Here is a 111,931-nt window from a genome sequence, read left to right as displayed (position 1 = left end):
CCCCGCCTCTCCCGAACCGGAGAGGCGGGGCGCCCTGTTTCGCGTGGGTCAGCCTTCGTTCTTGGGCTTGGCGTCGACGCCCGCCTCCTTGCGCTGGTCCACCGTGATGGGCGTGGGCGCGCCGGTGAGCGGGTCGAAGCCGGAGGCGGTCTTCGGGAAGGCGATCACGTCGCGGATCGACTCACCGCCGGACAGCAGCATGCAGATGCGGTCCCAGCCGTAGGCGATGCCTCCGTGCGGCGGCGGGCCGTACTTGAACGCCTCCAGCAGGAAGCCGAACTTGTTCTCGGCCTCCTCCTTGGAGATGCCGAGCACGTCGAAGACCCGCTGCTGCATCTCCGCCCGGTGGATACGGATGGAGCCGCCGCCGATCTCCATGCCGTTGCAGACCATGTCGTAGGCGTAGGCCAGGGCCTCGCCGGGATGGTCCTGGAAGTTGTCCGCCCATTCGGGCTTGGGGCCGGTGAACGGGTGGTGCACGGCCGTCCAGCCGCCCTCGCCGTCCTCCTCGAACATGGGCGCGTCGACGACCCACAGGAACGACCACAGCGACTCGTCGATGAGGCCGCAGCGGCGGCCGATCTCCAGCCGGGCCGCGCCCAGCAGGTCGCGCGCCGAGTTGCGGGCGCCGGCCGCGAAGAAGACCGCGTCGCCCGGCTGGGCGCCGACCTTCGCCGCAAGTCCGGAGATTTCCTCTTCTGAGAGGTTCTTCGCCACCGGGCCGCCGAGCGTGCCGTCCTCCTGGACGAGCACGTACGCCAGGCCCTTGGCACCGCGCGAGCGCGCCCAGTCCTGCCAGCCGTCGAGCTCCTTGCGGGTCTGCGAGCCACCGCCCGGCATGACGACCGCGCCCACGTAGTCGGCCTGGAACACCCGGAAGGAGGTGCCGGCGAAGTAGTCGGTCATCTCGACGAGCTCCTGGCCGAAGCGCAGGTCGGGCTTGTCGGAGCCGTAGCGGGCCATCGCGTCGGCGTAGGTCATGCGGGGCAGCGGCATCGGGATCTCGTAGCCGACCGTCTCGCGCCACACGCGGCCGATGAGCTTCTCGCCGACCGCGATGACGTCTTCCTGGTCGACGAACGACATCTCGACGTCGATCTGGGTGAACTCCGGCTGCCGGTCGGCCCGCAGGTCCTCGTCGCGGTAGCACTTGGCGAGCTGGTAGTAGCGCTCGAGCCCGCCCACCTGGAGCAGCTGCTTGAACAGCTGCGGCGACTGCGGCAGCGCGTACCAGTTGCCCGGCTGGAGCCGGACCGGCACCAGGAAGTCGCGCGCGCCCTCGGGCGTGGACCTGGTCAGCGTCGGCGTCTCGACGTAGACGAAGCCGAGCTCATGCATGACCTCGTTGGCCAGGTAGGTGGCCTTCGAGCGGACCCGCAGGGCATTGGCCACCTGCGGGCGGCGAATGTCGAGATAGCGGTATTTGAGGCGGGCCTCCTCGGAGACGCCCGCGCTGCCCTCGATCGGGAAGGGCAGCGGCGCGGACTCGCTGAGCACCTCGACCCGCTCGGCGACGACCTCGATCGCGCCGGTGGGCAGCTCGGGGTTCTCGTTGCCCTCCGGCCTGACCCGGACCTGGCCGACCACCTGCACGCAGTATTCGGCGCGCAGGTCGTGGGCGTGGTCCTCCTCGCGGAAGACCACCTGCGCCGAGCCGGAGGCATCGCGCAGGTCGATGAAGACCACACCGCCGTGATCACGGCGCCTGGCCACCCATCCTGCCAGCGTCACCTGCTGCCCGGCGTGCTCCTCTCGGAGCGACCCGGCGGTATGCGTGCGCATCACTGCACTTTCCCCTTCAAGACATCGACGACCTGGGCCAGCGGCACCTCGGTCTGCTCAGCGGTGGTCAGGTCCTTCAGTTGTACGGCCTGCGCGGCCAGGTCACGCTCGCCCAGGATCAGCGCGAACCGGGCACCCGAGCGATCGGCGCCCTTCATCGCGCCCTTGAGCCCCTTGCCGCCGTATGCCAGGTCGGCGCTGACGCCCGCCTGGCGCAGCTCGGTCACGAGCAGGAACATCCGGCGGCGGGCTTCGTCACCCAGCGGGACACCGTACACCTGGACGCGTCCCGGTGCGGCCTCGCCGATCAAGCCCTCGGCCTCCATGGCGAGGAACGTGCGGTCGACGCCCAGCGCCCAGCCGACGCTGGGCAGGGGCGGCCCGCCGAGCATCTCGCTCAGCCCGTCGTAGCGTCCGCCGCCGCCGACCGCGGACTGCGAGCCGAGCCCGTCGTGCACGAACTCGAACGTGGTGCGCGTGTAGTAGTCGAGCCCGCGCACCAGCCGCGGATCGTCCTCGTAGGGCACGCCCGCGGCGCTCAGCAGCGCGCGGACCTCCTCGTGGTAGGTCTTGCACGCGGCGCACAGGTGGTCGACGACCAGGGGCGCGCCGCTCAGCTGCGCCTGCACCTCGGGCCGCTTGTCGTCGAGCACCCGCAGCGGGTTGATCTCGATCCGGGCCCTGGTGTCCGCGTCGAGGTCGAGCCCGCGCAGGAACTCCTGCAGCGCGGCCCGGTAGGCGGGCCGGCAGGTCTTGTCGCCCAGCGAGTTGATCAGCAGCCGGACGCCCGTCAGGCCGAGCGAGGCGAAGCCCTGGGCGCCCAGCACGATGATCTCGGCGTCGAGCGCGGGATCCTCGGAGCCGAGCGCCTCGGCGCCGACCTGCCAGAAGTGGCGGTAACGACCCTTCTGGGAGCGTTCGTAGCGGAACTGGCTGCCGGAGTACCACAGCTTGACCGGGAGCTGGCCGTTGTGCAGGCCGTGCTGCAGGACGGCGCGTACGACCGAGGCGGTGCCCTCGGGACGCAGCGTCAGCGAGCGGCCCGCCTTGTCGGGAAAGGTGTACATCTCCTTGGACACGATGTCGGTCGACTCACCGACGCCCCTGGCGAACAGCTGGGTGTCCTCGAACACCGGCGTCTCGATGTAGCCGTAGCCGGCCAGCCGCGCGGGCGCGACCAGGGCCTCGCGTACGGCGAGGACCTGCTCGGAGCGGGGCGGCAGCCAGTCGAAGGTGCCCTTTGGCGCTTGGAAACTCATGAGATCCCTGTTAGATGCCTCGTGTGGGACCGGCGTGCGGCGCGGCTTCCTTCAGATATGCGTTGGTGGCGCGCTCGTGGCCGATCGTGGTCTGTGGTCCGTGGCCCGGCAGGACGACCGTATCGTCAGGCAGCGGCAGGCACTTGTCGGCCAGGCTGCGCAGGATCGTCGGATAGTCGCCGCCCGGCAGGTCGGTGCGGCCGATGGAGCCGGCGAACAGCAGGTCACCCGAGAAAAGGACGTCGTCATCGGGCAGCCGGAAGCTCACCGACCCCCTGGTATGGCCGGGTGTGTGGTCGACCACGAGCTCCAGCCCGGCCAGCGGCAGCACGGCGCCGTCGGACAATTCCCGCACGTCGTCGGGCTCGCTCAGCGTGATGCCGCCGAAGATCGCCGAGCTCGACGGCGACCAGCCCGCGGCCGGGTCGCTCAGCAGGTGCCGATCGTCGGGATGGATCCAGGCGGGCACGTCGCGCGCGCCGCAGACCGGGGCCACCGACCAGACGTGGTCGAGGTGTCCGTGGGTCAGCAGCACCGCCACCGGCTTGAGCCGGTGCTCTCTCAGCAGCTCGTCGACCCCGTCGACCGCGTCCTGACCTGGATCGACGATCACGCACTCCTCGCCCGCTGCGGGCGCGACGACGTAACAATTGGTCTGGAAGGCCCCTGCGGGGAAGCCTGCGATGAGCATCTGCCTCAGCTGATCTCGTCAAAAAAGCCAATGGGAATGTAACCGAAGGGTACCGGTGCGGGTCGCCGGGCTGCGAATCATTACCCGTTGGCCGATACGATTCGCCCACCTCAGTTGATTGACTATGGGAGGCAAAGCGGTGGCCACGGGGAAGGACCGGCAGAAACAGCTGGCACGCGAGCACCACGAGCGGCAGCTGGCACGCCGTCTCGAACGCGAGCAGCGCGCCAAGCGCACGGCGATCATCGGCTCCACGGTAGGCGTGGTCGTCGTGGTGGGGGGCATCGTGGCGGCGGTCGCGTTGCTCGGCGGCGGCGATGACTCGAAGACCGACGCCGCCGCGACGGCGCAGCCCTCGGCTTCCGCCCAGGACACGGCGGCGCCCACGGCCTCGTCCTCGGCCGCCGCCGGGCCCAAGCCGTACGACGCCAAGACCGGCACCTGCGACTACGTCGCCGAAAAGGGCGGCGGCGTGGTCAAGGACGTCGGACTGCCGCCGAAGAAGGTGAAACTCAAGCCGGCGACCAAGACGATGACGCTCAACACCAACCTGGGCGACATCGAGGTGCAGCTCGACAACGCCAAGGCGCCGTGCACGGTCAACTCGCTGGCCTACCTGGCGGAGAAGAAGTTCTACGACGGCAGCAAGTGCCATCGGCTCGGCAGCGCCCAGTTCCCGATGCTGCAGTGCGGGGACCCGCAGGCCAAGGCCGACGGCAAGGGCGAGTCGGACGGCGCGGGCGGCCCCGGCTACGTCATGGCCGAGGAGAACCTCAAGGGCGCCACCTACAAGCGCGGCGTGATGGCCATGGCCAAGACGCAGGCGCCGGGCAGCACCGGAAGCCAGTTCTTCCTGGTCTTCGGCGACCTCGGACTCACCCCGGATTACACACCGGTGGGTACGATCACCAAGGGTCTGGACATCCTGGACAAGGTGAACAAAGCAGGTGTCATCACTCCCATGCAGGATGGTACTGGCGCACCTAAGGAAACCGTCGAAATCAAAAGCGTGACATTCTCTGGCAAGAGCTGACGTAATACAAACTAGGGACAGTAGTCCCGAAGGGTCTGATGGATAGTGCGGGAGGACACGGTGAGCACCGACCCGTGGGGCCGGGTAGACGACGACGGCACCGTCTACGTGCGTACGGCTGAGGGAGAGCGAGCCGTCGGGTCCTGGCAGGCCGGTGAAGCGGACGAGGCACTGGCCTACTTCCATCGCAAGTACGACGAGCTGGCCGGCCAGGTCACGCTGCTGGAGCAGCGGCTGAAAGGCACCGACCTGGCCCCGGCGCAGGCCGAGGCCAGCATCGTCAAGCTCCGCGAAGCGGTCGCCGACGCGCACGCCATCGGCGACCTCGCCGCGCTGACGGCCCGTCTCGACGGCCTGACGGAGGCGGTCGCGCAGCGGCGCGAGGAGGTCAAGGCCGCGCGTGAGCACGCGCGCGCCGAGGCCAGGACGGTCAAGGAAGGCATCGTCGACGAGGCCGAGCGCATCGCCGACGAGACCACCCACTGGAAGTCGGGCGGTGAGCGGCTGCGCCAGCTGGTCGAGGAGTGGAAGGCGGCCGACCGCATCGACCGCGTCACCGAGGCCGCGCTGTGGAAGCGGCTCTCGGCCGCCCGCACCGCCTTCGCCAAGCGGCGCAAGCAGTACTTCGCGGGGCTCGACGAGCAGCGCGAGGGCGTACGCGCCGAGAAGGAGCGCATCGTCGCCGAGGCGGAGGCGATCGCCGACTCGACCGACTGGGGCACGACGGCGGCCGTCTACCGCGACCTGATGCAGCGCTGGAAGAGCGCGGGCCGGGCGTCGCGGGAGGCCGAGGACGAGCTGTGGGCGCGGTTCAAGGGCGCCCAGGACCTGTTCTTCCAGGCCCGTTCGGCGGTGTTCGCCGAGCGCGACGCGTCCCTGGCGGCCAACGCCGAGCTCAAGGAGGTGCTGCTGACGGAGGCCGAGAAGATCCTTCCGGTCACCGACGTCCGCACGGCCAGGGCGGCGCTGCGCCACATCCTGGAGCGCTGGGAGGCGGCCGGTCCGGTGCCGCGCGAGCAGCGCGACCGCCTCGAAGGCGGTCTGCGCAAGGTGGACGACGCCGTGCGCAAGGCCGAGGACGCCGAGTGGAAGCGGTCCAACCCCGAGGCCAGGGCCCGCGCCCAGAACGCGGTCGACCAGCTGCGCACCTCGATCGAGCAGCTGGAGAAGCGCCTGGCCAAGGCCGAGGCGGCCGGACGCGCCAAGGACGTGAAGGAGGCCGAGGAGGCCATCACGGCCCGCCGCTCGTGGCTGGAGGAGGCCGAGCGGACGCTGGCCGAGTTCAGCTGAGGTCGCCGCCGGTCCGCGGGCGAAGGGGGTCGCCTGCGTGCCTGGTGTCCGGGGTGCCCGGCCGGCTCGGGGAGTTCTAGGGTGTTGGGCATGGAACCTGTGCCCGCCGCCCGCGCCCTGGTCGCCGAGCTGTTCCCGGACGCGCTCTACGCCTTCCTGGGCGGCGGCGTGCTGACCGGACAGCGCACGAGCCGGTCCGATCTCGACGTGGTCGTGGTGCTGGACGGCCTGGACGTGCCCTACCGCGAGTCGCTGCGGTGGCATGACTGGCCGGTCGAACTGCTGGTGCACAACGAGCTGAGCCTGACCGCCTGGGCCGACCGCGACCTGGCCGGCCACCGGCCGACCCTGCCGCGCCTGTGCGCCGACGGCGTGGTGCTCACCGACCGGGCGGGCCGCGCCGCCGAGGTCCAGGCGGTCATGCGCGAACGCCTCTCCGCCGGTCCCGGCCCCGCCGCCCCCCGGATGCTGGAGCGGGCTCGCTACGTCCTGTCGGACCTGCTCGACGACCTGGCGGGCGCGACGGACCCGGGCGAGCTGGCGTTCATCCGCTGGCAGGTCGTCCAGGAGTCGGCCCGGCTGGCGCTGACGGCCGCGGGCCGCTGGCGCGGCTCGGGCAAGTGGCTGCTGCGCGAGCTGCGCTCGTACGACGCGGCGCTCGCCGACGAGCTGCTGTCCGCCCACGACGATCCGGTACGCCTGGCCGCCACGGCCGGAAGCGTGCTGGAGCGGGCCGGAGGGCGCCTGTGGGAGGGTTACCGGGCCGATGGGGACCCGTTCCACCAGCGGCTGCGTCACATCGCCTCAGGCGATCTGACGTCCGAGACGGCCCAGAGCTCCGGCATGCGTCGCCTGGCCGCCGTCAGCGGGCGTACGGCCGGGTCCGGCAAGCTGTGGATGGGCCAGACCCACGTCGCCCCGTCGACGCGCTCGGCGGATCACCATCACGGGGAGTCGGAGACGGCCATCTACGTGGTCAGCGGCACACCGTCGTTCGTGTTCCTCGACCCCCAGGACGCGCGCGAGACGCGGCTGGAGGCGAAGCCCGGTGACTACATCTTCGTCCCGCCGTATGTTCCGCACCGCGAAGAGAATCCAGATCCGGAGCACGAGGCCGTGGTCGTCATCGCCCGCAGCACGCAGGACGCGATCGTGGTCAACCTGCCCGATCTGTCCACGCGCGCGCGCCGCCGCACCAGCACCTGATCCGTTCACGCGCGCCGCCGACCCGGCACCTGATCTGGCTACGTGCTCGCGCCGCTGACCCGGTAGACGTCGAAAACGCCCTGGATGTTGCGGACGGCCTTCAGCACATGACCGAGATGCTTGGGATCGCCCATCTCGAAGGTGAACTTGCTGACCGCCACCCGGTCTCGCGACGTGGTGACCGAGGCGCTGAGGATGTTGACGTGCTGGTCGGACAGGGTCCGGGTGACGTCGGACAGCAGGCGGGGCCGGTCGAGGGCCTCGACCTGGATGGCCACCAGGAAGACCGAGTCGTCGCCCGGCGACCAGCTCACCTCCACCAGGCGGTCGGGCTGCGACTTGAGCTGCGTGATGTTGGTGCAGTCGGCGCGGTGCACGGACACGCCGTGCCCCCGGGTGACGAAGCCGACGATCTCGTCGCCGGGCACCGGGGTGCAGCACTTCGACAGGCGTACCCAGACATCGGAGTCGCCCGCGACGACCACGCCCGCGCCGCCGCCCCGGGGACGGCCGCGCAGCCGCGTCGGGAGCGAGGTCTCGGCGATGTCCTCCTCGGCGCTGTCGACGCCGCCGATGGAGGCCACGAGCTTCTGCACGACCGTCTGCGCGGCGACGTGCCCCTCCCCCACGGCCGCGTAGAGCGCGGACACGTCGGGATAGCGCAGGTCGCGGGCCAGGGCCAGCAGCGACTCGCCGGACATCAGGCGCTGCAGCGGCAGACCCTGCTTGCGCATGGCCCGGCCGATGGCCTCCTTGCCCGCCTCGATCGCGGTCTCGCGGCGCTCCTTGGAGAACCACTGGCGGATCTTGTTGCGGGCGCGGCCGGACTTGACGAACTTGAGCCAGTCGCGTGACGGACCGGCGTCGGGCGACTTCGAGGTGAAGATCTCGACCGTGTCGCCGTTGCCCAGCCGCGACTCCAGCGGCACCAGGCGGCCGTTCACGCGGGCGCCGATGCAGCGGTGACCGACCTCGGTGTGGACCGCGTAGGCGAAGTCGACCGGGGTCGCCCCCTCCGGCAGCGCCACCACCTGGCCGCGCGGGGTGAAGACGTAGACCTCGGAGACCGACAGGTCGAAACGGAGCGACTCCAGGAACTCGCCCGGGTCGGAGGTCTCCTTCTGCCAGTCGAGGAGCTGGCGCAGCCAGGCCATGTCGCTGCCCGGCTTGACCTTGCCCGCGGGGCCCGGGGCGCCGACCTCCTCTTTGTACTTCCAGTGGGCGGCGACGCCGTATTCGGCCCGGTGGTGCATGGCGTGCGTGCGGATCTGCAGCTCGACCGGCTTGCCCTCGGGACCGATCACCGTGGTGTGCAGCGATTGGTACATGTTGAACTTGGGCATCGCGATGTAGTCCTTGAACCGGCCGGGGACCGGGTTCCAGCGCGCGTGGATCGTGCCGAGGGCCGCATAGCAGTCGCGCACGCTGTCGACGAGGACTCTGATGCCCACCAGGTCGTAGATGTCGTCGAAGGCCACGTCCCTGGCGATCATCTTCTGGTAGACCGAGTAGTAGTGCTTGGGCCGGCCCTTGACCAGCGCGCGGATCTTGGCATCACGCAGGTCGCCGGAGACCTTCTCGATGACCTCCTGCAGGAACAGGTCCCTGCGCGGGGCCCGCTCCGACACCATGCGCGCGATCTCGTCGTAGCGCTTGGGGTAGAGCATGGCGAAGGCCAGGTCCTCGAGCTCCCACTTGATGGTGTTCATGCCCAGGCGATGGGCCAGCGGGGCGAAGATCTCCAGGGTCTCGCGGGACTTCTGGTGGCGCTTGTGCTCGGGCAGGTAGCGCATCGTGCGCATGTTGTGCAGCCGGTCGGCCAGCTTGATGATCAGCACCCGGATGTCGCGCGACATCGCCACGACCATCTTGCGCACGGTCTCGGCCTGCGCGGCGTCACCGAACTTGACCTTGTCGAGCTTGGTGACGCCGTCGACCAGTGACGAGATCGTGTCGCCGAAGTCGCCGCGCAGCTCGTCCAGGCCGTAGGCGGTGTCCTCGACGGTGTCGTGCAGCAGGGCCGCGCACAGCGTCTCGTCGTCGGTGCCCAGCTCGGCCAGGATGGTGGCCACGGCCAGCGGGTGGGTGATGTACGGGTCGCCGCTCTTCCGCTTCTGGTCGCGGTGATGGTAGGCGGCGACGTCGTAGGCGTGCTCGATCAGGCGCAGGTCGGCCTTGGGGTGGGTGGCGCGAACCGTCCTGAACAGCGGCTCCAGCACCGGATTCATGGCCCCACCCCCAAATCGCCGTCGACGCACCGCCGGGACACCGGGCGCCGTCTCGGCACTCCCAGCGTCGGTTACGTCGGGCACGACCACATCACGGGGCACACAGACTCCTTACTATCGAGTCCAGGCCCCCCAGTGTATCCAGGTGACAAACCTGGCCTCTCTCGGGGCGGGCTCAGACGATCACAAGGGAGCGCAAATCCACTCCCGCGAGACGCTCGCGTCCCTTGAGAAAGGCCAGCTCCATCAGTACGGCGACGCCGACGACCTCGGCACCGGCCCTGCGCACCAGTTGTACGGTGGCCTCCGCCGTGCCGCCGGTGGCGAGCACGTCATCGACGATGAGCACCCGGTCACCTTCGGTGAAGGCGTCGCGGTGCACCTCGATGGTCGCGGATCCGTACTCGAGATCGTAGGACTCCTCCAAGGTTTCGGAGGGGAGTTTGCCCTTTTTTCTGATGGGCACGAATCCGGCCCCCGCCCGGTAGGCCACCGGAGCGGCCAGAATGAAGCCCCGCGCCTCGATCCCGACGATCTTGTCCACGTCGAACGCGCCGGCCAGTTCGTCGACCACGGCCGTGAACGCCACCGGGTCGGCCAGCAGCGGGGTGATGTCCTTGAACATGACTCCCGCCTGGGGGTAGTCGGGCACGTCCCTGATCCGGTCGCAGATCAGCGAGCTCAGGTCGCTCATGACGGCACTCCTTCTGTTGACCGCCAAGCGGTCCTCTCCCACGACTGACGGCCTCCATGATGGCCCATCCAGCGGACCACCGGCGCCCGCCGGGGGGGCGGTAAGTGGCATTCACCCAGTTATGTCCGGCCCTGTGAGGGCCCTCAGGGCTTCCATAAACCGACGCCCCCGCCCAGGTGGGCGGGGGCGTCGTTCGTGCGTGTACGGGCCCGTGTGGGCCAGGCCGGGCTAACCCTTGGCCGTCGCCGCGCTCTTGGCGCCCTTGCCACCCTTGGTGCCGGTGGTGGAGGCCAGTCGCCTGGCGATGGCCTGGTATCTCGGCTCCCGCTCCTTCAGCGTCACCAGCAGTGGCGTGGCCACGCACAGCGAGGAGTAGGTGCCGACGATCATGCCGACGAACAAGGCCAGCGACAGGTCCTTCAGCGTGCCCGCGCCGAGGAGCGTGGTGCCGATGAACAGGATCGCCGCCACCGGCAGGATCGCGACCAGCGAGGTGTTCAGCGATCGGATCAGCGTGTGGTTGAGGGCGTTGTTGGCCGCCATCGAGTACGTCTGCTTCGACGTGGTGCCCAGCTTGCCGGTGACTTCCTTGATCATGTCGAACACCACGACCGCGTCGTAGAGCGAATAACCGAGGATGGTCAGGAAGCCGAGCAGCGTCGCGGGCGTGACCTCGAAGCCCGACCAGGCATAGACGCCGGCCGTGATGACGAGGTCGTGGATGAGCGCGACGATCGCGGACAACGCCATCTTCGGCTCGAACGCCATCGACAGGTACAAGATGATCGCCAGCATGAAGACGCCCAGGCCGATCCACGCCTTCTTGGACACCTCACCGCCCCAGGACGCGCCGATCGACTGGATGTCGACCTGCTTGACGGGAACGCTGTAGGTCTTCGCGATGGCGTTCTGGACCTTCGTCAGGTCGGACTCGCTGAGCGTCTCGGTCGTGACGCGCAAGCGGGTGCCGGCCGTCTGGACGATCGGCTGGTGGACCCCCTCCTCGAGGAAGGAGCCACGGACCTGCTCGACGCTGGTGGTCTGCGCGGGCTTGAAGGAGAAGACCGACCCGCCCTTGAACTCGACGCCCAGGTTGAGCCCGTTGATGAGCAGCCCTGCGAGAGACACGATCAGGAGAAAGCCGGAAAGGCTGTACCAGAGCTTCCAGCGGCCGACGAAGTCAACGTCGATCTCGCCGCGGTAGAGGCGACGCCCCAGTCCCATGTCAGGCCTCCTGCGGGGTGGTCGTGCGACCGGCGGCGCCCGCCGGGTCGGCGCTCATGCGTTCGGCGTCGAGGCCGGACAGCGGATGCCCCTTGGCGAAGAACGGGAGCTTGGCCAGCAGCGCGATGAACGGCTTCGTGAACAGGAACACCACCACGATGTCGATCAGCGTGGTCAGGCCCATCGCGAACGCGAACCCGGCCACACCGCCCACGGCGAGCACGTAGAGCACGACCGCGGCGATGAACATGACGGCGTCGGCGATCAGGATCGTGCGACGGGCACGGACCCAGGCCACCTCGACGGCCGCACGCAGCGACCGCCGCCCTTCCTTCATCTCATCTCGTATGCGTTCGAAGTACACGATGAAGGAGTCGGCGGTGATGCCGATCGAGACCACCAGACCGATGATGTGCGGCAGCGACAGCCGGAACCCGGCGTTGTGGCCGAGCACGACCACCGCCGTGTAGGTCAGGATCGAGGCGACCAGCAGGCTGAGCATCGCGACGATGCCGAGACCGCGGTAGTACAGCAGTGAGTAGAGGACCACGATGGCCAGGCCGATGGCCCCGGCGATCAGGCCGCCCTCGAGCTGGTCCTGGCCGAGGGTCGAGGACACCGTGTCGATCGAGCCGCGGTTGAACTTCAGCGGCAGCGCACCGTACTTGAGCTGGTCGGCCAGCTCGGTGGCGGTCTTCTGGGTGAAGCCGCCGGTGATCTCGGCGCGGCCACCCGGGATCGGGCCGATGATGTTGGGCGCGGTGATCACGACACCGTCGAGCACGACGGCGACCTTGTTGCGCGGATCCTTCGAGTTGAACGCGGTCGAGGTGAGCTTGCTCCACTCACTCGCGCCGCTGCTCTTGAAGTCGAGCTGGACGAGCCACTGCGTGCTGCCCTGCTGAACGCCGGCGCTGGCCGAAGAGATGTCGGTGCCGATCACCTTGGCCACGTCGAGGACGTACTTGAGACTGCCGTCGGACTCACAGGCCGCCATCTGCTTGGCCGGGTCGTCCTGGATGCCCTGCCCGCGGTTCTTCGGGTTGCTGCAGTCGAGCTTGTTGAACTGCGCGAGCACGGCCGGGTCGATGCCCTGGGTGTTGATCCCCGCGTTGGGGTCCTGGGCGGGCGGCTGGCCGCTCGACGTCGGGGTGGGCGCCGGGGTGGCCTTGGCGTCCTTCTGGCCCTTCTTGGTGTCCTGAGCCTTCGGCGTCTCCTGGGCCTTGGGCGCCTCGGTCGCCGGGGCGCCGGCCGACGGGGTGGCCGACGGCGCGACGAGGGCCGAGGACAGGGCCTTGCCCGTGGGCGACGCGCTGGGCTTGGGGGCCCCCGCCGACGATGACGGCTTGGCCGACGGCGCGGAGGACGCCGTGCTGGACGGGGCGGCGGACGGCGAGGTGCCCGGCTTGGGCGCATCGGTGGTGAGCTCCTGCGGAGCCTGAGTGGCCGCTATCGCGAGCACCTGGCGGAAGCGGAGCTCCGCCGTGGTGCCGACCAGCTTGATGACCTCCTCCTGACCCGCGCCCGGAACGGAGATGATGATGTTGTTGCCTGACTTGGCAACCTCCGCGTCGGAGATGCCGGTGCCATTGACCCGGTCGCGGATGATGTTCACCGCGCGGTCCAGGATCTCCTCTGGCGGCGCGGCGCCGTTCAGGGTTTGGGGCAACAGAGTCACCGTCGTGCCGCCGGCGAGGTCGAGCCCCAGCTTGGGCGTGAACGCCTTCTGCAGGAACATCGTCCCGCCCAGGGCGATGATGAGCGCCAGCAGCACCAGGAGCGTTCGCCCCGGTCGGCTGTGGCGGCTGGTCGGTCGGGCCACTGGTCGTCAGTCTTTCAGATAGGGGTTTGAGGCAGAGCCTAGTCAGGACTGCTTGGTGCTGGAGTCCTTGCCGCCGTTGCGCTCCACGGTCGTCTCGGTCTCCTCACGGGGAGTGTTGTCCTTATCCTCGCCCTTGACGACGTCGTGCGCGGCCGTATCGTCGGTGACGACGTCGTCCACCACGGGCTCGTCAGCCGGAGCGTCGCCGGGGGTGACGACACGGCCGATGGCGGCCTTCACCCATCGGGTCTCGATCCCGGGCGCGACCTCGAGAATCACATCCTCATTGTCCACCGCGACCACGGTCGCGAACAGGCCGGTAGTGGTCATGACACGGGCACCCGGAGCCAATGAGTTCTGCATGGCGGTCGCCTCTTGCTGGCGCTTGCGCTGGGGGCGGATCAGCAAGAAGTAGAACACCACCACCAGAAGGATCAGCGGCAGGATGCTTCCGAGTTGTCCCATGTTCATAAGGGGCGACCTTCCATTGTCGTACAAGAAGTTGACACCGGCCTCGCGCCGGAAATTCCGTGCGTTGCCTCCGGGGCCGCGCCGCTCAGCCCGTCAGCCTACACAGCCAGCCAAGCCACGGAGTGTAGGCGCTTGTTGCGAAACGCGGCAACGAAGCAGCGCTTCGGCGCGCGGGGAAGTTCCCATATTGAAACGGTTGCAACCATTCTGTGATCAGTCGAAAAGTGTCGCTCCGAATGCGTCGGGTGGCGGTGTCATCCCGAGATGGTGCCACGCCGCGGCGGTGGCGACCCGGCCGCGCGGGGTCCTGGCCAGCAGTCCTTGGCGTACGAGGAAGGGTTCGGCCACCACTTCGACGGTCTCCGGCTCCTCGCCGACGGCCACGGCGAGCGTGGACAGGCCGACGGGGCCGCCGCCGAACTTGCGCAGCAGCACCCCGAGCACCGCGCGGTCGAGCCGGTCGAGCCCTTCGGGGTCGACTTCGTACAGGTTGAGCGCGGCGGAGGCGATGTCGCGGTCGATCACGCCTTCGGTGCGCACGTCGGCGAAGTCGCGGACCCGGCGCAGCAGGCGGTTGGCGATGCGGGGCGTGCCGCGCGAGCGCCTGGCGATCTCGTGCGCCCCCTCGACCGGCAGTGTCACCTCGAGCAGCCTGGCCGAGCGGTAGAGGACCCGCTCCAGCTCCTCGACCTCGTAGAAGTCCATGTGCGCGGTGAAGCCGAACCGGTCGCGCAGCGGCGCGGGCAGCAGACCGGCCCTGGTGGTGGCGCCGACCAGGGTGAAGGGCGCGATGTCGAGCGGGATCGCGGTGGCCCCGGGGCCCTTGCCGACGATGATGTCGACGCGGAAGTCCTCCATCGCGAGATAGAGCATCTCCTCCGCGGGCCGGGCCATCCGGTGGATCTCGTCGATGAACAGCACCTCGCCCTCGGCCAGCGTCGACAGGATGGCCGCGAGGTCACCGGCCCGCTCCAGGGCCGGCCCTGAGGTGATGCGGAGCGGAGCGCTCAACTCGGCTGCGATGATCATAGCCAGTGTCGTCTTGCCCAGACCCGGCGAACCGCTCATCAGCACATGATCCGGCGGCCGCTGGCGCCGCATGGCGCTCTCCAGCACCAGCGACAGCTGCTCCCGCACCCGCGCCTGGCCGATGAACTCGCTCAGCCGCTTGGGCCGCAGCGCCGCCTCGATCTGCAGCTCGTCGCCCTCGGCGTCGGGCGAGACGAGATCACGCTCAAGGCTCACGCCCGGACCTCCCCGCTCATCGCGCGCTGCTCAGCGATCGCAGTGCGGCCTTCAGCAGGACGGCCACCTGCGGGTCGTCACCGGCCTCCGGCTCGACCGCGGCGATGGCCTCGTCGGCGTCCTTGCCGGAGTAGCCCAGCCCGACCAGCCCCGAGTGGACCTGGTCGCGCCAGGCGGCCGCCCGCCGGTTGCCGTTGAGCGCCGCGTCGACCGTCTCGTCGGGGGTGCCGAGCCGGTCCTTGAGCTCCAGCACGATGCGCTGGGCGCCCTTGGGGCCGATGCCCGGCACCTTGGTGAGAGCCTTGAGGTCGGCGGAGGCCACGGCGACGCGCAGCGCGTTGGGCGTGTGGACGGCGAGCATGGCCAGCGCCACCTTGGGGCCGACGCCGCTGGCCGTCTGGAGCAGCTCGAAGACGGTGCGCTCGTCGGCGGTGGCGAAGCCGTAGAGGGTGAGCGACTCCTCGCGCACCACCAGCGACGTGGCCAGCCGCGCCTCCTCGCCCACCCTGAGCGCGGCGAGGGTGGCCGGTGTGCAGTGGGTGAGGATGCCGACCCCGCCGACCTCGATCACCGCACCGTGGGGGGTGATCGCCGTCACCTGCCCGGCCACGGACGCGATCACAGCGCCACGCCCTTTCCTGTCGTACGGCCCTGGGCCGTGCGGCTCTGGGCCCTTGCCACGGCCTGGGCCAGCTTGTGCTGGGCGCCGCCGCGCCACACGTGGCAGATGGCCAGGGCGAGCGCGTCGGCGGCGTCGGCGGGCTTGGGCATCTCGCTGAGCCGCAGGAGGCGGGTCACCATGGCGCCGATCTGCTTCTTGTCGGCGGTGCCGCTGCCGGTGATGGCCGCCTTGACCTCGGACGGGGTGTGCAGCGCGACGGGCAGGCCGCGCCTGGCCGCGCACAGGACCGCGATGCCCGCCGCCTGGGCGGTGCCCATGACCGTGCGGACGTTGTGCTGGCTGAAGACCCGCTCGACCGCCACCGCGTCCGGGCGGACGTCGTCGAGCCACTGCTCGATGCCGGCCTCGATGCCGACCAGCCGGGTGCCCAGCTCCTCGTCGGCGCCGGTGCGCACCACGCCGACGGCCACCAGGGACAGCGGCGCGCCGGGCCGCCCCTCGACCGCGCCAAGGCCGCACCGGGTCAGCCCCGGATCGACGCCCATCACCCGCACCGGCCTGCCTCCCCGCGCCGCCGAACATCTGTTCGGCACGAGACTCTACCCCGGCTGACGTGCCCGCGCATCGGGAAACGCCCGCGAGCGTGGGCCGGTCGTCGCGAACGCCCGCGAGCGTGGACCGGCCGTCGGGAACGCCCGCCACCGTGGGCCCGCCGCAGAACGGACGTGGATGGGGCGGTCAGAAGTAGTCCAGCATGTACGGCTTGGCGGCGAAGACGGTGTCGAGGAGCTCGTCGTAGCGCTCGTGCCCGGACATGAGGCCGCCGCGCCGCAGCGTGGCCGCCGGGATCCCGGCGTACAGGGCGGAGAGGCCGTTGATCGACAGCACCGCCCCGGACTCCCCCGAGTCGCCGAGCGGGGTGGCGGCCCCGGAGCCGCCGGAGAACTCCAGCCGCCAGCGCCCCGTGTTGCCCGCCCGCAGCCGGTCGGTCACCTCCACGACCGCCTCTCCCGCGACGGCGGCCGGATATCCCCTGCGCTCCACGGCCGCCGCCACGTCGAGGACGCGGAACATCCACCGCACCTGCTTGACCCGCTCCGTGGACCGCTCGCGCAACAGCCACAGCACCGGGTCGTCGGGCGCGACGTTGGCGGTGACGTGCTCGGCCATCGACGACGCGGTGCCCACCAGCGACCACAGCGCCCTGGCGGTCTCCTCGGACTCGGCCACGAGGTTGTCGACCTCGATGTCCGGGCCGTCCCAGTGGTAGACGACGTAGCCGTCCGGGGCCAGGTAGAGGAAGTCGTCCTCCTGGCCGAGCCGCAGCGCCCAGGTGCGCTCGTCCCATGAGACGGGGCCGGAGGCCCGCGCGGCGCCGTGTGCCCGCCGCAGCACCGAGACCACCTCGGCCGCGTCGCCGGGACCCATCCTGCGCAGCTCGACCCGGCCGCTCGGCGGGATCGTCCGCAGCGACTCGGCCGGGAGCGTGACGCGGTGCTGCGCCCCGGCGTGCTCGTAGCCGGCCGAGCGGTAGAGCGGCGTGGTCGCCGGATAGAGCACGGACACCGCGTCGCCGAACGCCACGGCCCGCTCCACGGTGGCCTGCATGAGCCGGCCGCCGACGCCCTTGCCGCGATCCTCGGGGCTGACGGTGACGGCCGCGACCCCGGCCATGGGCTGCGGCTTGCCGTGCCACCACTGCGTGAACGGGCGCAGCCGCGAGGTCGCGACCAGCCTGGGCCCGTCGAACATGCCCAGGTAGCGGCCCTCGGCCAGCGCCGGCAGCGCCGCCTGGCGCCAGCGCTCCCGCTCGGCGGCCGGAACCAGGCCGAAGGAGCGCTGGCGGAGGTCGAGAACGGCGTCGAGGTCGTCGGAAGTCACATCACGGATGTCCACGGTCCCACAATTTACGCAGGTGAGACCTCCGCCCGCGAACGGCCCACGGTGATGGCGAGCCGGTCGAGGTAGAGCAGCTGCGCGGCGACGATCGCGATCAGGGCGACGGCGACCACGGCCAGCGGCGTGGCCAGGCCGACGTCGGGCGCGGCCGCGCTGTAGCCGCTCGAGCGGGTGAGCAGCTGGACCGGCGCGGTGGCCAGGCCGGGGTCCTGGGCGACCAGCAGGGGCCACAGGAGGTCCTGGCCGTTCACGAGCGTGATGGCCAGGACGAGGATGCCGGCCATGGGGAGTGAGGGCAGGACCACGCCGCTCAGGAAGTCCTTGCCGCCACGCGCGGCCAGCCCCTTGCACAGCAGCGTCAGGATCAGCAGGGCGGGCACGCTGACCAGCACCGGCTGGACGAGGGCGATGAAGGAGTCGATCAGGCTCATGCCGCGGATGGTGCGCCAGTCGGCCAGGCTCAGCGGGCCCATCCCGACGAACAGCCAGGGGGCGAACACCAGCAGCAGCCACTCGCTCCCTCGGCCCAGCGGCCGCAGCCCGCCGATGCCGAGCGCACCGAGGTAGGCGACGCCCACCGACACCAGCGCGCCGATCAGGGCGGGCGCCCAGGTGTTGACGACGGTGCCCAGCCCGGACGGGGCCGCGGATCCCGGCTGGGCGGGCGCCAGCAGCGCCGACAGCCACGGCCAGGTCAAGGCGAGCCCGACGGCGGCGACGACCACCAGCGCCACCACACCGACGATCACCTTGGCCCCGGAGCCGGAGCGTGCGACGGCCTGATCGGGGGTCGCCTCGCGGGGCTCGACCGTGACGCGCATGCCGCTCGCCGCCGCCACGCAGACCGCGCCGATCCCCAGGACGCCCAGGAGCAGTCCCATGATGGTCGCCACCGTGGCGCCCAGCCCGACCCTGCCCACCATGAACGCGTAGGTGTACTGGACGAGGCCCAGCGTCTGCGTGGACCCGTTGGGCCCGCCGTGCGTCATGGTCAGCCCGAACGCGAACGTCTGCAGCCCGGCGGCGACCATCGCCAGGGCGACGAGCCCGCCCATGGCCAGCATGGCCGGTGAGACGGTGCCGCCGCGCAGCGCCGGCAGGAAGGCCATCGTCGCCAGCGCGCAGACCACGCCGAACGTGGCGGCGGCCATGATGAGCTGGAGCGTTCCCGGAGCCGTGGCGGGATCGCGCAGGCCCTCGGTCATCGTGGCCAGGCCGGACGCGTCGGGCATCAGCCCGCGCATCCAGGAGAGCGCCACGGCCACCGGGGAGAACACCACCAGGGCGAGGGACAGCACGATCCGCCCGGCCCGCCTCGGCCAGGCGCCCGACCAGTCGAGCGCCAGCGCGAGCAGCGGTCCCACCACCACGGCCACCAGCAGCGGGATGACCGTTATGGACAGCGTGAAGACCAGTGCCTTCCAGAACGCCCCTTGGCCCAGCACCTGGCCGTAGTTGGCGAGTCCCACGAAGACGCTCGGGCCGCTGAGCCCGGCCGACTGGAGACTGAGCAGGATCGTCTGGACGGTGGGCAGGAGCAAGGTGATCAACGTGCCCAGCAGGGCCGGCAGCAGGAGCAGCCAGCCGAGAGCCGGAGACGCGAAGGCGGGCGAGGTGTCGGTAGAGGTACGGGGGGAGGTCACGACGCCCGACCCTACAGCGGACTCCGTTCAGACGTGCGCCATCACGCTTCCAGCTTCTCCATGATCTCGTCGGAGACGTCGAAGTTGGCGAAGACGTTCTGCACGTCGTCGCTGTCCTCGAGCGCGTCGATGAGGCGGAACACCTTCTTGGCGCCGTCCTCGTCGAGCGGCACGCTCATCGTGGGCAGGAAGCTCGACTCGGCGGAGTCGTAGTCGATGCCCGCCTCCTGGAGCGCCTTGCGCACCGGCACCAGGTCGCCGGCCTCGGAGACGACCTCGAAGGAGTCGCCCAGGTCGTTGACCTCCTCGGCGCCCGCCTCCAGCACGGCCGTCAGCACGTCGTCCTCGTCGAGCCCCTGCTTGGGCACGAGCACGACGCCCTTGCGGTGGAACATGTAGGACACCGAGTTGGGGTCGGCCAGCGAGCCGCCGTTGCGGGTGAGCGCGACGCGCACCTCGGAGGCCGCGCGGTTGCGGTTGTCGGTGAGGCACTCGATGAGCACCGCGACGCCGCCGGGCGCGTAGCCCTCGTACATGATGGTCTGCCAGTCGGCGCCGCCCGCCTCCAGGCCGCCGCCGCGCTTACGGGCCCGCTCGATGTTGTCGTTGGGCACCGAGTTCTTCTTGGCCTTGAAGATGGCGTCGAAGAGCGTCGGGTTGGCGTCCGGATCGGGGCCGCCGGTCCGGGCCGCCACCTCGATGTTCTTGATGAGCTTCGCGAACAGCTTGCCGCGCTTGGCGTCGAGCGCGGCCTTCTTGTGCTTCGTCGTCGCCCATTTGGAGTGGCCGGACATTACCTAGAGCTCCCTCAGCATGTCTACGAAGTATCGGTGCACGCGCGTGTCACCCGTCAGCTCAGGGTGGAACGAGGTCGCGAGCAGCGGTCCTTGGCGGACCGCGACGATCCTATCCCCAGGCTCGGCGATGCCCAGCACTTCGACGTCCGTGCCGACCGATTCGACCCATGGGGCGCGGATGAAGATGGCGTGCACCCGCTCGCCGGCGAAGTCCAGATCGGACTCGAAGGAGTCGATCTGGCGGCCGAAGGCGTTGCGCCTGACGACCATGTCGATGCCGCCGATGGTCTGCTGTCCCTCGGCGCCGTCCTCGATCCGGTCGGCCAGCATGATCATGCCGGCGCAGGAGCCGTACGCGGGCATGCCGTCCTTGATCCGCATCCGCAGGGGTTCGAGCAGGTCGAAGGTGTCGGCGAGCTTCCACATCGTGGTCGACTCGCCGCCGGGGATGATCAGGCCGTCGACCGTGTCCAGCTCGGCGGGCCGGCGTACGGCGATGGCCGACGCGCCGGCCTCCTGGAGCATGCGCACATGCTCGCGCACGCTTCCTTGGAGAGCGAGTACACCGATCGTGGGCACGGTGATCCTTCCGTCCGGCTTACGGGTTTCGGACAATTCAACACCAGGACGGCCTGGGATCTTCCTAGGGGGCGGCGATCACGCTACCGCGGCGGCCTCCTGGGCCACGACGTCCACGCGGGACAGGGCGCTCAGGTGGTGGCGCCGGGCGTACAGGATGGCCATGCCGATCAGGCAGCACAGGGCGCCGAGCGCGTACGGGACCGGGGCGCCGAGCTCCTCGCCCAGCTTGGTGGCGATGAAGGGGGCCAGCGCGCCGCCCATCCAGCGGACGAAGTTGTAGCCGGCGGAGGCGACGGGCCTGGGCGCGTCGGAGACCTCCATGGCGGACTCGGTGAAGACGGTGTTGTTCAGGCCGATCGGGATGCCGGACAGGATCGTGCAGACGATGATCCCGGCGTGTCCCGACACGGCGATGCCGATCTGGAGGACGGCCAGCAGGGCCAGCGCCAGGTGCAGGACGTTCACCGAGCCGATCCGGCGCTGCAGCGGCGGCGCGCCGAACACCGAGGCGAGCGCCACGCACACGCCCCAGCCGAAGAACACCGCGCCGATGCCGTAGGCGGTCATGTGCAGGATGAACGGGGTGAAGGCGAGGATCGTGAAGAAGGCGAAGTTGTAGAACAGCGCGGTGAAGGCCGTGGTGGACAGGCCTCCATGGGCCAGGGCCCGCAGGGGCGCGCTCAGCTTGGTCCTGACGGCCGGCTTGGGCGTCTTCTCCAGCAGCGTGGCGATCAGCACGAACCCGGCGGCCATCAGCGTGGCGGTGCCGAAGAAGGGGGCTCGCCAGTTCCAGTCGCCGAGCAGCGCGCCGGCCAGCGGGCCGGCGGAGATGCCCAGGCCGAGCGCGGCCTCGTACAGGATGATGGCCGCGGCGCCGCCGCCGCTGGCCGCGCCGACGATGACGGCGAGCGCGGTGGCCACGAACAGCGCGTTGCCCAGGCCCCAGCCCGCGCGGAAGCCGACGAGCTCGGCGACGCTGGTGGAGGTGCCCGCGAGCGCGGCGAAGACGATGACCAGCGCGAGCCCGGCCAGCAGGGTGCGCTTGCCGCCGATGCGGCTGGAGACCCAGCCGGTCAGCAGCATGGCGACGGCGGTCACCAGGAAGTAGCTGGTGAACAGCAGTGACACCTGGCTGGGCGTGGCCTTCAGACCTTGGGCGATGGACGGCAGGATGGGGTCGACGAGACCGATGCCCATGAAGGCGACCACCGCGGCGAAGGCGGTGGCCCAGACGGACATCGGCTGGCGAAGGATTCCGCCACCGGACTGCATAGTGCTCCTCTCATGTGCGGCCGAGCTTCGCCAGGGTGGGCAAGGCGACCGCCAGGGCGGCTCGCTCGTCATCGCTGAGCGCCGCCAGTTCTCGGCTGAGGTGGGCGATCCTGGCCAGGCGTACGGCCCGCAGCCGGACGCGGCCCTCGTCGGTGAGCTCGACCGCCCTGACGCGGGCGTCGGCCGGGTCGGACCCTCTGGCCACCAGCCCCGCCTCTTCCAGGCGGTTGATCTGCACGGACATGGTGGGCAGTTGTACGGCGTGCTCCTCGGCCAGCTCCGTCATCCGGCGCGGGCCGGACTCCAGGGAGCCGAGGACGGCGTACTGCTGGCTGGTGACCGGCTGGCCCGCCACCGTGCGCCTGAGCAGCAGCACCAGGTGGCGGAGCACCGCGGAGAGCTGTTCGGCCAGCTCGGTGGGATCGTCCCTCATGATACTTAGCCTAACTAACTTAGCCTGGCTAATATTCCAGGCATGGAGAAGGCGGCGCCCTCTCGGACGCCGCCTTACCGGAAATTACGGGCGTTCGGTCTCCAGGCGGACGGTCTCGTCCACCGTGACGCGCCGCGCGAGCACGGACGGGTCGAGCGGCCGCAGGTACGTCTGCTGCACGCCCGGGACGCGGTCCTCGACCACGAACGTCGCCCTCGTGTACGCCTCCGCGCCGGGCTCCCGCAGGTGGGGCACCACCTTGAAGTCCGCGGTGAGCGCGTCGCGCTCGATCTTCGTCAGCACGTAGCCGCGCTGGTTGTTGTAGAACTTCAGGTGCGGGTTGATGGCCAGGAACGGATGCGTGGCCGGATCGGAGTCCGCGCCGTCGCCGCCGGTGGAGATCGAGCTGGCCACCAGTTCGGAGCCCACGCTCGGGCCGGTCGGGTCGTCGTAGTTCAGCTTCAGGTCGCTGGCCCAGTGCGCGTGCACGTCACCGGTCAGCACGACGGGATTGCGGATCTTGGCGTCCACCCAGCCCTGCGTGATCCGCTGGCGCGAGGCGACGTACCCGTCCCAGGCGTCCATGCTCGTCACCTTGGCCGGGCCGGCGTTGTTGTCGCGCTGGGCGAAGAACACCTGCTGGCCGATGATGTCCCACTGCGCCCGCGACTTGTGGAAGCCGTCGACCAGCCACTCCTCCTGCGCCGCGCCGGTGATCGACCTCGCCGGGTCCACCGCGGCCGGGCAGTCCTTGTAGCCGTCGCCGCAGCCCTGGTCGTCGCGGTACTGGCGGGTGTCGAGCATGTGGAAGCTGGCCATCCGGCCCCAGCGCACGCGCCGGTAGAGCTGCATGTCGATGCCGCGCGGGATGGAGGTGCGGCGCAGCGGCATGTTCTCGTAGTAGGCCCGGAAGGCGGCCTCGCGGCGCTGCAGGAAGGTCGGCTGGTCCTCGGCGTGCTCCGGGACCTCGTCGGCCCAGTTGTTGTCCACCTCGTGGTCGTCGAAGACGACGAGCCAGGGGGCGGCGGCGTGGGCGGCCTGCAGATCGGGGTCGGCCTTGTACTGGGCGTGGCGCTGGCGGTAGTTGGCCAGTGTGACGGTCTCGGGGCCCTCGTGGTTTCGTACGTTGCCGCCGGGGATGTTGTAGGTGTTCTTGGTGTATTCGTACTGGTAGTCGCCCAGGTGCAGGATGAGGTCCGGGTGCTCCTCGGCCAGCCTCCGGTAGGAGGTGAAGTAGCCGTGCTCGTACTGGGCGCAGGAGACGAAGGCCATCGACAGGGCGCCGCCGTACGACAGCGGGTGCGGGGCGGTCCTGGCCCGGCCGACGGGCGAGACGTACGGGCCGACGCGGAAGCGGTACCAGTACTCACGGTCGGAGCCGAGACTGTCGACCTCGACGTGCACGCCGTGGCCCCATTCGGGGGCGGCCACGGTCACGCCGCTGCGGACCACGCGGCGGCAGCGCTCGTCGGAGTAGATCTGCCACAGCACGGGGAACGGCCGCTGCGGCATACCGCCGAAACCGTCCTCGGCCAGCGGCTGCTGGGCCAGCCGGGTCCACAGCACGAAGCCCTCGTGGTCGGGGTCGCCGCTCGCGACGCCGAGCGTGAACGGGTCGGTCGTCAGGCCCCGCGAGGCCAGGCTCTGGGCGGTCTCGGCGGCGGGGTCCGGGGTGGGGTCGGCGTGGGCGGCGGTGGCCGGGAGAGCCGCGGCGGCACCCGCGGTTAACCCGGCCACGAGGAAGTGCCGGCGGTTGAGCTTGGACACTGGGGCGCTCCTGGGACGATCAACGGGGAGGGGGCGTCCCGTAGCCTGACTCAGAATCGTGACGCCCGGGTGAACACCACCTAACACGAAAAAGGCGACATCCTTCACGGATATCGCCCTATTCGGAAATTTCCGTCGTCGTGGCGGTGTGCCCGGCGTACTAGATCATTTCATCCCGAGTCGCGCGTGACCTGCGGCGACACGCCGCCCAGCGGCCGGTGTCACCAACCGCGCTCGGCGAGGCGGTGCGGCTGGGGGATGTCGTCGACGTTGATGCCGACCATCGCCTCGCCCAGCCCGCGCGAGACCTTGGCGATGACGTCGGGGTCGTCGTAGAACGTGGTGGCCTTGACGATGGCGGCGGCGCGCTTGGCCGGGTCGCCCGACTTGAAGATGCCGGAGCCGACGAACACGCCCTCGGCGCCGAGCTGCATCATCATCGCCGCGTCGGCCGGGGTGGCGATGCCGCCCGCGGTGAACAGCACGACGGGCAGCTTGCCGGCGCGGGCCACCTCGGCGACCAGCTCGTACGGCGCCTGCAGCTCCTTGGCCGCGACGTAGAGCTCGTCCTCGGGCAGCGAGCTGAGCCGCTTGAGCTCGCCACGGATCGTCCGCATGTGGGTGACCGCGTTGGAGACGTCGCCGGTGCCGGCCTCACCCTTGGAACGGATCATGGCCGCGCCCTCGGTGATGCGGCGCAGGGCCTCGCCCAGGTTCGTCGCCCCGCACACGAAGGGCACGGTGAACTGCCACTTGTCGATGTGGTTGGCGTAGTCGGCCGGGGTCAGCACCTCGGACTCGTCGACGTAGTCGACGCCCAGGGCCTGCAGCACGCGGGCCTCGGTGAAGTGGCCGATGCGGGCCTTGGCCATGACCGGGATCGACACCGCGGCGATGATGCCGTCGATCATGTCGGGATCGCTCATCCGGGAGACGCCGCCCTGCGCGCGGATGTCGGCGGGCACGCGCTCCAGGGCCATCACGGCGACGGCGCCGGCGTCTTCGGCGATCTTCGCCTGCTCGGGGGTGACGACGTCCATGATGACGCCGCCCTTGAGCATCTCGGCCATGCCACGCTTGACGCGCGCGGTGCCGGTGACGGGGGTGTTTTCGGGCGTGCTGGACACGACGGTCTTCCTCACAAAAGCGAACGGTAAGTTATCAAACCCATGGTAGGTCCTGAGGGCCTCTCTCCTGACACGCCACCATGTCAGGATTTATCAGCCCTCTTGTACATCTAGGTGCGCATTTCAGGGGATGACGGGCTTGCGGCTGGCGAGCGCGACCCAGACCTGGCCGGGCGCGAAGTTCATCGGCTCGCCACTCTCCGTGGTGAACGTCGTGCCACTCTCCTCCGACTTCCGCTCCCACTTGGCCTTGTACGCCTTGCCGTCGCGCAGCACCACCGCCGAGCCCCTGCCGACGCTGTGCACCAGCGGCGTGTAGCTCTGGTTCTTGTCGTGGAACTGGGAGCGTTCGGTCTTGGTGTACTGGACGACGATCGTGGGCGCGCCGAGCTGGCCGCCCTCCGCCGCCATGTCCTTCTTGCCGTCCTGCCAGATCAGCCACTTCTTGTCCGTCTCGGACCAGCCGAAGGTGAAGCGGGCGCCGGGCCACTTGACGCTGTAGGACTTCTTGTCCACGCCGCCGTCAGCAGGGGCGTCGCCGAAGGTGAAGCCGATGTCCTTGGCCTTGTCGGCGCCCGGCGCCCGCGACAGCAGCTTCTTGGTGGTGGCGAACAGGTTGTAGGGGGCGAAGCGGCCCGGCTGGCGGAAGAAGGCGCCGGGGTTGCGGGTGTCGCCGACGTCGTACAGGGACGCCTTGGCCATGAACGGCAGCATCAGCGACTGCACGCCCGAGTAGGCGAAGGCGGGCTTGCCGAACTGCGGCACGATGTGCAGGTCGGAGATGCGGGCACTGCGTACGGGCCCCACCTTGGCCGGCAGCTTGGAGGAGAAGACCGCCATCAGACGGGTCAGACCGGCCTCGACCTGCTCGATGTAGACGATGTCCGCGCTCTTGAGCCCGAGCTGGGGCTTGCCGGCGGCGGTGTTCTCGATCTTCACGGCGAGCACCGGCTTGGCGGCGCCCTCCATGGGCAGTCCGGTGAAGGGGTGGGTCTTGCCGGGCTCGGCCGCGGGCTCCTCGGTCGGGGACGCCGTGGTCGCCTGCGGCGCCTTGCCCGCGGCGGGCTCGTTCGACGAGCAGGCCGCGACCGGCAGCAGAACCGCCGCTCCGGCCAGCGTCACGGTAATCATCCGAGGTAGCCGCACCTGTGTACTCCTCCGCATGGGCCAAGAAACGGAAGAAGCCTACCGGCGCTCTCCAAATCGGGTCATTCAGTTGCCATAGTCCCCGGCGGATTGTCATCTATTTCGAAGAATTGGGGGTATTCGGTATGTCCGGCCAAGCGAAGAACTCTGGCGAGCCAGCGCCGCTGGGCCGTACGGGTGACACCCACGGCGCTGTTGTAGAAGCGGCGCGAATAGACGACCTTGGCCACGGCCGCGCCGAGCTCTTCGAGCAGCGCCTGTCCGCCGGGCGACTCCGACAGTTTCTCGGTGAAGCGCTCCTGGTCGACCACGGCGCGCAGCGCGCCCGACAGGTCGCTCTCGGCGTGCTCGCGATCGTCCGGCCCGGCCATCCTGGCCTCGTGCGCCGCCGCGGCCAGCACCAGCGAGGTCGCCGGATCGAGCAGCCGGGAGCCGGCCAGCTCCAGCACCACGGCCCGGCGCCGCATGAGCGCGGCGTCGAGCGCCTCGCGGGCCAGCTCAAGCCGGATGTGCAGCCGGTCGAGGCGGCCCGCCCGCCAGGAGATGTAGACGGCCGTGAGCACCACGACGAGGCCCGCGATCAGCACGATCATGGTCGAGGTCACAGCTCTTCCTCCACGCCGGTCACGCCGCCCTCGCCGCTCGCCGAGGTCACAGGTCTTCCTCCACGCCGCCCGCGCCGCTGGCCGTCACCGTCTCATAGACCCGGACCACGTCACGGGCGACCGTCGACCAGTCGTATTTGCCGACCGCGACCAGCGCCTCCTCGGCCAGCTTCGCGCGGCGGTCAGGGGCGTCGAGCAGCGCCGCCGCCTCGCGGGCCAGCGAGGCCGGGTCGCCGTTGGCGAACAGCGCGCCCGCCTGGCCCTCGCCCAGCACCTTGCGGAAGGCGGGGATGTCGCTGGCCAGCACGGTCGCGCCGGAGGCCATGGCCTCGGCCAGCACGATGCCGAAGCTCTCGCCCCGGGTGTTGGGCGCGCAGAACACATCGACCGAGTGATAGGCGCGGATCTTGTCGGCCTCGCTGACCATGCCGAGCACGGTGACCCGGTCGTGCAGCTCCTTGGGCACCCGGTCGTAGACGTCCTTGGCGTCGCCCGGCCCGGCGATGAGCAGCTTGAGCTCCGGACGTTCGGCGGCCAGCGGCTTGAAGGCGTCCAGCAGGATGGGCAGGCCCTTGCGCTCCTCGTCCATCCGGCCGAGGAAGCCGAGCGTGGCGCCGTCGGGCCCCCAGCCGTCGAGCGGTTCGGCGTGGGCGTAGCGGCTGACGGTCACACCGTTGGGGATCAGCACGGTGTCGCCGCCGAACTGCTCGACCAGGCTCTTGCGGGCCGCGTCGGAGACCGCGATGCGCCCGCTGAGCTTCTCCAGCGCGCTGCGCAGCAGCGGCTCGGCCACCGCGATGGCCCGCGAGCGCGTCCAGGAGGCGTGGAAGGTGGCCACGATCGGCCCCTTGGCGGCCCAGCAGGCCAGCACGCCCAGACTCGGCACCAGCGGCTCGTGGATGTGCAGCACGTCGAAGTGGCCGTCGCGCACCCAGCGCCGTACCCGGGCCGCCGAGAGGAAGCCGAACGACATCCTGGCCACCGACCCGTTGTAGGGCACCGGGATGGCCCGGCCCGCGCCCGTCACGTACGGCGGCAGCTCCTCGTCGTCGGCGGCCGGCGCGATGACCGAGACCTCGTGCTCCTGCGCGATGAGCGCCTGGGCCAGGTCGTCGATGTGCTGTTTGACCCCGCCGGGCATGTCCCAGGAGTAGGGACAGACGATGCCCACCTTCATCTCGCCAGGTCCTCCAGCCAGAGCCGCTGCAGCATGTGCCAGTCCTCCGGGTGCTCGGCGATGCCCTTCTCGAAGACGTCCGTCAGCCGCTGCGCCACGATGGCGACCTTCTCCTGCCTGGTGCCCTCCTCGGGCACGGGGATCTCCTCGTGGATGTCGATCCCCCAGTCGTCGCCGTGGAAGTAGACGGTGGCGGGCAGCAGCGCCGCGCCCGTCTGGACGGCCAGCAGCGGCGGGCCCGCGGGCACCTTGGTGGCCGAGCCGAAGAAGCGCACCTCGATGCCGCTCTTGGTCAGGTCGCGCTCGGCGGGCAGGCAGACGACGCCGCCCCGGCGTACGCGCGTGGCCAGGGTCCCGAAGTTGTGGCCGTCACCGCCCGTGAGCGGCAGCACCTCCATGCCCAGCCCCTCGCGGAAGGCGACGTAGCGGCGGAACAGCGACTCGGGCTTGAGCCGCTCCGCGACGGTCGCGAACGGGTGGCCCACGCCCACCAGCCACGCGCCGGCCTGGTCCCAGTTGCCCATGTGCGGCAGCGCCAGCACCACCCCGCGCCCGGCGGCCACCGTGTCGTGGATGTGCTCGGCGCCGGTCACGTGCGTGCGGCGGACGATGTCCTCGCGGCGCATCGACGGCAGCCGGAACACCTCGTGGAAGTAGCGGAAGTAGGAACGCATGCCGGCCCTGCTCAGCTCGCGCAGCTCGGCGCCGCCGGGATCGAGCCCGGTCACCCTGGCCAGGTTGGACTCCAGGCGGCGCACCGACGGGCCGCGCCGGCGCCACACCCGGTCGGCCAGCAGCCGGAAGGCCCCCGCGGTCGCGCGCTGGGGCAGCAGCGGGACGAGCTTCCAGCCGGCCGCGAACCCCGCGGCGACGACCCGATCGGTGACCGAGATCTTCTGGCTCATCGCTCCCTCGTCTGCCGCGTCTGTGAGTGGACGTGGACCACCCGCTGCACCACCGTGACCGCACTGGCCAACGCCAGCAGCCACATCCCCGCGGGCAGGACGTACGGGACGCCGAGCCCGGCGAAGAAGGTGGCCACCAGCGCGACGACCAGCCGCTCCGGCCGCTCGGCCAGCCCCACGTCACAGGTGAGCCCGAGACCCTCCGCCCTGGCCTTGGCGTAGGACACCAGCGTCCCGGCGACCAGGCCGGCCAGCGTCACCGCGGCCATCAGCGTGTCGTCCTTCGAGATGAAGTAAAGAATCAGCCCGGAGAAGATGGCCGCGTCGGCCACCCGGTCCAGGGTGGAGTCGAGGAAGGCCCCCCAGGTGCTGCCGCCCTTGCCGCCGAGCCGGGCCACCAGGCCGTCGAGCAGGTCGAACAGCACGAACACCGTGATCAGCAGGGCGCCCCAGGACAGCTGACCCAGGGGGAAGAAGAGCAGGGCGCAGACGACGGTGCCGATCGTGCCGATCGCCGTGACGACGTTCGGCCCGATTCCGCGGGCGGCGAGAGCCCTGCCCAGCGGGGTGAGTATCCGGGTCATGGCCGGGCGCAGGAGTTTCAGCATCGCGGTCTGATCGTAGGCCATTTACGAGCCGACGACTTTCTTTGCCCCACCCCCCTTGTGATATCCGCCACAGGGGTATTTGGTGAACACACCGCGTCCATGCGGTTTCTGTCCCCTCGCTCGGGCGCGGCGTTGGCACGTCAACCGACGACGCGGGAGGCGAATGTGGCAGAGAAGAACCCTGGTCATGCCATGGGAGCCGCGGGCAGGGCACCAGCGGCCGACAGGGCGGATGCGATACGCAATGTCGTGCTGGTCGGCCATTCAGGGGCGGGTAAGACGACCCTCGTGGAGCAGTTGCTGGCCGCGACGGGCACCGTTCAGCGGGCCGGCCGGGTGGAGGACGGCAACACGGTCAGCGACTTCGACGAGGTGGAGGTACGGCAGCAGCGCTCGGTGAACCTGTCACTCGCGCCGCTGGTGCACAACAGCATCAAGATCAATCTTCTGGACACCCCCGGTTACGCCGACTTCGTGGGCGATCTGCGCGCCGGACTGCGCGCGGCCGACGCCGCCCTCTTCGTCGTGTCGGCCTCGGAGGGCATCGACGGGCTGACCCAGATGCTGTGGGAGGAGTGCAGCCAGGTCGGCATGCCCAGAGCCGTCGTGATCACCAAGATCGACCACCAGCGGGCCGACTTCGACGAGGTCCTCGCCACCTGCCAGGACGTCTTCGGCGACGGCGTGGCCCCCCTGTACCTGCCGGTGATCACCAACGGGCACGTGAACGGCCTGATCGGCCTGCTGTCCCAGAAGTTCTACAACTACGCCACGGGCACGCGCACCGAGAAGGACCCGGGCGCCGAGTACGAGTCGCAGATCGAGGAGCACCGCGGCGTCCTGATCGAGGGCATCATCCAGGAGAGCGAAGACGAGTCGCTCATGGAGCGTTACCTGGAGGGCGAGCCGATCGACACCAAGGTCCTCATCGAGGACCTCGAGAAGGCCGTCGCCCGGGGCAGCTTCTTCCCCGTGCTGTGCAGCGGCATCGGCGTGGGCGCCCAAGAGGTGCTCGAACTCATGACCCAAGGCTTCCCCTCCCCGCTCGAACACCCGATGCCGGAGATCACCTCCCTCGACGGCAAGCCCGTCAAGGGCATCACCTGCGACCCCGACGGCCCGCTGGTCGCCGAGGTCGTCAAGACCACCAGCGACCCGTACGTGGGCCGCATCAGCCTGGTACGCATCTTCTCCGGCTCCCTGCGCCCCGACATGACCGTGCACGTGTCAGGCCACGGCCTGGCCGAGCGCGGGCACGAGGACCACGACGTGGACGAGCGCATCGGGACCCTCACCTGCCCGCTGGGCAAGCAGCAGCGCGGCGCGCCGAAGGGGGTGGCGGGCGACATCATCGCGGTGGCCAAGCTCTCCCGGGCCGAGACGGGCGACACGCTGTCGGAGGTGGACAAGCCCCTGCTCATGACGGCGTGGGAGACGCCCGAGCCGCTGCTCCCGGTCGCCATTCAGGCCAAGTCCAAGGCCGACGAGGACAAGCTGTCGCAGGCGCTGGGGCGCCTGGTGGCAGAGGACCCGACGCTCCGGCTGGAGAACAACGCCGAGACCAGGCAGCTCGTGCTCTGGTGCATGGGCGAGGCCCACACCGACGTGCTGCTCGACCGGCTGTCCAAGCGGCACGGCGTCGAGGTCGAGCGCATCGACCTGCGGGTGCCGCTGCGCGAGACGTTCGGCGGCAAGTGCCAGGCGATGGGCCGCAACGTCAAGCAGACGGGCGGTCACGGCCAGTTCGCGATCTGCCATCTGGAAGTGGAGCCTCTGCCGTCCGGCGGCGGGTTCGAGTTCGTGGACAAGATCGTCGGCGGTGTGGTGCCCCGGCAGTTCATCCCGTCGGTCGAGAAGGGCGTACGCGCGCAGATGGAGCGGGGCGTCGTGGCCGGCTACCCGATGGTGGACGTGCGCGTCACGCTGTACGACGGCAAGGCCCACTCGGTCGACTCCTCTGACATGGCCTTCCAGATCGCCGGGCAGCTGGCGCTCAAGGAGGCCGCCTCGAAGGTGCCGACGCTGCTGCTGGAGCCGGTCGACGAGCTGTCGGTGCTGGTGGCCGACGACTACGTGGGCTCGGTGATGTCGGATCTGTCCTCGCGGCGCGGACGGGTGCTCGGCACCGAGCCGGTGGGCACCGGACGCACCCTGGTCAAGGCCGAGGTGCCCGAGCTGGAGATCACCCGCTACGCGATCGACCTGCGGTCCATGTCGCACGGCACCGGGACCTTCCAGCGGGCGTTCCTGCGTTACGAGCCGCTGCCGACGCACGTGGCGGAGAAGGTCGCCGTCACGGACTGACGTACGGGACCGAGGCCGGGAGGGGCGCCGTCCCTCCCGGCACATCCATTACTCTGGCCACTCGAACATCACGAAACGATTTCTTTTTTCCGGCCTGCGCACGTCGGAGCCAATGCCAGACTGGAACATCATGCGAACCGGACGCCCTCTCATCGCCGCTGCCGCCCTCGCCACCGTCACCGTCGGCGCCGCCTACCTCTTCGGACCGGGAGCCAAGCAGACCCCCGCGGTGACCGCCTCGACCACCGCCGCGAAGAAGACAGCCGCAACGCGGGACGGGGCCGCCTGCACCGCCGACGTCCGCTACCCCAAGCGTCAGCTGCGCGGCATCTGGATCGCCACGGTCAAGAACATCGACTGGCCCTCGCGCACCGGGCTGTCCGTCGCCAAGCAGCAGGCCGAATACCTCAAGATCCTGGACGCGGCGGTCAAACGCCGCTTCAACGCGGTGTTCGTACAGGTGCGGCCGGCCTCCGACGCGCTCTACAAGTCCTCGATCGAGCCGTGGACGCAGTATCTGACCGGTACGGCCGGAAAGGACCCGGGCTGGGACCCGCTGCCGTTCCTCATCGCCGAGGCGCACAAGCGCGGCCTGGAGTTCCACGCCTGGTTCAACCCCTATCGCGCCTCCTACGACGGCGACGTGGCCGAACTGCCGGCCAACCACCCGGCACGCCAGCACCCGGGCTGGACCGTCAAGTACGACGGGCGCCTCTACTACAACCCCGGTCTGCCGGCGGTCCGCGAGCATGTCACCAAGGTCGTCACCGACGTGACGCGGCGCTATGACATCGACGGGGTGCACTTCGACGACTACTTCTACCCGTATCCGGGCGAGGGCGGCACGTTCAACGACGCGGCCGCCTTTACAAAGTATGGCAAGGGCGAGAACCTGGCCGACTGGCGGCGGGACAACGTCGACAAGCTGATCGCCCAGGTCGACGAGGCCGTGCATGAGACTAAAGAGTACGTCAAGTTCGGCGTCAGCCCGTTCGGCATCTGGCGCAACAAGTCGGACGATCCCACGGGCTCCAAGACCTCCGGCATGTCGGCCTATGACTCGATTTATGCGGATGCGCGGCACTGGATCAAAGCGGGCACGGTCGACTACGTGATGCCGCAGCTCTACTGGTCGCGCGGCTTCAAGGCGGCCGACTACCGGGCCCTGGCGCCCTGGTGGGCCAACGAGGTCAAGGGCACCGACGTCGATCTCTACATCGGCCAGGCCCTCTACCGGGTGGGCACCCGGGACGACAAGGCGTGGACCAAGCCGGGCGAGCTGTCGGCCCATCTGACGCTCAACCGCGACTATCGGCAGATCGGCGGCGACGTCTACTTCAGCGCCGCGCAACTGCTCAGCAACCCGCTGGGCGCCATCGACCGCCTGGCCAAGGAGCACTACAGCCGCCCGGCGCTGCTGCCGCTCATCAAGGACCGCGGCGGCGAGGCCCCGGCCAAGCCCGCCGCGGTCAAGGCGGCCGGCGGGGTCATCTCATGGAACGCGAGTCAGGGCGCCCGCTCGTACGCGATCTATGAGGTCCCGAAGTCGGGCCAGGACTGCCAGGCCGTGGACGCCCGCAATCTGGTGGCCGTGGTCACCGCACCCACCTTCACCACCAACGCGCCGGGCACCTATCTGGTGACCTCCCTCGACCGCCTGCAGAACGAGAGCAAGCCCGCCACGGTGACGGTGGCCCCGGCCTGAGACCCTGGAGTCGAACGGTCTCGCCACCCACGGCGAGGTGAGACGATGCTGCGGACGGTAGCCGTAGATCGTAGGGGGACATTCCCGTGAGGCGCGTGCTGGTCGTGTTGGCGGTTCTCCTGTTCGTCGGGGGGGTCGCCCAGGCGGGGCAGGCCGAGGCCGGCGGTGGGCGGGTGGCGCTCATCGGTGTGCCGGGGCTTCACTGGAACGACATCACCCCGAACGACACGCCCAATCTGTGGCGGCTCGCGGGTGCCAGTGCGATCGGATCGCTGTCCGTACGCACTGTGGGCAGCCTGACCTGCCCCTACGACGGGTGGCTCACCGTGTCGGCGGGCACCAGGTCGGCCTCCGGCTACAGCTGCGGCGCGCCGCCGGCGCCGGAGGCGAGCGGCCAGGGCGCCGTCATCCCCGACTACCGCTACCTCATCGACGTGGCGGGCCAGCGCAACGCGGGCACGCTCGGCGAGGCGCTGAAGGCCGCGGGCCAGTGCTCGGTCGCGATCGGCCCCGGCGCCGCGCTGGCGCTGGCCGACCGGAGCGGCGCGGTGTCGCGCTACCTCGCCTCCCCCGACCAGGTCACGGCCGCCGACCTGACGCAGTGCCGGATGGTGGCCGCTGAGGTCGACGACCTGATCCGCCCCTACCTGTCCACCGGCAAGCTGCCCCGCGTACCCGACCAGCTCGGTGCCCCCGAGCGCCGGGCCGCGCTGCGGCAGGCCGACGCGAAGGCGGGCGCGCTGCTGTCGGCCCTGCCCGCCGACGCGACCGTCATCCTGGCCGGCCTGTCCGACCACGGCTCCGTACCGCACCTGCGGGTCGCGATGTTGCGCCAGCCGGGCGCGCAGGGCCACCTGCTCGGGGCCGCCTCCACGCACCGCGACGACATCTCGATCCTGCCCGACCTGACCGCCACCGCGCTGACCACGGCCGGCGTGCCGGTGCCCGACACGGTCGTGGGCGTGCCGCTCCAGGTGAGCGCCCAGAGCGCGACGATCGACCGGCTGCGCCGCGCCGACGCCACCGCGCAGACGATCCGCTCGGTCAAGGGCATCTACTTCACCGTCGTCGCCGTGCTGCAGGTCCTGTTCTACCTGATCGCGTTCCTGCTGCTGCGCCGCCGCAAGGGCCTGCCCGGGGTACGCCTGGCGGCGGTCGCCCTCGCTTCCCTCCCCGTCTCCAGTTACCTGGTCAACCTGCTGCCCTGGTCCACCCTGCCGGGCCTGATCGGCGGCGCGCTCGGCTGGACGGCGGCCATCACGCTCCTCGCCTGCGCGGGGCCGTGGCGGCGCAGCCCGCTCGGCCCGCTCACGGTCGTGGCGGGCATCACCGCGCTCACGCTCGCCGGTGACCTGCTGACCGGCACGACCCTGCAGCTCAACAGCATCATGGGCTACAGCGCCGAGGTGGGCGCCCGCTACTACGGCCTGGGCAACATCCCGTTCGCGCTGCTGGCCACCGGCACGCTGCTGGCGACCACCACCATCGCCCACCACTTCCCTGGCAAGGTGGGTGTGGCGGCGGTGGCGGTGCTGGGGGCGTTCGCGATGGTGCTCGGCGGCTCGGGCATGGGCAGCGACTTCGGTGGCGTGATCGCGTTCGTCCCGGGCATCGCGGTGACCGCGCTGCTCATAGCGGGCAAGCGGGTGTCGATCGTGAAGCTGGGCGCGTTCTGCGTGGCGGGGGCGGTGATCGTGATGACGTTCGCGGTCATCAACTACCTGCAGCCGCCCGACAAGCAGACCCACCTGGGCCGCTTCGTCGGACAGGTGCTCAGCGGCGAGGCGCTCGATGTCATCCTGCGCAAGCTCAGCGCCATGCTGGCCACGCTGCTCAGCCCCAACCTGATGCCGATCGTGATCGCCGCCACCGCGTTCCTCGTCTACGCGATCCTGCGGCCCGAGCAGGCCTCCGCCGGAGTGGTGCCCGCCGCCTTCACCTACTCCCCCGCGCTGCGCGCCGGGCTGATCGGCACGCTCGTGAGCGGCGTCCTCGGCATGCTGGTCAACGACTCCGGCGCCGCCGTGCTGTCGATGGCTCTGGCCCTGGCCATCCCGCTGCTGCTGTCGGCAGGCATCTCCGCGCTGCCGCGGCCGTCAGTGCCAAGCGTCAGCGAGCAGCTCACGCGTGTCACGAAGTAGCTGCGGCAACACCTTGGTCTGCGCGACGACCGGCATGAAGTTGGTGTCGCCGCCCCACCTCGGCACGATGTGCTGGTGCAGGTGGGCGGCGATGCCCGCTCCCGCCACCTGACCGAGGTTCATGCCGACATTGAACCCCTGGGCTCCACTCGCCTTACGCAGCGCGCGCACCGCCCGCTGCGTGAACTCCGCCAGCTCCACCAGCTCGGCACCATCAAGCAGGTCATAGTCGGGTACGTGCCGATAAGGCACGATCATGAGATGGCCGGAGTTGTAGGGGTAAAGGTTGAGCACCGCGTACACGACCTCCCCCCTGGCCACGATCAGCCCCTCCTCGTCGCTCATCTTGGGGATGGCGTCGAACGGACACCCGTCATCGGCGCCCGTCCCGGTCGGCTTGCCCTCGCCCTTGATGTAGGCCATCCGATGCGGGGTCCACAGACGCTGGAAGTTGTCTGGCGCCCCGGCCCCTGCCTGATCGTGCATATCTAGCAGCATAGGGCCCCAGGTCTTGGGACAAACGGCACGGGCTTCCGGGACAATCCTCAAGACCGCCCAGAGGAGGCCGCGATGACCGACGCATTAGGCGACGACACCACCAACCCGGGCACGACGGGGACGAACAGCACGGGATACGAACCTCCGAGCTACCTCTCCACAGGACATGGCGATACCGGCACCGGCGCCGGCACCCCAGAACGAGGCCCTGACCCATACGGTGGCGGCTCACTCCGCTCCATCGGCCCTAGCTCCAGCGTCTCCAGCGTGGACGCGGACTCCGGCTCCGACTCCGGCTGGAGTCCCGGTGTGGCCTCCAGCCCAGGTTCCGGCTTGGGACCCAGCTCAGGTTCCGGCTTGGGGGCAAGCTCCAGCTCGGATTCCGGCTCTAGCTTCGGCTCCGGCTCTGGCTCCAGTCTGGACTCCGGCGACGTAGGAGTCCGCTCCATCGGCTCCGTCTCTGGTGACGCCGGGCTCCGTGGCACCGGTGCCGACTCCAGCGGCGTCGGCTCCCGGAGCATCGGCAGCGACCCCAGCGGCGTCGGCTCCCGCAGAAGCGGGACCGGCTCAAGCCGCGCCGGAGTTCGCGGCATCGCCCCCGCTACCCCAGAGCCCAGCCCGGACATCCCTGGTTTCCCTGACACCAGTTTCCCTGGCTCTGGCGTCTCCGAACTTGGCCCCTCCGGACCTGGCACCTCCGAACTTCGCCACACCAGTCCTGGACCCGCCAATCCTGGACCCGCAAGTCCTGGACCGGCCGGGCTTGGACCCACCAGTTCTGGATCCGCCGGGCTTGGACCCGCAGGTCCTGGATCCACCGGGCTTGGATCCGCTCCGGCTCCCGCTGCCGGACCCGGCGCCGCGCCATACGGAGAGGCGGCAGCACCAGCATTCGCTGGGGACCAGCCGACGGCCACTGCGGCCGTGGTGAAGGGGCGGATCAAGGTCGCCGACGAGGTGGTGGAGAAGGTGGCCTATATCGCGACACGGGAGGTGCCAGGCGTCGCGGACATGGGCGGCGACCTCGCCCGGGCCTTCGAGTCGGTCCGCGACCGCATCGGCATCGGCTCCCAGCGCGGCAACCAGGGCGTGAGAGCCGATATCCAGGACCGCCAGGTGGCGGTGAGCCTGACGATCGTGGTCGAGTACGGCCACGTGGTGATGGAGGTCGCCGCCGCCGTCAAGACCAATGTGGCCCGCAGCGTCAGCCGCATGCTCGGCCTGCGGGTCACCGAGGTGAACGTCACGGTCGACGACGTCCGCCTCCCCGGCGATCCCAGACCCACCGGAGAGCCCCCGGAACCAGACCCCTTCTGATCCCGAACCCGACCAGCCCACCACCCTGGCCACGACACACGAGCACCGCCCCGGGACCAGCCCACCCAAACTCCAGGCCAACAGGCAAACGCCCCGGGATCGGAGCATTGGCCGGAAGACTGATGACACGTACCGCCGGGAGGCGGCACATGTCGTCGGGTGGGGGTCAGGCCACGGCGTCGGCCAGGCGGTCGATCTGGTCCGGGTCGGAGGCCCAGCAGTAGAGCATCACCTCGTCGGCCCCGATGCCGGTGAACGCCGTGACCGCGTCCCGGACCGCGGCAGGCGTGGTGAGCAGCCCGGCCAGCATGTGCCCGGGGCGCCCGGTGAAGGCGTAGTAGTCGCCCATCTCCTTCCTGGCCTCCGCCAGCACCGTCTCCGGCCCAAGAGCGACGTTGACCTGAGCCGCCAGGCGCGGACGCCCCTCACGACCGGCGAGCTCCCATCGCCGCTCCACGTCGCGGAAGGCCGTGTCCATCCACTGGGGCCCGAGCCCGGCACCCAGGAAGCCGTCACCCCATCGGGCGACACGCTCGAACACCGCCGGCACGAAGCCGCCGAACAGCACTTCGGGTCCGCCCAGCCGAACAGGCGCGGGACCGATCGGACCCACGCCATCGCCATCGCCGGCCCCATACGGCTCGCCGGACCAGGCGCGTCGTAGGAGGGCGAGCTGTTCGTCGAGGCGGCGTCCTCGGCGGTGGACGTCGACACCGGCTGCCAGGTAGTCGTCCTCGCGCCCGGCCGTGCCGATGCCGAGTGTGAACCGGCTGCCGGACAAGCGGTCGAGCGTGGCGGCCTGCTTGGCCAGGATCGCGGTGTTATGGAGGGGCGCGATCAGTACCTCGGTCTGGAGGCGGACGCGCGAGGTGGCACCGGCCAGGACGGCGAGGGTGACGAGCGGCTCGGGGTTGTCGTACACGAGCCGGTCGAGCAGGCCGAGTGCGCTGAAAGGGCCGGCGTCGGCGCGGCGGGCCCAGGTCAGCAGCTGGGCGGGGTTACTGATGGGGAGGCCGAGACCTACGTTCATCGGGAGAACACTCCTTCGAAAGGGCATGCGAACAGATCGCACCGCCCCTCCGGGGTCCTCACACGCGATGTGCGGGCCTTGCTTCCACACTGCGGCATATCTCTGGGAAGCGTGATCTTCAGAGTACGCGCAGATTACCGCATCCTCACCGTCACGCAACTCCCAGCCCCACGCCTCCAGACCCCTCAAGACCCCACAACACCGCCGCGCAGCACCGCGCTGGGAAGCGGTGCGAAGCTTTTGGGGGCGGCGGTTGGCAAAACGGCGAAACGCTGGTGGTCGGTGATTCCTGTTGCTAGCGTTGCGTGGCTTCGCGGTGATCATTCCCGCGGAGCGATACCGACCGGGCACGCCATGTCCGAACGCCCGGCCCAACTCCCCATCGAAAGGACCTGTTTCATGCCCAAGTCATGGATAGTCGCCGTCTTGCTCTGCTTCTTCCTGGGCGCGCTCGGCGTCCACCGCTTCTACGTCGGCAAGATCGGCACCGGCATCCTCCAGCTCATCACCCTTGGCGGGCTGGGTATCTGGGTGCTGATCGACTTCATCATGATCCTTGTCGGGAAGTTCAACGACAAGCAGGGCCAGCCCCTAGCTAAATAGCGCTAAATAGCGCTACACAATGCTCACTAACGCCACATGGCGTGAAATAGGGCGACAAAGCGTGGCATAGCGGGTGGAATGGCGGCCGATGGCGTTGCCGAAAAGGCGTCACGCCGCAGCACGCACGAAGGGGTACGGCGGACTTTCGCCGTACCCCTGACAAAGTGCTGGAAAGTCAGACCTGGACGCGACGCTCCACAGCGTTGACGATCTCGGCGATCGCCTCCTCCACCGGCACGCCGTTCTTCTGCTCGCCATTGCGGTAGCGGAACGAGACCGCCCCGTTGGCGATGTCGTCGTCACCGGCCAGCAGCATGAACGGGACCTTGGACTTCTGGGCGTTGCGGATCTTCTTCTGCATCCGGTCGTCGGCCGTGTCGACCTCGATCCGGATGCCGCGCTCGCGCAGCTTCTTGGCCACGTCCTGCAGGTAGGGGATGTGCGCGTCGGCGATCGGGATGCCGGCGACCTGCACGGGGGCCAGCCACGGAGGGAAGGCGCCCGCGTAGTGCTCGACCAGCACGCCGAAGAAGCGCTCGATCGTCCCGAACAGCGCCCGGTGGATCATGACGGGCTGCTTGCGGGAGCCGTCGGCCGCCTGGTATTCGAGCTCGAACAGCTCCGGCAGGTTGAAGTCGAGCTGGATCGTCGACATCTGCCAGGTGCGGCCGATCGCGTCACGGATCTGCACGGAGATCTTCGGCCCGTAGAAGGCCGCGCCGCCCGGGTCGAGCACCAGCTCCAGGTTCTCGGACTCGGCGACCTGACGCAGCGTCTCGGTCGCCTCCTCCCACGCGTCGTCGGAGCCGACGAACTTCTCCGGGTCCTTGGTGGACAGCTCCAGGTAGAAGTCGTCGAGGCCGTAGTCGCGCAGCAGGTCGAGGACGAAGCGCAGCAGCGAGGTCAGCTCGTCGCGCATCTCCTCGCGGGTGCAGTAGATGTGCGCGTCGTCCTGCGTCATGCCGCGCACCCGGGTCAGGCCGTGGACCACGCCCGACTTCTCGTAGCGGTAGACGGTGCCGAACTCGAACAGGCGCAGCGGCAGCTCGCGGTAGGAACGCCCCCGGGCCCGGAAGATCAGGTTGTGCATCGGGCAGTTCATCGGCTTGAGGTAGTAGCGCGCGCCCTCGAGCTCCATGGGCGGGAACATCCCGTCGCGATACCAGTCGAGGTGACCCGAGACCTGGTACAGCTTCTCCTTGGTGATGTGCGGCGTGTTGACGAACTCGTAGCCCGCCTCCACGTGCCTGCGCCGCGAGTAGTCCTCCATCACCCGGCGGATCACGCCGCCCTTGGGGTGGAAGACCGCCAGCCCGGAGCCCAGCTCGTCGGGGAAGGAGAACAGGTCGAGCTCGGCGCCCAGCTTGCGGTGGTCGCGCTTCTCGGCCTCCTCCAGCATCTTGAGGTAGGCGTCCTGCTTGTCGCGCGACTCCCACGCGGTGCCGTAGATGCGCTGGAGCTGCGGGTTCTTCTCGCTGCCCCGCCAGTAGGCGCCGCCGGAGCGCATGATCTTGAAGGCCGGGATGGACCTGGTGGACGGCACGTGCGGGCCGCGGCAGAGGTCCTTCCAGCACAGCTCGCCGGTCTTGGGGTCGAGGTTGTCGTAGATGGTCAGCTGGCCCGCGCCGACCTCGACGCTCTCCTCCTCGAGCGAGCCGCCCTTGAGCCCGATGAGCTCGAGTTTGTACGGCTCCCCGGCCAGCTCCTCGCGGGCCTCGTCGTCGGAGACGGCCCGGCGGGAGAACAGCTGCCCCTGCTTGACGATCTCGCGCATGCGCTTCTCGACGCGCTTGAGATCGTCGGGGTGGAAGGCCTGCTCGACGTCGAAGTCGTAGTAGAAGCCGTTGTCGACGGGCGGCCCGATGCCCAGCTTGGCCCCCGGGAACAGCTCCTGCACCGCCTGCGCCATGACATGGGCGGTGGAGTGGCGGACGATGGCCCGGCCCTCGTCGCTGGAGACCTCGATCGGCTCGACGACGTCGCCATCGGCGACCAGGTGGGCCAGGTCGCGGGCCTCACCGTTGACCCTGGCGGCGATGACGGTGCGGCCGTCGGCCTCCAGCGCGTCACCGGCCGTCGTGCCGGCCGCGACCACACGCTCGGCTCCGGCGAGGGTGATGCGTAGCTCGGCTGACACGGTGACTCCCTTGGATAGCACTGTTAGTGGTAAGCACCGATGCTATCGCGGGTGAAACCCCAGCCTTGTCAGGTCTTCCCGGCTCCCGCGGAAGACGTTCCGATCCAGCGGGCTGTTGGCGTATTGGTGAATCGTCCACTCGCCCCAGGGACCGGGCACCAGCGGCTCGCCGCAGGGCTTCTCCGGGTTGGCGATCCACAACGGATAGTCGCCGAGGCCCGCGCAGTGACCTCCGCGGGCGAACCACGGGAAGGTGTAGACGAATGGGCGCACGCCGCCGTGCCGCTCGACGTAGCGGCACCAGCGGCGGGCATACTGGGCGACCTGCTCGGGCCGGATCCCGTCGTTGCTCTCCAGGTCGAGCGCGACCAGGTCGCCGCGGCGAAAGCCGCCCGCCGCCCCCACCGCGTTCAGGAAGTGGCGGGCCTGCTCGTTGGGGTCGCCCTTCGGGCGGGCGTAGTGGTAAGCGCCGCAGACGATCCAGCTCTCCCGCATGCCCTGCCAGTTGCGGGCGAAGTACGCGTCGGTGTAGTCACCGCCCTCGGTGGCCTTGGCGAAGGCGAACGCTACCCCGGCTCCCGCGTGGCCGGTCCAGTCGACGGAACCCTGCCAGTTGGACACGTCTATGCCATGCAGCAAGCGCTTCACCTTGCGGGAGTTTATTCGGATGCCTCCCGGTCACCCCACCGACGCGCCGATCAGCGCCCATCAGCACCCATCAGGGCAGATCAGAGGAGTGTCTTGAGGAATGCCCTGGTGCGTTCCCGATGGGCGAACTCGGAAGCCACGAACTCCGTCACCCCGGCCTTGGCCAGCCCGTCGAGCTGGGCGCGCACGCTGTCCTCGTCGCCGACGATCGCCACAGAGCCGGGATCGGCCGCGCCCTCCCGGTCGAGCATGGCCCGGTAGGAGGGCAGCTGGCCGTAGATGGCGAAGATCTCGTTGGCGCGGGCCCTGGTGGCCTCGACGTCGTCGGTGACGCTGATCGGCAGCGAGCAGACCACGCGCGGCGCGGGCCGCCCGGCTTCGCTCGCGGCGGCGGTGATGGTGGGCGCGACGTGCTCGGCGACCGTCTTGGGGCCGGTCATCCAGAGCACGGTGCCGTCGGCGACGGTGCCGGCCAGCTTGAGCATGCGCGGGCCCAGGGCCGCGATCAGCACCCGCACCCCTGCTCCCGGCGTGGTGAGCCGGGCGTGGGCCTTGAGGGTCTCGCCGTCGTAGTCGACCTGCTCGCCGCGCGTGGCCGGCATGAGGATCTCCAGGTACTCCTTCATGTGCCGGCCCGGCCGCTCGAAGCTGTAGCCGAACATGTTCTCGATGACCATCTGGTGCGACAGGCCGATGCCGAGCGACAGCCGCCCGCGGACCGCCGCGTTGACCGTCATGGCCTGCTGGGCGAGCGCGAGGGGGTGACGCGGGAAGGTCGGCACCACGGCGGTGCCGAGCTCGATGCCGGGCACCTGGCTGCCCGCCACGGCCAGCGTGGTAAGGGCGTCGAGGCCGAAGATGTGGGACAGCCAGGCGGAGGCGAAGCCGTCGTCCGCCGCCTTGGCGAGCTTGTCGCGGAGCCCGCCCAGCGGGTCCGGATCCTGGGATTCGTTCAGGAGCAGTCCGATACGCATGGCAACCGAACTCCATTCTAGTGACTGACGCGAGTCTAGCCGAGCCTCGCCGGGCGGCCACTCGTAAAGTGGCCTCATGACCCACGAACGCGCCGGACAGCCCGCCCAGCCCGCCGACCTGGTCGACGTGGCCAAGCTGGTCACCGCCTATTACGCCCTCCACCCCAATCCCGACGAGGTGGCGCAGCGGGTGGCGTTCGGCACCTCCGGCCATCGTGGCTCGTCGCTGAACACGGCGTTCAACGAGGATCACATCCTCGCCACCAGCCAGGCGATCTGCGAGTACCGCCACGCCCAGGGCACGGACGGGCCGCTGTTCCTCGGTGTCGACAGCCACGCCCTGTCGGAGCCCGCGCGGGTGTCGGCGCTGGAGGTGTTCGCGGCCAACGGGGTGCGGGTCCTCATCGACAGCCGCGACGGCTACACGCCGACACCCGCCGTCTCGCACGCGATCCTCACCTACAACCGCGGCCGGTCCACCGGATTGGCGGACGGGGTGGTGATCACGCCGTCGCACAACCCGCCGGCCGACGGCGGCTTCAAGTACAACCCGCCGCACGGCGGCCCGGCCGACACCGATGCCACGACCTGGATCCAGGACCGGGCCAACCGCCTGCTGGCCGGAGGCATGAAGAACATCCTCCGCGTTCCGTACACGAAGGCTCTGCGGGCGGACACGACCGGGCGCTACGACTTCGTCGGCGCCTACGTCGGCGACCTGCCCTCGGTCCTCGACCTCGACGCGATCAGGTCGGCGGGGGTACGCATCGGCGCGGACCCCCTCGGCGGGGCCAGCGTCGCCTACTGGGGGGAGATCGCCGAACGGCACCGGCTGGACCTGACCGTGGTCAACCCGCTGGTGGACCCGACCTGGCGGTTCATGACGCTCGACTGGGACGGCAAGATCCGGATGGACTGCTCGTCGCCGTACGCCATGGCCTCGCTCATCGCCAGCAGCGGCGAGTACCAGATCTCCACCGGCAACGACGCCGACGCCGACCGGCACGGCGTCGTCACGCCCGACGGCGGGCTGATGAACCCCAACCACTACCTGGCCGTGGCGATCTCCTACCTCTACGCGCACCGCGACGGCTGGCCCGCGGGCGCCGGGGTGGGCAAGACGATGGTCAGCAGCAGCGTCATCGACCGCGTGGCGGAGTCGCTCGGGCGGCGGCTCTATGAGGTTCCGGTGGGCTTCAAGTGGTTCGTGCCGGGGCTGCTGGACGGCTCGCTCGGGTTCGGCGGCGAGGAGAGCGCCGGGGCCTCGTTCCTGCGTCGCGACGGGTCGGTGTGGACGACGGACAAGGACGGCCTGATCATGGCGCTGCTGGCGTCGGAGATCCTCGCCGTCACGGGGCGCTCGCCGAGCGAGCACTACAAGGAGCTCACCTCCCGGTACGGCGAGCCGGCGTACGCCCGGGTGGACGCGCCCGCGACGCGGGAGGAGAAGGCGGTGCTGGGCAAGCTGTCGGCCGACCAGGTCACGGCGACGTCGCTGGCCGGCGAGCCCATCACCTCGGTGCTGACGGCGGCGCCCGGCAACGGGGCGGCGCTGGGCGGGGTGAAGGTGTCGACCGAGAGCGCCTGGTTCGCGGCCCGGCCGTCGGGGACCGAGGACGTGTACAAGATCTACGCCGAGTCCTTCCAGGGACCCGAGCACCTGGCCGAGGTCCAGAAGGAGGCCCGCTCCCTGGTCTCGGCCACCCTGGGCTGAGGCCCAGCGGGGCTGAGGCCCAGCGGGGCTGAGGCCCAGCGGGGCTGGGGTCAGCGGGGCTGGGGTCAGGCGGGGCTGGGGTCAGGTCAGTTCGCGGCCGGGCTGGGTGTCCACGCGGGTGCGGCCCAGGTCGGCGCGGCGGCCCGCCTCGACGCCGGCGCGGTAGCCGGTGCCGCTGGTGCGCGGCACGCTGAGCCGGATGCGCGGGTAGTGCGCCGCCACCACCCGCTCCACCTCCGCCCGCCGGTCGGCCAGCACGAGCGCGGTGCTCGCGGCGGGCGCCCGCTCCTCGGCCCGCGTCTCGGCCTCGCGCAGCAGCCGGTACACCTCGTCGCTGAACCCGAGCAGCCACGATCGCCGGTAGGCGCGGATCGCGGTGTCGGGCGGCCGTACCCGGGCCAGTCCCGTGGCCATCTGCAGCAGCAGCGAGGTGGCCAGCACGTCGGCCCGTTCGAGGTCGGCGGCGAAGCCGAAGACGTGCACCCGCTGCCCGCCGTCGCCGCGCCCGATGAGCAGCGGCCGGCAGCGCAGCGCCTGCGCGACCAGGCTGACGAGCCGCGCCTTCTCCCGGGCCCACGGGTTGGGCAGGGTGACGATCCGGTCGCCCGGCGCCTGGCGGGTGCCGGTGGGGTCGAGGGAGTCGATGCCGTACTTGGCCATGAGCGACGCCGCCGCCGCCATGAACGTGGCCCGCTCGTGCTCGTTGTCGGTGCGTTCGGCCTTGGCCAGGAGCTTTCTGACCCGTTCGAGCGTGCGCTCCCTCAACCGGCCCCCCGGGCTCAGGACTTGGTGGTCAGCATCCGCCCGTCGTCGGCGATGGCCGGGAAGGCGCCGGTGTCCACGATGCCGTGCTGTTGGTACAGAGCCTCGATGAGCGCGTGCGCCTCGGGCTCCAGCTTCCACAGGGCACGATACTGGCGGGCGGCGGGCAGTGAGAGGCCGATCTCCTGCGCGATGTCGATCGTGCGCGGCACGATGCCCTTGGCGATCTGCCTGTCCCAGTAGTCGCGGGCCGAGCGCATCAGCGCGGCCCGCTGGGCGGTGTCGACGACCTGCGGCGTGGTGTCGAACACCTGGACGTCCTCGTCGTCGTCCTGGACGAGCTCGACCAGCGCGGGCGGCAGGGCGGGCCGGGCCGGCACGGGGTGGTGGTCGGCCTCCGGCTCCCAGGGCACGCGCGGGTCGGCGTCGATGAGGGCGGAGGTGTTGTACAGAGCGGCGATCTGGGCGAGCAGCGCCTCCTGGCGGCCCTGGTCGACGGCCAGTCCGGTGTGCTCGACGGCCTGGTCCATGGCCTTGTCGAGCTTGGCCAGCGCGCCGCGCAGCTTGCGCTCGGACGCGCCGCCCTCGCGCAGCGACTTGGCCCGCTTGGCGGCCAGCGCGACGCGGGTGAGCCTGCGGTGGGCGTCGACCTCGCTCGCGGTGCGGTCGCTCACTTCGGCCAGGCCCACCCTGACCAGCAGCCGTTCGGGGGTGAGGCGCCAGTTGATGCGGCCGGTGCCCCTGATGCGGTGCCGCTCGATCGCCATGCCGCGCTCCCACAGCCAGGCGGCGACCAGCGGCGCGGCGAGCCGGAAGACGGCCTCGGGCAGGCTGCGCGCGTCCATGCTGGACAGTACGGCGGTCAGGCAGGTCAGCGCCCACACGGCGATGCCGTCGATCCCGGCGGAGAAGTTCTCGCGCATGTTGCGGCGCGCCCGTACGGCCGAGGTGATGATCGCGACCTCGATGAACGCGAACAGCAGCAGCCGCAGCGGCCCGTCGAGGCCGAGCACGTCACCGGAGAAGCGCCACATGCCCTGGGCGGAGACACCGGTGGCGATGGAGGCGGCCACGACGGTCAGGACGTCCTCGATGGGACGGGGGGCGATATAGCGCGCGACGACGAAGGCGAGGGCCCGCCAGGTGACCCTGAGTATCAGGTAGGCGAGCACCAGCCCGGCCAGACCCAGCAGCGCTATGACCGCGGTGGCGAACGGCTTGTCGGCGACGAAGGCAGCTATTTCCTCGAATGTGGTGGGCATCAGTCACTATCCGTGAGGCTCAAACTCCGCTTATAGCGAGATCATCGCAGAATGTGGCGATACCTGTACGCCAAACGGCCTCTGCCGCCCCGCTTTGCCCACGTTTACCACAATCCTCCCCCGGCGCAGGAGACCTCGCGTTCATGAAGGTGGTGACGCACAATGGAGCCGGTTGGCCTAGGAGGCTTCGTGAGCAAGCGATCGCGCAGGCGCCGTGTTCTCACCAGCGGGGCTCCGAGCTGGCTGCCCGGGTTCGGTCCGGGCGAGCCGCACGGCCCCGACGAGGATTTTCCGTTCGACGAACCGGGCGGAGGGGAAGGCGGGGTGCGCGAGCCACGCCGGCCCAAACCGGCGCCGCCGTCGCTGATGGCGCAGGCCCTGTTACCCGAGCCTCCAGTGCGGGCGCGCGACCGGTCGATCCCATCTCCGGACGAGGTCACGAGGATGCCGGCGCTCGGCTGAGGCTGGCCAGATCGCGTCCTGCGGATGGGACCATCAATGTAGGGATTTATCCCAACAAAGTGTGATGTATCCCAGCAGGACGGATTTCGATGTCAGACTCAGAGTTCCCGCTCGTCCAGTTCATGCGCGAGGGCTTCGACCCGGTGGCCGAGCTCGGCCGCATCCGCACCGAGCAGCCGGTGTTCCCGATGTCGATCCCGGGAGACCAGACGGTCTATCTGGTCACCCGCTACGACGACGTGCGAAGTGTGCTCGCCGACCACGAACGGTTCAGCAACGACTTCGGCAACGTGATCGGTCTGGGCACCACCCAGGAGGATCCGGGCGGCCTCGGCTTCCGCGACCCGCCTGAGCACACCAGACTGCGCAAGTACCTGACGCCGGAGTTCACCGTGCACCGCCTGCGCAGGCTGGTGCCGCGCATCGAGGCCCTGGTCGAGGAGCGCCTGGACCGGATGGCGGCCAACGGGTCGGCCGCCGATCTGGTGGAGTCGTTCGCGCTGCCGATCCCCTCTCTGGTCGTGTGCGAACTGCTGGGTGTGCCGTACGAGGAACGGTCCGAATTCCTGAAGATCAGCACGAACCGTTTCGACCTCACCGCCGGGCCCGAGGCCTCCCTTCAGTCGATCAACGACGCGATGGCGTACCTGACGGACCTGGTCGCCCGCGAACGGCTGAACCCCGGCGACGGCCTGCTCGGGGAGCTGCTGCGCGAGCACGGCGACGACCTCGACGACCGGACGCTGGCCAGCATGGCCGACGGCCTGCTCACCGGCGGCCACGACACCAGCACGAGCATGCTCGCGCTGGGCACGCTCTGGCTGCTGGAGAACCCCGAGCAGGCCGCCCGGGTGCGCGAGGACGACCGCTACGCCGAGCAGATGGTCGAGGAACTGCTGCGCTACATGACCGTGGTGCAGGTGGCCTTCCCCCGCTTCGCCCGCGAGGACCTGGACCTGTTCGGCCACTCGATCAAGAAGGGCGAAATGGTGCTCTGCTCGCTCACGGCGGCCAACCGCGACCCCCACCTCGGCGAGGGGATCGAGGAGGTCCGGCCGGAGCGCCCGACGGCGGGCTCGCACCTGGCCTTCGGCCACGGCATCCACCGCTGCGTCGGGGCGCCCCTGGCCCAGATGGAGATGCGGATCGCCTTCCCCGCCCTGCTGCGGCGTTTTCCGGGGCTCCGGGTGGCGGGTGAGGTGCCGTTCAGAAAGCTCGCCATCGTCTATGGCGTGGAGAAGCTACCCGTAGCGTGGTAGAGCGGTTACGTTCACAGAGTGAACGAGCCCGTCATCGACCTGACCACGATCAGCGCCGTCGTGTTCGACACCGACGGCGTGGTCACCGACACCGCTCGGGGGCACGCGGCCGCCTGGAAGCACGTCTTCGACGCGTTCCTGCGCGGCCGCTCGGCGCCTTTCGACATCCGCGACGACTACCTGCGGCATGTCGACGGCCGTCCGCGTCTGGACGGCGTCCGTACCTTCCTCGCCTCACGCGGCATCACGCTGCCGGAGGGCGCCCCCGACGACGAGGTGGGCGCACCCACCGTGCACGGCCTGGGCCTGGCCAAGGACCGGCTGTTCATGTCGCAGGTGGACAAGTACGGGGTGGCCGCCTTCCCCTCGACCGTGGCATTGCTGCACGAGCTGCGCCAGCGGGGCGCGCGCACGGCGGCCGTCTCCGCCAGCCTGCACGGCCGCCGGCTGGTCGGCTCGGCGGGTGTGCTGCACCTGTTCGACGTGCTGGTCGACGGCAACGACGCGGCCCTGATGAACCTGCCGGGCAAGCCGGACCCCGCGCTGTTCCTGGAGGCGGTGCGCCGCCTGGCGCTGCCCGCGCCCAAGGCGGCCCTGGTGGAGGCCACCCTGCCGGGGATCGAGGCGGGCCGCAAGGGCGGCTTCGGGCTCGTCGTCGCGGTCGACCGGCATGGCGAGACCACCGAGCTGAGCGCGCAGGGCGCCGACGTGGTGGTGAAGGACCTCGGCGAGCTGGCCGTGCGCGGCAGGGTCCTACCCTTTACCTCGTGACGGTTCTCATCGATCCCCCCGCCTGGCCGGGGCCGCGCGGCCTCATGTGGTCGCACCTGGTCAGCGACAGCTCCCTGGACGAGCTGCACGCCTTCGCGCTGCGGCTCGGCGTGCCGGAGCGGGCCTTCGACCGGGACCACTACGACGTGCCGGAGACCGTGCACGCCCGTGCCGTGGAGCTGGGCGCGGAGGCGGTCAGCTCGCGCGAGCTACTGCGCCGCCTCATTGCCGGCGGGCTGCGCCGCCGCAAGCGCCACTAGCTCGGCGCTCATGTTGGCTCGTGCGCGCTTCTCCCACAGGGCGTACGCCTCGTCCGTGCGATAGAGCCGTGGTACGGCCAGGAGCCTGCGCAGCACCGCGGCCCGGCCCTGGCGGAAGAGCTCGTCGGGCACGTGCGCGTACTCCTGGCGGATGTGCGCCGTGTAGGGCTCGTAGTCCGGACCGCCCAGGACCGCCAGGTCGGCGTCGCACAGGACGGCGCCGTCGCGGTCGCCCTCGGCCAGCGTGTCGTGCGCGGCCGTCAGCCGTACCAGCCTGGCCACCTCGGTGACCCGGCCGGCGGGCACGCCGCAGCGGGGCAGCCGCGCCTGAGCCAGCTGGGCGCTGCGCTCCTCGTCCCAGCCCGGCCGCCCGTCGTAGACGGCGTCGTGGAACCAGGCGGCCAGCCGCACCGCGACGGGGTCGGCGGCGGCGCCGGCGAGCCGGTCGATCGCGGCGAGCACGGCGGCGAGATGGGCGAGCGTGTGGTAGCGGCGGTGCGGCTCGGCCCAGCGGGCGACCAGCTCCGCGCCGGTGGCCCTGGCCGCCGGAGAGTCCGCCACCAGGGTGAGCCAGTCCTCGCGCATGGAGACCACCGTAGATCACCCCGCCCGGCGACCCGCGAGCGCGGTGCCGGGCGCGGGTGTGCGGGCTGTATACCGGGATTTACCCTCTTGATAGCGTTCTGAGCATGGAGCCGACGGCAAAGGATCCCCGGCGCCTGCCCCGTTGGCAGGAACTGCGTGCCGTACTGCCGCCCCGCCCGCAGCCGTTCCCGTCGAGGGCGAAGCGGCTGGCGGCGGTGGCCGATCTGGCGGACATGCGGCGGCTGGCGTGGCGGCGCGCGCCGCGGGTGGTGTTCGACTACGTCGACGGCGCGGCCGAGGCGGAGCGGTCGCTGGCCAGGTCGGTGGCGGCGTTCGCGCGGGCCGAGCTGCGGCCGCGGGTGCTGCGGGACGTCTCCGAGGCGCCCACGGCGGTGGAGGTGCTCGGCAAACGGATCTCGATGCCGGTCGTCCTCGCGCCCACCGGGTTCACCCGGATGATGCACCGCGACGGGGAGCGGGCCGTGGCCAGGGCGGCGGCGCGGGCGGCGGTGCCGTACACGCTGTCCACGATGGGGACCACGACGCCCGAGGACGTGGTGGCGGCGGCGCCGGACGGCTGGAACTGGTTCCAGCTCTACGTCGTGCGCGACCGGGGGCGTAGCCAGGAGACGCTCGACCGGGCCCGTGAAGCGGGCATGGACGTGCTGGTCGTCACCGTGGACGTGCCGGTGGCGGGGGCGCGGCTGCGTGACGTGCGGCACGGCATGACGATGCCGCCCGCCCTGCGCTGGCGTGGCGTGCTGCAGGCGATGAGCCGTCCGGCCTGGTGGTTCGACTTCCTCACCAGCGAGCCGCTGCGCTTCGCCACGGTCGACGGCGCGCCGGACGACCTGGCGGGGATCACGAACCTGATGTTCGATCCGACGGTGACGCTGCGGGACCTGGAGTGGATCCGGTCGGTCTGGCCGGGCCGGCTGCTGGTCAAGGGCGTGCAGCGGGTGGACGACGCGAAGGACCTGGCGGCCGTGGGGGTGGACGGGCTGGTCGTCTCCAACCACGGCGGGCGCCAGCTGGACCGCGCCCCCACTCCGCTGGAGTTGCTGCCCGAGGTGGTGGCCGCGGTCGGCGACCGCACGGAGGTGTTCCTGGACGGCGGGGTACGCAGCGGCGCGGACATCGCCATCGCGGTGGCGCTGGGCGCGCGGGCCTGCTTCGTCGGCCGGGCCTACCTGTACGGGCTGATGGCGGGCGGCGAGCTCGGCGTGGACCGGGTGCTGACCCTGCTGCGCGCCGAACTGGTCCGCACGCTGCAACTCCTCGGCGTGAGCGGGGTCGAGGGCCTCGACCCCGACTGCGTACGCCTGCGGTAAGGAGGCGGGGCCCGTCTTTCTTTAGCGCTTAGCTTTAAGTAGTGACGGATTGCCGGAACGCGGCCTCCCGGAAGAACGCCTCGATCACCAGCGTGGCGGCGCCCAGCGCCACAGCGTCCGCGCCGAGGCGACCGAGCACGATCGTGTCGCTCTGGAACGGCTGGGCCAGCGTGTTGGCGGCGGTCGCGGCGCGGATCTCCTCGAGCAGCCGCCCGCCCAGCATCAGGCCCGCCCAGCCGCCGATCACGATCCGCTCCGGGTTGAACAGGTGGACCAGGCTGGACAGGCCGGCCCCGAGCATCTCGACGGTCTCGGCGACGACCGGCGAGCCCGACTCCAGCACCCCGGCCAGCGCCGCCTCCTCGTCGGCCGAGTCGGCTACGACGCCCGCCCGCTCCAGGATGGCCTCGGCCCCCACGTACGCCTCCAGGCAGCCGCGCGCGCCGCAGCGGCAGGCCCGGCCGCCCGCGACGACCTTGAGGTGGCCGACCTCGCCGGCCGCCTTGCCCGCGCCCCGGTAGATGCTCCCGTCGGCGACGATGGTGCCGCCCACGCCCGAGCCCATCAGCACCATGATCGCGTCACGGGTGCCGCGTCCCGACCCGAACCAGAGCTCGGCCCGGCCCATCGTCTTGGCGCCGTTGTCCACGTACAGCGGCAGCGCGGTGCCCGCCCGCAGCAGCGCGCCAAGTGGCACGGCCTCCCAGCCGAACGTCTTGGCGCGCACCAGTGCCTCGGGGCCCGGCTCGACGATGCCCGGCACCCCGACGCCGATGCCCAGCACCTGCTCGGCGGGGATCCCGCCCTCGGAGATCACGGTGTCGACGCCGGTGAGGATATGGCGGGCGACCAGCTCGGGGTCGTGCCTGGCGGAGCGCACCGCGTAGTGCGCCCTGGCGAGTTCCTTCATCTCCAGGTCGAACAGCTCGACCCGGACCTGCGTCTCGCCCACGTCCACGCCGATCGCGTAGCCGTAGACGGGATTGACGCGGAGCAGGACGCGGGGGCGTCCCCCGTCGGAGTCGACCTGGCCCGCCTCGACGACGACGTGGTCGGCGAGCAGGTCCCCGGTCATGGTGCTGACCGTCGCCGCGCTCAGCCCGGTCACGCCGCACAGGTCGTTGCGGCTGGCCGGGCCGCCGAAGTACAGCGCCCGCAGGAGCATCGCGCGGTTTCCCCGGCGGAGGTCCCGCACCGTCCTGCGCTCTGGCGTGCCCATCGTCCCGTCCTCTCCTGAGTGCTCCGCCATGTTAGTTCAGAGCACGAATCCTGGTGTTACCGAAGTGTTTCTTCGGTGCTCCTGACTTTATTCAAGACTTAGATTATGGTCTGCTCATCCCCCCGATGAGGAGAAGACCATGAGTCGAGGAGTCGTCCGAGGAGCCGCGGTGGCGGCACTCGTCGCCGGGCTCGCCGCCTGCGGCGGCGGCCAGGGATCGGGCAACGAGAAGACACTCACCTTCTGGATGTATCAGGACCGCACCCCGCAAGCCGGCCAGGTCATCGAAAAGGTCCGCAAGGACTTCGAGAAGGCCAACCCCGGCGTCACGGTCAAGCTCGTCAAGATCCCCAAGGACGACTACAACACCAAGCTGGGCGGCGCCGTGGCGAGCAAGAGCGCGCCCGACGCGGGGATACTCGACCAGCCCCTGGTGTCGAAGTACGCGCTGGACGGCACGATCAAAGAGGTGCCCGCCGGGCTGATCGACGAGAGCGCCTTCTACAAGGGCGCCCTCGACACCAACCGGGCCGGCGGCAAGCTTTACGGCCTGCCCGCCGACCAGACCTGCGTGGCGCTGTTCTACAACAAGAAGCTGGTCCCGGCGCCCCCCAAGACCTGGGACGAGATGAAGGCGACGGCCGCCCAGGTGCACCAGGCCAACGCGAACGTCGCCGGGATGAACGTCCCCAAGGGCGACGGCTACGGCGCCTGGATGTTCCCCGGCATCGTGCACGGCGCGGGCGGCCAGATGGTCGACGACGCCGGCAAGAAGGTGCTGTTCGACCAGCCGCCGGCCGTCGAGGCGTTGCAGCTCTGGGTGGATCTGCTGAAGTCGTCGCCACGCAAGATCACCGACTCGGACAAGCCCTTCGAGAACGGCCTGGCCGCCATGACGATCTCCGGTCCGTGGGACGTGCCGACGATCCACGAGCAGTTCCCCGACCTGGACTTCGGGGTGGCGCCCCTGCCGTACAAGAGCGAGCCGGCCGGCAACATCGGCGGCGAGGACTCCGTGGTCTTCTCCACCAGCAAGAACGCCGACCTGGCCTGGAAGTGGCTGTCGTTCCTGACCAATGCCACGAACAACGGCGCCATCGCCGACGCGTTCGGCGGCTTCCCCGTCAACCTCAAGGCGCAGGTCGTGGCGAGCGGGCCCGAGCAGGCGGCGTTCCTGGAGCAGCTCAAGGTCGCGCACGCCAGGCCGGCCGTGCCTCAGTGGATCCAGGTCAACGACGAGATCATCGCCCCGGCCCTGGAGTCGGCGCTGACCGGCAAGGCCACCGCCCAGCAGGCGCTGACGGACGCGGCGGGCAAGACGCGTTCCCTCCTGGGCTGGAACGGCTGAGGTGACGGCACCCGTACTGGCGGGCCGGAAGGAGGTGGCGGCCCAGCCCAGGAGGCGGACGCGCCGCCGCACGAACGACCGCCTGGTGGGGTGGCTCCTGGTCACCCCGGCGGTCGCGTACTTCGTGGTGTTCCTGGTGTATCCGGCCCTGTCGGCGCTGTACTACAGCTTCACCGACTGGAACCTGCGCTCGGCGGCCCATTGGGTGGGGCTCGCCAACTACGCGGACCTGTTCTTCGACGACGTCAAGTATCCGCACTTCTGGAAGTCCGTGCGGGTCACCCTGCAGTACACGCTCATCGCCGTACCGCTGACGATGGTCTCGGCGCTGGTGCAGGCGCTGCTGGTGAACGCGATCCGGCGCGGGGCCAACCTGTTCCGGCTGCTGCTGTTCCTGCCGGTGGTCACGGCCGAGGCGGCGGTGGGCGCGATCTGGCGCTGGCTGTACGACCCGCAGTACGGCCTGATCAACTCGATGCTCGGCTTGATCGGCATCCCCGGCCAGAACTGGCTGAACACTCCCGAACTGGTCATCCCCGCCCTGGCGTTCATCTCCGCCTGGCAGTGCGGCATCTCGATGATCATCTACCTGGCCGGGCTGAAGGGCATTCCGGCAACCATCCGCGAGGCGGCGATCATCGACGGGGCGGGGCCGTGGCAGCGCTTCTGGCGGGTGATCGTGCCCATGCTCCGGCCGACCACGTTCTACCTGCTGGTGACGGGCGTGATCGCGGCGCTGCAGGTGTTCGGGCTGGTGTACGTGATCTTCTCGGGGTCGGGGCGGAGCGTCACCGGCGGGCCCGAGCAGTCGGGGCTCAGCTACGTGCTCCACCTGTACCTGTTCGCCTTCCGGTACGACGCCATGGGGGCCGCCTGCGCGATGTCGTTCATCCTGCTGGCCTTCATCATGATCATCACCGCTCTGCAGTTCAGGTTCGTCAAGCAGGAGGCGTCATGACCAGGGCCCGCCGGGCGTCGATCTACCTCGCCCTCGTGCTGCTGGCGGCCGTGTCGGTGGTGCCGTTCCTGTGGATGCTGGCCACCTCCTTCAAGCACGGCCACGACATCTACACCAAGGTGCCCAACCTGCTGCCCGTGGACCGCAAGAGCGGCGAGTGGGCGGCGACGCTGGAGAACTACGACTACGTCCTGGAGGTCGGCGGGCTCGGCCGCGCCTTCGTCAACAGCGTGTGGGTGTGCCTGGTCCTGGTGCCCGCCAAGCTGCTCATCGACGCGCTGGCCGCCTACTCCTTCGCCAGGATCCCCTTCCCTGGCCGCGACAAGCTGTTCGTGGTGCTGCTCGGCGGCATGATGGTGCCGACGATCACGCTGCTGGTGCCGCGCATCCACGTCACCCAGGCGCTCGGCATGTTCGATTCCGGGTGGGGGCTCATCGTGCCCAACATCGCCTCGGTGCTCGACATCTTCCTGCTCAGGCAGTTCTTCCTGTCGCTGCCGGCCGAGCTGGAGGAGGCGGCGCTGATCGACGGCGCGAGCCGGATGCAGATCTTCTGGCGGATCGTGCTGCCGCTGTCGAAGCCGGTGCTGGCCGTCGTGACGATCACCAGCTTCCTGTTCCACTGGAACGACCTCGTCTGGCCGCTGGTCGTGCTCAACGACCCGGACCTCTACACGCTGCCGCTCGCGTTGCAGCAGCTCGTGGCCAGCCCGGACGGCGGCCGCGCGTACTACATCATGGCGGGCGCCACGCTCGCCGTCGTTCCGGTGATCGGGGTGCTGCTGGTCTTCCAGCGCCGCATCCTGCAGGGCATCGCCTTCACCGGGCTCAAGGCGTGAGGAGCGTGAGCGTGAGCATCGAGTTCCGCGACGGGGTCGCCGTGGTCGACGGCGAGCCGCGGGTGCTCGTCACCGCCGACTATCCCTACTACCGCGACGACCCCGCCGTCTGGGCGGACCGGCTGCGGGCCGTACGCGACGAGCTGGGCATCGAGGTGATCACCTGTTACCTGCCCTGGCGCCACCACCAGCCCGAGCCGGGCACGGCGCCCGACTTCACCGGCGTGACCCATCCCTCCAGGGACGTCATCGGCTTCCTGGGGCTCTGCCAGGATCTGGGGCTGAAGGTGCTGGCCAAGCCCGGCCCGTTCATCCACGCCGAGGTCACCTACGGCGGGCTGCCCGACTGGGTCTGCCCCGACGCGGACCCGGCCATCGAAGCGCTGCTCGACGCGTCGGGCGCCCCTTCCCGCTGGTCGGACTCCGCCGACCACGTGCCCGGGCGCCCGCTGCCCGCGCCGCTGGGCGCCGCCTTCCTGGCCAGGGCCGGCGAGTGGCTGTCGGCGGTGGGCAAGGAGGTCCTCACGGACGGCGGCCCGGTCATCGCGCTGCAGATCGCGAACGAAGGCGTCTACACCAGCGGCGCGCTGCCGCTGACCGCCTACGACTACAGCCCGTCCGGGCTGGCCTTCTTCCGCGAGCGGCTGCGTTCCTGGTACGGCACGCTCCAGGCGTACAACCGCGTCCACCGGACGTCGTTCGGCGGATGGGAGGAGATCGAGCCACCGCGCCCGGCCGCGTCCGGACCGCGGGCGAAGGCCGACTGGGGCCGCTTCCACGCCGAGTACCTGGCGGAGGTCTACCGGGTCTGGGCCCAGGCGGTGGGCTCGGAGCTGCCGGTGGTGGTCAACCTCAACCCGCCGACCGTGGCGGAGCTGGACGACTGGCTGGCCCGGGTCCGCCCCGAGCTGTGGGGCGGCATCTCCTACGGCTTCACCAACTGGATGGGCGTCGTCTCGGCCGACCCGGACGCGCGGGCCCGCTACGTGATCGCGGCCAAGCGCGCCCCCGGCCCCAACCTGGAGGAGAACTGGGGTTTCTCCCAGCTCTACGACCCCGCCTACATCGACGCGGCGACGAGCTTCCACCAGAGCCTGCTCGCCCTGGCCGCCGGAGCGACCGGCGTCAACGTCTACACCGGGGTGTCCACGTCCGGCTGGCTCCCCGGCCTGGACGCGGCCCGCACCGGCGGCTACCCCGACTGCGCGCCGATCGCGGCGGACGGCTCCGCCTCGGAGAAGGCGCCCGTGGTCCACGCGCTGGCGGGCTTCTTCGCGCTCCATGGGGCCGAGTTCCTGGAGTGCGTCCCGGTGGCGTCGGAGGCTTTCGGGCTGTACCTGCCCTATGCCGGGATCGCCGCGCTGTCCGGCGCCGACGGCCCGCGGTGCGGCCGGGCGTTGCGTGCCTTCCACGACAGGATGCGGGCGGAGTGCCGCGACTACGCGCTGCTCGATCTCGAGACGGTCACGCCGGAGCGGCTGGCCGCCTTCGCGACGGTGACCGTGCCCGGCGGGCCCTTCATGCACCGTCACGTCCAGCGGTCGCTGGCCGTCCACCTGTCCCGCGGCGGCCGGGTGCTCGTGGACGGCCCGCTGCCCACCCTCGACGAGAACATGGAGCCCTGCTCGCTCTTCCGCCCGTCCGAGCCACTGCCCGCCGCACCCGGCCCGCTCTCCATCCTGTACGGCCGGGCGGACGCGTTCCTGCGCAGCCACCCGGACCGGAACGTCCACTACCTCACCGTGCTCGTCCAGGACGACCACGACGGCCCGGTCGGCGTGCGGACCCCGCTCGGGGACGTCGAGGTCATGGCCGCGCGGGGCGGGGCGGCGGTGTTGCGCCTGGCCGGGGGCGAGCTCGGCGATCTGGTGGTGAAGGGCGTCAACGGGTGGCTCGACTCGTCGGTGACGGCCGGCGCCACGTTCGCGGGCCGGACGGTGTCGGCGCCACATCCTGGGGACCTGGTGCGCATCACTGCCTGAGGCGACCGTATTTCGTTTTACGGTCTGGTTACGGACGGGAAATTCCTCGCCCCAACTCTTGGCAGTCCACCTACCCGACATCTATGGTTCAGTGCAATGCCACACATTACTGATGAACCGATGGTGTCCGAGCACGTCAAGCCGGTCGCCGTCCGCATCGTGGGCGGCCTGCTGCATGCCTGGCAGCTCAGGAACAGCGCGGCCACGGTCCCCCACGCCATCGAGCGGCTGCGCGCCGCCGGGAACGTGGGCAACCTCAGCCGCCTGCTGGTGGACGACCCGCCCCCGTACCGGGGCCGCTACCCGTTCCTCGACACCGACCTGTACAAGACGCTCGAAGGGCTGGCGTACGAGCTGGCCACGGGCACCGCGGCCGAGCCCGTACGGGAGTTCTACGAGGAGGTCGTCGGGCTGCTGGAGCGGGTGCAGGCGGACGACGGCTACCTGAACTCCTTCTTCCAGGACCCGGCCGCCGCCAAGAAGCCGTGGGAGGACCTGGCCTGGGGGCACGAGCTGTACAACCTGGGCCACCTCATCCAGGCCGCCGTCGCCGCCGCCCGGCACCTGGGCGACCGGCGGTTGCTCGCGGTCGCGGTCAGGTTCGCCGACCTGGTCGTGGCCCGCTACGGCGAGGGCCGCGAGGAGGCCGTCTGCGGTCACCCGGAAGTGGAGATGGCGCTGGTCGAGCTGTTCAGGGAGACGGGCGAGCGCGCCTATCTCACCCAGGCCCGGCTGTTCGTCGACCGCCGCGGCCACGGGCACCTGAAGCACAGCATCTTCCCGGGCGAGTACTTCCAGGACCACCTGCCCTTCCGCGACCTGCCCTCGGTGACCGGCCACGCCGTGCGCATGGCCTACCTGGCCGCCGGCGCGGCCGATGTGTACCTCGAGACGGGAGACCGCTCCCTGTTCGAGGCGCTGGAGCGGCTGTGGGACGACATGGTGGCCACCAAGCTCTACGTCACCGGCGGACTGGGCAGCCGTCACTCCGACGAGGCCATCGGCGACCGCTACGAACTGCCGTCCGAACGCGCCTACAGCGAGACCTGCGCGGCCATCGGCACCATGCAGTGGGCGTGGCGGATGTTCCTGGCCACCGGTGGCGCCAAGTACCTCGACGTGTTCGAGCGGATCCAGTACAACGCCTACGCCGTGGGACTGTCGGCCGAGGGCACCGCCTTCTTCTACGACAACCCGCTCCAGCGCCGCCCCGACCACGAGCAGCGCAGCGGCGCGGAGGACGGCGGCGACCCGCTGCGCCGGCCGTGGTTCGGCTGCCCCTGCTGCCCGCCGAACATCGTGCGCTGGATGACCCAGCTCGGCGACCACATGGCCGCCGAACGCGACGGCGCGCTGCTGATCGCCGCCTACGCCGCGGCCAGGATCGACACCGAGGCGCTCGGGCTGACGATGGAGAGCGACTACCCGTGGGACGGCGACGTGCGCCTGGTCCTGGACCGGGCGCCCGACGGGCCGTACACGATCATGCTGCGCGTGCCGGGCTGGGCCAAGAACGTGACGGTTACCGTCAACGGCGCGGCGGCCGACGCCACCGCGCGGGACGGGTGGCTGAGCGTCGAGCGGGTCTGGCACGCGGGCGACGAGGTACGCCTGAGCCTGCCGATGCCGGTCAGGGCGCACGGCTCGCACCCCCACCTCGACGCGACGCGGGGCGCGGCCAGCCTGGCGCGCGGCCCGCTGGTGTACTGCGTCGAACAGCAGGACTGCCCTGTGGACGTCGACGACCTGGTACTACCAAGCGTTGTTAACGCCAACATCGCCACGTCGGAAGGCGCGGTCGTCCTCCAGGTGGAGGCGGCCGCGGCACCGGCGCCGTCCGCGGAGCTCTACCCCGAGCTGCCGCAGGAGCGGGCGTTCCCGGAGACGACGGTCACCACGGCCTTCGTCCCGTACTTCATGTGGGGCAACCGTAGCCCCGAGGCCATGCGGGTGTGGGTCCGCAGTGCGTGACCCCCACCCAATGGATTGATTCAGAAAGAAGGCGACATGAGGAGATCGGCTGCGCTTTCGGGCGTCGCGGTGAGCGCCGTGCTGGCGCTCGCGGCCTGTGGGGGCGGCGGCGCCGCCCCCTCCACCTCCACCGGATCCGGCTCGTCCGGCTCGTCCGCGAAGCCCGCCACCGGTGGCACCGTGCACTTCCTGACAAAGGCGGACTTCTCCCACCTGGATCCGGTACGCGGCTGGGACGGCGGCGTCAACAACTTCTACCGGCTCATCTACCGGAACCTGACCACCTTCGGCGCGGCCCCGGGCGCGGAGAGCACGAAGATCGTGCCCGACCTCGCCACCGACACGGGCAAACCGTCCGACGGCGCCAAGACCTGGACCTTCACCCTCAAGGACAACCTGTTCTTCGAGGACGGCACACCGATCACCAGCGAGGCGGTGAAGTTCGGCGCCACGCGCGGCTTCGACCCCGAGGCCGGGATCGGCTCACCGTACGCCAAACTGCTCCTCGACGCGCCCAAGGACTACAAGGGCCCGTACGTCTCCGGCGACCTCGACACGATCGAGACCCCTGACGCCAAGACCATCGTCTTCCACCTCAAGAAGCCCTTCGCCGACTTCCCCAGCGCCCTGGCCATGGCCAACTTCGTCCCCTTCCCCAAGGGCACCGGCGCCGCGGCCGCGTTCGACACCAAGCCGATCGCGTCGGGGCCGTACAAGGTGGCCAGTTACAACCGCGGCTCCTCGCTCAAGCTGGTGCGCAACCCGCAGTGGAAGGCCGAGACCGACAGCGTCAGGTCGGCCAAGCCGGACGCCTGGGAGTGGACGTTCGGGCTGGACCCGGCCACCATCGACGAGCGCATGCTGGCCGGGCAGGGCACCGACGCCGACGCCGTCGCGGGCACGATCCAGGCGGCCACCGTGGCGCGGGTGCAGACTCCGCAGCTCAAGGCGCGCGCGCTGAGCGGGCTCAACGGCTGCACCACCTACATGGGCCTGAACACCACCAAGAAGCCGCTCGACGACGTGCGGGTGCGCCAGGCGATCAACTACGCCATCAACAAGGACACCGTGGTGGCCGGGATGGGCGGTTCGAGCCTGGCGGCCAAGGGCACCTCCATCCAGCCGCCGACGGTCGCCGGCCGGGTCGACTACGACCCCTATCCCACCGACGTCGAGGCGGCCCGCAAGCTGCTCGCCGAGGCGGGCCAGGCCAACGGCTTCACCCTCACCCTCGACACCCGGCCGGACCCGAAGATGGCGGCGGTCGCCGTGGCCATCCAGGAGGCGCTCAAGGCGGTGAAGATCGACGTCAAGATCAACAACATCGACACCTCCACTTACTACGAGGTGATCGGCACACCCGCGCAGCAGCACGACGCCGCCGTCACCGGCTGGTGCCCCGACTGGGCGTCCGGCGCGACGTTCCTGCCGCCGCTGTTCGACGGCCGCAACATCACCGCCAAGGGCAACGCGAACCTCGCCCAGATCAACGACAAGGCGATCAACAAGCGCATCGACGAGATCGCCGCGATGCCCGACGTCACGGCCGCGAACGCCGCCTACGGGGAACTGGACAAGGAGATCATGAAGCTGGCGCCGATCGTGCCGCTGGCCTATGAGAAGTACGTCCTCGTCTATGGCGCCAACATCGCCGGCGCGTACCAGTCCGCCTCGTTCTCCGGGGGTATCGACCTGGTATCCGTCGGGCTGGCCAAGCCGGGCAAGTAGCCGAAGATGACCACCACCACTGCCCTCCCACCGGCGGGCGCCCCCGTGGCGCCCGCCACCTCGGCCCGGCGGGTCGCCGGCGCGCTGCTGCACGACTGGGCGGCCATGCTCAGCACGGCCTTCCTCGTGCTGGTCCTGCTGATGGCGATCTGCGCGCCGCTGATCTCCGCGATCACCGGCCACGGGCCGAACGACTTCGACAGCGCCGCCATCGACACCGACCTCGGCGGGCTGCCGCGCGGCTCGCTGGGCGGGATCAGCGCCGACCACCTGCTCGGTGTGGAGCCGCAGAACGGCCGCGACATCCTGGCGCGCATCGCGTACGGCGCGCGCGTCTCGCTGCTGATCGCGGCCGCCGCCACCGTGCTCACCACCCTGCTCGGGGTGGTGCTCGGCATGCTGGCCGGCTTCTACCACGGCTGGGTCGACCAGGTGATCTGCCGGATCATGGACTTCCTGATGGCCTTCCCCGCCCTCATCTTCATGATCGCGATCCTGTCCTCGCTGCCGGCGGGCAACCGGTCGGTGCTGCTGGTGGTGGTGATCAGCGTCTTCGGCTGGCCGTACCTCGCCCGTGTGGTGCGCGGCCAGACGCTGACGCTGGTGAACAGGGAGTTCGTCGAGGCCGCCCGGGTGTCGGGCGCCTCGACGGGCGTCCTGGTGTTCAGGGAGATCCTGCCGAACCTGCGCAGCTCGCTGATCGTGATGACCACGCTGGCCGTGCCCGGCTACGTCGGCACCGAGGCGGGGCTGTCGTTCCTGGGCGTCGGCGTGGCACCGCCGACACCGTCCTGGGGGCAGATGATCTCCAGCTCGGTGGGCTGGTACGCCGTGGACCCGATGTACTTCGCGGTGCCCGGCGCCTTCCTGTTCTGCACCGTGCTGTCCCTGACCGTGCTCGGGGACCGCCTGCGTGCCGCCTTCGACGCCGGGGAGGCCTCCTGATGGCGCGTTATGTCGCCGCGCGGTTCGCCGGCATCGTGGTGATCCTGTTCCTGGTCTGCCTGTTCACCTTCGTCATCTTCTTCACGCTGTCGCCGGATCCGGCGCTGATGATCTGCGGGAAGACGTGCACGCCCGAGCGGATCGACCAGATCCGCGGGGTGCTCGGGCTCGACCAGCCGTACTTCACCCAGTTCTGGACGTTCCTGACGGCCATCTTCGTCGGCCGGGACTACGGCTCGGGGGCCAACCTGATCCACTGCGCGGCCCCGTGCCTGGGCTACAGCTTCCAGACCAATCAGTCGGTCTGGGAGATGGTCGTGGACCGGCTCCCGGTCAGCGCCACCGTCGCGATCGGCGCCGCGGTGCTCTGGCTGCTGATCGGCATCCTGGCCGGGCTGCTCAGCGCGGTGAAGGAGGGCACCTGGTGGGACCGTACCGCGATGGGGCTGGCCCTCGGCGGGTCGAGCATCCCCAACTACGTGCTGGCGCTGGCGCTGCAGTACGTGCTGGTGGTGTGGCTGCAGATCCTGCCCTTCCCGTCGGCGGTCTCCTTCTCCGACGGCCCGGTGCTGTGGTTCCAGTCGTACCTGATGCCCTGGGTCGTGCTGGCCACCGGCTACGCCTGCCTCTACGCGCGGCTGACCAGGGCCAACGTGATCGACACGCTGGCGGAGAACTTCATGCGCACGGCGCGGGCCAAGGGCCTGCCGCCCATGCTCACCATGCGGCGGCACGCGCTGCGGCCCGCGCTCACCCCGATCGCCACCATCTTCGGGATGGACTTCGCGGCCCTGCTGGGCGGCGCGCTCATCACCGAGACGGTCTTCGGCCTCAACGGCGTGGGCAAGATGGCCGCCGACTCGATCGCCAAGAACGACCAGCCGGTGATCATGGCGGTGACGCTGCTCGCCGCGTTCTTCGTGGTGGTGGGGAACCTGGTGGTCGATCTCGTCTACACCACGCTGGACCCGAGAGTGAGGATCACCGCGAAATGAGTGACCTGCTTGTCGTGGAGGACCTCACCGTCACCTTCCCCACCACGCGGGGGCCGGTGGACGTCGTCAAGGACGTCTGCTTCACCGTCGGCAGCGACGAGACGGTCGGCATCGTCGGCGAGTCCGGTTCGGGCAAGTCGATGACCAGCCTCGCGATCATGGGACTGCTGCCCCGGGGGGCGGTGACCCGGGGCAGCATCCGGCTGGACGGCACCGAGCTGCTCGGCCGCAGCGACAAGGACATGCGCCGGATCAGGGGGGACCAGGTCTCGATGGTCTTCCAGGACCCGCTGTCGTCGCTGAACCCGTACTACACCGTTGGCCTGCAGATCGAGGAGGTCTACCGGGCCCATAAGGGCCGCTCCCGCAAGGCGGCGCGCAAGGTCGCGATCGAGGCGCTGGAGCAGGTCGGCCTGCCCGACCCGGAGCGGCGGGTGGACTACTACCCGCACCAGTTCTCCGGCGGGCAGCGGCAGCGCGTCATGATCGCGATGGCGCTGGTCTGCTCCCCCGCCCTGCTCATCGCCGACGAGCCGACCACCGCGCTCGACGTGACCGTCCAGGCGCAGATCCTGCGCCTGCTGGCCGACCTGCGGCGGCAGAGCGGCACCGGGATGGTGTTCATCACCCACGACCTCGCGGTGATCAGCTCGATCGCCACCCGCGTCCTGGTGATGTGCCGGGGTGAGCAGGTCGAGTACGACACCGCCGAGCAGGTCTTCTCCGATCCGCGGCACGACTACACCCGGATGCTGCTGGACAGCGTCCCGCGCATCGACGACTCCCCCATCGACGAGGTGATGTCATGAGCGAGCCCCTGCTGAGGGCGAACGAGCTGACCAAGCGGTTCGTCACCCGCGGGCCGCTGGGCGGCAAGGCCGAGTTCGTCGCGGTCGACGGCGTCAGCTTCGAGGTCCGGCCGGGCGAGACGCTGGCCGTGGTGGGCGAGTCGGGCAGCGGCAAGTCGACGACCGCCCGCATGGTGGCCAGGCTGACGGAGCCGAGCGCGGGCACCCTGGAGTTCGAGGGCGAGGACATCACCGTCGCCAAGGGGTCCGCGCTGGCCCGCTACCGCGCCAACGTGCAGGTCGTCTTCCAGGACCCGTTCTCCTCGCTCAACCCCCGCCACACGGTCGAGCGCATCCTGATGGCGCCGCTGGTGTACCAGGGGATCCCCCCGACGGGCGGGAAGCGGGCACACGCCAGGGAGCTGATGGAGCGGGTCGGGCTGAACCCGGACCACTCCCAGCGCTATCCCGCGCAGTTCTCCGGCGGCCAGGCGCAGCGGATCGGCATCGCCCGCGCGCTGGCCGTGCACCCCAAGCTGGTCATCTGCGACGAGGCGGTGTCCGCCCTGGACGTCTCGGTGCAGGCCCAGGTCATCGAGCTGCTGCGGCGGCTGCAGGCCGAGAGCGGCTTCAGCTACATCTTCATCGCCCACGACCTGGCCGTCGTCCGGCAGATCGCCCATCGGGTGGCGGTCATGAGCAAGGGCAGGATCGTCGAGCAGGGCCCGGTCGACAGCGTCTTCGGCGACCCCCAGGACCCTTACACCCGCACGCTCCTGGCCGCCATCCCCCGCATCAACCCCGAATGGGACCGCAGGCGCCGTGAAGGGAGCCCCCGTTGACCACCTACACGATTCCCGGGATGCGCGTGCGCGACCACCTGGTGGAGGTGCCGCTCGACTGGTCCGCGCCCGGCGGGGACACCATCACGGTGTTCGCCCGGGAGCTGGTCGATCCGGTGCGCGCGGCCGAGGACCTGCCGTGCCTGCTCTACCTGCAAGGCGGTCCCGGCGGCAAGGGCCCGCGCCCGGTCGGCATGAACGGCTGGATCGGCCAGGCGCTCAAGACGCACCGGGTGATCCTGCTCGACCAGCGCGGCACCGGGCGCAGTTCGCGGATCGACGGGCGGGTCATGAGCGCGTTCGGGAGCGCGCGAGAGGCCGCCGACCACCTCGCCCACTTCCGCGCCGACTCGATCGTCGCCGACGCCGAGCACCTGCGTACGACCGTCTTCGGCGGCCGTCGCTGGGAGACGCTGGGCCAGAGCTACGGCGGATTCCTCACGCTGACGTACCTGTCGCAGGCTCCGCAGGGGCTGCGCGCCTGCTACGTCACCGGGGGGCTGCCCGGCCTGGACCCGGACGCGGCGGAGGTCTACCGGCGCACCTATCCCCGTGTCGCGGCCAAGAACGCCGAGTTCTACCGCCGCTACCCGCACCACGTGGAGACCGTCGGCCGCCTGGCCGACCGGCTGGCCGCGCAGGACGTACACCTGCCCGACGGCGACGTGCTCACGGTGCGGCGGTTGCAGTCGCTCGGCATCGACTTCGGCATGAAGCCGGGCTACGAGCGCATGCACTGGCTGCTCGACGAGGCGCTCGACGGCGACCACGTGACGGACACCTTCCTGCAGCAGGTGCTGGCCCGCTCCTCCTACAGCGACAACCCGCTGTTCGCCGCGCTCCAGGAGAGTATCTACGGCTCGGGCCCCGGAGCCACCGGCTGGGCCGCCGAGCGCGAGCGGGCCCGCCACCCGGCCTTCGCCGAGTCGGCCCGGCCGCTGCTGTTCACCGGGGAGATGATGTACCCCTGGATGTTCGCGGAGATCCGGGCGTTGCGCCCGTTCCGCGCGGCCGTGGAGCTGCTGGCCGAGCGGGCGGACTGGCCGCCGCTCTATGACCCGGTACGCCTGGCCGCCAACGAGGTTCCGCTGGCCGCCGCCGTGTATTACGACGACATGTACGTAGATTCCGGCCTGCAACTGGACACCGCCGCTCGCATCGGCAACGCCCAGGCGTGGGTCACCAACGAGTACGAGCACGACGGCCTGGGCGAGGACCGCGTCTTCGCCCGGCTGACCGGGCTGGTACGTGACATCGGAGGAGGCATCACAGGTGACTGACGGCAGGCCCCCCAAACTGCTGGACATCCCGGCGTTCACTGACTACATCGGCAAGGGCTGGGACATCCCCGACCGCACCCCCGTCGTCGTCCCCGGCGCCGCCGAGGCCGCCGCCGCCCACCGGGCCAGGCTCGGCGCCGCGCTCCCCGGCCGGACCGTCGTGGTGGCGGCCGGCCAGGCGCCGGTACGCAGCAACGACACCTCCTACGACTTCCGCCCCGGCAGCGACTTCTACTGGCTGACCGGCTGCGTGGCCGAGGACGCCGTGGCCGTGATCAGGGACGGCGACGCGGTCGTCTACCTGCCCGTCCCCGCCTATCCCGGCGAGCCGGGCTTCTTCGCCGACGCCGCCCACGGGGAGCTGTGGGTGGGCGCCGCCCCCGGACTGACCGAGTGGTCGGCGGCGCTGGGCGTGCCGGTCAGGCCGCTGACCGACTTCGACGGCACGGTCTCCACCGACGACGACATCGCCCGGGTGCTGGCCGAGCTGCGCATGATCAAGGATGACTGGGAGATCGGCCAGCTGCGGGAGGCCGTGGACCGGACGGTCGAGGGGTTCGCCGCCGTGCTCGCCGAGATCCCCACCGCCGTGGCCGGGCCGGGCGAGCGCTGGCTGCAGGGCACCTTCGACCGCTACGCCAGGGCGTACGGCAACGGCCCCGGCTACGCGACGATCGTGGGCAGCGGCCCGCACGCCCCGACCCTGCACTGGGTGCGCTGCGACGGCCCGGTGCTGCCGGACGAGCTGCTGCTGCTCGACATGGGCGTGGAGGTACGCAGCCACTACACCGCGGACGTCACCCGCACCTTCCCCGCCTCCGGCGCCTTCTCCCCCGCTCAGCGCCAGGTGCACGACCTGGTGGAGCGGGCGCACCGGGCGGCGCTGGCGCAGGTCGCCCCCGGCCGCCGCTTCACCGACTTCCACCACGCCGCGATGGAGGTCATCGCGCGGGGCCTGGACGACTGGGGGATGCTGCCCGTCTCGGTGGACGAGGCGCTGTCGGAGCGCGGCCAGCACCACCGCCGCTACCTGATCTGCGGCATCGGCCACCACCTCGGCCTGGACGTGCACGACTGCGCCAAGGCCGCACCCGAGGCCTACCAGGGGGCGCTCATCGAGCCGGGCATGGTGTTCACGGTCGAGCCCGGCCTGTACTTCCACGCCCACGACCTGACCGTGCCGCCCGAGCTGCGCGGGATCGGCGCGCGCATCGAGGACGACCTGCTGGTGACGGCGGACGGCATCGACGTGCTCTCGGCCGAGCTGCCCCTGTCGGCGAGCGGCCTGGAGGACTGGATGCGCCGCTGATCGGCAGGCCCCGTGTTCGGGCCCTCACAGTTGAGCGGGATGCGCGGGCAGGCGGATGACACGGCCCGCCTGTGCGATGCAGTGCAGCAGCTTGAAGCCCTCATCCCGCTTACAGCAGTCGTCCTGGATCCCCTCGGAGACCAGATCCATCGTGTCCCGTGTGACGATGCCGCGCGCCCTGGCGTAGTCGGCCGCGTCACGGTCGTCGCTGATCCAGAACGACTCGTTGAACTCTGGACGGCTCACGATCAGATAGCAGGTCTGTGCCTCACCGAGGTGCTTCAAGCTCACTCCGTCTCCCGCCGAACGCGGCACGGCGGATGCGTTCGATCTGTTCGACATCGCCCTGATCATCGATCTCGATCGGATCCCCGAGCCATCGGTCGCGGGCCACGGAGTTCAGTTCGGGATAGACGCGCGCCGAGCGGCTCGCTTCGTAGGCGATCGCCTCTGCCCATCGACCGCGGCCGCGGAGGATCGACTCCAGCAGATCCAAACGCGAGACGCACGCGAAGTTGCACAGGACGGTGTTGTCCGGAAACCAGTAGTGGGTCATGAGGACAGGGGGGAATCCTCTCTCGACAGCCCCATGGCCTGCCGCAGTAGGGTCGTGTCCATGCCCAGCAGGCCGGCGAGTGGCCGCAACGTGGCCTGGCCGTCCCGGTATGCCCGCAGCATCGTCCGCATGAGCGGAAGCGGAACGCGCGGCTGAGAGGCCGAGGCGACCCACTCCGCGAAGGAATCGGTCCGGCCGGCCAACGTGGCCGCGTCCCATGCCCGCATGCGTGCGAACGCGGCGCAGGAACCGCGATCGATCAGGTCGAGGTTGAACAGGCGCCAGGCCAGTGTGGCCGGGGAGACCAGCAGCCGGCATGCCAGCTCGGCAAACGACCGATCCGTCCAAACCATGTCTCGTACCTGCCGCGTGAGGACATCGCCCGGCAACAGGAACTCGGCGGCGAACGCGTTGGCCCGCATCTCGGACGGCTTCCTCTTGTGCGCGGCGTCGTCGAGGCTTCCGTCCAGGTGCAGCCCCTGATCGTCGCCCGCGAGCAGATGGCCAAGCTCGTGCGCGATGGTGAACCGCTGCCGCGACGGCAGCTCAGAGGAGCCCACCACCATCAGGCCGCACAGGTCATCCGTCCAGCTCAATCCTTCGAAGCCATCCGGCAGGCTCATGATCCGGACATCGATGCCGAAGACGTCCTCCACGAGCGGCGCGAGATCCCGCACTTCCCAAGCGTTGACGCGCTCATCGCCCGCGCGGCGGCGCGCCACCGCGGCCAGCTTCCTGCCCTGATCGACACAGCGTCCTGTCTTGGGAACCGGCTCAAGGGACACTCTGCCCTGCGCGTAACCGAGATAGGACAGGTCCGACCACAGCTGAGAGAGCCGACCGGCCTCCTCGATCGCCACGTCCTGCGAGGTCGCTACCTGGGCGGCGGCCCGGGCCGCGACGGCGGGCACGGGCTTGTCGGCGCCCAGCAACCAGTCGACCGTCGTCGCGCCCATATCGGCGATGCGGGCCAGATCCAGCGAGGTGAAGCGGCGGACGCCGGCCAGCGACTTCGACATCTTGGAGCCGTCCAGGCCGACTTTGGCGGCGAACTCCGCCTGGCCGAGGCCGCTGTCCGTGATCAACTGTTTGACACGCTCGACCGTCACCCCATGCATGAATCGAGCCTATGTTTGACTTGCGAAAATCGCAAGTGACTACGCGTCATCCTTACGTCGCAGGACGCCTTCCACCGCGGCCAGGGCGAGCGTCTTGTAGCCCACCGAGTCGAACAGGACCGTGATCCGGTCCGGCTCGCGGCGCATGACCGTGCCCCGCCCCCATGCCTGGTGCTCGACCTTGGCGTGCAGCGGGTATGGACCGTCGCCGGTCGCGATGGGCTCCAGGCCGTCCTGGCAGGTGTCGCAGGTCCGGCAGGCCGTGTCGTACGGCTCGCCGAAGTACTCCAGCAGGAAGCGGCGGCGGCACCCGGTCGTCTCCGCGTAGCCGCGCATCATGTCGATGCGCGAGTCGTCGACGCGGTGCCGGATCTCGTCGAGCTCCACCGCCCGCGCGGCGGCCTTCTCCGGCGGCGGGCCGCCCGGCGCGTAGCGCAGGTCGCCGGAGTCGGTGACGGTCACCGCCTCGGCCTGCTCCAGCAGGTTGACCAGGCTCGTCAGCTGTGAGGCGCCCACCTCCAGCAGGGCGCGCAGCTCGGTGACGGGCACGGTGCCGCCGTGCTCCTTCACCAGGGTCGCCACCCGCAGCAGCGCCTCGGCGTCCACCCGGCCGCTGGCGAAGAAGCGGCGCAGGCCGAGATCCTCCGGCCGGTAGAACAGCACGGCGTGGGCGGGCCCGCCGTCCCGGCCCGCCCGGCCGATCTCCTGGTAGTAGGCGTCGGGCGACTCGGGCGGCGACGCGTGCAGCACGTACCGGACATCGGGCCGGTCGATCCCCATCCCGAACGCCGAGGTGGCCACCACCGTGTCCACCTCGCCCGCCGTGAAGAGCGAGTGCACGCGCGTCCGCTCGGCCGCCCGCATCCCGGCGTGGTACGGCTCGGCGTGGCGGCCCATCCCGGTCAGCAGCGCGGCGTACTCCTCGGCCTCGCGCCGGGTGGCGACGTAGACCAGGCCGAGCCCGTCGAGGGAGGCGGCGTGCTCGGCCAGGGCCCGGCTCTTGTCGTCGTCGCCGACGAACCGGCGTACCTCCAGCCGGATGTTGGGCCGGTCGAACCCGCGTACGATCTGCACCGGGTCCTTCAGCCCGAGGGAGCGGACGATCTCCTCCCGGACGTTCGGCGCCGCCGTGGCGGTCATCGCCACCACCGGCGGGTGCCCCAGGCGCTCGATGACCTTGCCCAGCCGCAGGTAGTCGGGGCGGAAGTCGTGCCCCCATGAGGAGACGCAGTGGGCCTCGTCGACCGCGATGAGCGACGGCTTGGCCTTGGCCAGCTGGGCGACGACGTCGGGCTTGGCCAGCTGCTCGGGCGACAGGAACACGAACTCCGCCTCCCCCGCCGTGACCTTCTCCAGCCCCGCCTTGACCGAGGAGGTGGAGTTGACCGCCACGGCCCCGCCCGCGTCGGCCTTCTCCAGGCCCATCACCTGGTCGCGCTGCAGCGCGATGAGCGGCGAGACGACCACGGTGGGGCCGTCGCGCAGCTGCGCGGGCACTTGGTAGACCGCCGACTTGCCGGCGCCGGTCGGCATGACCAGCAGCACGTCACGCCCGTCGAGCAGGTGTTCCATCGCCTCCTGCTGGCCCGGCCGCAGGTCCTGCCAGTCGAAGGTCTGCCGGGCCGTGGCCCGCAGCCGCCGTCCCTTCCGCCCGAACCGGCTGTTGAGCCTCGCCCGTAATCCCATATGCCCCTCCTGTTAGTGGGCGGCCAGTACCCGCAGCCGCGCTCACCGAACGCCGGCCGTCGAACTCAGCGTGGCGCCCACTCGGGCTGCCAGCCGGGACGATGACGGTAGCCGTAGGCGAGGAGCCGCAGCGTGTCGCAGGGCCCCTCGTCCGCGTGTCCGTCTTCGCCCGCACGCCCGCCTTCGTCCCCGGCTCCGTGACCGTGCGCGGCGATCAGGCGCAGCTCGGCGGCGCAGCGGGCCATGACGTCACGGGGATCGTGGCGGGCGATGTGCACGGCGTCCCTCATGGACGGGGCGTGACCGGCGTCGCCGGTGATGCAGACCGCGCCCCGGAAGGCCGACGGGTCGCCGAAGCCGACGAACTCCTGCCCGTTGGTCATGGTGACGAAGTCGTCGCCGTCGTACCACTCCCTGGTGGGGTCGTAGGACCACGGGCCGGGAGTCGCCGCCTCGGCCGTCGCGTTGTCGCCCTCGATCGTGGCGCGCAGCCAGGACAACAGGTCGTAGGTCAACGCTCTCCCTCAGTCGGCCCCGGCATAGGTCCACGCGCCCTCGTGCCGGACGAAGCGGCTGTGCTCTTCCATGTGGCCCGCCTCGCCGTTGTCGGTGTAGTGGGCCCGGAAGCGGACGGTGCCCTCGGAGTGGACGACGCTGCCCCCGGTGGTCTCCAGGATCTCCAGCCGGGTCCAGCGTGTCCCCCGGTCCAGGTCGAGCCGGGCCGGGCGGGCCGCCGGATGCCAGGTGCGCAGCAGATATCCGGCGTCGCCGACGCTGAAGGCACTGAACCGGGACCGCATGAGCGCCTCGGCCGTGGGCGCGGCGGCCAGGCCGCGATGCAGCCGCCCGCAGCACTCCCGGTAGGTCGCCGGCAGCCCGCACGGGCACGGGGCGGAGGCGGATTTCGAGTCACGTCGCGGCACGCCTCTCATTCTGCCCGGTGCCGGAGACCGTCAGCGCCCGCGCAGGATCAGGCGCAGCTGCCTGCCGGTCCGCTTGCGCCGGAACGCCTCCCGTTCGTTGGCCTGGGGGAAGGGCTCGTCCGGGACGGGCGTCCCGAGGAAGGCGCACAACGGCTCCCATCCCTCCCGGACGTCGAAGACCAGCAGCCGCGCGGCCGGGATCGCCGCCTGGACCTCGGCGAGGTGCCGTTCGAAGACCTTCATGACGTACGCGGGATCGTCGATGCGGCCGTCGAAGACCCGATCCATGACGGTCGCCCTGGCCATGCGCGGGTAGAGGGCGAAGTCCGGCGCCCGGCGCGCCACCAGCCACCGGATGATGCGGCGGCGGATCGGCATCGGGCGGCGTTCGGCCAGGGCGCCGGCGAAGATGGTCTCGCTGACGCTGTCGTACCAGCGGCGGGGGTCGCGGACGGTGAGGATGATCTTCGCGTCGGGATAGTGCTCGGCCAGCTCCCGCCAGTAAGAGGCGGCGGGCCAGTCCACCGCCGATCGGAAGCCGGTGAACAGCTCGTCCCAGTCGCGGGCGCGGCCCTCCCCGACGTCGAGCCACTGGCGGACCCGGTACGGCTCGGCTATGACCGTGGACATGTGGTAGCAGGGGCCGTACCCCAGCAGCTCCAGCGCCGCCTTCAGCGACCTCGTGCCCGTCCTGCCGAACCCCGCGCCGATCACCTTCATCCGGCGCTCCCTCCCGCCTCTGATCGGCCTCTGATCCGCGGTGCCTACCGTCACGGTGGACGACAAGCCGGATATATGACCAGATACATGTCGCAGCCGACCGCCGCAATGGTGAGGAGCCGACCATGCTGTTCCCGCATCCCCTTCTCGACGCGCTGCGGGACTCGCCCGGCGGCGTGGCGTTCGAGCACGGATCCCGGGCCGTCTCACGGGGTGAGCTGCTGGAGATGATCCGCCGGCTGGCCGGCGCGCTGGCCGCTGCCGGGCTCGGGCCCGGCCGGGGCGTCGCCATCCGGACCGCCGTGTCGCCGGAGGCGTTCGCCGCGCACATGGCCGCGCACGCGCTGGGCTGCCGCGTCGTGGGCGTCCGGCCCGGCTACCCGGCCGCGCAGCTCGCCCACGTGCTGGGGATGGGGGTCGACGCCCTGCTGGTCGACGGGTCGAGCGCGGCACCCGAGGGGCCGCTTCCCGTCCTGTCCTTGGCGGAGTTGCTGGCGCGCGCCGACGACGGCCGTCCCCTCACCGTCACGGCGCGGCCGGACGACGTGGCCGCGCTGACCTTCACCAGCGGCAGCACCGGGCGGCCCAAGGGCTGCGCGATCACCTACCGCGCGCTGAGCGAGCACTGGGCGTGGCAACCCCGCGTGTGGGGCCCGGTCGCGGCGGCGCTCGCCGAGTCGTTCGGGCGCTACCTGCTGTTCGGCACCCTGGCCAGCATGGTCGTCATGGAGTTCCTGGCGCCGTGCCTGCTGGGCGGCGGGACGGCGGTGATCCCGGAGGACGACGGGCGGCCGATCTTCCCGTACGCGATCGAGCGCCACCGGATCACCGGCTCCATCATCACCGTGCCCCGGCTGTACCAGATGCTCCGGCTGCTCAAGGACGACCCGGTCGACGTCGGCAGCCTGCGCGCGCTGATGGTCTCCGGCTCCCCGATCAGCCCGTCCCGGCTGGCGGCGGCGGTGGAACGGCTCGGCCCGGTCGTCTACCAGGGCTACGGCCAGACCGAGGCGGGCAACATCGCGATGCTCACACCCGCCGACATCGCCCGAGGCCACGCCGACTCGGTGGGCCGCCCGCATCCGGGGGTCGAGATCAGCGTCCGGGACGAGGATGACCGGGAGGTGGCCACGGGACGGACCGGCGAGATCCACGTACGCAGCCCGTACCTGATGTCCGGCTACTGGGGACAGCCGGCGGAGACCCGCGACACGCTGCGCGACGGGCGGCTGCGCACCCGCGACCTGGGCTACGTGGACGAGGAGGGCTTCCTGCACCTGGTCGGCCGGAGCCGGGATGTGATCATGGTGAACGCGATGGTGGTGTACGCGGGTCCGATCGAGCGGGTGCTGGCCGGGCATCCCGACGTGGACGAGGCGTACGTGGCCGGGGCGCCGGACGAGCTGACCGGGGAGGCCGTACACGCGTTCGTGGTGCCCGCCGCCGGGCGTACTCCGGGCCGCGACGCGCTGACCGCCCTGGTACGCGCCGAGCTCGGCGACGACAGCGTGCCCCGGACGATCACGGTGGTGCCGGCCGTCCCGGTCGCCGCCAGCGGCAAACCGGACAAGCGCGCCCTGCTGGACCGGCCCGGCGGGCGGATGCTCTGAGCATTCTCTGAGAATCGCCCGCCAACACTGATGTCGTCCTTTCCCTGACAGTCCTTTCCCTGACGGTCCTTTCCCTGACGGTCCTTTCCCTGACAGTCCGTTCCATGACATCGCTGTGACGGAGGCCTACGTGCCGGACAACGCCCTCGACTATCTGGTGATCGGCGCCGGCCCGGCGGGGCTGCAGCTGGGATATTTCCTGGAAAAGGCGAGCCGGTCGTACCTGATCCTGGAAGCCGGTCCCACACCGGGCATGTTCTTCCGCACCTTCCCGCGCCATCGCACACTCATCTCGATCAACAAGAGGTACAACGGAACCTCCGACCCGGAACTCAACCTCCGGATGGACTGGAACTCCCTGCTGTCGGACGACCCGGACCTGCTGTTCACCCGCTACAGCGAGCGCTACTTCCCCGCCGCCGACGACATGGTCCGCTACCTCGCCGACTACGCCGCCGCGTGCGGCCTGCGGATCGTCCACGACGCCCGCGCCGTCCACATCACCCGCGCGCCGGGCCTGGGCCCCTTCCGGGTGGCCGACGAGCACGGCCGGACGTACGAGGCGAAGCGCCTGATCGTGGCGACCGGGGTCACCCGGCCCAACATCCCGGAGATACCGGGCATCGAGACCGCCGAGCCCTATGGCACGGCCGCGACCGACCCGTCCGGCTACGTGAACCAGCGGGTGCTCGTCATCGGCAAGGGCAACTCGGCCTTCGAGACGGCGGACAACCTGGTCGAGACCGCCGCGGTGATCCACGTCGCGGGCCCGAACTCCGTACGGATGGCGTGGCGCACCCACTTCGTCGGGCACCTGCGCGCGGTCAACAACAACTTCCTCGACACCTACCAGCTCAAGTCCCAGAACGCGGTGCTGGACGGCTCGGTCAAGCGGATCGAGCGGCAGGCCGACGGCTCGTACCTGGTGACGGTGAGCTTCGCCCGCGCCGACGAGGTCACCAAGGACATCCCGTACGACCGGGTGATCGTCTGCACCGGTTTCCGGTTCGACGCCTCGATCTTCGACAACGGGTGCCGTCCGGAGCTGATGATCCAGGACCGCTTCCCGGCGCTCACCCCCGCCTACGAGTCGGTCAGCGTGCCCGGCCTCTACTTCGCCGGGACGCTGACGCAGTCCCGCGACTTCAAGCGCGGCACCAGCGGGTTCATCCACGGCTTCAGGTACGGCACCCGCGCGCTGCACCGCATCCTGGAGCACAGGTACCACGGCGTCCCGTGGCCCGGCCGCGAGCTCTCGGCCGACCCGGAGGCCATGGCGGCGGCGGTGCTCGACCGGGTCAACCGCTCCTCGGCGCTGTGGCAGCAGTTCGGGCTGCTGGCCGACGTCATCGTCCCCGACGGCCGGGGCGGGGCCCGCTACCTGGAGGAGCTGCCGGTCGATCTGGCGGGCCCGCCGATCGGCGACGCCGGCCACTTCGCGATCACCCTGGAGTACGGGCCGGAACACGACAAGGTCGACCCCTTCGACATCGCGGTCGGCCGGATCCGGCAGAGCGACTCCGCACGCGCCCACGAGGGCCACTACCTGCATCCGGTGGTACGGCATCACCGGTCCGGCGCCCCGGCCGCCGTGCACCACATCACCGAGAACCTGGAGAACGACTGGACCTCCCCGGAGGTGCACCTCGCGCCGCTGCGGGCCTTCTTCGCCCGCCAGGCCGCCTCGGTGCCCGCGTGATGGACGCGCTGGGCGAGTCCGCGGCCGGCGAGTTGGACGCGCTCGGCGGGTTCAAGGTCGGCGAGATGGACACGCTCAGCGAGTCCGAGGCCGGTGAGATGGCTACGCTCGGCGAGTTCGAGGCCGTGGCCCGTGCGCGTCTCGATCCCGCGCACTACGACTACTTCGCCGGCGGGGCCGGTGACGAGGTCACGCTGCGGGCCAACGAGGCGGCGTTCGACCGGCTGGCGCTGGTGCCGCGGGTGCTGCGCGGCACCGGGAAGCTCCAGCTCGGCGTCACTGTGCTGGGCAGCCGCGCGGCCATGCCCGTGCTGGTGGCGCCGACCGCGTTCCACCGGCTGGCCGACCCCGAGGGCGAGCGGGCCACGGCGCGGGCCGCCGCCACCGCCGAGACGATCATGATCGTCTCGATGGCGGCCACGGTCGCCGTCGAGGACGTGGCCGCGGCGGCGCCCGAGGCCGAGCTCTGGTTCCAGCTCTACATCCAGCCGGACCTGGCCTTCACCGAGACCCTCGTCCGGCGCGCCGAGGCGGCCGGCTGCACGGCGCTGGTCGTCACCGTGGACTCCCCCACCCTGGGAGCGCGGCCACGGGACCGGCACAACGGCTTCCACGACCTGCCCGAGGGCCTGTGCTGCGAGAACCTGCGCGACGGCGCGCGGGTGCGGCCGATCGTCATGTCACCGGAGATCTCCTGGGCGCACATCGACCGGCTCAGGGAGATGACGGCGCTGCCGATCGCGCTCAAGGGCGTCGCCCATCCCGCCGACGTACGCCTGGCGCTCGAGCACGGCGTCTCGGCGCTCCTGGTCTCCAACCACGGCGGCCGGCAGCTCGACACGGTCCCGGCCGCTGTCGATCTGCTGCCGGACATCGTCCGCGCCGTGGGCGGAGCCGTACCGGTGCTGCTGGACGGGGGTGTCCGGCGTGGCACCGACGTGCTGAAGGCGCTGGCGCTGGGCGCCGCCGCGGTCGCGCTGGGCCGTCCGGTGATCTGGGGGCTGGCGGCGGACGGCGAGCGGGGCGCGGGGCGGGTGCTCAGCCTGCTGCGTACGGAGGTCGAGCGGGCGCTCACGCTGTGCGGCTGCGCGTCGATCGACGAGCTCGAACCGGGGATGGTGCGACGGCCGTGGTGACCGGGATTTTGACCGCAGTGGTCGCGGCGGTCGCCGTCGTCGCGGTGCTGAGCCTGCCGTGGTGGTTGCCGGGCCGGGTCGTGGCGCTGCGTGTACGGGTCTTCAACCGGGTCAACGGGGACGAGGGCATCCCCGTGCCCGGCGATCTGGTCGGGATCGAGCGGTTCAAGGAGGTCTACTCCCATCCGGCGGCCGGTGGCCGGAGCAAGGGCGCCGCCCTGTCGGACCTGTTCTGGTACTGGCTGGCACCCGGCCCCGAGATACACCAGGAGCACTTGGAAGCGGGCGAACGGTATGACGCCGTCGCCCGGGCCACACGCGGCTTCCTGTCCCTACCGCGTACGGAGGCGGAGGAGCTGACCCGCCGCTGCGTCACCCGGACGCTGCGGGAGGCGCGCGGGCTGGTCCGGCTGCGCGACCTGACGATGCCGCTCTGGGCGGAGTTCTCGTACGCGCTGGTCTTCGGCAGGCCATGCCCGCGCACGGCCCGCGACCTGATCGTGGGCAACGCGAACGACGTCGTCACCTCGCTCAAGTGCTGCGGCCTGCGGCACATGGACCGGCGCGACCGGCTGACCCGGTACCTCATGGACCGGCTGCCCCTGGTGCGGCATCCGCTGCCCGAGGGGTTGTCGGCCAAGGAGCAGGCGCTCTACCTCCAGGGGGCCTTCTTCAACACCGCGGTCGTCCAGCTGTCGGAGGCCATGGCCCACCTGCTGATGGTCCTCGCGCAGCATCCGGACGTACAGGCGAGGGCGCTGACGGGCGGCCCGCGTTACCTGGACCAGGTGATCGCGGAGACGCTGCGGCTCTATCCGCTCTTCGGCATCGCCCACCGCGTCACGACCGGCGACATCCCGCTGGACGAGCGCACGGTGATCCCGGCCGGCTCGGTGCTGTGCTTCAACTACCCGGAGTTCCACCGCGCGGGCTTCACCGACCCCGACCACTTCGACCCCAGCCGCTTCGACCCTGACCGGTCCGACCCGGCTCGTTTCCACCCCGACCGCCTCAACCCGGCCCGCGATCACCCTGACCACTTCGAACCGGCCCAATCCCACCCAGACCCGGCCCACCCCCGTCCCCACCGGACGGTGGTCCGTGAGCTCAACCACATCCCGTTCGGCGTCGCCGCCAACCGGCCGTGCCCGGCCTGGCGGCTGGCGCCGATCGCCATGCGGGTCGCGGCGGAGGAGATCCTGCGCCTGTACGCCCTGGACTCCACCGCCTCCCACACCCGGTCCCTGCCCAACCGGGGGCCGTGCCTGCTCACCCCGCGCTACGCCCGCGGGAGTGCCGCCCACCGGCCGCTGCTGCTGTTCGTACGGTTCAGGGACCGCTGGGAGGACGTCTGGCGCAGCCTCGTCCAGCTGGTCCTCGGCACGTACATGGTCTGGGACGCGCGCAGGCAGCGGCTGTGCGAGCGCCACTTCGCGGATGAGAGCCGGCCGGTCACCCACTGATCGCCCCGACCGGCCGGTCACCCACTGACCGGCCCGGCCAGCCAGCTGGTCCCCCAACCGATCGTCCGGATTACGAGCGGAGGAATGGTATGCCCACGATGGCCCTGGTCGCCGGCGGCGACCCGAACCTCGAACTGATCCTCAAGGTGCTGCCCGCCCTGGTCGTCATCCTGCTGACCGCGGGCGTGTGCGGCCGGCTGGCGCTGATGGTCATGCAGCCGCGGGTCCTCGGCGAGATGGTGGCCGGCGTCCTGCTCGGCCCGACCCTGTTCGGCTGGCTGTTCCCGGAGGCTCAGGCCGCCCTGTTCCCCAAGGAGGTCCGGCCGGTCCTGTACGTGCTGAGCACCATCGGGCTGACGCTGTACATGTTCCTGGTCGGCGCCGGGCTGGACCACAGCGCGCGCTCGCCGGGCGAGATCCGCCGGGGCTCGCTGCTGGCCGTCTCGGGCATCCTGCCCTCCCTGCTCCTGGGCTCCTGCACCGGCCTGCTCCTGTGGGACGTGCTCTCCCGCCCGGACGTCAGCCGGTGGGAGTTCGCCCTGTTCGTCGGGGGCGCGCTGTCGCTGACCGCCTTCCCCATGCTGGCCAGAATCCTGTACGAGCGGAAGCTGGAGAACTCCCCGCTCGGCCGGCTCACCCTGATCGCGGCCTCCATCGACGACGCCCTGGCATGGTGCATCCTCGCGGTGCTGTCGGCGATCCACCTCGGCTCGGGCTCCGGCGGCGCCCTGCGCACCATCGGCCTGGCCACGGTCTTCGCGGTGGTGATGCTGACGGTGGTCGCCCGGCTGCTGCGTCCGTTGGGCCGCGGTCTCGCGCGAACCGGCCGGCTCGGTCCGGGCGCCATGTACGTCGTCATCCTCGTACCGCTCACGGCGGGCTGGCTCACCGACTGGATCGGTGTGTACGCGGTTTTCGGCGGCTTCATCGCCGGACTGGCCATGCCCCGCGACCCGGCCTTCCGTCAGGTGCTGCACGGCCGCATGATGGACGTCGTCTCGACGCTGCTGCTGCCGGTCTTCTTCACCTTCTCGGGGCTGAACACCCATCTCAACGGCATCGCCGGGGGCGCCATGCTGCTGGCGTTCGCGCTGATCCTGGTGGCGGGCTTCAGCGGGAAGTACTTCGGCTGCTCGCTGTCGATGAGGGCGATGGGGTTCGGCTGGCGCGAGTCGTACGCGGTGGGCGCGCTCATGAACGCGCGAGGGCTGATGATCCTCATCTTCATCAACATCGGCCTGGCACAGGGCATGATCACGCCGGAGCTGTTCGCCATGCTGGTGCTCGTGGCCGTCATCACGACCGCGGGCGCCCTGCCGCTCTACAAGCTGGCGCTGCCCGAACGTCTCGAGCAGGCCAGGAGAACCGACCCCGAACAGCCCCGCCCTCTGGAGGAGCAGACAGCCTCCGCCCAGCCCACCATTTCCTGAAATGTCAACACTTGTCGGGACCCTGGTAATTCTGCGGCGGTGATGCAACGGTTGATCCGTGGCTGGGACATCGAGCACGGCCGGCTCCCCCTCCCGCCGGCTGCTGCTCGTGGAGGATGACCGCGAGCTCGGGCACATGCTGGTGGACCTGTTCACCGATGAGGGGTACACGGTCGACCTGGCCCTGGAGGGGCAGCGTGGCCTGCACCTGGGCCTGAGCCGCGCCTACGACGCCATGATCGTCGACCGGGGCCTGCCGGTGGTCGACGGCATCGACCTGCTGCGGCGGCTGCGCCGGCGGGCCGTCACCGTGCCGGTGCTCGTCCTGACCGCCTTCGGCACGGTCGCCGACCGGGTCACCGGGCTCGACGCGGGCGCCGAGGACTACCTGGTCAAGCCCTTCGAGATCGACGAGCTGCTGGCCAGGGTACGGGCGCTGCACCGCAGGAACCTGGACCAGGCCGGCCTGCTGCCCATCGGCGCGGGCTGGCTGGATCCGGAGGCTCACACCGTACGGCTGCCGACCGGCGAGCAGGTGACCCTGTCCGGTCAGGAGGCGCGGCTGCTGCACGCGCTGGCGATCCGGCCCCGGCAGGTGCACACGCGCGCCTCGCTGCGGCAGCGGGTCTTCGACGGCGCCCGCACCGAGGCGATCGTGGACACCTACGTGTACTACCTGCGCGGCAAGCTGGGGGCGGGCATCGTCAGCACCGTACGAGGCGTGGGCTACCGCCTGGGTGAGCTGTGAGGGGGCAACTGGTCGCCGATCCGGGGCGGCCTCTGCTGAACCGGGCCCGCCGCCGGGTCACCGTGCAGGTGGCGGGGGCGATCTCGGTGGTGCTCGCGCTCTTCGGGATGATGGTCTACTGCGTCACCGTGGGCGACCAGAGCGCCTCCGCACGGCGTGACCTGGCCGCCGCCACGCAACACGGCTCCGTCGCGCACCCTCCCCCCTGCATGTGGCTGTTCGAGCTGCGTGACGGCACCGTACAGAGCTCCCCAGGGGCACCTGCGGCGCTCCCCCTGCGCGCCGCGCTGTACCTGGCCGCCGCCGGCGGCGAACCGCAGGTCACCCAGGCCGAGCTGGCCGGGCAGAGCTATCTCGTACGCACCGAGCGGCGCGGCGACGTGGCGGCCCAGGCGGTCATCGACCTTCGCTACCAGGCCGCCGAACGGCAACGCCTGCTGCGCACGATCGCCGCCGCCGAACTCGCCGGGCTGCTGGCCGCGCTGCTGATCGGCCAGGTCCTCGCCCGCCGGGCGATCGCGCCGCTGGGCGAGGCCCTGGCCCGCCAGCGCAGGTTCGCCGCCGACGTCAGCCACGAGCTGCGCACCCCGCTGACCCGCCTGCACACCCGCGCCCAGCTCGTGGCCCGCCAGCTGCGGCGCGGCACCGACCCGATCCTGGTCATCGACGAGGTCGACCAGCTGGTCACCGGCAGCCGCCAGCTGGGCGAGGTGGTCGAGGACCTGCTGGTGTCGGCCCAGTTCAGGCAGCCGCACCGGCCGTTCGTCCCCGTGGACCTGGCGGCGCTGGCCGAGGAACTGGCCGTGGCCGAGGCGGCCCGCGCGGCGGCGCACGGCGTGACGATCGAGGTGCACCGCCAGGGCCTCGACGCCCACCTCGTACGCGGTGCGCAGTCGGCCCTGCGCCGGGTGATCTCCGCGCTGCTGGACAACGCGCTCAACCACACGAGTGCGGGCGGGCACATCTGGGTGACGGTCGTCGGCGGCCCGGAGGTGGTGGAGCTCACGGTGCGGGACGACGGGGTGGGCCTGGATCCGGCCGACTCCGAGCGGCTGTTCACCCGGTTCGTCGGCCAGGGCTTCGGGCTGGGGCTGGCCCTCGTACGGGAGGTGGTGGACGGGCACGGCGGCACGATCACGGCGGACGGGCGGCTGGGCGCGGGCGCGGTGTTCACCGTCCGCCTCCCGGCCGACCCCGCCGTCCCGCACCACCCGGCGCCCAGGACCGAGCCCGCCGACCACGGGGCTCGGGAACCGGAGCGGCGCTTCTGATGTGCCGCGGCGGGCTCTCCCATGCCACCTTGGACGAACTGCCTGAGCACCTGAGCTTGCCAGCCCAACACGCGCTCTGCCCGGATCCTCACGGCCAAGCCGATGGAGGCCTCGCCGACCGGGCTCAGGCGTTTCAGCACGTCCGGGGAGGTACGGACCTGAGCGATCAGCCACCAGTCGCTGTCGGCCGTACACCGCTCCAGCGGGATGTCGGTGCCGAACCCGGTGACGCCCACCATGAGCAGGCGACGCTTGTCCTGCTCGATGCCGAGCGTGGCGGTCTTGGCGGCGATCCGGCGCGGCATCCGGAAACGACGCCGGATCGTCCGGGTCGACTTCAACGGTCCGGTCGAACAGCCGGGTGGCGGCAGCGACCTGACGGGCGCCGCCGACCGGCCGGGCGAAGTCGGCTGACATCGAGGAGAACCAGCCCTGTCGACGGGCCGAGTGCTTGGCCGCCCGCTCCAGCAGCACCCGCTCACGGCGCGACACGCTGCCGTCCAGAGCCCGCAGCACCAGGTCGGCCACGTCCTCGGGCCGGTATCGACGATCCAGCGAGCCGTGCAGCTCCACCAGGACTTCCCGGCGTGCTGGAACGCGGCCGCCGGCCTCGCGAAACTCCATGATCCCATCATTCACGTCCGCGCCACCTCGCCTCAAACGATTTGCCGGGCGCGCGGGCCGAACCCGATGTCCGCCAAGCCCTGACCGTATGACCGGAGGTCGTCCGCCACCGGTTCCAGCGATTCGGCAAGCCACTCTCATGACCAGGAAAGGTGGCCGGGTCGTTCCAGGGCGGATCACGACAAGGCTGAAAACCTCCCCGTGGGAGATGCAGTGACCCGCAGTCCGATCACCACACGGAGGTGCGCCATGACGACCAACGCCAATCTCGACAAGCTGCTCGACAAGGCATTCGAGAAGTACGAGCTGGAGAAGCTGCCCGCCGCCCCGGTGAGCGCGCTCGCCGGGGTGAGCGACGCCGACGCCGAGTCGCTGGCCAAGGCGTTCAACATCAAGACCATCGGCGATCTCGGCCGCAACAAGCACTTCCGCGCCGCGGTTGCCATCGTCAACCTCGTCGACGCCGCCAAGTAGCAGCGCGCCGTGAAGACGCCCTGTCCATCTTGGGCGTGGGCGGGGCGTCTCGGCCCACAGGGGGTCTCGGTTCACCGAAGGCGTCTCGGGCTCACCGGGTCGGTGTCCACATCCGGTCACCCGTGATCGTCGGCCACCATCCGCTGACCGTGCGGCGCTACGTCTTAAGCGCTGCCGGGGCACGCATGAGAAGAGGCCCGCTCCTCATGACGAGTAGCGAGCCTCTGACCTGCGACGAGCGTGGTGGGCGATACTGGGATCGAACCAGTGACCTCTTCGGTGTGAACGAAGCGCTCTCCCGCTGAGCTAATCGCCCGCCCTGCGGCCCCTTGCGGCGCCGACGGGAAAACCATACCGCACTCCGGGACCTGGTGGCGAAGCGGCGGGAGGCACGGAGGGTGATTCGGGGAAAGGGTGCGGTTGCCCATCGGCGTGACGGCTCGTTGGCATACCATCGTCGTGTTCCGGTAGGTGCCGATCGTGATCTTTTCTCAAGGAACGTTCTTGGTAGGCCCCCCGGAACAGGCTCCACGAACACGCAAAACCCTTGTAAATACGACCCGATTGATGCCGTTTAGCCAGGTAGATGCCTAAATGTCCAGCTGTGATGTGCGTTACAGAAGGGCCTAGGAGCGGAATCTTTCCTACAGGTTTCTTCGTTCCGCGTGATAGCTCAGGACGAAGTCCGTCAGAGCAGTGATAGCCCCGAAGAGGGGACCTTCGACGAAAAGGTTTGGCTGACGATGAACAGCACCACCGTCTCCGCCGAGCTTGGCCTTCGGCTTGTGGTCCCCGACCGTACTACCGTCCCCCTGCTCGCCGGACTGAGTTACACGGCCGACGACCCGTACGCCATCCGCATGGCCTTCCACGTAGGGAACGACGAACCGGTCGAGTGGATCTTTGCCCGTGAGTTGCTGACAGTTGGCATCGTGAGACGCGTCGGCGACGGCGACGTGCAGGTATGGCCCGCACGCGCCGACGGCGAACGCACCCTGCACATCAGTTTGACCTCGCCGTTCGGCCAGGCACTGTTCGAGGTGCCGCTGGCGCCGCTGACCGAGTTCCTCCACCGCACCTACGAGAAGGTGCCCGCCGGTCGCGAGACCGACTTCATGGATCTCGACGCCGAACTCACCAATATGCTCTGGCCGAGCTGACTTCTTTTCGATCTTTTACGGCCGGCACGGTGAGCCCCAGGCGCCGCACAGGGCTGGGGTCTGTCCAGGGGCACGCTCCTCCAGTGGAGGTGGCCTGGCGCCGTTACGTGCGCATTCTTGACCCCGGTCCGGGGATTGGGCCGGGGTCTGATCATTAGGCGGGGGTCTGGTGAACCTGAGCCGCCGCACGCCCGAGGTCCGCGCCATTGCCGACATGACCATAGGCCGACATGACCATTGACGGTATGTCTGGTTCCTGATGGTTTGCTGGGATTATTGGGTGATCTCCGCCAGCGCCGCTTTCATTCTCGTAATCTCGATGCTCTGGCCCGAGTAGACGTCTCTCGCCATGCGCCTCATCGGCTGGTCCGTGCCGGCGGAGAGCTCTTCGCCGGCCATCTTCAGGGCGCCCCCGTGGTGTCTGACCATGAGTTGCAGGAACAGGCGGTCGAAGGCGGCCGCGCGGGCCGCCCGCAGGGCGTTCATCTCCTCCAGGGTGGCCATGCCGTAGCCCTCGGGGCCGTGAGCGTGGTCGTCGGGGACCGGGCGGCCGAGGGAGGCGAGCCAGGAGGACATGACGGTGATCTCGGGGCGCTGCGCACTGGCGATCTGCTCGGCGAAGCGGCGTACGGCCGGTGTCGTCGTACGGTCCTTGACCAGGCCGGTCATCTCCAGCGCCTGCCGGTGGTGCGGGATCATCCCCTCGGCGAAGCGGACGTCGGCGGCGGTCGGGGCGGGCGGCGGCCGGCCCAGGCGTTCGCCGGGCGTGGCCGTGCGCGCAGGGGTGCCGGGGCCCTGTGGGACGATCACCGGAGCGTCGGTGCCGATCGCGGACGGCTGCTCCGCCTCCTGGGCGCACGCCGACAGCACGGGCAGCACGAGTGCCGCCAGGACTGCGAGAATGAGCGCACGCGATCGGGACCTTTCTGACATAGCTTCCATAGTGACCCAGGAACGAGAGGGAAGTGCGTGATCTTCGGAAAGGTACGGGTGGCGGCGGCGTGCGCGGCGCTCCTGCTGGTGGCCGCGTGCAGCACCGGTCCGCGAGGTGAGGAACCCTCCGGAGACGGGGGCGAGCCCCTCACCACCGCCCAGCCGACCGGTGACGCGAAGACGAGCCCGAACGTCAAGCAGGTCGCCCACGTGCCCCGCACGGCTCCGCTCAACGGCGCCATGGACTGGAACACCGACCTGGCCTTCCAGGGCGACTACGCGTACGTGGGCAACTTCGGCGGGTTCTCGATCTACGACATCAGCGACCCGACCAAGCCCAAGACCGTCAGCCAGGTGGCCTGCCCGGCGCAGCAGAACGACGTCTCGATCTACGGCGACCTGCTGATCCTGTCGATCGACGAGCCGCGCAGCGACGAGAGCTGCGCCTCCACGACGAAGAGCCAGGCCTGGGAAGGGCTGCGGATCTTCGACGTCAGCGACAAGAAGAACCCGAAGTACGTCTCGGCCGTCGCGACCGACTGCGGCTCGCACACGCACACGATGATCCCCGACGGGGAGACGCTGTACGTGTACGTGTCCTCGCCCGGCCCCGAGCCGGAGTCGGACACCTGCCCGCCGCCGCACGAACTCCTCCAGGTCGTGGAGATCCCCACCAAAGACCCCAAGGCCGCCAAGGTCGTGGCAAGGCCGAACTTCTTCCCGGACCGCGAGGAGACGGGCGCCGGGTGCCACGACATCACGGCGTACCCGGAGAAGAAGCTGGCCGCGGCCGCCTGCTTCGGCGACGGCGTGCTGCTCGACATCTCCGACCCGGTCAATCCGAAGCTGCTCCAGCGGATACGCGACGAGGAGAACTTCCAGCTCTGGCATTCGGCGACGTTCAACAACGACGCGACCAAGGTGGTGTTCAGCGACGAGCTGGGCGGCGGCTCCGCGCCGACCTGCGACCGGGACACACCGCGGACCAAGGGCGCGGACGCGATCTACGACCTCACCAACGGGCAACTGGAGCGGCGCGGCTACTTCAAGATCCCGCGCGAGCAGGAGCAGGACGAGAACTGCGTCGCCCACAACGGCTCACTCCTCCCGGTGCCGGGCAAGGACATCATGGTCCAGTCCTGGTATCAGGGCGGCGTGTCGATCTGGGACTTCACCGACTCCGCGAACGCCAAGGAGATCGGCTACTTCGATCCGCCCCCGTTCGACGGCGTCGCGGGGTCCTGGTCGGCCTACTACTACAACGGCTACATCTACTCCAGTGACATCCGGGGCGGCCTGGACGTCATCGAGATCAAGGATCCGCTGACCGACCCGGCCAAGCAGGTCAAGATGGACGACTTCAACGTCCAGACCCAGAAGTCCTACTGAGGTGCCGTGATGGTCCCCGCCCGCCAGTTGCTGTAGGTGGTGGCGAAGGAGGAGGCCAGCCGGATGTTGGCGTTGAGCGCGCGCCAGGACAGGTCGAAGAAGACCGGCCTGTCGCGCGGGTCCAGCTTCAGCTTCCAGGTGAGCTGGGTGTCGGCGAGATCGTCGACGGTCCACCCGCCGGTGATCTCCGAGATCTTGTCCTGCAGGGCCCGCGGGCCCTTGCTGGTCACCAGGGAGCCGGAGTAGGACCGCCCCTCCGCGCTGATCCGCGGCGTCAGGCTGATCACGTCGAGCAGGGCGCCGATCCCCGCGGTCACAGGGAGCATCTCGGCGAAGTAGAGCGCCTCCGACGCCTCCTTGCCCTTCACCGGCTTGCCGTCCAGGAAGACCGCCGGGGTGTCGGAGCTCTCTATGACGACCACCTGCCGGCTGTCGCCGACCGACTGGACCCGCATGTCGAAGTCCGTGGTGGTGCCATCGCTCGCGCCGAACACGAGCTGGCCTCGGGCCTCGCCGGCGTACGCGCTCTCGCTCAGGCCACCCGAGTAGGTGAAGTCGGCCAGCGGCGTCACGATGGTCGCCGCCTCCACGGCCGCGACCAGCTCCGCGCGCTTGGCCGGCGGCGGGGGGACCATGGACTCGGTCGCGCCGGTGGTCGTCGATGACGGTGTGCCGGTGGCGGCGGCCGGTGTGACGGGTGCGCGGCCGGCCGCCCGCTCCCAGAGCAGCACCCCGCTGACCAGCAGCGCCGTCGCCGCGAGGCCCGCCCCGGCCAGCATCTTCCTGCGCGCCATCAGCGCCCGCGCGGTGCCGAAGGGCGACGGCGGCCCGGCCACCAAGGTGTCGGCCGCCGCCAGCGCCCCCTGCTCGAGCACGTCGGCCTCTTCCGAGCGCCGCTCCTCGCCGAGCAGCTCCAGCAGGATGCCGCGCGCCGTGGGACGGGCCGCGGGGTCCTTGTCCAGGCAGCGCGCGACGATCCCGCGCAGCGGCTCGGCCAGATCGCCCAGGTCGGGCTCGCCCTGCAGAATCCGGTAGGCGACCGCGGCGATCGTGTCCCCGCCGAACGGCGCCTGCCCGGTGGCCGCGTACGCCATCGTGGAGCCCCAGGCGAACACGTCGGCCGGCGCCCCGACGGGCCCGTCGCCGAACTGCTCGGGCGCCATGTAGCGAGGCGTCCCGGCCAGCCCGCTCTTGGTCGCGGTGAGCCCGGCGAGCCGGGCGATGCCGAAGTCGATGACCCTCGGCCCGTCCTGGGCCATCAGCACGTTGCCCGGCTTGAAGTCGCGGTGCACCACGCCCGCCCGGTGGATGGCGGTCAGCGCGGTGACCGTGCCGATGGCCAGGCGGGTGAGGGGCGTGCCGCGCAGGGGCGCGACCTCCTCCAAAGAGGGGCCGTCGATGTACTCGCTCACGACGTAGGGCGGGTCGTGGTCGAGGTCGGCGGTGATCACCCGGGCCGTGCAGAACTCGGCGACCTGCCTGGCCGCGGCGAGCTCCCGCTGCGCCGTGCGATCGACGCCGCCCGCCATGCCGCCCGCCATCACCTTGATCGCCACTCGCTCGCCACCCGGCTTCTCGGCCAGGTAGACAACGCCCTGCCCGCCCTGCCCGAGCCGGCCCACGATCAGATAGCCGCCGAGCCGCAGCGGGTCGCCCGGCCGGGGTGTATCGACGGCCATCCGCTCAGGGGTTGAGGTCGGCGGCGGCGTGCTCGGCGAAGATCCGCATCGCCTTCGCGGTGATCGGCCCCGGCGCCACCGGCAGCTCGGTCTCGTCGACGAGCCTGATCGGCTGGATGTCGCGGGTGGTGGAGGTCAGGAACGCCTCCTCGGCGGTGTAGAGGGCCGACAGCGGTACGTCGATCTCCTCGCCGCCGCACCATTGGAGCACCAGCGCCCTGGTGACGCCGGCCAGGCAGCCGGAGGCGAGGGTCGGGGTGAGCAGCCGCCCGTCGCGGACGATGAAGATGTTGGAGCCGGTGCCCTCGCACAGGTTGCCGGCGAGGTTGCCGAAGATGGCCTCGCCGCCACCGCGCGCCTTGGCGTGGGCCAGGGCCTTGGCGTTGTCGCCGTAGGAGGTGCTCTTGACGCCGGCCAGGGCGCCGTTCTCGTTGCGCGGCCAGGGGACGACGGTGACGTTGGCGGTGCCGGGGAACGGCTTCTGCTCGTCGACGATCACGATCGAGGTGGTGCCCTGGTCACCGCGGTCGGAGCCGAGCGGGCCCGGGCCGCTGGTGTAGGTGATGCGGATGCGGCCGAGCGGCCAGTCGGGGGCGGCGGCCAGGCACTTGCCGACGCCGTCCTCGATGGCCCCGAGGTCGGGCTCGGGCAGGTCCATGCGCTGGGCCGACAGCGCGAGCCGGTCGAGGTGCCTGGTCAGCGCGAACGCCCCACCGTGCACGATCTTGATGGTCTCGAAGACTCCGTCGCCGACCATCAGCCCATGGTCGAACACCGAGACGGTCGCCTGCGCGGGGTCGATCAGTTCCCCGTTGACCCAGACAGGGGTGGTCATCTATTTCCTCCTGAGGATGCCAGTGCGATGAGCCTGGACGCCTTCAGCTCGGTCTCGAGCCATTCACGCCGGGGATCGCTGCCCCAGGTTATGCCCGCGCCCGTGCCGAAGCGGATCTCGCCTGCTTCGATCCAGAACGTACGGATGCCCACGGCCAGCGCCGCCCGTCGACGGTCGGCGTCGACCCAGCCCACGGCCCCACAGTACGGCCCGCGCGGCTCCGGTTCGAGCTCATTGATGATGCGCAACGCGGACGACTTGGGCGCGCCGGTGACCGAACCGGGCGGGAAGGTCGCCGCGAACAGCTCCGGCCAGCCGGCTCCCGGCGCCAGCCTGGCCCGTACGGTCGACACCAGATGGACCAGCCCGGGATGCTCCTCGACGGCGCAGAGCGACGGCACCTCGACGGAGCCGACGGCGGCGATCCGGCCGAGGTCGTTGCGGACCAGGTCGACGATCATGACGTTCTCAGCGTAGTCCTTCTCCAGCAGGTCGTCCGCTGTCGCGCCGGTACCCTTGATCGGTCTTGACTCGATCAAGTCCCCCTCGCGCGACAGATACAGCTCGGGCGAGGCCGACACCACGCTCAATCCGGGCACCTGGACGACGGCCGCGTAGGGGGCCGGGTTGCCGGTGGCCAGGCGGGCGGCCAGGGCCAGCGGGTCGGCGTCGTGGGGCAGCGGCGCGGTCAGGACGCGGCAGAGGTTGGCCTGGTAGACCTCGCCCCGCTCGATGTAGTCGCGGATGGTCTGGACCCCGCGCTCGTAGGCGGCCTGGTCGAGGGAGCTGTGCCACCGGTCGGGGGCGGGGCCGTGCCACGGGGTGCTGGGGGTGGGCAGGGGCGCCCGGCGAACGTGGTCGAAGCGGGCGCACGTCACCTTTCCCTCTTTGTCGACGCCCTCGTAGTCGACCACCACCGCCCACCAGCCGTCGCCGTCGAGCGCGGCCAGGTCGGTCGTCAGGTCGCGCAGGCCGGTGGCGAGGAGGTTGCCTACGGAGGCGAAGCCGTCGTACACACCTGCCATTCTCCCAGCAATCGGACGAACTCCCGCGCGGACGGCAGCGGCACCTCGGGCAGGGCCGCGTACACCTTGCGCGCCGGCACCAATCCCCTCAGGGGCCGCAACACCAGATCGGCGGGTACGGCCCGGGCCGCGAGCTCCGGCACCAGCGTCACCCCGAGCCCGGCGGCGACGCAGCCGAACTTGCCCGTCCATTCGGCCACCCGCAGCCCGCTGCGCGGGGTGAACCCGGCGGCGGCGCAGGCGGTGACCAGCAGCGTCGGCTGCCCGCGCGGCGCGGCCTCGATCCACGTCTCGTCGGCCAGGTCGCGCAGGTCCACCTCGGGCTCGGCGGCCAGCCGGTGCGCGCGCGGCAGCGCCACCAGCAGCCGGTCCTCGCGCAGCGGCACGATCCGGCCGCCGTCGGCGGGCAGCCCGGCGGGATAGTCGCTGATCACCGCGACGTCCAGCGCGCCCGCCTGCAGCCGCTCCCTCAGCCGCGTCGTCAGCCCCTCGACCAGCCGCAGCCCGACCTCCGGCCGGCGCTCGGCGAACCGCTTGAGCGTCACGGGCACGAGATCGACGTTGGCCGTGGCGAACGCGCCGACCCGCAGCGTGCCGCCGCTGCCGCCGTGGATCGCGGTCAGCTCCTCGCACGCACGGTCGAGCCGGTCGAGCACCGCGACGGCGTGCCGGTGCAGCGCCACGCCCGCCGGTGTCAGCCGTACGCCCCTGGCCAGCCGTTCGAAGAGCGGCCCGCCGGTGGCCCGTTCAAGGGCGGCGATGCGCCGCGAGACGGCCGACTGGGTGTATCCGAGCAGCTCGGCGGCGGCGGTGAACGACCCGCTCTTGGCCACCTCGTCGAAGAGGCGGAGCGCGACGGTGTCGAAGGCATTCATGTCTGTCATGGCTGGCATGCAATCTAGTCGGTGGTGGAATGCCTCGCATGTCAGTTAACTGGGGAACGTGATTGCATTTCTCGGACAGGGACGCATGGGCGTCCCCATGGCCCGGCGGCTCAGCGAGGCCGGGCATCAGGTGACGACATGGCGGCGCGGGACCGGTGTCCCGGTCGCCGCGGCGGTCGACGGGGCGGAGCTGGTCATCACGATGCTGCGTGACCCGGCCGCCGTACGCGAGGTGCTGGCGGCCGCGCTGCCGGGGCTGCGGCCGGACGCGACGGTGGTGGAGATGTCCACGATCGGCCCGGAGGCGGTGCGGGAGCTGCGCGCGCTGCTGCCCGCCTCCGTCAAGCTGGTGGACGCGCCCGTCCTGGGCAGCGTCGCTCCCGCGGCCGACGGCACGCTGACCGTGCTGGCGGGCGGTGATCTGGCGGGCGTGCGCGACGTGCTGGCGGTGTTCGGCACGGTGCGCGAGTGCGGGCCGCCGGGGGCGGGCGCGGCGATGAAACTCGCCGTCATGAGCGCCCTCGTGCCGGCGCAGGTGCTGCTGGCGGAGACGTACGCGTACGGGGAGGCGCACGGGGTGGACCGTGACGCCCTGGCCGAGGTGCTGTCGGGCACCCCGCTGGGCGTCCTGGCCGAACGCCTGCGTACGCCCGCCCCCGAGACCCGCTACGCGCTCGGCCTGGCGGCCAAGGACCTGACGCTGGCGGCCTGGCCGTCCGCCACCCTGGCCACCGCGGCCCGCGCACGCCTGCAGGAGGCCGAGGCGGCCGGGCTCGGCGACCACGACGTGACGGCGATCGCCGCCCACGTCGGCGGGCGGCCCGCGCACCGGGCCGTGCCGATCAACCCCGCGACCGTGCCGGCCACGAACGGCTTCTACTCCCATGCCGTACGGGTGGGCGACATGCTGTACGTCTCCGGGCAGGCGGCCTTCGACTCCAGCGGGCAGCTCGTCGGGGAGGGGGACATGGCGGCGCAGGCCGAGCATGTGTTCCAGTGCCTGGGGCGGATTCTCGCCGATCAGGGGGCGGGGTTCGAGGACGTGGCGTTCCTCCGGACGTACCTGACGAACATGGACGATCGGGTGGCGTACGGGCAGGTGCGCCGCAAGTACTTCCCGGGGACACCGCCCGCGAGCACGACGGTGGAGGTGTCGAAGCTGTTCATGCCGGGGCTGCTGCTGGAGATGGACGCGATCGTCGCGCTGCCGTAGCGCGGTGATGGCGGCTGGGAACCGAAATATGGCGAAAAATTACGCCAGACGGCCCGTGACGGACTCGGCGGCGGCGACCACGCCGCCGTCGGCGACCAGGCGGACGGCGTACTCGATCTCCGGCGCCAGGAAGCGGTCGGGGCCGGGCCCCGGGACGGTCTCGCGCAGCGCCTTGACCACCGCGCCGGTGGCGGGTGCCGGCTCCAGCGGGGCGCGCAGGTCGAGGGCGCGGGCGGCGGTGAGCACTTCGACGGCCAGCACCCGGGTGAGGCCGTCGACCGACTTGCGCAGCTTGCGGGCCGCCGACCAGCCCATCGAGACGTGGTCCTCCTGCATGGCGGAGCTGGGGATGGAGTCCACGCTGGCGGGTGCGGCGAGCCGCTTGAGCTCGGAGACGATGGCCGCCTGGGTGTACTGGGCGATCATGTGGCCGGAGTCGACACCGGGGTCGTCGGCCAGGAACGCCGGCAGGCCGTGGTTGCGCGCCACGTCCAGGAAGCGATCGGTACGGCGTTCGGACATCGAGGCCAGGTCGGCGGCGACGATGGCCAGGAAGTCCAGCACGTAGGCGACGGGGGCGCCGTGGAAGTTGCCGTTGGACTCGACGCGGCCGTCGGAGAGCACGGCGGGGTTGTCCACGGCGCTGGCCAGCTCCCAGGTGGCCACGTTCGCGGCGTGGGCGATCGTGTCGCGGGCGGCTCCGGCCACCTGGGGGGCGCAGCGCAGGGAGTAGGCGTCCTGGACGCGGGTGCAGGCGGCCGGATCGCGGTGGCTCGCCATGATGCCCGAGTTATCCAGAATTTTCGTCATATTGGCGGCGGAGAGCGCCTGGCCGGGCTGCGGCCGGAGCGCCTGCAGCTCGGGGGCGAAGACGCGGTCGGTGCCCAGCAACCCCTCGACGCTCATCGCGGCGCTGACGTCGGCGGTCCTGACGAGCTTGGTCAGGTCATCGATGGCCAGGATGAGCATGCCGAGCATGCCGTCCGTGCCGTTGATGAGCGCGAGGCCCTCCTTTGCGGCCAGCTCGACGGGCTCGATGCCCGCCTGCTTGAGCGCCTCTTCCGCTGCGGTGATATTTCCGGACTCATCCCGTACGACGCCCTCGCCCATCAGCGTGAGCGCCACGTGCGCCAGCGGCGCCAGATCGCCCGAGCAGCCGAGGCTGCCGTACTCGTGCACGACCGGCGTGATGCCCGCGCTGATGAGCGCGGCCAGCGTCTTCGCTGTGGTCGGCCGGATGCCGGTGTGACCGGTGGCCAGCGTGTGCAGGCGCAGCAGCATGAGCGCGCGCACCACCTCGGTCTCGACCTCGGGACCGTTGCCCGCGGCGTGGCTGCGGACCAGCGAGCGCTGGAGCTGGGCGCGCAGAGCCGGGTCGATGTGCCGCGTGGCCAGGGCCCCGAACCCGGTCGAGATCCCATAGGCGGGCACCGGGCTCTCGGCCAGCTCGTCGACCAGTTGCCGGGCCGCGGAGATCGCGGCGACGGCGTCGTCGGTGAGCTGTACGGGGGCGCCGTGACGGGCTACCCGGATGACGTCGTCGAAGGTGAGGGGCTCTGGACCGACGTTCACGACTCCGTTGTCGCGCATGATGACTCTCCCGCTTAGGTAACCGGCGTATGTGATGTTAGCTCCTTACCGGCGAACGCAGCGGCCTGCCCCTCCCCGCCCTCGCCACTGGAGAACCGGGCGGCCCGCCCGTCCCTGGCCTCATCACCAGAGAACCGGTTGGCCAGCCCTTCCCTGACCTCGCCACCGGAGAACAGGGCGACCAGCCCTTCTCTCCCCTCGTCGGTCAGCACCACTGCCCGGGGAACGGTGCCCTGCCGGTACCAGCCGCGCTCGAGCAGCGCCCCGGTCACCGCCGCGCCGAGAGCCCCGCCGAGGTGGGCCCGGCGCTCGGTCCAGTCCAGGCATTCCGGGGCGAACCGCCGCCTGGCCTTCCGTACCCCCGCGACATCCACCCCGAGCCCCGCCAGCAGCCGCTCCCCCTTGTCCGTGACCTCCTGGTTCACCAGGAAACCGCCCTGGACCAGCTGGTCGAACAGCGCCACACCGGCCCGCCCGGCCAGATGGTCGTAGCACGTACGCGCCTCCTCGAGCTGCTTGGCCTGGCGCGACTGGCGCAGGGACCGGATGGGCGGCCGGGTACTCACCCTGGCGAGCACCTCGAGCACCTCGGCGACCTCATGGCCGGCCAGGCGGTAATAGCGGTGGCGGCCCTGCCGTACGACGTCGACGAGCCGCCCGTCGAGCAGGCGGGACAGATGCGCGCTCGCGGTGGCCGCGCTCACGCCGGAGAGCCTGGCGAGCTCCCCGGCGGCCAGCGCGCGACCGCCCAGCAGCGCGGTGAGGATGGCCGCCCTGGTGGGATCGGCTATGAGCGCCGCGACGGGCGCGATGTCGGAGTCCTGGGCGATGTATTCGGCGGCCATACTTGACGTTAACCCACGGACATTTCGCCGGCCGTCGAAGCATCGCCCCCTTCGGCCGCACCCGGCACCCGGTTAGGCTGCGGGTGAGCCTAACCAGGGGGTCCCGTTGGCAGTCCCGTCGGCAGCAGAAACCGGCGTCTCGGCAGGAGAAGCCGGCGTCGCGCTCGTCACTGGAGCGTCCCGCGGTCTGGGCGCCGTGATCGCCCGCAGGTTAGGCGCCGACGGCCATACCGTGGCCGTCAACTACTACTCCGAACACGAGAACGCCCACCGGGTGGCCGCCGACATCCGCGCCGCCGGCGGATCCGCGGAGGCGTTCGCGGGGGACGTCACCGACGAGGCCGCGACGGCCGAACTGGTCGCCCAGGTCACCGACCGGCTGGGCCCCGTGGACGTGCTGGTCCTCAACGCGACGGGCCCTCAGCCGAAGGTCGCGTTCGAGGATCTCACCTGGCAGACGCACCTGGACCAGCTCCACTTCTTCGTCAAGAGCCCCACGCTCCTCATCCAGGCGGCCCTGCCGGGCATGAAGGCACGGGGCCGGGGCCGCGTGATCCAGATCGGCTCGGACATCGTGGACCGCGCCCTACCCGGCATGTCCGCCTACATCGCCGCAAAGGCCGCCCAGCACGAGCTCACCCGGGCGTGGGCACGCGAGCTGGGCCCGTACGGCGTCACGGTGAACCTCGTCGCGCCCGGCTTCATCCCCGTCGAACGGCACGCCGAGATCGGCGCTGAGGAACTGGCGGCGTACCGGGCGCACGTCCCGCTCGGCCGGACGGGCACGCCTGACGACGTGGCGGGCGCGGTGTCCTTCCTGGCCTCGGAGGCGGCGGCGTTCGTCACCGGCGAACGCATCACCGTCAACGGCGGCCACACCATCGGCTGACCCGAACCCCGAGACGCAACCACGCTTAGACGCCGCCCCAACCATTCCACGACCACGATCGACCCCATGACAGACAACGCCACCAGCCCCGCTCAGGTCGCGGCCGAAGCGACAGACAGCCCCGCGCTCGTCATCACCGAACCAGTGGCGGACAACCCCGCACTTCTCATCGCCGAAGCCGTCGACCGATGCCTCACCATCGCCGAGACCTGGCTCGCCTGGGACGGCAACCCCATCGTGACCGACGGGGCCAACCTGTGGACCCCGGCGAAAGCCGTACGCCGCATCCAGGACCACCTCATCGACCACCTCGCCGAAGTCGAGGCGCTCCTGGCCGGCGCCACCCCGCAGGACGACCACTGGCACGGCCGGATGGTGACGCTGGAGGCCGACTGGGCCCGCTTCACGGAGCTGGACCTGGCCGAGGCCCGTTCTCGCTGGACCCGCCTGGGCCAGTCCTACGTGAACCGCTACACCACGGTCCCAGACGCCTGGGACCGGCCGCACTCCCCCAACTGGACCCTGCGCGAGATCGCCGAGCACGTGTCCGGGATCACCTGGTACGCCGAACAGGTGGGAACCCTCCGGTTTGGGGACTCGGCCAGGATTCGCTAGAGTTCTCTCGTCGCCGCACACCAGCGGAGACGACGCGGAAGTGGCTCAGTGGTAGAGCATCACCTTGCCAAGGTGAGGGTCGCGGGTTCGAATCCCGTCTTCCGCTCGGAGCTTCCGGCTCGGTGGAGTGGCCGAGAGGCGAGGCAACGGCCTGCAAAGCCGTCTACACGGGTTCAAATCCCGTCTCCACCTCCCAGGACGATTAGCTCAGCGGGAGAGCACTTCCCTGACACGGAAGGGGTCACTGGTTCAATCCCAGTATCGTCCACCATGCTCCATGGCAGACCTGCTCACGCAGGAGCCATAGCCCCAGCTCACGGCATCTTCTGAGAGTCTGGGGCTTCTTGTTGTTCCCGGTTGTTCATGGTTGTTGTCAGTGCTGGCGCCGACGTTGTGCCGCACCGGGCCCCGCTGGCTCATAGCGGCGAGGGAAGCATAGGTGTCCGGATGACAGAGCAGATGGCAAAGATCGAATCGCGTTGTGATGGTTGCGGGGGCACCTTGGTCCGCCAGGTGAACCAGTTCATCCACCGCGACCAGCTGTGGTGGGATGCCGAGTTCTCCTGCGCGTCCTGCGGTGCTGCGGGGTGTGAGCACTCAGGCCCAGGCCAGGCGCCGGAGAATGTCCGCAGCGCCCTGCTGGCAGAGCATGGGCCGAGCCGGCTGTGTGTGGTCGGTCCGGTGTCGAGCCTGGCCTCGGTCGTGAAGGTTGTGCGGGAGGTCTCGCAGGTGTCGCTTCCCCAAGCTCGTGAACTGGCCGACAAGCTCACTGACACCGGCTTGGTCGGGACGTTGGCGGAGATGGAGCTTCTGAGGACCCGCCTGCGAAGCCGTGGCGTCACAGCCGAGGTGAGGCCCGATGTCGGCGCGGAGGGTAGGCCAATCCCTTCATAGCCGGTCTTTGATCAGCTCAGCGATCGTGATGCGGGGCGGGCGAACGGCTGGACGGGCCTGCGTGTCACCAGATCCGCAACGGCTCAAGGGACCGCATCCGCGCCGCCAAGGACACCGGCCTGCGCAACCTGCCCCCGCACGACTTCACCCAGAACCAGATCTGGCCCGCGAACTGCTCGCATGGTCCTGGGCCAGCCAGATCCTTACTGCCCTGGCACGCCTGCACGCCTTGCCCGCACCAATATGACCAGCACCAACCCGCCCCACGACCAGGAAAGGAAACCCCGCGGGCCCGTGGAACCCCGCCCACCCCGCGCGACAGCCGGGCATCCACGCTGACCACAGCGAGAAAAACATTTATGCCTGCCCTAAATATGGCGATTTGCACGATCGCTGGGACGCGTTATCCTGGATCTCACCTCTCATTGCCGCAGCATGGCCATGGTCATGCGATTTGGCAATGCGCGGATCATGATGTACTCGGGCACCGAGAGGCCCGACTCTAGAGAGCCAATAGCAGCGACTTCCAGCGCTTCCACGAGATTACTCAGTACGACCGCGGCCCCGGCTCTCAGCTGCACTGACCCTAGGCGAGTAGGGTCGAGGTCGGCTGAGAGTTCGCCGCGTCTCCGACCTCGATCCGTTGGACCGAAGTGAGGAGAAATGAGCGGCCGTCCCCTGCGGGTCACAATCTGCGTGACCTTTATCGTCCTGATCTCGCTGGTCATAGGCGAGTTTGCTTTCATTGTCGCCCGGTGCGTGAATCTGCCGTAGAGGGCGCCGCCGTCCTCACGTACTCGACCCGCAGAGCGGGGATCGTGATCCGGATCGTCGGCCGTCAAGGGAGTCCTCGGATAGGTCGGCGTCGTCGAACTTGTACGGGGGGCGAACTGGAGCCGTAGGCGGGCCCAGTCCTCGGGCGTCGCCCCGAACTTCGCACTGCTGACACGCGGGAGACAGGTCCGATCTTGGCCCTGGTCAAACAGACCTGCACGGGTTACCATCCGGGAACACATCCGATGTATGTGGCCCTCAGGAGCTGTCATGCCGACCGCCACACCGATACGTCTGTGCGCCGCCCTCCTCCTGTGCCTCTGCCTCCTGCCCGCCCTGCCCGCCTCTGCCGCCTCAGCCACAAGCTGGAAGGTCTCCGCCTTCCCCGGTGGCCCGGCGGCGGAGCTCTCGCTCGACCCCCAGGCGGGCACCCTCACCTTCGCCGCGACGCGCCGCGGCGTCCGGGTCCTGGAGCCGAGCCCGGTCGGCATCGTCACCGAACGGGCCGACCTGTCCCAGGGATTGCGCTTGCTGCATCGCCGCGACCGGCTGGTGACCGAGCACTACACCACCACGGTGGGCAAGCGGCTCAAGCGGTCGGCGCTCATGCGCGAGGCGACGTTCGCCTTCGCGAACGCCGCCGGCGACCGGCTCGACCTGGTCGTCAGGGTCGCGCGGGACGGCGTCGCCTACAGGTACCGGTTGCCGGCCGACCATGGTCCCGTCCTGCGCGAGACGTCCGCGTACACGCTGCCCCAGAACGCCACCGCCTGGCTCGCCCTGCACCGGCGCGACTACGAGAACCCGTTCGTCCAGTACACGGCGCTGACCGCGCCCGCGGCCGACTTCATGGTGCCCGCGCTGTTCGAGACCGGCGGCGACTACCTCCTGATCACCGAGTCCGGCCTCGACGGCGGCTACTCCGGGCCGCGGCTGGCGCACGAGGAGGGCACCGGCACCTACAGTCTGCGGCTTTGGGATGAAAGGGTGCAGGCCAGCGAGTCCCCATGGCGGGTGCTGATCGCCGGGGATCTGGCCACGGTCACCGAGTCCACGCTGGTGGACGACCTCGCGCCCCATTCCCGGGTCCGTGACACCTCGTGGATCGCGCCGGGCCAGGTGCTGTGGACCTGGCTCGCGGGCGGCAGGGAGGCGGGGCAGAGCCTGGAGAAGCAGCAGGCGTTCGTCGACTACGCCTCGGCGCGCGGCTGGCCGTACGTGGCCGTGGACGCCGGGTGGTACTTCCTGAAGGACCAATGGGACGTCACCGACCCGAACTGGCCGACCACCAGCTGGATGCCGAAGCTCGTGGAGTACGGGCGGGCCAAGGGCGTGGGGATCGTGGTCTGGATCCACTTCCGCGATCTGGACACACCGGAGGAACGCGCCCTGTGGCTGCCCACCCTGAACCGCTGGGGCGTGCGCGGCGTCAAGATCGACTTCATGGACTCCGAGTCACAGGAGCGGCTGCGCTGGTACGACGAGATCCTCCCGGCGACCGCGGCGAACCGGCTCCTGGTCAACTTCCACGGCTCGACCATCCCCAAGGGCATCCACCGCACCTGGCCGCAGGTGATGACGATGGAGGGCGTGCACGGCGGCGAGAAGCGCACGCTCACCACCGCCCACATCACCACCCTGCCCTTCACCAGGAACGTCGTCGGCTCGATGGACTACACACCCATGGCCTTCCACCGGGCGGGCCGGCCCACCTCCGACGCGCACGAGCTGGGCTTGGCGGTGACGTACGAGTCCGGTCTGCAGGATCTGGCGGGCACCGTCGAGTCCTACCAGGCCAGGCCGGAGGCCGAACGCTTCCTCGAGCAAGTGCCCACCGCCTGGGACGAGACGCGGCTGCTGTCCGGCCGCCCGGCCGACCACGTGGTGCTGGCCCGCCGGAGCGGCGACCGCTGGTTCGTGGGGGCCGGGATCTCGGGCGCGGCGCGCACGCTCGACGTGCCGCTGAGCATGCTGCGCGGACGGTGGCTGGTCGAGGTCGTCCGTGACGGCCAGAGCGGCCTGGTACGCGAGAGCCATGTGGTCGACGGGCCCCGCGGCCGGCTGTCGGTGCCGGTGCCCGCCGAGGGCGGATACGCCGCCATCGCCTGCCGCTGGCATCCCCGGATCACGACCTGTGACCGCTAGACCTCCGATCAGCATTCCCCCCATACCTCCGATGTATAGGTGCGTTTTGATGAGAAGACGGTTTCTGGCAGGGCCGATCGTCCTGGTTCTCGGTGCGGCGCTGACCGTGGTCCCGGCCGCACAGGCGCAGGCTCGTGAGCCCGCCGCGGAGCCGTACACGCTGTGGTACGACGAGCCCGCCCCCGACACGAACGAAGGCTGGGAGACGCGGTCGCTGCCGATCGGCAACGGGGCCATGGGCGCGACCGTGTTCGGCGGGGTGGGAACCGAGCGGCTGCAGTTCAACGACAAGACCCTGTGGACCGGTGGCCCCGGCGTGGCCGACTACAACTTCGGCAATTGGGATGCCCCGCGACCCGGCGCGCTGGAGGCGATCAGGGAGCGGATCTGGAAGGAGGGCGGCATCCCGCCCGAGGACGTCCTGGCCGCGCTCGGGCTGAAGTCGGACACGCCGCGCCAGCGCCGGTTCGGCGCGTACCAGAGCTTCGGCGACCTGCGGCTGGCCTTCCCCGGGCTGCCCGAACAGACCGGCGACTACCGCAGGCGGCTCGACATCGCGCGCGGCGTGGCGGGCGTGTCGTTCACAACCGGCGACGTCCGCCACACCCGCGAGTACTTCGCGTCCGCGCCCGCGGGCGTGATCGTGGCCCGGCTCGCCACCGACCGGCCCGGCGGCGTGACCTTCACCGCCGGCATCGCCGTGCCGGCCAACCGCTCGGTGAGCGCCACGGCCGAGCGCGGCCGGCTCACCGTCAAGGGGGCGCTGACGAGCAACGGGATGGCGTACGAGGCCCAGCTGCGGGTGCTCAACCAGGGCGGCAGCCGGACCGACAATCCCGACGGAACCGTCACCGTGACAGGCGCGGACTCGGTGGTCCTCATCCTCGGCACCGGCACCGACTACGCCGCCGACTACCCCACCTACAAGGGCGAGGACCCGCACGGCAAGCTCACGGCGCGGGTCGACGCCGCCGCGCGTCAGGGGTACACCAGGCTGCTGGCCGCGCACCGGGCCGACCACGCCGCGCTGTTCGACCGGGTACGGCTGGACCTGGGCGGAAGCCTGCCCGCCATCCCCACCGACGAACTGCTCGCCCAGTACGGCAACGGCGCGAACCCGGCCGCCGACCGGGCGCTGGAGCAGCTCTTCTACCAGTACGGGCGCTACCTGCTCATCGCCTCCTCCCGCCCCGGTTCGCTGCCCGCCAACCTCCAGGGCGTGTGGAACCTCCTGGAGGCCCCGCCGTGGCAGTCGGACTACCACCTCAACATCAATCTGCAGATGAACTACTGGCCCGCCGAGATGACCAACCTGGCCGAGCTGGCCCGGCCGCTGCACGACTACGTGAACGGGCTGCGCGAACCCGGCCGGGTCACCGCCAAGCAGATGTACGGGGCGCGCGGCTGGGTCGCCCACCACGCCTCGAACATCTTCGGCAACACCGGCGCCTGGGACCATCCCGCCTACTTCTTCCCCGAGTCGGGGGCCTGGCTGTCCGAGCAGCTCTACGACCACTACCGCTTCACGCTGGACGAGCGCTTCCTGAAGCGGACCGCGTACCCGATCATGAAGGAGACCGCGCGGTTCTGGCTCGACTTCCTGCGGACCGACCCCAGGGACGGCCGGCTCGTCGCCATCCCCAGCCGCTCCCCCGAGCTCGGCCCGGCCACGGCGGGAGCGTCGATGTCGCAGGAGATCCTCTTCCAGCTGTTCACCGACCTGCGCGAGGCCGCGGGGCTGGTGGGCGACCGTCAGCAGGCGGCCGCGGCCGCCGACGTGCTGGCCAAGCTGGATCCCGGTCTGCGGGTCGGCCGGTGGGGGCAGCTCCAGGAGTGGAAGGCGGACATCGACGACCCGGCGGAGACCCACCGGCACGTCTCCCATCTGTTCGCGGTGCATCCGGGGCGGCAGATCTCCCCGCGTACGACGCCGGAGCTCGCGGCGGCGGCCAAGGTCTCCCTCAACGCCCGCACCGACGTGGGCACCGGGTGGAGCAAGGCGTGGAAGATCAACTTCTGGGCTCGGCTGCTCGACGGCGACCGCGCGCACAAGCTGCTGCGCGACCAGCTCCAGACCAGCACGCTGGCCAATCTGTGGGACACCCACCCGCCGTTCCAGATCGACGGGAACTTCGGCGCGACCTCCGGCATGACGGAGATGCTGCTGCAGAGCCACCTCGGCGCGATCGACCTGCTCCCGGCGCTGCCCGCCGCGTGGGCGGAGGGCCGGGTGACGGGCCTACGTGCCCGTGGCGCGCACACGGTGGGGCTGAGCTGGGCGTCCGGGCGGCTGTCGGCGGCCCGTCTGACCTCCGACCAGGGCGGCGAGGTCAAGCTCCGCAACGACGCGTTCCGGGGCGGGGTGCGGGTCACGGCGGGGCACGGTCGTCCGGTCGCGTACAGGGTGGACGGAGACACCGTGACATTCCGGGCGCGGGCCGGTGATGACTACCGGATCGACGTTCTCAGCCGGTAGCCCCTAGGGGCCGGCCTTGCGGCCGACACCGACCATCACCCACGCCTTCTCCGGTCTCTCGGACTGGAAAGGGCTGTCGGGCCGCCACTCCCGGACGTACACCAGCCCGGGTTCGACCAGTTCGAGCCCGTCGAAGAAGGGCAGCACCGTCTCGCGCGTACGGGCGCCGCCTTCGGCGTGGCCCAGCATCCTCCGGTAGAGGGCGACGATCGGCTCCGCCACCTCCGGGCGGGAGTCGAAGACGACGTGCGTGATGACGACGTGGCTGCCGGTCGGCAACGCGTCACGCAGCTCGGCCACGTGCCGGAAGGGCTCGTGGCCGTCCGGGATGTACTGCAGGACGCCTAACAGCAGCACCGCCACCGGCTGGTCGAGGTCGATGACCGCCCGCAGGTCGGGGTCGGCCAGCAGCTCGGCGGGATGCAGGATGTCGCCCTTGACGACGCCGGTCCCGGCGCCCCGGGCCAGGATCGCGCGGGCGTGCGCGAGCACCACCGGGTCGTTGTCCACGTAGGCCACGCGGGCGTCAGGGGCGAGGGATCGGGCCAGTTCATGGGTGTTGGGTTCGCTGGGGAGCCCCGAGCCCAGGTTGATGAACTGGGTGATGCCCTGCTCCACGAGAAACGGGATCACCCGCCCCTGGAACGCCTGGTGCTCCTGCGCCATGACGCGGACCTCCGGCGCGGTGGCCAGCACGGCCTCGGCCGCCTCCCGGTCCACGGCGAAGTTGTCCTTGCCCCCGATGAAGTAATCGTGCATCCGGGCGAGGTTCGGTGTGCTGGAGTCGATTCCTGCGATCCACCGGGCCTCGTCACTCATGCGGCGTCTCCTCCACTGTCGAATAGCTCTTTGATTATGCCCAACGACAGCAAGCTACGCCGAACCTGCAAAGACCGGACATTGCGCATCGATCAGCGGTAATGAGATGTGCTCACGTTTGGGCCTTGTTGGAGCGGCACAGGCGGCGGATGCTGACGGCAGGCCCCCCAGCCGTGTGAGGTGTCCGTGATGCGTCGCCGATCCATCGCCGTCGTCCTCCTCCTTCTGACCGCCTTACTGGCCCCGCCGGGGGCCAGATCGTCGGCGGCGTCATCACCAGCGGCGGTGTCCGATGTGCGTGGGTTCGTCGACGCGCACAGCCACCTGTTCTCCTACGAGGCGTTCGGCGGCATGTTGCTGTGCGGGAAGCCGTTCGACCCCGGCGGCATCTCCCGCGCCCTGGCGGACTGCCCCGATCACTATCCCCACGGCGAGCTGGCCTGGTTCGAGAACTTCACCCGGACCGGCTCAGCGACCGGCACCCACGACCCGGTGGGCTGGCCCACGTTCCGCGACTGGCCGGCGCACGACTCGCTGACCCACCAGCAGGCGTACTACACGTGGGTGGAGCGGGCCTGGCGCGGCGGGCTCCGGATCATGGTCAACGACCTGGTGGCCAACCGCCAGCTGTGCGCGATCTACCCGCTGAGGAAGAACTCCTGCGACGAGATGGCCACGATCAGGCTGGAGGCACAGCGGGCCCGTGAGCTGCAGGACTACATCGACGCCCAGTACGGCGGGCCCGGCCGGGGCTGGTTCAGGATCGTGCTCGACCCGGCCGAGGCCAGGCGGACGGTCGAGGCGGGCAAGCTCGCCGTCGTTCTGGGGATCGAGACCTCCGAGCCGTTCGGCTGCCGCCAGATCCTCGGCATCCCGCAGTGCACCCAGGCGCAGATCGACCGAGGGCTGGACGAGATGTACGCGCTCGGCGTACGGAGCATGTTCGTCTGCCACAAGTACGACAACGCCCTGTGCGGCGTTCGCTTCGACTCCGGCACGCAGGGCGCCATCGTCAACCTGGGCAACCTGCTCAGCACCGGCTCCTTCTGGCAGGCGCGCACCTGCACCGGGCCCGCGCACGACAATCCGATCGACCCCGGCGGCGTCCTGCCCGACCAGCTGGCCGGACTGCTGCCACCGGGCGTCTCGCTGCCGATCTATCCCCCGGCGCCGCACTGCAACACCAGAGGGCTGACCGCCCTGGGCGAGTACATGGTCAAGGGGATGATCCGCCGGGGCATGCTGGTGGAGCTCGACCACATGAGCGCCAAGGCCGCCGGCAGCACGCTCGCCATCCTCGAGGCGGCCGGCTACCCGGGCGTGATCTCCTCCCACAGCTGGGCCGACCCGAGCTACTTCGACCGGATCTACGCCCTGGGCGGGATGATCACGCAGTACGGGCACGACGCGCGGGACTTCGTCGCCGAGTGGCGCCGTACCCAGCCGCTCAGGCAGGCCCACCAGATCCCCGGCTACGGCTACGGCCTGGACGTCAACGGCCTGGGCCGGTTGCCCGCGCCTCGGACCGGCAACGCCGCGAACCCGGTGACCTACCCCTTCACGTCCTTCGACGGGAGCGTGTCCCTGGATCGGCTGCGTACCGGCGACCGGGTCTGGGACGTCAACACGGACGGCGTCGCCAACTACGGCCTGGTGCCGGACTGGATCGAGGACATGCGGATCATCGCCGGCCCGGACATCGTGCGGGACATGGCCGCGGGCGCCGAGTCCTACCTGCGCACCTGGACGGCCGCCGCGGCCCGCCGCATCCCGTAGCCACCGCTACTGGTCACCGGGGCGGTGGTCGCCGGTCAGCGGCAGGTCCTTGCCGGGCCGCCGCTGGAGGTCCCTGCGGGGACACCCTGTCGTGGCAGAGGTCCCCATGGAGGGAGACGGTCCGTCACGGCAGGGGCCTCTGCGGGGACACCCTCTCCGGGGGGAGAGGGGCGAACGGTCGTGGACATCGCGCTAGTGGCCGCGTACGGCCTGGATCGCGGCGTCGCGTGTGAGCGCGGCGCCACGGTCGTAGGCCGTGGCGAAGGCCGCCTCGCCGAGGAGGGCGCGGGCGCGTTCGGTGGGCCGCAGCAGGTTGTCGAACCCGCTCAGGTCCGTCGTCCCCCGCAGCGCGGTGGCCAGGCCGAGCAGGTGGGCGGCGCGCCCGGGGTCGCCGTCGGCCAGGGCGAGCGCGGCGCGCAGGTGTGCCGCGTCGGCCAGGGTCGGCATGTCCACCGCGTCGGCGGCCAGCTCGATCGCGGTGTCCAGCAGCGGCCGGGCACCGTCCGCGTCGTCGTCGAGCAGGGCGGCCATGGCCCGGTAGCAGCCGGCCGACGCCCGGACCGGAGAGTGGAGGGCCATCGCCTCCACCGCGTCGAGCTCGCGCCGGGCGGCCGCCCGCTCGCCGCTTCTGAGCAGGACCTCGGCCCGCGCCAGCCGGATGTACTCGACGCCTTCCTGCTTGCGCAGCTGCTCGGCGAAGTCCCAGGCCGCTCGCATGTCGCTCTGGGCCCGGTCGAGCTCGCCCAGCCGCGCGCGGGTGATCGCCAGGCCGGCCAGGATGGCCGCCTGATCTTCGAGGATGCCGAGCTCGCCGGCCAGGCGGAGCGCCTCCAGCCGCGCGTCGATCGAGGCGCTCAGGTCGCCCTGGCGGGCATGGTGCTCGGCCAGTACGCGTAACGCCGAGGACAGGGCCCAGCGTTCGCCGAGGACCTCCAGTCCTCGGCGGGCCTCGTCCAGGAGGGAGAAGGCCCCGGCGACGTCGCCCTCGGACTCCGCCACGATCGACCGCATCATCAGCGTCGTCGCGCGCTCCCAGCCGGTGAGCCGCGGCAGCAGCCGATCGGCCGAACGAGCGGCGCCCACCGGATCGCCCAGCCAGATGGGCGCGAAGAGCAGCAGAACCCACCCGGACGCCTCGTCGCCCAACCGGTCACGCAGCTCGAGGCCCGTGTTCATCGCCTGCTGGGCCGCCTCGACCGCGCCGAGCCCGTGGTGGGCGAACGCCTCCAGCACCAGCCGCACCGGGCGCTGGGCGTCGGGCACCTCGCCGGGCAGGTCGAGGACGCCGCGCGCCCAGTGCATGCCCTCGAGGGACCTGCCCTCCAGGTACCAGAACCACCAGACGGCCGCGAGGAGCCGTACGCCCAGCTCCGCGTCCCCGGCCTCGGCCGCGAGCCGCAGCGCGGCCAGGAGGTTGTCGTCCTCGGCCCGCAGCCGCGCCAGCCAATGGAGCTGATCCGCCTTGCGCAGCTCGGGGTCGGCGGTCTCGGCGAACCGGAGGAAGTGGCGGGCGTGCCGGTCGCGGACGGCCCGGTCCCGCCCGGCTTCGGTCAGCCGCGCCATCCCGTACGACCGGACGGTCTCCTGCATGCGGTAGCGCTCGCCGGACGGCTCGACCAGGGACTTGTCCACCAGGGCGGTGAGGACGTCCAGCACGTCGGCGGCGGCCGGTCCGCTGATCTCCACGAACCCGCCGTCAGCGGTGTCCGATCCGCTGACCCCTACGAACCCGCCGTCAGCGGCACGCGGTCCGCTGGCCCGTTGGGACGTGCCGGCGGCATGTCCGCTCACCGCTTCGAGCGCGTCCAGCGTGGCGCCGCCCGGGAAGGCGGCCAGGAGCATCGCGAGCTCGCGTTCGCGGCCGGACAGCAGATCCCAGCTCCAGTCGACGACCGCCTGCAACGTCTGATGCCGGGGCAGGGCCGTCCGGCTGCCGCTGCTGAGCAGGCGGAATCGGTCGTCCAGCTTGGCGGCGATCTGCTCGACGCTCAACGCGCGCATCCGCGCCGCGGCCAGCTCGATGGCCAGCGGCATCCCGTCGAGCCGTCCGCAGATCTCGACGACCGTGCCGGTGTTGTCCTGGTTCAGCACGAAGCCGGGGCGGACCAAGGCCGCGCGCTCTACGAAGAGCCGCACGGCCGGATAGGACTGCGGATCCCGGACCGCGGCCGCCGGCCACTCCAGGGGCGGGATGGGATAGAGGCTCTCCCCCGCGATGGCCATCGACTCCCGGCTGGTCGCCAGGACGCGCAGGTCGGGGCAGGCACCGAGCAGCCGGTCGGCCAGGTGCGCGACGGCCGCCACGACGTGCTCACAGTTGTCCAGGACGAGCAGCACCCGCCGGTCGTCCAGCTCCTCGGCCAGCCGGTCCAGCGCCTCGGCCAGCCGGTCCGTGTCGTCGGCGGGTGCGGGCTCGAACCAGCCGGAGGCTCTGGCGCCGATCGCCGTGAGCACCGCGTGGGCGACGTCGAGCGGCTCGGTCACCGCCGCCAGCTCGACCAGCCAGACGCCGTCGGGGGCGAGCTCGGCGGAGCGCTGGGCGACCTCGGTGGCCAGCCGGGTCTTGCCCGCGCCTCCCGGCCCGACGACGGTGACCAGACGGGCGGCTTCCAGCGCCTTGGCCAGTTGCGCCAGCTCCTCCTCCCGGCCGACGAAGCTGGTCACCTGAGCGCGCAGATTGGTACGCCGGGTCCGGCGCCGGGGCTGGTGCCGAGGGTCGTGCCGGAGCAGGCTCAGGTGGACCTCGGCCAGCTCCGCCGACGGGTCGACACCCAGCTCGTCGGCCAGCGTGCGCCGGGTCCGCTCGTAGGCGGCCAGCGCGTCCGCCTGCCGTCCGGCCGCGTAGAGCGCGCGCATCAGCAAGCCCTGCAGGCGCTCGCGCAACGGGTGGGCGGCGGCCAGCGGGCGCAGCTCGGCGAGCACGTCGGTGCCTTCGGCGAGTTCGAGCTCCAGCCGTTGTTCGGCGGCCGACAGGCGCAGCTCGGTCAGCCGTACCGCCTCGTGGGCGGCGAACGGCAGGTCGGCGAGATCCGCGAGCGCGGGCCCGCGCCACAGGCCTTCGGCCGCACGCAGCGCCGCGAGGTGGCCGGCGCTCGCCAGCCTCTCGAAGCGCGTGACGTCGACGTCGTCGGGCTCGATCGCCAGCCGGTAGCCGGGCGGCAGCGACTCGATCGTCGCGGCGCCGACCAAGCGGCGGGTGCGGGAGACCAGGGCCTGCAGGGCGTTGGCGCTGGCCGCCGGCGGCTCATCGCCCCAGATCGCCGCGATGAGCGCCTCGGCCGGCACGACCCGACCGGCCTCCAGCGCGAGCCTGGCCACCAGCGCGCGCAACCTCGTCCCCGGGATCTCGATCGGACGGCCGTCGTCGGCCCGCATCTCGAACGGGCCCAGCAACATCACACGCACGCCCCAAGCTTGCCACCCGCCGGGCAGCGCCCGTCCCCGACGCCAGCGGGTGCCGGTCGTCGCGCCGCATCGCCTCCCGCCGCTGCCGGACGTTGCGCCGCATCGCCTCCCGCCGCTGCCGGTCGTCGCGCCGCGTTGGCTTCCACCAGTCGTTCGCCGGTGCTAGCTTTCGCCCCGTGATCCTGAATGTGGTCTTCCTGCTCGGGGCGCTGGCCTTGATCGTGGCCAACGGGATCTTCGTCGCGGCGGAGTTCTCCCTGGTGACCGTCGAGCGCGTACGAGTCCATCAGCTGGCGGAGTCCGGCGACCGGGGCGCGCAGGGGATCGAGGCCGCGGTGCGGCGGCTGTCGTTCCACCTGTCCGGGGCGCAGCTGGGCATCACCGTCACGTCGTTGCTGCTCGGCGTCGTGTCCGAGCCCGCCATCGCCGGCCTGCTGGAGCCGCTGCTGGGCGGCGTCCCGGCCGCTCCCGGCATCGCCGTCGCCCTGGCGATCGTCATCTCCACGGTGGCGCAGATGGTCCTGGGCGAGCTGGTGCCCAAGAACGCCGCCCTGTCGAGGCCGATGGCCGTGGCCAGGGTGGCGACGCCGCCGCAGCGGGTGTTCTCCGCCGCGTTCGGGCCGCTGATCAAGCTGTGCAACGCGGTGGCCAATGGCATCGTCCGCTGGCTGGGGGCCGAGCCGCAGGAGGAGCTCGCCTCGGCCCGTTCCCCCGAGGAGCTCAGCCTGCTGGTCCGGCTGTCGGCGGAGGCGGGAGTGCTCCAGCCGAGCACCGCCGCCATGCTCCAGCGGGCCCTGCGCTTCGGCGGCAAGAACGCGGCGGAGGCGATGACCCCCCGTACGGACTGCGTGACCATAGCCGGATCCACCAGCGTCGCCGAGTTCCTCAGGCTGGCCCGCCGCACCCGGCATCTGCGCATCCCCGTCTGCGGTACGGAACTGGACGACATCCTCGGCGTGGCGAGCGTGCCGCGCGCGTGCGCCGTTCCGGAGGAGGAGCGGGAACGGACGCCGGTGGCCGCGATCGTCAGGCCGGCGGTCCAGGTGCCCGAGTCGGTGAGCCTGGAGGTGGTCCAGGAGCGGCTCAGCTCGGCGGGCGTCGAGATGGCCGTGGTGATCGACGAGTACGGTGGCTTCGCGGGCGTCGTCACCGCGGAGGACCTGGTGGAGGAGCTGATCGGCGACATCGCCGACGAGTACGACCTGCCGGAGGAGGAGTCGGCCGAGCCCGCGGCCGAGCTGCTCGCGCCGGGCGCCTCGGTGAGCGTGCCGGCCGTGCTGACGGCGGACGAGGCCGAGGAACGTACCGGCTTCCGCATGCCCGAGGGGCCCTACGAGACGCTCGCGGGGCTGGTGCTGGCCCGGCTCGGCCGCATCCCCGATCCGGGCGACGAGGTGGAGGTGGGCGGATGGACGCTCCGGGTGGAGGCCATGCGTAGCCGGCGGATCGAGCAGGTCACTCTCACCGCGCCGAGGCGGGAGCATTCATGACCGTCACCGATGGCCTGGCCCTCGTGCTGCTCCTGGCCGTCAACGGGTTCTTCGTGGGCGCCGAGTTCGCCCTCATCTCGGCGCGCCACACCCAGATCGAGCCGCAGGCGCGGGCGGGTTCGCGCCGGGCGCAGGCGGTGCTCGCCGCCATGAACACGGTGCCCACGATGCTCGCCGCGGCGCAGCTGGGCGTGACGCTGGCCTCCCTGATGCTCGGCGCGTTCGGCGAGCCGGTGGTGTCGCGGGCCGTGGAGCCGCTGTTCGCGGCCGTGGGGCTGCCCGAGGAGATGGTGCATCCGGTCGCCTTCACGCTGGCGCTGCTCCTGGTGGTGTCCGCGCATGTGATCATCGGGGAGATGGTGCCGAAGAACCTGGCGCTGTCCGGCCCGGACACGGCGGCGCTGTGGCTGGTGCCCCCGTTGTTCGTCCTCGCCCGGGCGATCGGCCCGCTGCTCACGTTGATCCAGGCCATGGCGGGCACGGCGCTCCGGTTGCTGCGGATCCCGCCGGCCGACGAGATCCACACCGTCTACACCTCGGCGGAGCTGCCGGTGCTGATCGAGGAGTCGCGCCGGCACAAACTGCTGCGGCAGGACGAGCGGGACCGGATGATCGCCACGCTCGCGTTGCACGCCCGGCCGGTGGTCACGGTCATGGTGCCGATCGGCGAGGTGGTGAGCGTCCCCGCGACGATCGACAGCCTCGGGCTGCAGGAGTACTCGGGCCGCCACGGGCACTCCCGCTTCCCCGTGCACGGGGACAGCCCCGCCGAGCTGCGGGGCTACCTGCACATCCTGGACGCGCTCAACGGGCACGGCTCCCGTCAGCCGCTGCCGATCCGCGCCCTGCCGCTGATCGCCGGCACGGCGACGCTCGCGGACGTCCTGGCGACCATGCGTCAGCGCCGCGCTCAGCTCGCCGCCGTGACCGGCGACAGGGGGCAGGTGCTCGGCGTGGTCACCTTGGACGACGTGCTCAGCGGGATAGTTCGCCAGCCTTCCCGAGGTCCCTCATGACGGTGATCAGGGCATCTTGTACTCCGCCGCCTTGCCGCAGTAGCTGACCCCGATCGGCGAGCCGCTGAACCGGCACACCTGTACGACCACGCGATCGATGACGGCGACCCCTGCCGGATCTGACAGCGAGAAGGAGAGCGGGACCTGGGCGTCGTCCGCCTTGTAGGTCTCCGAGTCGACGAGGGTGGTGCCCTTGTAGGCGTTGAAGACGGCGCTGGAGTACATGCCGTCCCGAGAGCAGGGCGAGAGGGCGGCGTCATCGGACAGGTACCCGACGACCTTGACGCTCGGCCAGTCCAGCGTCCCTTCGGTGATCCCGCGAAAGCATGAGTCGCCGGAGTCGGCGTAGAACCTCACCGCCGCCTGGGCCGACGCCACGGGCTGGACCGCCAGCAGAGCGGCGGCGACCAGGGCGCCCAGCGCCAGGTGAACAGGTAAACGCATGCGATTTGACCCTTCCCTGTCATGGTGATCCGAGCCCTCATCGTGAACGACAGATCCGGGCCGCGCCACCCCCTCATGCGCGTACACCGCATCCTCGCCTCGATCGCGACTCTCACCGCCGCCGGTCACACCGTCACCCTGGTAGAGCCGATGAGCGCATCGCCTCGCCGAACGACGAACACCCTGACGATCTGTTCGCACCGGTCGTGGTACGCAGCGCGGCCGCGCAGGTCGCTGACCGGATCGTCACGGCTATCTAGGGCCACATGGACGAGGCGAGGCTGGTGATCCAACCCCTGACTCCACCCAGCGGAGTCAGCCGGCCGTCCCGAGCTTATTCATGATGTCGTCCTTCATGACGACGCCCGCCTGCATCACGATCTCGATGTGCGCGGGATCGGCCAGCGCGTGGATGTCGCGCAGCGGATCGGCGTCGGTGACCACGAGATCGGCGAGCTTGCCCGTCTCCAGCGTGCCCACCTCGTCGGCGATGCCGAGCGCCTCGGCCCCGGTCCGGGTGCCCGCGACCAGGGCGTCCATCGGGGACATGCCGAGCTCGACGAGGTAACCGAGCTCGCGCAGGTTCCGCGCGTGCGGGCAGACACCGGCATCCGTGCCCAGAGCGATCTTGGCCTTGCGCGCGATCGCGTGGCCGATGTTCTTCTTGGTGATCTCCGACCAC

The 111,931-nt window shown here is 70.6% G+C and carries 97 protein-coding genes and 4 tRNA genes (1 of these 101 only partly in view); 49 read left to right on the top strand and 52 right to left on the bottom strand.

Annotation, left to right across the window (positions count from 1 at the left end; translation table 11 throughout):
* Positions 1-48: 48 nt before the first annotated feature.
* Genes aspS through AB0B61_RS23960 form a run of 3 tightly spaced genes read right to left on the bottom strand, consistent with a single transcriptional unit; the run spans position 49 to position 3,732 of the window.
* The gene (gene aspS / locus AB0B61_RS23970; RefSeq protein ID WP_358435578.1) at positions 49-1,785 is read right to left on the bottom strand and encodes an aspartate--tRNA ligase; all 1,737 of its coding nucleotides are present in this window, start codon (positions 1,783-1,785) and stop codon (positions 49-51) included.
* Entirely contained in the window at positions 1,782-3,041 is a 1,260-nt protein-coding gene (hisS, locus tag AB0B61_RS23965) for a histidine--tRNA ligase (RefSeq protein ID WP_358435576.1), read from the bottom strand. Before hisS ends, aspS begins: the two co-directional genes overlap by 4 nt.
* Positions 3,042-3,051: 10 nt before the next feature.
* Positions 3,052-3,732 carry an MBL fold metallo-hydrolase gene (locus tag AB0B61_RS23960; RefSeq protein WP_358435573.1) on the bottom strand — a complete coding sequence of 227 codons (681 nt, stop codon included), beginning with the start codon at positions 3,730-3,732 and terminating at the stop codon, positions 3,052-3,054.
* Positions 3,733-3,871: 139 nt separating this feature from the next.
* Here AB0B61_RS23960 and AB0B61_RS23955 point away from each other — a divergent pair, with 139 nt between their 5' ends.
* From AB0B61_RS23955 to AB0B61_RS23945, 3 genes are all read left to right on the top strand, one after another.
* Positions 3,872-4,765, top strand: coding sequence for a peptidylprolyl isomerase (locus tag AB0B61_RS23955; RefSeq protein WP_358435571.1), 894 nt, complete (start codon positions 3,872-3,874; stop codon positions 4,763-4,765).
* Positions 4,766-4,825: 60 nt separating this feature from the next.
* The gene (locus AB0B61_RS23950) at positions 4,826-6,055 is read left to right on the top strand and encodes a DUF349 domain-containing protein (protein ID WP_358435568.1); all 1,230 of its coding nucleotides are present in this window, start codon (positions 4,826-4,828) and stop codon (positions 6,053-6,055) included.
* Positions 6,056-6,145: 90 nt separating this feature from the next.
* Entirely contained in the window at positions 6,146-7,261 is a 1,116-nt protein-coding gene (locus AB0B61_RS23945; protein ID WP_358435565.1) for a cupin domain-containing protein, read from the top strand.
* Positions 7,262-7,299: 38 nt separating this feature from the next.
* Here the strand turns inward: AB0B61_RS23945 and AB0B61_RS23940 are convergent, their stop codons facing one another.
* The 21 genes from AB0B61_RS23940 to pgsA form a co-directional block, all read right to left on the bottom strand.
* Positions 7,300-9,489: a bifunctional (p)ppGpp synthetase/guanosine-3',5'-bis(diphosphate) 3'-pyrophosphohydrolase gene (locus tag AB0B61_RS23940; protein ID WP_358435562.1), complete on the bottom strand. Its 2,190-nt coding sequence runs from the start codon at positions 9,487-9,489 to the stop codon at positions 7,300-7,302.
* 175 nt (positions 9,490-9,664) lie between these two features.
* Positions 9,665-10,183 carry an adenine phosphoribosyltransferase gene (locus AB0B61_RS23935; protein WP_357654728.1) on the bottom strand — a complete coding sequence of 173 codons (519 nt, stop codon included), beginning with the start codon at positions 10,181-10,183 and terminating at the stop codon, positions 9,665-9,667.
* A gap of 228 nt (positions 10,184-10,411) precedes the next feature.
* A complete protein-coding gene (secF, locus tag AB0B61_RS23930) occupies positions 10,412-11,407 on the bottom strand; it encodes a protein translocase subunit SecF (protein ID WP_358435560.1) in 996 nt (331 codons plus the stop codon).
* A 1-nt stretch (position 11,408) separates the two neighbouring features.
* On the bottom strand, positions 11,409-13,229 hold the full coding sequence (gene secD, locus AB0B61_RS23925; RefSeq protein ID WP_358435557.1) for a protein translocase subunit SecD: 1,821 nt from the start codon (positions 13,227-13,229) through the stop codon (positions 11,409-11,411).
* A gap of 42 nt (positions 13,230-13,271) precedes the next feature.
* Positions 13,272-13,694: a preprotein translocase subunit YajC gene (yajC, locus tag AB0B61_RS23920; protein ID WP_358435614.1), complete on the bottom strand. Its 423-nt coding sequence runs from the start codon at positions 13,692-13,694 to the stop codon at positions 13,272-13,274.
* A 219-nt stretch (positions 13,695-13,913) separates the two neighbouring features.
* Positions 13,914-14,945, bottom strand: a complete 1,032-nt coding sequence (ruvB, locus tag AB0B61_RS23915) for a Holliday junction branch migration DNA helicase RuvB (protein WP_357654735.1) — start codon at positions 14,943-14,945, stop codon at positions 13,914-13,916.
* Positions 14,946-14,961: 16 nt separating this feature from the next.
* Positions 14,962-15,567, bottom strand: coding sequence for a Holliday junction branch migration protein RuvA (gene ruvA / locus AB0B61_RS23910; protein WP_358435554.1), 606 nt, complete (start codon positions 15,565-15,567; stop codon positions 14,962-14,964).
* The gene (gene ruvC, locus AB0B61_RS23905) at positions 15,564-16,121 is read right to left on the bottom strand and encodes a crossover junction endodeoxyribonuclease RuvC (protein WP_358435551.1); all 558 of its coding nucleotides are present in this window, start codon (positions 16,119-16,121) and stop codon (positions 15,564-15,566) included. Before ruvC ends, ruvA begins: the two co-directional genes overlap by 4 nt.
* 184 nt (positions 16,122-16,305) lie before the next feature.
* Complete coding sequence (locus AB0B61_RS23900; RefSeq protein ID WP_358435548.1) at positions 16,306-17,463, bottom strand: GNAT family N-acetyltransferase; 1,158 nt, start codon at positions 17,461-17,463, stop codon at positions 16,306-16,308.
* A gap of 11 nt (positions 17,464-17,474) precedes the next feature.
* The gene (locus AB0B61_RS23895; protein WP_358435545.1) at positions 17,475-19,109 is read right to left on the bottom strand and encodes a hypothetical protein; all 1,635 of its coding nucleotides are present in this window, start codon (positions 19,107-19,109) and stop codon (positions 17,475-17,477) included.
* A 41-nt stretch (positions 19,110-19,150) separates the two neighbouring features.
* Entirely contained in the window at positions 19,151-19,903 is a 753-nt protein-coding gene (locus AB0B61_RS23890) for a YebC/PmpR family DNA-binding transcriptional regulator (RefSeq protein WP_357654744.1), read from the bottom strand.
* Between the two features lie 3 nt (positions 19,904-19,906).
* Positions 19,907-20,485: a pyridoxal 5'-phosphate synthase glutaminase subunit PdxT gene (gene pdxT / locus AB0B61_RS23885; RefSeq protein WP_358435543.1), complete on the bottom strand. Its 579-nt coding sequence runs from the start codon at positions 20,483-20,485 to the stop codon at positions 19,907-19,909.
* A gap of 78 nt (positions 20,486-20,563) precedes the next feature.
* A complete protein-coding gene (locus tag AB0B61_RS23880) occupies positions 20,564-21,727 on the bottom strand; it encodes an MFS transporter (RefSeq protein WP_358435541.1) in 1,164 nt (387 codons plus the stop codon).
* A gap of 43 nt (positions 21,728-21,770) precedes the next feature.
* Positions 21,771-22,193, bottom strand: coding sequence for a MarR family transcriptional regulator (locus AB0B61_RS23875; protein ID WP_358435538.1), 423 nt, complete (start codon positions 22,191-22,193; stop codon positions 21,771-21,773).
* 84 nt (positions 22,194-22,277) lie between these two features.
* Positions 22,278-23,960: an alkaline phosphatase D family protein gene (locus tag AB0B61_RS23870; protein ID WP_358435535.1), complete on the bottom strand. Its 1,683-nt coding sequence runs from the start codon at positions 23,958-23,960 to the stop codon at positions 22,278-22,280.
* A gap of 221 nt (positions 23,961-24,181) precedes the next feature.
* Positions 24,182-25,102, bottom strand: a complete 921-nt coding sequence (gene pdxS / locus AB0B61_RS23865; protein ID WP_358435532.1) for a pyridoxal 5'-phosphate synthase lyase subunit PdxS — start codon at positions 25,100-25,102, stop codon at positions 24,182-24,184.
* A 108-nt stretch (positions 25,103-25,210) separates the two neighbouring features.
* Positions 25,211-26,218: a DUF3048 domain-containing protein gene (locus AB0B61_RS23860; protein WP_358435529.1), complete on the bottom strand. Its 1,008-nt coding sequence runs from the start codon at positions 26,216-26,218 to the stop codon at positions 25,211-25,213.
* A gap of 77 nt (positions 26,219-26,295) precedes the next feature.
* Positions 26,296-26,838: a hypothetical protein gene (locus AB0B61_RS23855; RefSeq protein ID WP_358435526.1), complete on the bottom strand. Its 543-nt coding sequence runs from the start codon at positions 26,836-26,838 to the stop codon at positions 26,296-26,298.
* Between the two features lie 46 nt (positions 26,839-26,884).
* Positions 26,885-28,015: a glycosyltransferase family 4 protein gene (locus AB0B61_RS23850; RefSeq protein WP_358435523.1), complete on the bottom strand. Its 1,131-nt coding sequence runs from the start codon at positions 28,013-28,015 to the stop codon at positions 26,885-26,887.
* Positions 28,012-28,920, bottom strand: coding sequence for a phosphatidylinositol mannoside acyltransferase (locus tag AB0B61_RS23845; protein ID WP_358435520.1), 909 nt, complete (start codon positions 28,918-28,920; stop codon positions 28,012-28,014). The genes AB0B61_RS23850 and AB0B61_RS23845 overlap by 4 nt, the downstream gene beginning before the upstream one ends.
* A complete protein-coding gene (gene pgsA, locus AB0B61_RS23840; protein WP_358435518.1) occupies positions 28,917-29,528 on the bottom strand; it encodes a phosphatidylinositol phosphate synthase in 612 nt (203 codons plus the stop codon). Before pgsA ends, AB0B61_RS23845 begins: the two co-directional genes overlap by 4 nt.
* Positions 29,529-29,693: 165 nt before the next feature.
* Here pgsA and AB0B61_RS23835 point away from each other — a divergent pair, with 165 nt between their 5' ends.
* The 3 genes from AB0B61_RS23835 (at position 29,694) to AB0B61_RS23825 (ending at position 35,678) form a co-directional block, all read left to right on the top strand.
* Entirely contained in the window at positions 29,694-31,832 is a 2,139-nt protein-coding gene (locus AB0B61_RS23835) for an elongation factor G-like protein EF-G2 (protein ID WP_358435515.1), read from the top strand.
* Positions 31,833-31,962: 130 nt separating this feature from the next.
* A complete protein-coding gene (locus AB0B61_RS23830; protein WP_358435512.1) occupies positions 31,963-33,537 on the top strand; it encodes a family 10 glycosylhydrolase in 1,575 nt (524 codons plus the stop codon).
* Positions 33,538-33,623: 86 nt separating this feature from the next.
* Positions 33,624-35,678, top strand: a complete 2,055-nt coding sequence (locus tag AB0B61_RS23825) for a hypothetical protein (RefSeq protein ID WP_358435510.1) — start codon at positions 33,624-33,626, stop codon at positions 35,676-35,678.
* Here the strand turns inward: AB0B61_RS23825 and AB0B61_RS23820 are convergent.
* Positions 35,634-36,164 (bottom strand): HIT domain-containing protein, encoded by a 531-nt coding sequence (locus AB0B61_RS23820; RefSeq protein ID WP_358435507.1) that lies wholly within the window; start codon positions 36,162-36,164, stop codon positions 35,634-35,636. The two genes, AB0B61_RS23825 and AB0B61_RS23820, sit on opposite strands and share 45 nt — an antisense overlap.
* Before the next feature lie 936 nt (positions 36,165-37,100).
* Between AB0B61_RS23820 and AB0B61_RS23815 the strand changes: the two genes are divergently transcribed.
* Positions 37,101-37,493 (top strand): Asp23/Gls24 family envelope stress response protein, encoded by a 393-nt coding sequence (locus tag AB0B61_RS23815; RefSeq protein WP_358435505.1) that lies wholly within the window; start codon positions 37,101-37,103, stop codon positions 37,491-37,493.
* A 166-nt stretch (positions 37,494-37,659) separates the two neighbouring features.
* On the opposite strand, the gene AB0B61_RS23810 is transcribed toward AB0B61_RS23815, so the two are convergent.
* Positions 37,660-38,523 (bottom strand): LLM class flavin-dependent oxidoreductase, encoded by an 864-nt coding sequence (locus AB0B61_RS23810; protein ID WP_358435498.1) that lies wholly within the window; start codon positions 38,521-38,523, stop codon positions 37,660-37,662.
* A gap of 399 nt (positions 38,524-38,922) precedes the next feature.
* On the opposite strand from AB0B61_RS23810, the gene AB0B61_RS23805 reads away from it, so the two are divergent.
* Complete coding sequence (locus AB0B61_RS23805; RefSeq protein WP_358435496.1) at positions 38,923-39,126, top strand: TM2 domain-containing protein; 204 nt, start codon at positions 38,923-38,925, stop codon at positions 39,124-39,126.
* Between the two features lie 175 nt (positions 39,127-39,301).
* On the opposite strand, the gene thrS is transcribed toward AB0B61_RS23805, so the two are convergent.
* The 3 genes from thrS to AB0B61_RS23790 form a co-directional block, all read right to left on the bottom strand.
* Positions 39,302-41,284, bottom strand: coding sequence for a threonine--tRNA ligase (gene thrS, locus AB0B61_RS23800; protein ID WP_358435493.1), 1,983 nt, complete (start codon positions 41,282-41,284; stop codon positions 39,302-39,304).
* A gap of 21 nt (positions 41,285-41,305) precedes the next feature.
* Positions 41,306-41,902, bottom strand: a complete 597-nt coding sequence (locus tag AB0B61_RS23795) for a glycoside hydrolase family 25 protein (protein ID WP_358435491.1) — start codon at positions 41,900-41,902, stop codon at positions 41,306-41,308.
* 89 nt (positions 41,903-41,991) lie between these two features.
* Positions 41,992-42,885, bottom strand: coding sequence for an LLM class F420-dependent oxidoreductase (locus AB0B61_RS23790; RefSeq protein WP_358435488.1), 894 nt, complete (start codon positions 42,883-42,885; stop codon positions 41,992-41,994).
* Positions 42,886-42,961: 76 nt separating this feature from the next.
* Here AB0B61_RS23790 and pgm point away from each other — a divergent pair, with 76 nt between their 5' ends.
* The gene (pgm, locus tag AB0B61_RS23785) at positions 42,962-44,599 is read left to right on the top strand and encodes a phosphoglucomutase (alpha-D-glucose-1,6-bisphosphate-dependent) (RefSeq protein WP_358435486.1); all 1,638 of its coding nucleotides are present in this window, start codon (positions 42,962-42,964) and stop codon (positions 44,597-44,599) included.
* An 81-nt stretch (positions 44,600-44,680) separates the two neighbouring features.
* On the opposite strand, the gene AB0B61_RS23780 is transcribed toward pgm, so the two are convergent.
* Positions 44,681-45,364 carry a DUF2786 domain-containing protein gene (locus AB0B61_RS23780; RefSeq protein ID WP_358435483.1) on the bottom strand — a complete coding sequence of 228 codons (684 nt, stop codon included), beginning with the start codon at positions 45,362-45,364 and terminating at the stop codon, positions 44,681-44,683.
* A gap of 14 nt (positions 45,365-45,378) precedes the next feature.
* Positions 45,379-46,623, bottom strand: coding sequence for a hypothetical protein (locus AB0B61_RS23775; RefSeq protein ID WP_358435481.1), 1,245 nt, complete (start codon positions 46,621-46,623; stop codon positions 45,379-45,381).
* A gap of 189 nt (positions 46,624-46,812) precedes the next feature.
* Here AB0B61_RS23775 and AB0B61_RS23770 point away from each other — a divergent pair, with 189 nt between their 5' ends.
* From AB0B61_RS23770 to AB0B61_RS23755, 4 genes are all read left to right on the top strand, one after another.
* A complete protein-coding gene (locus tag AB0B61_RS23770; RefSeq protein ID WP_358435479.1) occupies positions 46,813-47,085 on the top strand; it encodes a hypothetical protein in 273 nt (90 codons plus the stop codon).
* Positions 47,086-47,174: 89 nt separating this feature from the next.
* Positions 47,175-48,344, top strand: a complete 1,170-nt coding sequence (locus AB0B61_RS23765; RefSeq protein WP_358435477.1) for a cytochrome P450 — start codon at positions 47,175-47,177, stop codon at positions 48,342-48,344.
* Between the two features lie 18 nt (positions 48,345-48,362).
* A complete protein-coding gene (locus AB0B61_RS23760) occupies positions 48,363-49,115 on the top strand; it encodes an HAD family hydrolase (RefSeq protein WP_358435475.1) in 753 nt (250 codons plus the stop codon).
* Positions 49,112-49,375: a DUF4031 domain-containing protein gene (locus tag AB0B61_RS23755; protein WP_225298128.1), complete on the top strand. Its 264-nt coding sequence runs from the start codon at positions 49,112-49,114 to the stop codon at positions 49,373-49,375. Before AB0B61_RS23760 ends, AB0B61_RS23755 begins: the two co-directional genes overlap by 4 nt.
* Here the strand turns inward: AB0B61_RS23755 and AB0B61_RS23750 are convergent.
* Positions 49,325-49,960: a metal-dependent phosphohydrolase gene (locus AB0B61_RS23750; protein WP_358435472.1), complete on the bottom strand. Its 636-nt coding sequence runs from the start codon at positions 49,958-49,960 to the stop codon at positions 49,325-49,327. The genes AB0B61_RS23755 and AB0B61_RS23750 overlap by 51 nt on opposite strands.
* Before the next feature lie 104 nt (positions 49,961-50,064).
* On the opposite strand from AB0B61_RS23750, the gene AB0B61_RS23745 reads away from it, so the two are divergent.
* Positions 50,065-51,291 carry an alpha-hydroxy acid oxidase gene (locus tag AB0B61_RS23745; protein WP_358435469.1) on the top strand — a complete coding sequence of 409 codons (1,227 nt, stop codon included), beginning with the start codon at positions 50,065-50,067 and terminating at the stop codon, positions 51,289-51,291.
* Positions 51,292-51,325: 34 nt separating this feature from the next.
* On the opposite strand, the gene AB0B61_RS23740 is transcribed toward AB0B61_RS23745, so the two are convergent.
* Positions 51,326-52,510: an ROK family protein gene (locus AB0B61_RS23740; RefSeq protein ID WP_358435466.1), complete on the bottom strand. Its 1,185-nt coding sequence runs from the start codon at positions 52,508-52,510 to the stop codon at positions 51,326-51,328.
* A 139-nt stretch (positions 52,511-52,649) separates the two neighbouring features.
* Here AB0B61_RS23740 and AB0B61_RS23735 point away from each other — a divergent pair, with 139 nt between their 5' ends.
* The 12 genes from AB0B61_RS23735 to AB0B61_RS23680 all read left to right on the top strand — a co-directional run bounded on the left by AB0B61_RS23735 (position 52,650) and on the right by AB0B61_RS23680 (position 67,495).
* Positions 52,650-53,858 carry an ABC transporter substrate-binding protein gene (locus AB0B61_RS23735; RefSeq protein WP_358435463.1) on the top strand — a complete coding sequence of 403 codons (1,209 nt, stop codon included), beginning with the start codon at positions 52,650-52,652 and terminating at the stop codon, positions 53,856-53,858.
* A 1-nt stretch (position 53,859) separates the two neighbouring features.
* Entirely contained in the window at positions 53,860-54,816 is a 957-nt protein-coding gene (locus AB0B61_RS23730) for a sugar ABC transporter permease (protein ID WP_358435461.1), read from the top strand.
* Positions 54,813-55,655 (top strand): carbohydrate ABC transporter permease, encoded by an 843-nt coding sequence (locus tag AB0B61_RS23725; protein ID WP_358435458.1) that lies wholly within the window; start codon positions 54,813-54,815, stop codon positions 55,653-55,655. The genes AB0B61_RS23730 and AB0B61_RS23725 overlap by 4 nt, the downstream gene beginning before the upstream one ends.
* 11 nt (positions 55,656-55,666) lie before the next feature.
* The gene (locus AB0B61_RS23720; RefSeq protein WP_358435455.1) at positions 55,667-57,637 is read left to right on the top strand and encodes a beta-galactosidase; all 1,971 of its coding nucleotides are present in this window, start codon (positions 55,667-55,669) and stop codon (positions 57,635-57,637) included.
* Positions 57,638-57,757: 120 nt separating this feature from the next.
* Entirely contained in the window at positions 57,758-59,608 is a 1,851-nt protein-coding gene (locus tag AB0B61_RS23715) for a beta-L-arabinofuranosidase domain-containing protein (protein ID WP_358435453.1), read from the top strand.
* A gap of 36 nt (positions 59,609-59,644) precedes the next feature.
* Entirely contained in the window at positions 59,645-61,336 is a 1,692-nt protein-coding gene (locus AB0B61_RS23710) for an ABC transporter substrate-binding protein (protein WP_358435450.1), read from the top strand.
* Positions 61,337-61,342: 6 nt separating this feature from the next.
* Entirely contained in the window at positions 61,343-62,281 is a 939-nt protein-coding gene (locus tag AB0B61_RS23705) for an ABC transporter permease (RefSeq protein ID WP_358435447.1), read from the top strand.
* Positions 62,281-63,276 carry an ABC transporter permease gene (locus AB0B61_RS23700; RefSeq protein ID WP_358435444.1) on the top strand — a complete coding sequence of 332 codons (996 nt, stop codon included), beginning with the start codon at positions 62,281-62,283 and terminating at the stop codon, positions 63,274-63,276. The genes AB0B61_RS23705 and AB0B61_RS23700 overlap by 1 nt, the downstream gene beginning before the upstream one ends.
* The gene (locus tag AB0B61_RS23695) at positions 63,273-64,085 is read left to right on the top strand and encodes an ABC transporter ATP-binding protein (RefSeq protein WP_358435442.1); all 813 of its coding nucleotides are present in this window, start codon (positions 63,273-63,275) and stop codon (positions 64,083-64,085) included. The genes AB0B61_RS23700 and AB0B61_RS23695 overlap by 4 nt, the downstream gene beginning before the upstream one ends.
* The gene (locus tag AB0B61_RS23690) at positions 64,082-64,906 is read left to right on the top strand and encodes an ATP-binding cassette domain-containing protein (protein ID WP_358435439.1); all 825 of its coding nucleotides are present in this window, start codon (positions 64,082-64,084) and stop codon (positions 64,904-64,906) included. The genes AB0B61_RS23695 and AB0B61_RS23690 overlap by 4 nt, the downstream gene beginning before the upstream one ends.
* Entirely contained in the window at positions 64,903-66,186 is a 1,284-nt protein-coding gene (locus AB0B61_RS23685; RefSeq protein ID WP_358435436.1) for an alpha/beta fold hydrolase, read from the top strand. The genes AB0B61_RS23690 and AB0B61_RS23685 overlap by 4 nt, the downstream gene beginning before the upstream one ends.
* A complete protein-coding gene (locus AB0B61_RS23680) occupies positions 66,179-67,495 on the top strand; it encodes an aminopeptidase P family protein (protein WP_358435434.1) in 1,317 nt (438 codons plus the stop codon). Before AB0B61_RS23685 ends, AB0B61_RS23680 begins: the two co-directional genes overlap by 8 nt.
* A 24-nt stretch (positions 67,496-67,519) precedes the next feature.
* Here AB0B61_RS23680 and AB0B61_RS23675 read toward each other — a convergent pair whose 3' ends face one another.
* The 7 genes from AB0B61_RS23675 to AB0B61_RS23645 form a co-directional block, all read right to left on the bottom strand.
* Positions 67,520-67,780, bottom strand: coding sequence for a hypothetical protein (locus tag AB0B61_RS23675; protein WP_358435431.1), 261 nt, complete (start codon positions 67,778-67,780; stop codon positions 67,520-67,522).
* Positions 67,764-68,051, bottom strand: coding sequence for a hypothetical protein (locus AB0B61_RS23670; RefSeq protein WP_358435429.1), 288 nt, complete (start codon positions 68,049-68,051; stop codon positions 67,764-67,766). Before AB0B61_RS23670 ends, AB0B61_RS23675 begins: the two co-directional genes overlap by 17 nt.
* A complete protein-coding gene (locus AB0B61_RS23665; protein WP_358435426.1) occupies positions 68,048-69,169 on the bottom strand; it encodes an XRE family transcriptional regulator in 1,122 nt (373 codons plus the stop codon). Before AB0B61_RS23665 ends, AB0B61_RS23670 begins: the two co-directional genes overlap by 4 nt.
* A gap of 39 nt (positions 69,170-69,208) precedes the next feature.
* Positions 69,209-70,855, bottom strand: coding sequence for a RecQ family ATP-dependent DNA helicase (locus AB0B61_RS23660; protein ID WP_358435425.1), 1,647 nt, complete (start codon positions 70,853-70,855; stop codon positions 69,209-69,211).
* Between the two features lie 65 nt (positions 70,856-70,920).
* The gene (locus tag AB0B61_RS23655; protein ID WP_358435422.1) at positions 70,921-71,370 is read right to left on the bottom strand and encodes a DUF6221 family protein; all 450 of its coding nucleotides are present in this window, start codon (positions 71,368-71,370) and stop codon (positions 70,921-70,923) included.
* Positions 71,371-71,379: 9 nt separating this feature from the next.
* The gene (locus AB0B61_RS23650) at positions 71,380-71,778 is read right to left on the bottom strand and encodes a YchJ family metal-binding protein (protein ID WP_358435419.1); all 399 of its coding nucleotides are present in this window, start codon (positions 71,776-71,778) and stop codon (positions 71,380-71,382) included.
* Positions 71,779-71,808: 30 nt separating this feature from the next.
* Positions 71,809-72,498: a sulfotransferase family protein gene (locus tag AB0B61_RS23645; RefSeq protein WP_358435416.1), complete on the bottom strand. Its 690-nt coding sequence runs from the start codon at positions 72,496-72,498 to the stop codon at positions 71,809-71,811.
* Positions 72,499-72,623: 125 nt separating this feature from the next.
* On the opposite strand from AB0B61_RS23645, the gene AB0B61_RS23640 reads away from it, so the two are divergent.
* From AB0B61_RS23640 to AB0B61_RS23600, 9 genes are all read left to right on the top strand, one after another.
* Positions 72,624-74,108, top strand: coding sequence for a fatty acid--CoA ligase family protein (locus tag AB0B61_RS23640; RefSeq protein WP_358435414.1), 1,485 nt, complete (start codon positions 72,624-72,626; stop codon positions 74,106-74,108).
* Positions 74,109-74,223: 115 nt separating this feature from the next.
* The gene (locus tag AB0B61_RS23635; protein WP_358435411.1) at positions 74,224-75,807 is read left to right on the top strand and encodes an NAD(P)-binding domain-containing protein; all 1,584 of its coding nucleotides are present in this window, start codon (positions 74,224-74,226) and stop codon (positions 75,805-75,807) included.
* Positions 75,807-76,943 carry an alpha-hydroxy acid oxidase gene (locus AB0B61_RS23630; RefSeq protein WP_358435611.1) on the top strand — a complete coding sequence of 379 codons (1,137 nt, stop codon included), beginning with the start codon at positions 75,807-75,809 and terminating at the stop codon, positions 76,941-76,943. The genes AB0B61_RS23635 and AB0B61_RS23630 overlap by 1 nt, the downstream gene beginning before the upstream one ends.
* The gene (locus tag AB0B61_RS23625) at positions 76,937-78,406 is read left to right on the top strand and encodes a cytochrome P450 (protein WP_358435408.1); all 1,470 of its coding nucleotides are present in this window, start codon (positions 76,937-76,939) and stop codon (positions 78,404-78,406) included. Before AB0B61_RS23630 ends, AB0B61_RS23625 begins: the two co-directional genes overlap by 7 nt.
* An 89-nt stretch (positions 78,407-78,495) precedes the next feature.
* Positions 78,496-79,836: a cation:proton antiporter gene (locus AB0B61_RS23620; protein WP_358435407.1), complete on the top strand. Its 1,341-nt coding sequence runs from the start codon at positions 78,496-78,498 to the stop codon at positions 79,834-79,836.
* Between the two features lie 58 nt (positions 79,837-79,894).
* Positions 79,895-80,584, top strand: coding sequence for a response regulator transcription factor (locus AB0B61_RS23615; RefSeq protein ID WP_358435404.1), 690 nt, complete (start codon positions 79,895-79,897; stop codon positions 80,582-80,584).
* Positions 80,581-81,855 carry a HAMP domain-containing sensor histidine kinase gene (locus AB0B61_RS23610; RefSeq protein WP_358435401.1) on the top strand — a complete coding sequence of 425 codons (1,275 nt, stop codon included), beginning with the start codon at positions 80,581-80,583 and terminating at the stop codon, positions 81,853-81,855. Before AB0B61_RS23615 ends, AB0B61_RS23610 begins: the two co-directional genes overlap by 4 nt.
* Positions 81,856-82,092: 237 nt before the next feature.
* A complete protein-coding gene (locus tag AB0B61_RS23605; RefSeq protein WP_358435398.1) occupies positions 82,093-82,269 on the top strand; it encodes a hypothetical protein in 177 nt (58 codons plus the stop codon).
* 459 nt (positions 82,270-82,728) lie between these two features.
* Positions 82,729-82,953: a hypothetical protein gene (locus AB0B61_RS23600; protein ID WP_358435395.1), complete on the top strand. Its 225-nt coding sequence runs from the start codon at positions 82,729-82,731 to the stop codon at positions 82,951-82,953.
* A 241-nt stretch (positions 82,954-83,194) separates the two neighbouring features.
* On the opposite strand, the gene AB0B61_RS23595 is transcribed toward AB0B61_RS23600, so the two are convergent.
* Positions 83,195-83,269: transfer RNA gene (locus AB0B61_RS23595), tRNA-Val, on the bottom strand.
* A 427-nt stretch (positions 83,270-83,696) separates the two neighbouring features.
* On the opposite strand from AB0B61_RS23595, the gene AB0B61_RS23590 reads away from it, so the two are divergent.
* The gene (locus AB0B61_RS23590; RefSeq protein ID WP_020547189.1) at positions 83,697-84,113 is read left to right on the top strand and encodes an SsgA family sporulation/cell division regulator; all 417 of its coding nucleotides are present in this window, start codon (positions 83,697-83,699) and stop codon (positions 84,111-84,113) included.
* Positions 84,114-84,386: 273 nt separating this feature from the next.
* Here AB0B61_RS23590 and AB0B61_RS23585 read toward each other — a convergent pair whose 3' ends face one another.
* The gene (locus AB0B61_RS23585) at positions 84,387-85,046 is read right to left on the bottom strand and encodes a DUF305 domain-containing protein (RefSeq protein WP_358435393.1); all 660 of its coding nucleotides are present in this window, start codon (positions 85,044-85,046) and stop codon (positions 84,387-84,389) included.
* A 36-nt stretch (positions 85,047-85,082) separates the two neighbouring features.
* On the opposite strand from AB0B61_RS23585, the gene AB0B61_RS23580 reads away from it, so the two are divergent.
* Positions 85,083-86,435: a hypothetical protein gene (locus AB0B61_RS23580; RefSeq protein WP_358435390.1), complete on the top strand. Its 1,353-nt coding sequence runs from the start codon at positions 85,083-85,085 to the stop codon at positions 86,433-86,435.
* Here the strand turns inward: AB0B61_RS23580 and AB0B61_RS23575 are convergent.
* Genes AB0B61_RS23575 through AB0B61_RS23560 form a run of 4 tightly spaced genes read right to left on the bottom strand, consistent with a single transcriptional unit; the run spans position 86,429 to position 90,858 of the window.
* Complete coding sequence (locus AB0B61_RS23575; RefSeq protein WP_358435388.1) at positions 86,429-88,114, bottom strand: serine/threonine-protein kinase; 1,686 nt, start codon at positions 88,112-88,114, stop codon at positions 86,429-86,431. The genes AB0B61_RS23580 and AB0B61_RS23575 overlap by 7 nt on opposite strands.
* A gap of 4 nt (positions 88,115-88,118) precedes the next feature.
* On the bottom strand, positions 88,119-88,949 hold the full coding sequence (locus AB0B61_RS23570; protein ID WP_358435386.1) for an aminotransferase class IV: 831 nt from the start codon (positions 88,947-88,949) through the stop codon (positions 88,119-88,121).
* Entirely contained in the window at positions 88,946-89,974 is a 1,029-nt protein-coding gene (locus tag AB0B61_RS23565) for a chorismate-binding protein (protein ID WP_358435383.1), read from the bottom strand. Before AB0B61_RS23565 ends, AB0B61_RS23570 begins: the two co-directional genes overlap by 4 nt.
* Positions 89,941-90,858, bottom strand: coding sequence for a LysR family transcriptional regulator (locus AB0B61_RS23560; RefSeq protein WP_358435381.1), 918 nt, complete (start codon positions 90,856-90,858; stop codon positions 89,941-89,943). Before AB0B61_RS23560 ends, AB0B61_RS23565 begins: the two co-directional genes overlap by 34 nt.
* Positions 90,859-90,916: 58 nt before the next feature.
* Here AB0B61_RS23560 and AB0B61_RS23555 point away from each other — a divergent pair, with 58 nt between their 5' ends.
* Positions 90,917-92,071, top strand: coding sequence for a Rid family hydrolase (locus AB0B61_RS23555; RefSeq protein ID WP_358435378.1), 1,155 nt, complete (start codon positions 90,917-90,919; stop codon positions 92,069-92,071).
* Between the two features lie 39 nt (positions 92,072-92,110).
* Here AB0B61_RS23555 and hutH read toward each other — a convergent pair whose 3' ends face one another.
* Both hutH and AB0B61_RS23545 read right to left on the bottom strand, forming a co-directional pair.
* The gene (hutH, locus tag AB0B61_RS23550) at positions 92,111-93,661 is read right to left on the bottom strand and encodes a histidine ammonia-lyase (RefSeq protein WP_358435375.1); all 1,551 of its coding nucleotides are present in this window, start codon (positions 93,659-93,661) and stop codon (positions 92,111-92,113) included.
* Positions 93,662-93,675: 14 nt separating this feature from the next.
* On the bottom strand, positions 93,676-94,506 hold the full coding sequence (locus AB0B61_RS23545) for a helix-turn-helix transcriptional regulator (RefSeq protein WP_358435372.1): 831 nt from the start codon (positions 94,504-94,506) through the stop codon (positions 93,676-93,678).
* Between the two features lie 106 nt (positions 94,507-94,612).
* Here AB0B61_RS23545 and AB0B61_RS23540 point away from each other — a divergent pair, with 106 nt between their 5' ends.
* From AB0B61_RS23540 to AB0B61_RS23505, 8 genes are all read left to right on the top strand, one after another.
* Positions 94,613-95,395 carry an SDR family oxidoreductase gene (locus AB0B61_RS23540; RefSeq protein WP_358435369.1) on the top strand — a complete coding sequence of 261 codons (783 nt, stop codon included), beginning with the start codon at positions 94,613-94,615 and terminating at the stop codon, positions 95,393-95,395.
* 66 nt (positions 95,396-95,461) lie between these two features.
* Entirely contained in the window at positions 95,462-96,010 is a 549-nt protein-coding gene (locus AB0B61_RS23535) for a hypothetical protein (protein ID WP_358435366.1), read from the top strand.
* 34 nt (positions 96,011-96,044) lie between these two features.
* A tRNA-Gly gene (locus tag AB0B61_RS23530) sits at positions 96,045-96,116 on the top strand.
* Between the two features lie 15 nt (positions 96,117-96,131).
* A tRNA-Cys gene (locus AB0B61_RS23525) sits at positions 96,132-96,202 on the top strand.
* Positions 96,203-96,206: 4 nt separating this feature from the next.
* Positions 96,207-96,281, top strand: a tRNA-Val gene (locus tag AB0B61_RS23520).
* A 176-nt stretch (positions 96,282-96,457) separates the two neighbouring features.
* Positions 96,458-96,904, top strand: a complete 447-nt coding sequence (locus tag AB0B61_RS23515; RefSeq protein ID WP_358435363.1) for a hypothetical protein — start codon at positions 96,458-96,460, stop codon at positions 96,902-96,904.
* Positions 96,905-97,948: 1,044 nt separating this feature from the next.
* Positions 97,949-99,823, top strand: coding sequence for a glycoside hydrolase family 97 catalytic domain-containing protein (locus AB0B61_RS23510; protein WP_358435360.1), 1,875 nt, complete (start codon positions 97,949-97,951; stop codon positions 99,821-99,823).
* A gap of 49 nt (positions 99,824-99,872) precedes the next feature.
* On the top strand, positions 99,873-102,299 hold the full coding sequence (locus AB0B61_RS23505) for a glycoside hydrolase N-terminal domain-containing protein (RefSeq protein WP_358435357.1): 2,427 nt from the start codon (positions 99,873-99,875) through the stop codon (positions 102,297-102,299).
* 3 nt (positions 102,300-102,302) lie between these two features.
* Here the strand turns inward: AB0B61_RS23505 and AB0B61_RS23500 are convergent, their stop codons facing one another.
* Complete coding sequence (locus AB0B61_RS23500) at positions 102,303-103,118, bottom strand: SAM-dependent methyltransferase (protein WP_358435354.1); 816 nt, start codon at positions 103,116-103,118, stop codon at positions 102,303-102,305.
* 189 nt (positions 103,119-103,307) lie between these two features.
* Between AB0B61_RS23500 and AB0B61_RS23495 the strand changes: the two genes are divergently transcribed.
* Entirely contained in the window at positions 103,308-104,894 is a 1,587-nt protein-coding gene (locus AB0B61_RS23495; protein WP_358435352.1) for a Coagulation factor 5/8 type domain-containing protein, read from the top strand.
* Between the two features lie 192 nt (positions 104,895-105,086).
* Here the strand turns inward: AB0B61_RS23495 and AB0B61_RS23490 are convergent, their stop codons facing one another.
* A complete protein-coding gene (locus tag AB0B61_RS23490) occupies positions 105,087-108,290 on the bottom strand; it encodes a BTAD domain-containing putative transcriptional regulator (RefSeq protein ID WP_358435608.1) in 3,204 nt (1,067 codons plus the stop codon).
* Between the two features lie 185 nt (positions 108,291-108,475).
* On the opposite strand from AB0B61_RS23490, the gene AB0B61_RS23485 reads away from it, so the two are divergent.
* Both AB0B61_RS23485 and AB0B61_RS23480 read left to right on the top strand, forming a co-directional pair.
* The gene (locus AB0B61_RS23485) at positions 108,476-109,789 is read left to right on the top strand and encodes a hemolysin family protein (RefSeq protein ID WP_358435349.1); all 1,314 of its coding nucleotides are present in this window, start codon (positions 108,476-108,478) and stop codon (positions 109,787-109,789) included.
* Positions 109,786-110,805: a hemolysin family protein gene (locus AB0B61_RS23480; RefSeq protein WP_358435347.1), complete on the top strand. Its 1,020-nt coding sequence runs from the start codon at positions 109,786-109,788 to the stop codon at positions 110,803-110,805. The genes AB0B61_RS23485 and AB0B61_RS23480 overlap by 4 nt, the downstream gene beginning before the upstream one ends.
* 6 nt (positions 110,806-110,811) lie before the next feature.
* On the opposite strand, the gene AB0B61_RS23475 is transcribed toward AB0B61_RS23480, so the two are convergent.
* Together AB0B61_RS23475 and AB0B61_RS23470 are read right to left on the bottom strand one after the other, a co-directional pair.
* A complete protein-coding gene (locus tag AB0B61_RS23475) occupies positions 110,812-111,249 on the bottom strand; it encodes a hypothetical protein (protein WP_358435344.1) in 438 nt (145 codons plus the stop codon).
* Positions 111,250-111,564: 315 nt separating this feature from the next.
* Positions 111,565-111,931: the 3' portion of an amidohydrolase family protein gene (locus AB0B61_RS23470; RefSeq protein ID WP_358435342.1), read on the bottom strand. 887 nt of this gene lie beyond the right edge of the window; only the last 367 of its 1,254 coding nucleotides appear in the window; its start codon lies off the right edge, out of view — the gene reads right to left on this strand; it ends in the stop codon at positions 111,565-111,567.

This window comes from Nonomuraea sp. NPDC049158 (assembly GCF_040648335.1).
Lineage (GTDB): Bacteria > Actinomycetota > Actinomycetes > Streptosporangiales > Streptosporangiaceae > Nonomuraea.
Note: the sequence above shows the minus strand (reverse complement) of the source record. Positions and strands in the feature narration are given on the sequence as shown.

Bases quoted from the DNA above. Each gene is read 5' to 3' on its own strand.
- hisS (WP_358435576.1), bottom strand. From the start codon at position 3,041: ATGAGTTTCCAAGCGCCAAAGGGCACCTTCGACTGGCTGCCGCCCCGC.
- AB0B61_RS23960 (WP_358435573.1), bottom strand. From the start codon at position 3,732: ATGCTCATCGCAGGCTTCCCCGCAGGGGCCTTCCAGACCAATTGTTAC.
- AB0B61_RS23945 (WP_358435565.1), top strand. From the start codon at position 6,146: ATGGAACCTGTGCCCGCCGCCCGCGCCCTGGTCGCCGAGCTGTTCCCG.
- AB0B61_RS23940 (WP_358435562.1), bottom strand. From the start codon at position 9,489: ATGAATCCGGTGCTGGAGCCGCTGTTCAGGACGGTTCGCGCCACCCAC.
- AB0B61_RS23935 (WP_357654728.1), bottom strand. From the start codon at position 10,183: ATGAGCGACCTGAGCTCGCTGATCTGCGACCGGATCAGGGACGTGCCC.
- secF (WP_358435560.1), bottom strand. From the start codon at position 11,407: ATGGGACTGGGGCGTCGCCTCTACCGCGGCGAGATCGACGTTGACTTC.
- yajC (WP_358435614.1), bottom strand. From the start codon at position 13,694: ATGGGACAACTCGGAAGCATCCTGCCGCTGATCCTTCTGGTGGTGGTG.
- AB0B61_RS23890 (WP_357654744.1), bottom strand. From the start codon at position 19,903: ATGTCCGGCCACTCCAAATGGGCGACGACGAAGCACAAGAAGGCCGCG.
- AB0B61_RS23880 (WP_358435541.1), bottom strand. From the start codon at position 21,727: ATGTCCGTCTGGGCCACCGCCTTCGCCGCGGTGGTCGCCTTCATGGGC.
- AB0B61_RS23875 (WP_358435538.1), bottom strand. From the start codon at position 22,193: ATGAGGGACGATCCCACCGAGCTGGCCGAACAGCTCTCCGCGGTGCTC.
- AB0B61_RS23860 (WP_358435529.1), bottom strand. From the start codon at position 26,218: ATGATTACCGTGACGCTGGCCGGAGCGGCGGTTCTGCTGCCGGTCGCG.
- AB0B61_RS23850 (WP_358435523.1), bottom strand. From the start codon at position 28,015: ATGAAGGTGGGCATCGTCTGTCCCTACTCCTGGGACATGCCCGGCGGG.
- AB0B61_RS23845 (WP_358435520.1), bottom strand. From the start codon at position 28,920: ATGAGCCAGAAGATCTCGGTCACCGATCGGGTCGTCGCCGCGGGGTTC.
- pgsA (WP_358435518.1), bottom strand. From the start codon at position 29,528: ATGCTGAAACTCCTGCGCCCGGCCATGACCCGGATACTCACCCCGCTG.
- AB0B61_RS23830 (WP_358435512.1), top strand. From the start codon at position 31,963: ATGCGAACCGGACGCCCTCTCATCGCCGCTGCCGCCCTCGCCACCGTC.
- AB0B61_RS23820 (WP_358435507.1), bottom strand. From the start codon at position 36,164: ATGCACGATCAGGCAGGGGCCGGGGCGCCAGACAACTTCCAGCGTCTG.
- AB0B61_RS23810 (WP_358435498.1), bottom strand. From the start codon at position 38,523: ATGAACGTAGGTCTCGGCCTCCCCATCAGTAACCCCGCCCAGCTGCTG.
- AB0B61_RS23805 (WP_358435496.1), top strand. From the start codon at position 38,923: ATGCCCAAGTCATGGATAGTCGCCGTCTTGCTCTGCTTCTTCCTGGGC.
- AB0B61_RS23790 (WP_358435488.1), bottom strand. From the start codon at position 42,885: ATGCGTATCGGACTGCTCCTGAACGAATCCCAGGATCCGGACCCGCTG.
- pgm (WP_358435486.1), top strand. From the start codon at position 42,962: ATGACCCACGAACGCGCCGGACAGCCCGCCCAGCCCGCCGACCTGGTC.
- AB0B61_RS23775 (WP_358435481.1), bottom strand. From the start codon at position 46,623: ATGCCCACCACATTCGAGGAAATAGCTGCCTTCGTCGCCGACAAGCCG.
- AB0B61_RS23765 (WP_358435477.1), top strand. From the start codon at position 47,175: ATGTCAGACTCAGAGTTCCCGCTCGTCCAGTTCATGCGCGAGGGCTTC.
- AB0B61_RS23750 (WP_358435472.1), bottom strand. From the start codon at position 49,960: ATGCGCGAGGACTGGCTCACCCTGGTGGCGGACTCTCCGGCGGCCAGG.
- AB0B61_RS23745 (WP_358435469.1), top strand. From the start codon at position 50,065: ATGGAGCCGACGGCAAAGGATCCCCGGCGCCTGCCCCGTTGGCAGGAA.
- AB0B61_RS23740 (WP_358435466.1), bottom strand. From the start codon at position 52,510: ATGGGCACGCCAGAGCGCAGGACGGTGCGGGACCTCCGCCGGGGAAAC.
- AB0B61_RS23735 (WP_358435463.1), top strand. From the start codon at position 52,650: ATGAGTCGAGGAGTCGTCCGAGGAGCCGCGGTGGCGGCACTCGTCGCC.
- AB0B61_RS23725 (WP_358435458.1), top strand. From the start codon at position 54,813: ATGACCAGGGCCCGCCGGGCGTCGATCTACCTCGCCCTCGTGCTGCTG.
- AB0B61_RS23715 (WP_358435453.1), top strand. From the start codon at position 57,758: ATGGTGTCCGAGCACGTCAAGCCGGTCGCCGTCCGCATCGTGGGCGGC.
- AB0B61_RS23710 (WP_358435450.1), top strand. From the start codon at position 59,645: ATGAGGAGATCGGCTGCGCTTTCGGGCGTCGCGGTGAGCGCCGTGCTG.
- AB0B61_RS23705 (WP_358435447.1), top strand. From the start codon at position 61,343: ATGACCACCACCACTGCCCTCCCACCGGCGGGCGCCCCCGTGGCGCCC.
- AB0B61_RS23700 (WP_358435444.1), top strand. From the start codon at position 62,281: ATGGCGCGTTATGTCGCCGCGCGGTTCGCCGGCATCGTGGTGATCCTG.
- AB0B61_RS23695 (WP_358435442.1), top strand. From the start codon at position 63,273: ATGAGTGACCTGCTTGTCGTGGAGGACCTCACCGTCACCTTCCCCACC.
- AB0B61_RS23690 (WP_358435439.1), top strand. From the start codon at position 64,082: ATGAGCGAGCCCCTGCTGAGGGCGAACGAGCTGACCAAGCGGTTCGTC.
- AB0B61_RS23670 (WP_358435429.1), bottom strand. From the start codon at position 68,051: ATGACCCACTACTGGTTTCCGGACAACACCGTCCTGTGCAACTTCGCG.
- AB0B61_RS23665 (WP_358435426.1), bottom strand. From the start codon at position 69,169: ATGCATGGGGTGACGGTCGAGCGTGTCAAACAGTTGATCACGGACAGC.
- AB0B61_RS23660 (WP_358435425.1), bottom strand. From the start codon at position 70,855: ATGGGATTACGGGCGAGGCTCAACAGCCGGTTCGGGCGGAAGGGACGG.
- AB0B61_RS23645 (WP_358435416.1), bottom strand. From the start codon at position 72,498: ATGAAGGTGATCGGCGCGGGGTTCGGCAGGACGGGCACGAGGTCGCTG.
- AB0B61_RS23640 (WP_358435414.1), top strand. From the start codon at position 72,624: ATGCTGTTCCCGCATCCCCTTCTCGACGCGCTGCGGGACTCGCCCGGC.
- AB0B61_RS23630 (WP_358435611.1), top strand. From the start codon at position 75,807: ATGGACGCGCTGGGCGAGTCCGCGGCCGGCGAGTTGGACGCGCTCGGC.
- AB0B61_RS23620 (WP_358435407.1), top strand. From the start codon at position 78,496: ATGCCCACGATGGCCCTGGTCGCCGGCGGCGACCCGAACCTCGAACTG.
- AB0B61_RS23605 (WP_358435398.1), top strand. From the start codon at position 82,093: ATGAGCAGGCGACGCTTGTCCTGCTCGATGCCGAGCGTGGCGGTCTTG.
- AB0B61_RS23600 (WP_358435395.1), top strand. From the start codon at position 82,729: ATGACGACCAACGCCAATCTCGACAAGCTGCTCGACAAGGCATTCGAG.
- AB0B61_RS23590 (WP_020547189.1), top strand. From the start codon at position 83,697: ATGAACAGCACCACCGTCTCCGCCGAGCTTGGCCTTCGGCTTGTGGTC.
- AB0B61_RS23585 (WP_358435393.1), bottom strand. From the start codon at position 85,046: ATGTCAGAAAGGTCCCGATCGCGTGCGCTCATTCTCGCAGTCCTGGCG.
- AB0B61_RS23575 (WP_358435388.1), bottom strand. From the start codon at position 88,114: ATGGCCGTCGATACACCCCGGCCGGGCGACCCGCTGCGGCTCGGCGGC.
- AB0B61_RS23570 (WP_358435386.1), bottom strand. From the start codon at position 88,949: ATGACCACCCCTGTCTGGGTCAACGGGGAACTGATCGACCCCGCGCAG.
- AB0B61_RS23565 (WP_358435383.1), bottom strand. From the start codon at position 89,974: ATGGCAGGTGTGTACGACGGCTTCGCCTCCGTAGGCAACCTCCTCGCC.
- AB0B61_RS23560 (WP_358435381.1), bottom strand. From the start codon at position 90,858: ATGACAGACATGAATGCCTTCGACACCGTCGCGCTCCGCCTCTTCGAC.
- hutH (WP_358435375.1), bottom strand. From the start codon at position 93,661: ATGCGCGACAACGGAGTCGTGAACGTCGGTCCAGAGCCCCTCACCTTC.
- AB0B61_RS23545 (WP_358435372.1), bottom strand. From the start codon at position 94,506: ATGGCCGCCGAATACATCGCCCAGGACTCCGACATCGCGCCCGTCGCG.
- AB0B61_RS23535 (WP_358435366.1), top strand. From the start codon at position 95,462: ATGACAGACAACGCCACCAGCCCCGCTCAGGTCGCGGCCGAAGCGACA.
- AB0B61_RS23515 (WP_358435363.1), top strand. From the start codon at position 96,458: ATGACAGAGCAGATGGCAAAGATCGAATCGCGTTGTGATGGTTGCGGG.
- AB0B61_RS23510 (WP_358435360.1), top strand. From the start codon at position 97,949: ATGCCGACCGCCACACCGATACGTCTGTGCGCCGCCCTCCTCCTGTGC.
- AB0B61_RS23505 (WP_358435357.1), top strand. From the start codon at position 99,873: ATGAGAAGACGGTTTCTGGCAGGGCCGATCGTCCTGGTTCTCGGTGCG.
- AB0B61_RS23500 (WP_358435354.1), bottom strand. From the start codon at position 103,118: ATGAGTGACGAGGCCCGGTGGATCGCAGGAATCGACTCCAGCACACCG.
- AB0B61_RS23495 (WP_358435352.1), top strand. From the start codon at position 103,308: ATGCGTCGCCGATCCATCGCCGTCGTCCTCCTCCTTCTGACCGCCTTA.
- AB0B61_RS23490 (WP_358435608.1), bottom strand. From the start codon at position 108,290: ATGTTGCTGGGCCCGTTCGAGATGCGGGCCGACGACGGCCGTCCGATC.
- AB0B61_RS23480 (WP_358435347.1), top strand. From the start codon at position 109,786: ATGACCGTCACCGATGGCCTGGCCCTCGTGCTGCTCCTGGCCGTCAAC.
- AB0B61_RS23475 (WP_358435344.1), bottom strand. From the start codon at position 111,249: ATGCGTTTACCTGTTCACCTGGCGCTGGGCGCCCTGGTCGCCGCCGCT.